The organism is Enterobacter asburiae (assembly GCA_011754535.1).
GTDB classification, from domain to species: domain Bacteria; phylum Pseudomonadota; class Gammaproteobacteria; order Enterobacterales; family Enterobacteriaceae; genus Enterobacter; species Enterobacter cloacae_N.
Window position 1 is genome coordinate 1,092,969 of the sequence record JAAQVN010000001.1, and the last position, 115,343, is coordinate 1,208,311.

The 115,343-nt window shown below is 56.4% G+C and carries 105 protein-coding genes, 1 other RNA gene and 1 other annotated feature (2 of these 107 cut by a window edge); of the genes, 62 read left to right on the plus strand and 44 right to left on the minus strand.

Features of this window, described 5'->3' with window-relative positions; translation table 11 throughout:
- Together sbcC and sbcD are read right to left on the minus strand one after the other, a co-directional pair.
- Window positions 1-3,089 carry the 5' portion of an exonuclease subunit SbcC gene (gene sbcC, locus HBM95_05030; protein NIH42301.1) on the minus strand. Its footprint begins 43 nt before the window's first position, so 3,089 of the gene's 3,132 nt are visible here — the first part of the coding sequence; it begins with the start codon at window positions 3,087-3,089; its stop codon lies beyond the left edge, outside the window.
- On the minus strand, window positions 3,086-4,291 hold the full coding sequence (gene sbcD / locus HBM95_05035; GenBank protein NIH42302.1) for an exonuclease subunit SbcD: 1,206 nt from the start codon (window positions 4,289-4,291) through the stop codon (window positions 3,086-3,088). The genes sbcC and sbcD overlap by 4 nt, the downstream gene beginning before the upstream one ends.
- Window positions 4,292-4,478: 187 nt before the next feature.
- On the opposite strand from sbcD, the gene phoB reads away from it, so the two are divergent.
- The 7 genes from phoB to HBM95_05070 all read left to right on the plus strand — a co-directional run bounded on the left by phoB (window position 4,479) and on the right by HBM95_05070 (window position 15,789).
- On the plus strand, window positions 4,479-5,168 hold the full coding sequence (gene phoB, locus HBM95_05040) for a phosphate response regulator transcription factor PhoB (GenBank protein NIH42303.1): 690 nt from the start codon (window positions 4,479-4,481) through the stop codon (window positions 5,166-5,168).
- A gap of 21 nt (window positions 5,169-5,189) precedes the next feature.
- Window positions 5,190-6,485, plus strand: a complete 1,296-nt coding sequence (phoR, locus tag HBM95_05045) for a phosphate regulon sensor histidine kinase PhoR (protein ID NIH42304.1) — start codon at window positions 5,190-5,192, stop codon at window positions 6,483-6,485.
- Window positions 6,486-6,894: 409 nt separating this feature from the next.
- Entirely contained in the window at window positions 6,895-8,214 is a 1,320-nt protein-coding gene (gene brnQ / locus HBM95_05050; protein ID NIH42305.1) for a branched-chain amino acid transporter carrier protein BrnQ, read from the plus strand.
- Between the two features lie 81 nt (window positions 8,215-8,295).
- Entirely contained in the window at window positions 8,296-9,669 is a 1,374-nt protein-coding gene (gene proY, locus HBM95_05055) for a proline-specific permease ProY (GenBank protein ID NIH42306.1), read from the plus strand.
- A gap of 212 nt (window positions 9,670-9,881) precedes the next feature.
- Window positions 9,882-11,699 (plus strand): maltodextrin glucosidase, encoded by a 1,818-nt coding sequence (gene malZ / locus HBM95_05060; protein ID NIH42307.1) that lies wholly within the window; start codon window positions 9,882-9,884, stop codon window positions 11,697-11,699.
- Window positions 11,700-11,785: 86 nt separating this feature from the next.
- Window positions 11,786-14,407: a DUF2339 domain-containing protein gene (locus tag HBM95_05065; GenBank protein ID NIH42308.1), complete on the plus strand. Its 2,622-nt coding sequence runs from the start codon at window positions 11,786-11,788 to the stop codon at window positions 14,405-14,407.
- Window positions 14,404-15,789, plus strand: coding sequence for a DUF3999 domain-containing protein (locus tag HBM95_05070; GenBank protein ID NIH42309.1), 1,386 nt, complete (start codon window positions 14,404-14,406; stop codon window positions 15,787-15,789). Before HBM95_05065 ends, HBM95_05070 begins: the two co-directional genes overlap by 4 nt.
- Before the next feature lie 42 nt (window positions 15,790-15,831).
- Here the strand turns inward: HBM95_05070 and HBM95_05075 are convergent, their stop codons facing one another.
- Both HBM95_05075 and acpH read right to left on the minus strand, forming a co-directional pair.
- Entirely contained in the window at window positions 15,832-16,434 is a 603-nt protein-coding gene (locus HBM95_05075; GenBank protein ID NIH42310.1) for a peroxiredoxin C, read from the minus strand.
- A 127-nt stretch (window positions 16,435-16,561) separates the two neighbouring features.
- The gene (gene acpH / locus HBM95_05080; protein NIH42311.1) at window positions 16,562-17,143 is read right to left on the minus strand and encodes an ACP phosphodiesterase; all 582 of its coding nucleotides are present in this window, start codon (window positions 17,141-17,143) and stop codon (window positions 16,562-16,564) included.
- A 92-nt stretch (window positions 17,144-17,235) separates the two neighbouring features.
- Between acpH and queA the strand changes: the two genes are divergently transcribed.
- The 7 genes from queA (at window position 17,236) to HBM95_05115 (ending at window position 23,902) form a co-directional block, all read left to right on the plus strand.
- Window positions 17,236-18,306 carry a tRNA preQ1(34) S-adenosylmethionine ribosyltransferase-isomerase QueA gene (gene queA, locus HBM95_05085; GenBank protein NIH42312.1) on the plus strand — a complete coding sequence of 357 codons (1,071 nt, stop codon included), beginning with the start codon at window positions 17,236-17,238 and terminating at the stop codon, window positions 18,304-18,306.
- A gap of 53 nt (window positions 18,307-18,359) precedes the next feature.
- Window positions 18,360-19,487: a tRNA guanosine(34) transglycosylase Tgt gene (gene tgt, locus HBM95_05090; GenBank protein ID NIH42313.1), complete on the plus strand. Its 1,128-nt coding sequence runs from the start codon at window positions 18,360-18,362 to the stop codon at window positions 19,485-19,487.
- 22 nt (window positions 19,488-19,509) lie between these two features.
- The gene (gene yajC, locus HBM95_05095; protein NIH42314.1) at window positions 19,510-19,842 is read left to right on the plus strand and encodes a preprotein translocase subunit YajC; all 333 of its coding nucleotides are present in this window, start codon (window positions 19,510-19,512) and stop codon (window positions 19,840-19,842) included.
- Window positions 19,843-19,869: 27 nt separating this feature from the next.
- Window positions 19,870-21,717, plus strand: a complete 1,848-nt coding sequence (gene secD, locus HBM95_05100) for a protein translocase subunit SecD (GenBank protein ID NIH42315.1) — start codon at window positions 19,870-19,872, stop codon at window positions 21,715-21,717.
- Window positions 21,718-21,727: 10 nt separating this feature from the next.
- Window positions 21,728-22,699, plus strand: coding sequence for a protein translocase subunit SecF (gene secF, locus HBM95_05105; protein NIH42316.1), 972 nt, complete (start codon window positions 21,728-21,730; stop codon window positions 22,697-22,699).
- Window positions 22,700-22,841: 142 nt separating this feature from the next.
- Window positions 22,842-23,207 carry a VOC family protein gene (locus HBM95_05110; GenBank protein NIH42317.1) on the plus strand — a complete coding sequence of 122 codons (366 nt, stop codon included), beginning with the start codon at window positions 22,842-22,844 and terminating at the stop codon, window positions 23,205-23,207.
- 14 nt (window positions 23,208-23,221) lie between these two features.
- Complete coding sequence (locus HBM95_05115; GenBank protein NIH42318.1) at window positions 23,222-23,902, plus strand: YafY family transcriptional regulator; 681 nt, start codon at window positions 23,222-23,224, stop codon at window positions 23,900-23,902.
- A 120-nt stretch (window positions 23,903-24,022) separates the two neighbouring features.
- Here the strand turns inward: HBM95_05115 and HBM95_05120 are convergent, their stop codons facing one another.
- Window positions 24,023-24,901 carry a nucleoside-specific channel-forming protein Tsx gene (locus tag HBM95_05120; protein ID NIH42319.1) on the minus strand — a complete coding sequence of 293 codons (879 nt, stop codon included), beginning with the start codon at window positions 24,899-24,901 and terminating at the stop codon, window positions 24,023-24,025.
- Window positions 24,902-25,171: 270 nt separating this feature from the next.
- Entirely contained in the window at window positions 25,172-25,711 is a 540-nt protein-coding gene (locus HBM95_05125; protein ID NIH42320.1) for a DUF3251 domain-containing protein, read from the minus strand.
- Between the two features lie 153 nt (window positions 25,712-25,864).
- On the opposite strand from HBM95_05125, the gene nrdR reads away from it, so the two are divergent.
- The 5 genes from nrdR to thiL all read left to right on the plus strand — a co-directional run bounded on the left by nrdR (window position 25,865) and on the right by thiL (window position 29,470).
- Entirely contained in the window at window positions 25,865-26,314 is a 450-nt protein-coding gene (gene nrdR / locus HBM95_05130; protein NIH42321.1) for a transcriptional regulator NrdR, read from the plus strand.
- Window positions 26,315-26,318: 4 nt separating this feature from the next.
- Entirely contained in the window at window positions 26,319-27,422 is a 1,104-nt protein-coding gene (gene ribD, locus HBM95_05135; GenBank protein NIH42322.1) for a bifunctional diaminohydroxyphosphoribosylaminopyrimidine deaminase/5-amino-6-(5-phosphoribosylamino)uracil reductase RibD, read from the plus strand.
- A gap of 87 nt (window positions 27,423-27,509) precedes the next feature.
- A complete protein-coding gene (gene ribE, locus HBM95_05140; GenBank protein ID NIH42323.1) occupies window positions 27,510-27,980 on the plus strand; it encodes a 6,7-dimethyl-8-ribityllumazine synthase in 471 nt (156 codons plus the stop codon).
- Between the two features lie 21 nt (window positions 27,981-28,001).
- Window positions 28,002-28,421 carry a transcription antitermination factor NusB gene (gene nusB / locus HBM95_05145; GenBank protein NIH42324.1) on the plus strand — a complete coding sequence of 140 codons (420 nt, stop codon included), beginning with the start codon at window positions 28,002-28,004 and terminating at the stop codon, window positions 28,419-28,421.
- Between the two features lie 77 nt (window positions 28,422-28,498).
- The gene (thiL, locus tag HBM95_05150) at window positions 28,499-29,470 is read left to right on the plus strand and encodes a thiamine-phosphate kinase (GenBank protein ID NIH42325.1); all 972 of its coding nucleotides are present in this window, start codon (window positions 28,499-28,501) and stop codon (window positions 29,468-29,470) included.
- A gap of 73 nt (window positions 29,471-29,543) precedes the next feature.
- Here the strand turns inward: thiL and HBM95_05155 are convergent, their stop codons facing one another.
- The 4 genes from HBM95_05155 to xseB form a co-directional block, all read right to left on the minus strand.
- Window positions 29,544-30,518 (minus strand): aldo/keto reductase, encoded by a 975-nt coding sequence (locus HBM95_05155; GenBank protein ID NIH42326.1) that lies wholly within the window; start codon window positions 30,516-30,518, stop codon window positions 29,544-29,546.
- A gap of 63 nt (window positions 30,519-30,581) precedes the next feature.
- Window positions 30,582-32,444, minus strand: coding sequence for a 1-deoxy-D-xylulose-5-phosphate synthase (gene dxs, locus HBM95_05160; GenBank protein ID NIH42327.1), 1,863 nt, complete (start codon window positions 32,442-32,444; stop codon window positions 30,582-30,584).
- 24 nt (window positions 32,445-32,468) lie between these two features.
- Window positions 32,469-33,368 (minus strand): (2E,6E)-farnesyl diphosphate synthase, encoded by a 900-nt coding sequence (ispA, locus tag HBM95_05165; GenBank protein NIH42328.1) that lies wholly within the window; start codon window positions 33,366-33,368, stop codon window positions 32,469-32,471.
- On the minus strand, window positions 33,369-33,611 hold the full coding sequence (gene xseB, locus HBM95_05170; GenBank protein ID NIH42329.1) for an exodeoxyribonuclease VII small subunit: 243 nt from the start codon (window positions 33,609-33,611) through the stop codon (window positions 33,369-33,371).
- A 191-nt stretch (window positions 33,612-33,802) separates the two neighbouring features.
- On the opposite strand from xseB, the gene thiI reads away from it, so the two are divergent.
- Window positions 33,803-35,251, plus strand: coding sequence for a tRNA 4-thiouridine(8) synthase ThiI (thiI, locus tag HBM95_05175; GenBank protein NIH42330.1), 1,449 nt, complete (start codon window positions 33,803-33,805; stop codon window positions 35,249-35,251).
- Between the two features lie 67 nt (window positions 35,252-35,318).
- Here thiI and yajL read toward each other — a convergent pair whose 3' ends face one another.
- Both yajL and panE read right to left on the minus strand, forming a co-directional pair.
- Complete coding sequence (gene yajL / locus HBM95_05180; protein ID NIH42331.1) at window positions 35,319-35,909, minus strand: protein deglycase YajL; 591 nt, start codon at window positions 35,907-35,909, stop codon at window positions 35,319-35,321.
- Window positions 35,872-36,783, minus strand: coding sequence for a 2-dehydropantoate 2-reductase (gene panE, locus HBM95_05185; GenBank protein NIH42332.1), 912 nt, complete (start codon window positions 36,781-36,783; stop codon window positions 35,872-35,874). Before panE ends, yajL begins: the two co-directional genes overlap by 38 nt.
- A 121-nt stretch (window positions 36,784-36,904) precedes the next feature.
- Here panE and HBM95_05190 point away from each other — a divergent pair, with 121 nt between their 5' ends.
- Window positions 36,905-37,396, plus strand: a complete 492-nt coding sequence (locus HBM95_05190; GenBank protein NIH42333.1) for a YajQ family cyclic di-GMP-binding protein — start codon at window positions 36,905-36,907, stop codon at window positions 37,394-37,396.
- 31 nt (window positions 37,397-37,427) lie between these two features.
- On the opposite strand, the gene HBM95_05195 is transcribed toward HBM95_05190, so the two are convergent.
- From HBM95_05195 to HBM95_05230, 8 genes are all read right to left on the minus strand, one after another.
- Entirely contained in the window at window positions 37,428-38,789 is a 1,362-nt protein-coding gene (locus HBM95_05195; protein NIH42334.1) for an MFS transporter, read from the minus strand.
- 148 nt (window positions 38,790-38,937) lie between these two features.
- The gene (cyoE, locus tag HBM95_05200; protein ID NIH42335.1) at window positions 38,938-39,825 is read right to left on the minus strand and encodes a protoheme IX farnesyltransferase; all 888 of its coding nucleotides are present in this window, start codon (window positions 39,823-39,825) and stop codon (window positions 38,938-38,940) included.
- 11 nt (window positions 39,826-39,836) lie between these two features.
- Complete coding sequence (locus HBM95_05205) at window positions 39,837-40,163, minus strand: cytochrome o ubiquinol oxidase subunit IV (GenBank protein NIH42336.1); 327 nt, start codon at window positions 40,161-40,163, stop codon at window positions 39,837-39,839.
- Window positions 40,163-40,777, minus strand: a complete 615-nt coding sequence (locus HBM95_05210) for a cytochrome o ubiquinol oxidase subunit III (GenBank protein ID NIH42337.1) — start codon at window positions 40,775-40,777, stop codon at window positions 40,163-40,165. Before HBM95_05210 ends, HBM95_05205 begins: the two co-directional genes overlap by 1 nt.
- Complete coding sequence (cyoB, locus tag HBM95_05215) at window positions 40,767-42,758, minus strand: cytochrome o ubiquinol oxidase subunit I (GenBank protein NIH42338.1); 1,992 nt, start codon at window positions 42,756-42,758, stop codon at window positions 40,767-40,769. Before cyoB ends, HBM95_05210 begins: the two co-directional genes overlap by 11 nt.
- A gap of 16 nt (window positions 42,759-42,774) precedes the next feature.
- Complete coding sequence (gene cyoA, locus HBM95_05220) at window positions 42,775-43,722, minus strand: cytochrome o ubiquinol oxidase subunit II (GenBank protein NIH42339.1); 948 nt, start codon at window positions 43,720-43,722, stop codon at window positions 42,775-42,777.
- 477 nt (window positions 43,723-44,199) lie between these two features.
- The gene (ampG, locus tag HBM95_05225) at window positions 44,200-45,675 is read right to left on the minus strand and encodes a muropeptide MFS transporter AmpG (protein ID NIH42340.1); all 1,476 of its coding nucleotides are present in this window, start codon (window positions 45,673-45,675) and stop codon (window positions 44,200-44,202) included.
- 45 nt (window positions 45,676-45,720) lie between these two features.
- Window positions 45,721-46,299, minus strand: coding sequence for a lipoprotein (locus HBM95_05230; GenBank protein ID NIH42341.1), 579 nt, complete (start codon window positions 46,297-46,299; stop codon window positions 45,721-45,723).
- Between the two features lie 305 nt (window positions 46,300-46,604).
- Between HBM95_05230 and bolA the strand changes: the two genes are divergently transcribed.
- The 11 genes from bolA to HBM95_05285 all read left to right on the plus strand — a co-directional run bounded on the left by bolA (window position 46,605) and on the right by HBM95_05285 (window position 57,681).
- Window positions 46,605-46,922, plus strand: coding sequence for a transcriptional regulator BolA (gene bolA / locus HBM95_05235; GenBank protein NIH42342.1), 318 nt, complete (start codon window positions 46,605-46,607; stop codon window positions 46,920-46,922).
- 330 nt (window positions 46,923-47,252) lie between these two features.
- Entirely contained in the window at window positions 47,253-48,551 is a 1,299-nt protein-coding gene (tig, locus tag HBM95_05240) for a trigger factor (protein NIH42343.1), read from the plus strand.
- Window positions 48,552-48,811: 260 nt separating this feature from the next.
- Complete coding sequence (gene clpP, locus HBM95_05245; GenBank protein NIH42344.1) at window positions 48,812-49,435, plus strand: ATP-dependent Clp endopeptidase proteolytic subunit ClpP; 624 nt, start codon at window positions 48,812-48,814, stop codon at window positions 49,433-49,435.
- A gap of 126 nt (window positions 49,436-49,561) precedes the next feature.
- Window positions 49,562-50,836 (plus strand): ATP-dependent protease ATP-binding subunit ClpX, encoded by a 1,275-nt coding sequence (gene clpX, locus HBM95_05250; protein NIH42345.1) that lies wholly within the window; start codon window positions 49,562-49,564, stop codon window positions 50,834-50,836.
- 183 nt (window positions 50,837-51,019) lie between these two features.
- Window positions 51,020-53,374, plus strand: coding sequence for an endopeptidase La (gene lon / locus HBM95_05255; GenBank protein NIH42346.1), 2,355 nt, complete (start codon window positions 51,020-51,022; stop codon window positions 53,372-53,374).
- A gap of 210 nt (window positions 53,375-53,584) precedes the next feature.
- Complete coding sequence (gene hupB, locus HBM95_05260; GenBank protein ID NIH42347.1) at window positions 53,585-53,857, plus strand: DNA-binding protein HU-beta; 273 nt, start codon at window positions 53,585-53,587, stop codon at window positions 53,855-53,857.
- Window positions 53,858-54,069: 212 nt separating this feature from the next.
- On the plus strand, window positions 54,070-55,941 hold the full coding sequence (gene ppiD / locus HBM95_05265; protein ID NIH42348.1) for a peptidylprolyl isomerase: 1,872 nt from the start codon (window positions 54,070-54,072) through the stop codon (window positions 55,939-55,941).
- 148 nt (window positions 55,942-56,089) lie between these two features.
- Window positions 56,090-56,470, plus strand: coding sequence for a competence protein ComEA (locus tag HBM95_05270; protein NIH42349.1), 381 nt, complete (start codon window positions 56,090-56,092; stop codon window positions 56,468-56,470).
- Window positions 56,471-56,567: 97 nt separating this feature from the next.
- Window positions 56,568-56,966, plus strand: a complete 399-nt coding sequence (locus HBM95_05275; protein NIH42350.1) for a YbgC/FadM family acyl-CoA thioesterase — start codon at window positions 56,568-56,570, stop codon at window positions 56,964-56,966.
- 48 nt (window positions 56,967-57,014) lie between these two features.
- Window positions 57,015-57,380 carry an addiction module killer protein gene (locus HBM95_05280; protein ID NIH42351.1) on the plus strand — a complete coding sequence of 122 codons (366 nt, stop codon included), beginning with the start codon at window positions 57,015-57,017 and terminating at the stop codon, window positions 57,378-57,380.
- Complete coding sequence (locus HBM95_05285; GenBank protein NIH42352.1) at window positions 57,352-57,681, plus strand: DNA-binding protein; 330 nt, start codon at window positions 57,352-57,354, stop codon at window positions 57,679-57,681. Before HBM95_05280 ends, HBM95_05285 begins: the two co-directional genes overlap by 29 nt.
- Window positions 57,682-57,683: 2 nt before the next feature.
- Here HBM95_05285 and queC read toward each other — a convergent pair whose 3' ends face one another.
- Entirely contained in the window at window positions 57,684-58,379 is a 696-nt protein-coding gene (queC, locus tag HBM95_05290; protein ID NIH42353.1) for a 7-cyano-7-deazaguanine synthase QueC, read from the minus strand.
- Between the two features lie 66 nt (window positions 58,380-58,445).
- Window positions 58,446-60,146, minus strand: a complete 1,701-nt coding sequence (locus tag HBM95_05295) for an SgrR family transcriptional regulator (GenBank protein ID NIH42354.1) — start codon at window positions 60,144-60,146, stop codon at window positions 58,446-58,448.
- Window positions 60,147-60,247: 101 nt separating this feature from the next.
- On the opposite strand from HBM95_05295, the gene cof reads away from it, so the two are divergent.
- Window positions 60,248-61,066, plus strand: a complete 819-nt coding sequence (gene cof / locus HBM95_05300; GenBank protein ID NIH42355.1) for an HMP-PP phosphatase — start codon at window positions 60,248-60,250, stop codon at window positions 61,064-61,066.
- Between the two features lie 41 nt (window positions 61,067-61,107).
- Here cof and HBM95_05305 read toward each other — a convergent pair whose 3' ends face one another.
- Window positions 61,108-62,154 (minus strand): PLP-dependent cysteine synthase family protein, encoded by a 1,047-nt coding sequence (locus tag HBM95_05305; GenBank protein ID NIH42356.1) that lies wholly within the window; start codon window positions 62,152-62,154, stop codon window positions 61,108-61,110.
- A 115-nt stretch (window positions 62,155-62,269) separates the two neighbouring features.
- On the opposite strand from HBM95_05305, the gene HBM95_05310 reads away from it, so the two are divergent.
- From HBM95_05310 to amtB, 5 genes are all read left to right on the plus strand, one after another.
- Window positions 62,270-62,728 (plus strand): Lrp/AsnC family transcriptional regulator, encoded by a 459-nt coding sequence (locus tag HBM95_05310; protein NIH42357.1) that lies wholly within the window; start codon window positions 62,270-62,272, stop codon window positions 62,726-62,728.
- Window positions 62,729-62,758: 30 nt separating this feature from the next.
- Window positions 62,759-64,531, plus strand: coding sequence for a SmdA family multidrug ABC transporter permease/ATP-binding protein (locus HBM95_05315; GenBank protein NIH42358.1), 1,773 nt, complete (start codon window positions 62,759-62,761; stop codon window positions 64,529-64,531).
- A complete protein-coding gene (locus tag HBM95_05320) occupies window positions 64,524-66,305 on the plus strand; it encodes a SmdB family multidrug efflux ABC transporter permease/ATP-binding protein (protein ID NIH42359.1) in 1,782 nt (593 codons plus the stop codon). The genes HBM95_05315 and HBM95_05320 overlap by 8 nt, the downstream gene beginning before the upstream one ends.
- Before the next feature lie 220 nt (window positions 66,306-66,525).
- On the plus strand, window positions 66,526-66,864 hold the full coding sequence (gene glnK / locus HBM95_05325; protein ID NIH42360.1) for a P-II family nitrogen regulator: 339 nt from the start codon (window positions 66,526-66,528) through the stop codon (window positions 66,862-66,864).
- A gap of 35 nt (window positions 66,865-66,899) precedes the next feature.
- Window positions 66,900-68,186 carry an ammonium transporter AmtB gene (gene amtB / locus HBM95_05330; GenBank protein ID NIH42361.1) on the plus strand — a complete coding sequence of 429 codons (1,287 nt, stop codon included), beginning with the start codon at window positions 66,900-66,902 and terminating at the stop codon, window positions 68,184-68,186.
- Window positions 68,187-68,472: 286 nt separating this feature from the next.
- Here the strand turns inward: amtB and tesB are convergent, their stop codons facing one another.
- Window positions 68,473-69,333 carry an acyl-CoA thioesterase II gene (gene tesB, locus HBM95_05335; GenBank protein NIH42362.1) on the minus strand — a complete coding sequence of 287 codons (861 nt, stop codon included), beginning with the start codon at window positions 69,331-69,333 and terminating at the stop codon, window positions 68,473-68,475.
- Window positions 69,334-69,536: 203 nt separating this feature from the next.
- Between tesB and HBM95_05340 the strand changes: the two genes are divergently transcribed.
- Window positions 69,537-70,064 carry a glycoprotein-polysaccharide metabolism protein gene (locus tag HBM95_05340; GenBank protein NIH42363.1) on the plus strand — a complete coding sequence of 176 codons (528 nt, stop codon included), beginning with the start codon at window positions 69,537-69,539 and terminating at the stop codon, window positions 70,062-70,064.
- Window positions 70,065-70,097: 33 nt separating this feature from the next.
- Here HBM95_05340 and HBM95_05345 read toward each other — a convergent pair whose 3' ends face one another.
- Window positions 70,098-70,409: an MGMT family protein gene (locus HBM95_05345; GenBank protein NIH42364.1), complete on the minus strand. Its 312-nt coding sequence runs from the start codon at window positions 70,407-70,409 to the stop codon at window positions 70,098-70,100.
- Window positions 70,410-70,578: 169 nt separating this feature from the next.
- On the opposite strand from HBM95_05345, the gene ffs reads away from it, so the two are divergent.
- The 3 genes from ffs (at window position 70,579) to HBM95_05360 (ending at window position 71,399) form a co-directional block, all read left to right on the plus strand.
- An RNA gene (gene ffs, locus HBM95_05350) (signal recognition particle sRNA small type) lies at window positions 70,579-70,675 on the plus strand.
- Window positions 70,676-70,935: 260 nt separating this feature from the next.
- Window positions 70,936-71,187, plus strand: coding sequence for a hypothetical protein (locus tag HBM95_05355; protein NIH42365.1), 252 nt, complete (start codon window positions 70,936-70,938; stop codon window positions 71,185-71,187).
- Window positions 71,184-71,399: a hypothetical protein gene (locus HBM95_05360; protein NIH42366.1), complete on the plus strand. Its 216-nt coding sequence runs from the start codon at window positions 71,184-71,186 to the stop codon at window positions 71,397-71,399. Before HBM95_05355 ends, HBM95_05360 begins: the two co-directional genes overlap by 4 nt.
- An 81-nt stretch (window positions 71,400-71,480) precedes the next feature.
- Here HBM95_05360 and HBM95_05365 read toward each other — a convergent pair whose 3' ends face one another.
- The gene (locus HBM95_05365) at window positions 71,481-72,902 is read right to left on the minus strand and encodes a PLP-dependent aminotransferase family protein (protein NIH42367.1); all 1,422 of its coding nucleotides are present in this window, start codon (window positions 72,900-72,902) and stop codon (window positions 71,481-71,483) included.
- An 87-nt stretch (window positions 72,903-72,989) separates the two neighbouring features.
- Between HBM95_05365 and HBM95_05370 the strand changes: the two genes are divergently transcribed.
- From HBM95_05370 to HBM95_05380, 3 genes are all read left to right on the plus strand, one after another.
- Window positions 72,990-73,601 (plus strand): hypothetical protein, encoded by a 612-nt coding sequence (locus HBM95_05370; protein NIH42368.1) that lies wholly within the window; start codon window positions 72,990-72,992, stop codon window positions 73,599-73,601.
- A 76-nt stretch (window positions 73,602-73,677) separates the two neighbouring features.
- Window positions 73,678-74,748: a substrate-binding domain-containing protein gene (locus HBM95_05375; GenBank protein NIH42369.1), complete on the plus strand. Its 1,071-nt coding sequence runs from the start codon at window positions 73,678-73,680 to the stop codon at window positions 74,746-74,748.
- A gap of 102 nt (window positions 74,749-74,850) precedes the next feature.
- Complete coding sequence (locus HBM95_05380) at window positions 74,851-77,940, plus strand: beta-galactosidase (protein ID NIH42370.1); 3,090 nt, start codon at window positions 74,851-74,853, stop codon at window positions 77,938-77,940.
- A gap of 39 nt (window positions 77,941-77,979) precedes the next feature.
- On the opposite strand, the gene HBM95_05385 is transcribed toward HBM95_05380, so the two are convergent.
- A complete protein-coding gene (locus HBM95_05385) occupies window positions 77,980-78,795 on the minus strand; it encodes a nickel/cobalt efflux protein RcnA (GenBank protein ID NIH42371.1) in 816 nt (271 codons plus the stop codon).
- Window positions 78,796-78,928: 133 nt separating this feature from the next.
- Between HBM95_05385 and HBM95_05390 the strand changes: the two genes are divergently transcribed.
- Entirely contained in the window at window positions 78,929-79,201 is a 273-nt protein-coding gene (locus HBM95_05390) for a metal-sensing transcriptional repressor (GenBank protein ID NIH42372.1), read from the plus strand.
- Here HBM95_05390 and HBM95_05395 read toward each other — a convergent pair.
- Window positions 79,194-80,759: an EAL domain-containing protein gene (locus tag HBM95_05395; protein NIH42373.1), complete on the minus strand. Its 1,566-nt coding sequence runs from the start codon at window positions 80,757-80,759 to the stop codon at window positions 79,194-79,196. The two genes, HBM95_05390 and HBM95_05395, sit on opposite strands and share 8 nt — an antisense overlap.
- A 219-nt stretch (window positions 80,760-80,978) precedes the next feature.
- On the opposite strand from HBM95_05395, the gene HBM95_05400 reads away from it, so the two are divergent.
- Both HBM95_05400 and rpmJ read left to right on the plus strand, forming a co-directional pair.
- A complete protein-coding gene (locus HBM95_05400; protein ID NIH42374.1) occupies window positions 80,979-81,239 on the plus strand; it encodes a type B 50S ribosomal protein L31 in 261 nt (86 codons plus the stop codon).
- A gap of 2 nt (window positions 81,240-81,241) precedes the next feature.
- Window positions 81,242-81,382, plus strand: a complete 141-nt coding sequence (gene rpmJ / locus HBM95_05405) for a 50S ribosomal protein L36 (protein NIH42375.1) — start codon at window positions 81,242-81,244, stop codon at window positions 81,380-81,382.
- Here rpmJ and HBM95_05410 read toward each other — a convergent pair.
- Window positions 81,379-82,089: a GNAT family N-acetyltransferase gene (locus tag HBM95_05410; protein NIH42376.1), complete on the minus strand. Its 711-nt coding sequence runs from the start codon at window positions 82,087-82,089 to the stop codon at window positions 81,379-81,381. The two genes, rpmJ and HBM95_05410, sit on opposite strands and share 4 nt — an antisense overlap.
- Before the next feature lie 101 nt (window positions 82,090-82,190).
- On the opposite strand from HBM95_05410, the gene HBM95_05415 reads away from it, so the two are divergent.
- Complete coding sequence (locus HBM95_05415) at window positions 82,191-83,651, plus strand: PLP-dependent aminotransferase family protein (GenBank protein ID NIH42377.1); 1,461 nt, start codon at window positions 82,191-82,193, stop codon at window positions 83,649-83,651.
- On the opposite strand, the gene HBM95_05420 is transcribed toward HBM95_05415, so the two are convergent.
- The 6 genes from HBM95_05420 to acrA form a co-directional block, all read right to left on the minus strand.
- Window positions 83,623-84,090, minus strand: a complete 468-nt coding sequence (locus HBM95_05420; protein NIH42378.1) for a hypothetical protein — start codon at window positions 84,088-84,090, stop codon at window positions 83,623-83,625. The two genes, HBM95_05415 and HBM95_05420, sit on opposite strands and share 29 nt — an antisense overlap.
- A gap of 118 nt (window positions 84,091-84,208) precedes the next feature.
- Window positions 84,209-84,760, minus strand: coding sequence for a maltose O-acetyltransferase (gene maa / locus HBM95_05425; GenBank protein NIH42379.1), 552 nt, complete (start codon window positions 84,758-84,760; stop codon window positions 84,209-84,211).
- A 208-nt stretch (window positions 84,761-84,968) separates the two neighbouring features.
- The gene (gene hha / locus HBM95_05430; protein NIH42380.1) at window positions 84,969-85,187 is read right to left on the minus strand and encodes a hemolysin expression modulator Hha; all 219 of its coding nucleotides are present in this window, start codon (window positions 85,185-85,187) and stop codon (window positions 84,969-84,971) included.
- A 27-nt stretch (window positions 85,188-85,214) separates the two neighbouring features.
- On the minus strand, window positions 85,215-85,589 hold the full coding sequence (gene tomB / locus HBM95_05435) for an Hha toxicity modulator TomB (GenBank protein NIH42381.1): 375 nt from the start codon (window positions 85,587-85,589) through the stop codon (window positions 85,215-85,217).
- A 510-nt stretch (window positions 85,590-86,099) separates the two neighbouring features.
- The gene (locus HBM95_05440) at window positions 86,100-89,246 is read right to left on the minus strand and encodes a multidrug efflux RND transporter permease subunit AcrB (protein NIH42382.1); all 3,147 of its coding nucleotides are present in this window, start codon (window positions 89,244-89,246) and stop codon (window positions 86,100-86,102) included.
- A 22-nt stretch (window positions 89,247-89,268) separates the two neighbouring features.
- A complete protein-coding gene (gene acrA / locus HBM95_05445; GenBank protein NIH42383.1) occupies window positions 89,269-90,462 on the minus strand; it encodes a multidrug efflux RND transporter periplasmic adaptor subunit AcrA in 1,194 nt (397 codons plus the stop codon).
- A gap of 140 nt (window positions 90,463-90,602) precedes the next feature.
- Here acrA and acrR point away from each other — a divergent pair, with 140 nt between their 5' ends.
- A complete protein-coding gene (gene acrR / locus HBM95_05450) occupies window positions 90,603-91,256 on the plus strand; it encodes a multidrug efflux transporter transcriptional repressor AcrR (GenBank protein NIH42384.1) in 654 nt (217 codons plus the stop codon).
- A 112-nt stretch (window positions 91,257-91,368) separates the two neighbouring features.
- Window positions 91,369-94,737 (plus strand): mechanosensitive channel MscK, encoded by a 3,369-nt coding sequence (gene mscK, locus HBM95_05455; protein ID NIH42385.1) that lies wholly within the window; start codon window positions 91,369-91,371, stop codon window positions 94,735-94,737.
- Window positions 94,738-94,788: 51 nt separating this feature from the next.
- Here mscK and rsmS read toward each other — a convergent pair whose 3' ends face one another.
- On the minus strand, window positions 94,789-94,959 hold the full coding sequence (gene rsmS, locus HBM95_05460; GenBank protein ID NIH42386.1) for a pleiotropic regulatory protein RsmS: 171 nt from the start codon (window positions 94,957-94,959) through the stop codon (window positions 94,789-94,791).
- Between the two features lie 14 nt (window positions 94,960-94,973).
- Entirely contained in the window at window positions 94,974-95,501 is a 528-nt protein-coding gene (gene priC / locus HBM95_05465; GenBank protein ID NIH42387.1) for a primosomal replication protein N'', read from the minus strand.
- 50 nt (window positions 95,502-95,551) lie between these two features.
- On the opposite strand from priC, the gene HBM95_05470 reads away from it, so the two are divergent.
- From HBM95_05470 to HBM95_05510, 9 genes are all read left to right on the plus strand, one after another.
- The gene (locus HBM95_05470; protein ID NIH42388.1) at window positions 95,552-95,929 is read left to right on the plus strand and encodes a DUF454 family protein; all 378 of its coding nucleotides are present in this window, start codon (window positions 95,552-95,554) and stop codon (window positions 95,927-95,929) included.
- A gap of 151 nt (window positions 95,930-96,080) precedes the next feature.
- Window positions 96,081-96,632, plus strand: a complete 552-nt coding sequence (gene apt / locus HBM95_05475) for an adenine phosphoribosyltransferase (protein NIH42389.1) — start codon at window positions 96,081-96,083, stop codon at window positions 96,630-96,632.
- Window positions 96,633-96,720: 88 nt separating this feature from the next.
- Window positions 96,721-98,649 (plus strand): DNA polymerase III subunit gamma/tau, encoded by a 1,929-nt coding sequence (dnaX, locus tag HBM95_05480; protein ID NIH42390.1) that lies wholly within the window; start codon window positions 96,721-96,723, stop codon window positions 98,647-98,649.
- Window positions 97,979-98,043, plus strand: a sequence feature (DnaX frameshifting element). It overlaps the preceding gene by 65 nt.
- A gap of 53 nt (window positions 98,650-98,702) precedes the next feature.
- Window positions 98,703-99,035, plus strand: coding sequence for a YbaB/EbfC family nucleoid-associated protein (locus tag HBM95_05485; protein NIH42391.1), 333 nt, complete (start codon window positions 98,703-98,705; stop codon window positions 99,033-99,035).
- A complete protein-coding gene (gene recR, locus HBM95_05490; GenBank protein NIH42392.1) occupies window positions 99,035-99,640 on the plus strand; it encodes a recombination protein RecR in 606 nt (201 codons plus the stop codon). Before HBM95_05485 ends, recR begins: the two co-directional genes overlap by 1 nt.
- Window positions 99,641-99,750: 110 nt before the next feature.
- A complete protein-coding gene (gene htpG / locus HBM95_05495; protein NIH42393.1) occupies window positions 99,751-101,625 on the plus strand; it encodes a molecular chaperone HtpG in 1,875 nt (624 codons plus the stop codon).
- Between the two features lie 194 nt (window positions 101,626-101,819).
- Window positions 101,820-102,464 carry an adenylate kinase gene (adk, locus tag HBM95_05500; GenBank protein NIH42394.1) on the plus strand — a complete coding sequence of 215 codons (645 nt, stop codon included), beginning with the start codon at window positions 101,820-101,822 and terminating at the stop codon, window positions 102,462-102,464.
- Window positions 102,465-102,588: 124 nt separating this feature from the next.
- Window positions 102,589-103,551, plus strand: coding sequence for a ferrochelatase (gene hemH, locus HBM95_05505; GenBank protein NIH42395.1), 963 nt, complete (start codon window positions 102,589-102,591; stop codon window positions 103,549-103,551).
- Window positions 103,552-103,613: 62 nt separating this feature from the next.
- Window positions 103,614-104,918, plus strand: coding sequence for an inosine/guanosine kinase (locus tag HBM95_05510; protein NIH42396.1), 1,305 nt, complete (start codon window positions 103,614-103,616; stop codon window positions 104,916-104,918).
- 92 nt (window positions 104,919-105,010) lie between these two features.
- On the opposite strand, the gene HBM95_05515 is transcribed toward HBM95_05510, so the two are convergent.
- A complete protein-coding gene (locus HBM95_05515) occupies window positions 105,011-106,687 on the minus strand; it encodes a Kef family K(+) transporter (protein ID NIH42397.1) in 1,677 nt (558 codons plus the stop codon).
- Between the two features lie 232 nt (window positions 106,688-106,919).
- A complete protein-coding gene (locus HBM95_05520) occupies window positions 106,920-108,128 on the minus strand; it encodes an MFS transporter (protein ID NIH42398.1) in 1,209 nt (402 codons plus the stop codon).
- 169 nt (window positions 108,129-108,297) lie between these two features.
- Between HBM95_05520 and HBM95_05525 the strand changes: the two genes are divergently transcribed.
- Window positions 108,298-109,950 (plus strand): bifunctional UDP-sugar hydrolase/5'-nucleotidase, encoded by a 1,653-nt coding sequence (locus HBM95_05525; protein NIH42399.1) that lies wholly within the window; start codon window positions 108,298-108,300, stop codon window positions 109,948-109,950.
- 120 nt (window positions 109,951-110,070) lie between these two features.
- On the opposite strand, the gene ybaK is transcribed toward HBM95_05525, so the two are convergent.
- The 3 genes from ybaK to copA form a co-directional block, all read right to left on the minus strand.
- Window positions 110,071-110,550, minus strand: coding sequence for a Cys-tRNA(Pro)/Cys-tRNA(Cys) deacylase YbaK (gene ybaK, locus HBM95_05530; protein ID NIH42400.1), 480 nt, complete (start codon window positions 110,548-110,550; stop codon window positions 110,071-110,073).
- Window positions 110,551-110,748: 198 nt separating this feature from the next.
- On the minus strand, window positions 110,749-111,543 hold the full coding sequence (locus tag HBM95_05535) for a conjugal transfer protein TraB (GenBank protein NIH42401.1): 795 nt from the start codon (window positions 111,541-111,543) through the stop codon (window positions 110,749-110,751).
- 50 nt (window positions 111,544-111,593) lie between these two features.
- Window positions 111,594-114,092, minus strand: a complete 2,499-nt coding sequence (copA, locus tag HBM95_05540; GenBank protein ID NIH42402.1) for a copper-exporting P-type ATPase CopA — start codon at window positions 114,090-114,092, stop codon at window positions 111,594-111,596.
- Window positions 114,093-114,200: 108 nt separating this feature from the next.
- Here copA and cueR point away from each other — a divergent pair, with 108 nt between their 5' ends.
- On the plus strand, window positions 114,201-114,611 hold the full coding sequence (gene cueR / locus HBM95_05545) for a Cu(I)-responsive transcriptional regulator (GenBank protein ID NIH42403.1): 411 nt from the start codon (window positions 114,201-114,203) through the stop codon (window positions 114,609-114,611).
- On the opposite strand, the gene HBM95_05550 is transcribed toward cueR, so the two are convergent.
- Both HBM95_05550 and HBM95_05555 read right to left on the minus strand, forming a co-directional pair.
- Window positions 114,608-115,060: an NfeD family protein gene (locus HBM95_05550; protein ID NIH42404.1), complete on the minus strand. Its 453-nt coding sequence runs from the start codon at window positions 115,058-115,060 to the stop codon at window positions 114,608-114,610. The genes cueR and HBM95_05550 overlap by 4 nt on opposite strands.
- Window positions 115,057-115,343: the 3' portion of an SPFH/Band 7/PHB domain protein gene (locus HBM95_05555; GenBank protein ID NIH42405.1), read on the minus strand. It continues 628 nt past the right edge of the window; 287 of the gene's 915 nt are visible here — the last part of the coding sequence; its start codon lies off the right edge, out of view; its stop codon occupies window positions 115,057-115,059. The genes HBM95_05550 and HBM95_05555 overlap by 4 nt, the downstream gene beginning before the upstream one ends.

A 115,343-nucleotide genomic window follows, 5' to 3' on the forward strand; every position in this document is an offset into this window, starting at 1 on the left:
CCGTTGATTTTCTTCACCTTAATCTGCACCGGAATGCGTTCTTTCATCGCTTCAACGTGGCTGATCACCCCGATGGTTTTTCCAGTGGCGTTCAGCGCGTCGAGCGCATCCAGCGCGGTATCCAGCGTTTCACTGTCGAGCGTGCCGAACCCCTCATCCAGGAACAGGGAATCAATTCGCGTTTTATGGCTCACCAGATCGGACAGCGCTAACGCCAGCGCCAGGCTGACCAGGAAGCTTTCGCCGCCGGAGAGCGTACGCGTATCGCGCACCGCATCGGCCTGCCAGGTGTCGACCACTTCCAGCTCCAGCGCCTCGCTGGCTTTGCGCTGCAGCAGATAACGCCCGTGCAGGCGGTTGAGCTGCTGGTTAGCGAGCCAGACCAGGTTATCCAGCGTCAGCCCCTGCGCGAACTTGCGGAATTTGTCGCCGGTGCTGGAGCCGATCAGCGCGTTCAGATATCCCCAGTCATCTGCCTGGCGCGCGGCCTCTTCAATTTGCAGCATTAACGCCTGCTGATGCTGGCGGTTATCGCTGTCCTGCTTAAGCTGCTGGCGGATCTCGCCCTGATGCGTGGTGTTCTCGCGAAGCCGTTGCGCCAGCTGCTGCAGCTGGCTTTGCAGAGTTGACGCATCCGCATCAAGTTCTTCCGGGCGCAGCGCAAGGTGCGCCTGCAGCTGCTGATTAGCCTGGCCGGAAAGGGCTGCGGCCTGCTGTATCTGGTTTTCCAGCGACTGTTTCAGCTGCTGGAGGTGACTGATAGCGTCGTCGTCCAGCAGGGCCGCAAGGAACGCCTCCCGATCGGCAAAACAGCTCGCTGCGATCGCCGCGGTGAATTGCGTCTGCGACTGCTGCAGGCGCTCGTGCTCCAGCGCTTCCTGCTGCTGCTGGGCGGTGAGCTGGCTTTGCAGCGACACGCATTCATTGTGGATGTCGCGCCAGCCATCAGGAATGGCCGGTTCAGCCTCTTCGCTGTTTGTTGCCGGAAGCGTGTCGAGCAGCGGCTTCAGCGCGTTTATATGTTCCTGAAGCACGCCGTGCTGCGTTTGCTTCTCCTGCCATTGAGAGAATTCCGCTTCGCGGGCGTGCAGCCAGCCGGCTTCATTACCCTCTTCGGGAACACTAAGCGAGAGTGCGAGCAGGGTGTGTTCCAGCGTCTGGCGTGCGGCCGTCAGCTGCTGCTGATACTGGCGCTCCTGCGCTTCCTGCTCGTTCAGCTGGTTTTGCAGGGTCAGGCGCTGGCTGAGCTGATAAAGCTGCCGCTCGTACTGTTCCTGCTCGTTCATCCATGGCGCGATATCCTCCTGAATATTCAATGCGATATTCAAAGACGTGCAGGCCTCCACCCACGCTTTAGTGAGTGCTTGCTCCTCCTGAGACAAGGCCTGCGCTTCGTCTGTCTCACGCTGGATTTGCTGAGCCAGGGCATTCACCTGCCCCAGCACCAGCAGGCCTTCCTCTTTAAGCGCGGCGACCTCTTTTTCCAGCGCATCACGGCGGCGCTGGTTATCCGTCAGCTCAAGCGACCGGTATTGCTCAACGGCAGGATGGTCACTGGAGCCGCACAGCGGACAGGGTTTGCCTGCCTCAAGCTGTGAGCGATAGCTTTCCAGATCTTTAATCGTCGCTTCACGTTCGCACAGGGCCTTCAGGTCCAGATAGTGCTGGTGTTTCTCTTTGTACCGCTGGCGGCGCAGCGCCAGTGTTTCATTGAGCTTGCTCTGCTCAGCCTGGGCTTTTTGCGCGCTTTCACCGCTCTGGCGCAGGCGTTTTTGCAGCGGCTGATAGCGGGCATGGAGCGACGTCAGCTGCTGACGCAGCGTTCGGGACCGGGACTGCTGCTCCATGGCCGCGCTGACCTCATCCGCCGTCAGCGTCAGCGTATTTTCCGGCATCTCCGCCAGCTTCTGACGTAGCTCAGTCATCCGCGCAGCAAGGGCGGCGAGCTGACTTTTGTCACGGTTTAGCTGTGAGAACTGGGCGCGCCAGCCGGCAATTTCCTGTCCCAGCAGGCGATAACGCTCGTGCTCCGCCAGCCACTGCGCCAGCGCCGTCAGTTCGGCCTGTAGCCGCTCATGGGTACGCAGGGCGGTATTGCGGATCCGCGCGCGCAGTGCGGTTTTGGTCTGTAAGCTAGTATTTACTTCGTTAATTCGCTGCTGGGTTTGCGTCAGACGTGAGGTTTGCTCCTGCTGGTGCTCCCAGAGCGGACGAAGCTGGGCGGCGGGCAGAGCAAGCTGGAGCTTTGCCAGTTCCGGCGCCGCGTTCGTTAGCGCCTGTTGCGCCTGCTGCTGCAGGGCGGTGACGCGCTGCTGCTCCTGCACAAGCTCGTCATGGCGCGTAAGCCACTGAAAATCTTTCTGCTGTCGCTGCTGTTGGGCCAGCAGGGTTTTCTCTTCGTCAGTAAGTGCCTGCAAACTTTGCTGCAACTGCTGCTGTTGCGCTTCGCTGAGCAGCACGACGCCCGCCGCCTGCGCCTCGTACTTTTCCAGCACGCCGCGTGCAGCTTTGTGTTTTTCAAACACCATGGCGGAAATCTGACCGTAGATCTCGGTGCCGGTTAGCTCTTCCAGCAATTCTGCGCGATCGCCCGGTTTGGCATTAAGGAAGGCGGCAAACTGCCCCTGCGAGAGCAGCATCGAGCGGGTAAAGCGGCCGTAGTCCAGCCCGGTGAGCGCCGCGGTTTGCTCCAGTTTATCCGAAACCTTATCGGCCAGAATCTTGCCGTCCTCGCAGCGGGCCAGCTCCACGCGCGGTGCCTGTAAGTTCCCGTCCGGCTGGTTGCGCGCCCGGTTCTGGCTCCAGAACGCGCGATAGGCAACGCCTTTCACCTCAAACTCCACTTCCGCCAGGCACTCGGCGGTATCACGCGTCATCAGGTCGTTTTGCGCCTGAGAGACCTTATTCAGGCGCGGCGTTTCGTGGTAGAGCGCAAGGCAGATGGCGTCGAGCAGGGTAGTTTTGCCCGCACCGGTTGCGCCAGTGATGGCAAACAGGCCGTTGCTGGCAAACGGCTCCGCGGTGAAGTCAATTTTCCACTCGCCCTTGAGGGAGTTGAGATTTTTCAGACGCAGGCTCAGAATTTTCATGCGTTTTCTTCCTCGTCATTGAGGACGTGCAGGGTATGGTTGAACAGCTCGTTGAGCCGGACGCGCTTCGCATCATCGATCTCTTCCTGCGACAGGCGGCGTTCAAATACCTCTTCTACCCGAAGTTCACTAAGGGTTTCACGCTGTGCGCCGAGCAGAATTTTCTCGCGCTGCTCGCGGCTGCGGCGCACCAGCAACACCTCTACCGGCAACTCTTCGGTCAGCGCCTGAATTTTCCGCTGCATATCGTGGAGGTAGTCGTCGGTGGTGATTTCGATATCCAGCCAGACGGGAGGATTAAGCGCCGCGCCGCGCCACTGCTCAAGCTGGGCGGTGATGGCGTCCAGATCGCCCTTCAGCACCGCCAGCGGCTGGGTGACCGGCACCTCCAGCGTCTCGACGGCGCTGAGTTTACCCTCGCTGAAGCTCACCAGATGCACGGACTTGGCTTTCCCGGTTTCATCGAAGCTGAGCGAAATAGGGGAACCACAGTAGCGGATATGCTCGCAGCCGCCGATGACCTGGGCACGGTGAATGTGCCCGAGCGCGATGTAGTCGGCTGGCGGGAAGTTTTGCGCCGGGAACGCATCCAGCGTGCCGATATAGATCTCGCGGACCGCGTCACTTTTGCTGGCCCCGACGGTGGTGAGGTGCCCGGTGGCAATGACCGGAATGGCCTGTTCACCGCGCAGGGCGCAGGCATCGGCGTGCTGCTGGTGGTAATAATCGGTGATGGCCTGCAGGAGATGCTGCTGCTTTTCCGCACCCGACAGCCCCGCCTGGCTTTGCACGATGTCGCGCGGCCGTAAAAACGGAATGGGACACAGTACCGCCCCCGGGGTGCCGTCGCGTTTTTTCAGGATCTGCGGCGCGTGCCCGGCGCTGGCGACCACGGTGGTATTGAGAAACGCCAGGATGTCGCGGGATTCATTGAGCGTCGCGACGGAATCATGGTTGCCAGCGACAATCACCAGATGACAGCCGGTCTGCTGCAGGTTGACCACGAAGCGGTTGTACAGCTCACGCGCATAGCTGGGGGGCGAGCCGGTATCAAAGATGTCACCCGCCACGATAATCGCGTCCACCTCGTGCGTCCGGGCTGTTTCCAGCAGCCAGTTCAGGAACGCTTCATGTTCAGCCGCACGGCTTTTGCTGTAAAAATTTTGACCCAGATGCCAGTCCGAGGTGTGAAGTATGCGCATAGGAGATCCGTGGCGAAAAACGATGCGGGCGATTATAAACTGTCAGGGAGAGGAAAATAACCGCTGTAATAAAACAACAGTTTGCCATTTGTAGTGGTACTGTTTTTCATAAATCTGTCATAAAACTGACGCATAATGGCGCCGCATTACAAACTTGTAACTTAAATAAGATAAGACAGGGCAAAGTATGGCGAGACGTATTCTGGTCGTAGAAGATGAAGCTCCAATTCGTGAAATGGTGTGCTTCGTGCTCGAACAAAATGGCTTCCAGCCGGTTGAAGCGGAAGATTATGACAGCGCGGTGAACCAGCTGAATGAACCCTGGCCCGATCTGATTCTGCTTGACTGGATGTTGCCCGGCGGCTCCGGACTGCAGTTTATCAAACACCTGAAGCGTGAAGCGCTGACCCGCGATATTCCGGTTGTGATGCTCACGGCGCGCGGAGAGGAAGAGGATCGCGTGCGCGGTCTGGAGACCGGCGCGGACGATTACATTACTAAACCGTTCTCCCCGAAAGAGCTGGTTGCGCGCATTAAGGCCGTCATGCGCCGGATTTCGCCGATGGCGGTGGAAGAGGTGATCGAAATGCAGGGCCTCAGCCTTGACCCCACCTCACACCGCGTGATGACCGGCGAAAACCCCCTCGACATGGGGCCTACCGAATTTAAACTCCTGCACTTCTTTATGACCCATCCGGAACGCGTTTACAGCCGCGAGCAGTTGCTGAATAACGTCTGGGGAACTAACGTGTATGTCGAAGACCGGACGGTTGACGTACATATCCGCCGCCTGCGAAAAGCGCTGGAACTGAGCGGCCACGATCGCATGGTACAGACGGTCCGCGGCACGGGTTATCGTTTCTCGACCCGTTTCTGAACAATGACAGGAGTGTGACGCGTGCTGGAACGTCTGTCATGGAAAAGGCTCGTCTTTGAACTGATCTTATGCTGTATTCCGGCCCTTCTTCTGGGGGCCTTTCTTGGGCATCTGCCGTGGTTTCTGCTGGCGGCGGTCACCGGGCTGTTAGTCTGGCATTTCTGGAACCTGCTGCGTCTCTCATGGTGGCTGTGGGTTGACCGCAGCATGACGCCGCCGCCGGGAAGCGGCAGCTGGGAGCCGCTGCTGTACGGTCTGCACCAGATGCAGATGCGTAATAAAAAGCGCCGTCGCGAGCTGGGAAGCCTGATCAAACGCTTTCGCAGCGGTGCAGAGTCGCTGCCGGATGCCGTTATTCTGACAACCGAAGAAGGGACAATCTTCTGGTGTAACGGCCTTGCGCAACAGCTGCTGGGCCTGCGCTGGCCGGACGATAATGGTCAGAACATCCTCAACCTTCTGCGTTATCCCGAGTTCACGCTGTATCTGAAAAAGCGTGATTTTACCCGTCCCCACAATCTGAAGCTGAATAACGGTCGCCATCTGGAAATCCGCGTTATGCCCTACAGCGATCGCCAGTGGCTGATGGTGGCGCGCGACGTTACCCAGATGCACCAGCTGGAAGGGGCGCGTCGTAACTTCTTCGCCAATGTGAGCCACGAGCTACGCACTCCGTTGACCGTGCTGCAGGGCTACCTGGAGATGATGCAGGAGCAAACCCTGGAAGGCGCGCCGCGTGAAAAAGCGCTGCACACGATGCGTGAGCAAACGCACCGTATGGAAGGGCTGGTGAAACAGCTGCTGACGCTCTCGAAGATTGAAGCGGCGCCGTCGCTTGCGCTGAATGACACCATAGATGTGCCAATGATGCTGCGCGTCGTGGAGCGTGAAGCGCAGACGTTAAGCCATAAAAAACATCAGCTGACCTTTGAGGTCGACAATACGCTGAAGGTGCTGGGCAGCGAAGATGAACTGCGTAGCGCCATCTCCAACCTGGTGTACAACGCGGTAAACCATACGCCGGAAGGGACGGATATCGTAGTGCGCTGGCAGCATACGCCGACAGGCGCCGAGTTTAGCGTGGAGGATAACGGGCCGGGGATTGCCCCGGAGCATATTCCGCGCCTGACCGAGCGTTTCTACCGGGTGGATAAAGCGCGTTCGCGGCAGACGGGGGGGAGCGGACTGGGGCTGGCGATTGTGAAACACGCGGTGAATCACCATGAAAGCCGTCTTGATATCCAGAGTACCCTGGGTAAGGGAACCCGCTTCAGTTTCGTTATCCCGGAACGATTAATTGCCAAAAAGAGCGCCTGACGGCAGGCGTGTCATTTTACCTTTCCACGGGTCAGCGTTTGCTGGCCCGTTTGCTTTGCAGTCAAGCGAAACGCGTGTGAATTTTATACGGCTGGCTGTTTTTTGTTCGCATGATTAGCCATGGGTTTTTCTTATAATTAGCGTATTGTGCTGGAGTGTATTTTCATGCTGGCATATTGTTCTGGTTTTACGATCCCACCTTGCCTTTAAACGTTATAAGCGTTTAAATTGCCCCCCAGATACTGTCAGACCGACTGTATTTGCGTGGTAAATCGAAAAACTATTCTTCTCCACGCCAGGACGGGAGCATTTCCCGCTGAAATTGAGCAAATTTTCGGCTGTATCGTCCCGTCAGGGGAATCGAAAATCTCAACGTTTTCAACACCACATCCACAGGCAGTAAGGTTTTATGACCCATCACTTAAAATCGCGTGACATTATCGCGCTGGGCTTTATGACATTTGCGCTGTTCGTTGGCGCAGGCAACATCATTTTCCCTCCAATGGTTGGCTTACAGGCGGGTGAACACGTCTGGACCGCCGCGTTTGGTTTCCTGATTACTGCCGTGGGTCTGCCGGTCCTGACCGTTGTCGCGCTGGCGAAAGTCGGCGGCGGCGTGGATAGCCTCAGCACCCCGATTGGTAAAGTGGCGGGCGTACTGCTGGCTACCGTCTGCTATCTGGCCGTTGGCCCGCTGTTTGCGACCCCGCGTACCGCGACCGTTTCCTTCGAAGTAGGGATTGCTCCTCTGACCGGCGACGGCGCGATGCCGCTGTTTATCTACAGCCTGATTTATTTTGCCATCGTGATCCTGGTTTCCCTCTATCCGGGCAAGCTGCTGGACACGGTCGGTAACTTCCTGGCACCGCTGAAAATTGTGGCGCTGATCGTGCTGGCCGTGGCGGCCATCATCTGGCCAGCCGGTCCAATTAGCGACGCGATGGACGCCTATAAAAACGCCGCGTTCTCTAACGGCTTTGTGAACGGCTACCTGACGATGGATACGCTGGGCGCGATGGTGTTTGGGATCGTTATCGTTAATGCCGCGCGTTCCCGCGGTGTGACCGAAGCGCGTCTGCTGACCCGCTATACCATCTGGGCTGGCCTGATGGCCGGCGTGGGGCTGACGCTGCTGTATCTGGCACTGTTCCGTCTGGGCTCCGACAGCGCCATGCTGGTCGATCAAAACGCCAACGGTGCGGCTATCCTGCACGCTTACGTTCAGCACACCTTCGGTGGTGCGGGCAGTATGCTGCTGGCGGCGCTGATCTTCCTGGCGTGCCTGGTAACCGCGGTTGGCCTGACCTGCGCCTGCGCAGAGTTCTTTGCTCAGTATCTGCCGCTCTCATACCGTACCCTGGTGTTTATCCTCGGTATCTTCTCCATGGCGGTGTCCAACCTCGGTCTGAGCCACCTGATTCAGGTCTCGATTCCGGTGCTGACGGCGATTTATCCGCCGTGCATCGTGCTGGTGGTGTTGAGCTTCACCCGTCCGTGGTGGCATAACTCCTCACGAATTATTGCGCCAGCCATGTTTATCAGCCTGATTTTTGGTATCCTTGACGGGATTAAAGCATCAGCGTTCGCTGAAATTCTGCCAGCCTGGACACAGCGTCTGCCGCTGTCCGAGCAGGGCCTGGCCTGGCTGATGCCTACCGTTGTTGCACTGGTTCTGGCGGTTATCTGGGATCGTGCTGCAGGGCGTCAGGTCGCATCTAACGCTCATTAATCAACGGCAACAAACTGTTTAACCACGGGGCTTAAGGCCCCGTGGTTTTTTGTTTTTTTCGTGTTGAATGGCAAGATTTAAATGGAAAGCACTAACAAACTTAAACGTGGATTGAGCACGCGCCACATCCGCTTTATGGCGCTGGGCTCTGCTATCGGCACCGGTCTTTTTTATGGCTCGGCAGATGCCATCAAAATGGCCGGTCCCAGCGTTCTGCTGGCGTACATTATCGGCGGTGTGGCGGCGTATATCATCATGCGCGCCCTCGGCGAAATGTCGGTTCACAACCCGTCTGCCAGCTCCTTCTCCTGCTACGCGCAGGAAAACCTCGGCCCGCTGGCCGGGTTTATCACCGGCTGGACCTACTGCTTTGAAATTTTGATTGTGGCGATTGCCGACGTGACGGCATTCGGCATCTATATGGGCGTCTGGTTCCCGGCGGTGCCGCACTGGATTTGGGTGCTGAGCGTGGTGCTGATCATTTGCGCCGTCAACCTGATGAGCGTGAAGGTGTTCGGCGAGCTGGAGTTCTGGTTCTCCTTCTTCAAGGTCGCCACCATCATCATCATGATTGTGGCCGGTTTCGGGATCATTATCTGGGGAATTGGCAACGGCGGGCAGCCGACCGGTATTCACAACCTCTGGAGCAACGGTGGCTTCTTCAGCAACGGCTGGCTCGGGATGGTCATGTCGCTGCAAATGGTGATGTTCGCCTACGGCGGTATCGAGATTATCGGTATCACCGCCGGGGAAGCGAAAGATCCGGAGAAGTCCATTCCACGCGCCATCAACTCGGTGCCGATGCGTATTCTGGTGTTCTATGTGGGTACGCTGTTCGTGATTATGTCCATCTACCCCTGGAATCAGGTGGGTACCAACGGTAGCCCGTTTGTTCTGACCTTCCAGCATATGGGGATTGCCTTTGCGGCCAGCATTCTTAACTTTGTGGTGCTAACCGCGTCGCTTTCCGCGATCAACAGTGACGTCTTTGGCGTGGGCCGTATGCTTCACGGCATGGCGGAGCAGGGCAGCGCGCCGAAGGTGTTCGCCAAAACCTCACGCCGCGGCACGCCGTGGGTGACGGTGGTGGTGATGACCGTAGCGCTGCTGTTCTCGGTTTACCTGAACTACATCATGCCGGAGAACGTTTTCCTGGTGATTGCGTCCCTGGCGACCTTCGCGACGGTATGGGTATGGATCATGATCCTGCTGTCGCAGATTGCCTTCCGCCGTCGTCTGTCGCCGGATGAGGCGAAAGCGCTGAAGTTTAAGGTGCCGGGCGGGGTGGCGACGACCGTGGTCGGGCTGATCTTCCTGGTGTTTATCATTGGCCTGATTGGCTACCACCCGGATACCCGCATTTCCCTGTACGTGGGCTGTGCGTGGATCGTTCTGTTGCTGATCGGCTGGGTGTTTAAGTGCCGCCGCGACCGCCAGCTGGCGGAAGCGCAGTAATATTTGTATTACTTGTTCCGTGGAACGGAATTACCCCAATAGCAGCATGTTTCCCCCTCACCCCAGCCCTCTCCCTCAAGGGAGAGGGAGCCGTCCGTGCGGGCATTATTACCTCCTCCCCCGTCCTCCTCCCCCAATAAATCACGTCATGGTGAGCTATCCTTAACCACCCTGTGGCAAGGTGACGTCAATTTCATCAGAGGGGATTCGTGATGTTAAACGCCTGGCACCTTCCGGTTGCCCCATTTGTTAAGCAAAACAAAGACAACCTTGTGATTACGCTCTGGCTGGCGGGGGAAAACCAGCCTGAACGCGTGACGCTTCGCGCCGAAATTGATAACGAAGAGACCGGGCTGAAAATGCACAAGCTGCGCAGCCAGCCGCAGCCGGGGATCACCGCGTGGCGGGCGAATATCGACCTGAGCAGCGGGCAGCCGCGCCGCCGTTACAGCTTCAAGCTGCTGTGGAACAACCGTCAGCTGTGGTTTACCCCGCAGGGGTTTAGCCGTTTCCCGCCCGCGCGGCTGGAGCAGTTTGCCGTCGATTATCCTGATAACGGCCCGCAGTGGGTTAACGAACAGATCTTTTACCAGATTTTCCCGGACCGCTTTGCGCGCAGCGAAAAACGCACCGCCGACCAGGACAAGGTCTATTTCCATCATGCGGCCGGTCACGACATCATTCTGAAAAAATGGGATGAACCGGTGACGGCGCAGGCAGGTGGCTCGACGTTCTACGGCGGCGATCTCGACGGCATCAGCGAAAAGCTGCCGTACCTGAAAAAACTGGGCGTGACGGCGCTGTACCTCAACCCGGTGTTTAAAGCCCCGAGCGTGCACAAATACGATACCGAAGATTATCGCCACGTTGATGAGCAGTTTGGCGGCGACGAGGCGCTGCTGCGCTTGCGTAAGAATACGCAAAAAGAGGGGATGCGCCTGATCCTGGACGGCGTGTTCAACCACAGCGGCGATTCGCACGCCTGGTTTGACCGCCATAACCAGTCGATGGGCGGGGCATGTCATAACCCGGACTCGCCGCAGCGCGACTGGTACAGCTTTAACGAAGAGGGCCGCGCGCTGGACTGGCTGGGCTACCCGAGCCTGCCGAAGCTGGATTTCCAGTCGCCTTCTCTGATTGATGAAATTTACGGCGGTGAAGACAGCATCGTCCGTCACTGGCTGAAGGCGCCGTGGAATATGGACGGCTGGCGCCTGGACGTGGTGCATATGCTGGGTGAAGCGGGCGGGGCGCGGAATAACATTCAGCACGTCGCCGGGATCGCGCGTTCGGCAAAATCGGCCCAGCCGGAGGCGTTTGTGTTTGGCGAACACTTTGGCGACGCGCGCCAGTGGCTGCAAAACGATGCGGAAGATGCGGCGATGAACTATCGCGGCTTTACCTTCCCGCTGTGGGGATTCCTGGCAAATACCGATATCTCCTACGATCCGAACCATATCGATGCCGAAACCTGCGCAGCGTGGATGGATAACTATCGCGCAGGCCTGTCGCATCAGCAGCAGCTGCGGATGTTTAACCAGCTCGATAGCCACGATACCGCGCGCTTTAAATCCCTGCTCGGCAAGGACGTCGCACGTTTCCCCCTGGCGGTCACATGGCTCTTCACCTGGCCGGGTGTGCCGTGCATTTACTACGGAGATGAAGTGGGGCTGGACGGCAACAACGATCCGTTCTGCCGCAAAACATTCCCGTGGGAGGAAGAGAAACAGGACAAGGTGCTGTTCAGCCTGTATCAGCGGCTGGCGAAGCTGCGCAAGCAGAGCCTTGCCCTGCGTTACGGTGGCTGTCAGGTGGTGTACGCCCACGATAACGTGGTGGTGTTTGTCCGCGTCTATAACCAGCAGCGCGTGCTGGTGGCGATCAACCGGGGCGAGGGCTGTGAAGTGGTGCTGGATGATTCACCGCTGCTAAAGGTGGCGATGTGGAAGAACAAAGAGGGCAAGGCGACGATGCAGGACGGCGTGCTGGCGCTGCCTGCGGTATCCGCGACGGTCTGGCTCGGCAGCTAATCCGCTAATGTTTCCACCTTTTAAGATGGCGCAAATGCAACGATTTGTGTCAATCTTAACGGATTGTATACGGTGAAGGTGGAAACATGGACGAGCTTTACATCCTTGGCTGTTTGTTCCTGGTTTTTGCGCTGCTGGTTGCGCCCGTGCTCGCGGTTATCGGGTTTAATCGAAGCACGGCGGCACAGCAGGAGATCGCCCGGCTACGCCAGCGCATTGAGGCGCTTGAGCAGCGCGGCGCGGCAGAGATAGCGCCGGAGCCAGAACAGGTGCAAGCTGCTACTCCGGCGGTCGTGACCGCGCCGGTGGCTGAGGACGCTCCCGCGCCTGTCGATCCCTGGCGTCCCGAAATTCCCGCTATCGAGGCCGAACCCGCTCCGGCCCCTGCGCCTGCCGCTAAACAGCCTTCTGCCTTTGGCGGCATAGTGACTTCGCTGGCGCGCTGGTTTATGCAGGGTAATCCCCTGGCGAAGCTTGGCATTCTGCTGCTCTTCCTGGGTCTTTCATTCCTGCTGCGCTATACCGTTGAACATTCCCTGTTCCCGCTTGAGCTGCGCCTGGTGGCGACGGCGCTGTTTGCCATCGTTCTGCTGGCGGTTGGGTGGCGGCTGCGGCACAGGCAGCCGGTCTACGCGCTTATCTTGCAGGGCGGGGCGACGGGCATTCTCTACCTGACGGTCTTCGGCGCCTTCCGGCTCTGGCAGATGCTGCCGATGACGCTGGCCTTTGCGCTGCTGGTGGTGATTTGCGCCGCGAGCGTCGGGCTGGCGGTGCTGCAAAAGGCGTTGAGCCTTGCCATGCTGGCGAGCCTCGGTGGATATCTCGCGCCGCTGCTGCTATCTACCGGGGGCGGTAGCTTTGTGGCGCTGTTCTCCTTCTATCTCCTGCTTTCCATCGGCATTCTCGCCATCAGCATCTGGCAGCACTGGCGCGAGCTTAACCTGCTCGGGCTGCTCTTTACCTTTGGCGTGGGCGGCCTGTGGGGGCTGAGTGATTACCAGCCTGAAGACTATTGGATCTGCCAGCTGTTCCTGATTGCCAATACGCTGATCTTCGGCGTGCTGAGCGTAGCGCTGTCGCTGAGGGCGCAGGAGAAAGGGAAGCAGATTATTGACGGCGTGCTGCTGTTTGCCCCGCCGCTGGTGGGTTTTGGGATGCAGTACGGCATGACCCGACACTGGGAATATGGCCCGGCCCTGAGCGCGCTGGGATACGGGGCGTTTTATCTTACCCTCGCGTTCCTTGCGCTGCGGCGCTATCCCTCCATCGGACGACCGCTGGTGATGGCGGCGCTGGCCATCGGCGGCGGATTTGCCACGCTCGCCATTCCGCTGGCGCTCTCCGCGCGCTGGACGGCGATGGCCTGGGCGCTTGAGGGGCTGGGTATCCTCTGGCTGGGCGTGCAGCAGCACCAGCGACGCATGAGCTATAGCGGGACGGCGCTGCTGGTGCTGGCGCTCGGCAGCGCGCTGTGGGCGCAGATGAATGGCGTTACGTCGCTGAGCCTGCTGCTGATCTTCACCATCCTCAGCCTTTGCTGGCTGGCTGCTGCCTGGCTGTGGCGGAACATCTTTCTGCCGGTTAGCTGGGCGCTGCTGGCAGGCGGGCTGCTGTTCTGGCTCGTGGCACTATTTGGCGCGTCGCGGCTGGTGTTGAAGCAGGAATTACCTGTTCTGGCAGGCGTGCTGGCGCTGACGGCGGCGTCGGTCTGGGGCTGGCGGCAGGCTGCGGCTCGTCTGGCGTGGCGGGAACTGGATGCCAGCAAATGGCTGCTGTGGCCGCTGATGCTGGTGATGGTGGGCTATCAGCTCTCGCACCAGCAGATATTTGCCGCCGGCTGGTCAAATCTGGCCTGGGGAATCGCGCTTCCTGCCGCGCTGATGCTGCTGCGGCGCGACGGCGCCCGTTTAGCGCCGCGCATCTCTGGGGGGCTGCACCTGTCTCTGTTCTGGATGATTTTACTGGCGCTGGCGGCGGAGCTTTACTGGTTTGCCCGGTCGCTGCCGTGGGGCATGGCGGCCTGGGGCAGCGGGCTGGCAATGGCCGCAGGCGGCGGGGTGATTATGGCGCTCTCTGCGGCGGTACGCCGTCGCGGGTGGCCGTTCCGGGAGTGGCCCGCACTCTACGCGTGTATAGCACCGATCCCCGTGGTCGCGGCGCTGCTGGTATTGCTGGTGGTGACCAATTTCCAGGACGGCGTGGTTTACCGTCAGACCTGGCTGCCGCTGGTGAATCCGCTTGAGGAAGGCGCGGCGTTCGCGCTGCTGGGGCTGGTGGTCTTTTATCAGATGGTGGAACGCTACTACCCGGCGCTGCTCTCGCAGGCACGTCCGTGGCCTGCCGTCGCGATTATGGCGTTTGGCTTCTGGTGGCTTAACGGTGCGCTGATGCGCGCCCTGGCCTGGTACGGCGACGTGGCCTGGAATATGGCATCATTGTGGGATTCGCGGCTTATCCAGACCTCGTTTGCCCTGTTCTGGATGCTGAGCGCGCTGGTGATCATGGTCCACGCCACCCGCCGGGCTTCCCGTCAGGAGTGGCTTGGCGGTGCCGCGCTGCTGGGGGTGGTGATGGTTAAACTGATGCTGGTGGACAGCGCGGGCGGAGGCGGTCTGTCACGCGCGGTGGCGTTTATCGGCGTGGCAATACTGGTGCTGATCGTGGGGTATTTCTCGCCGCTGCCGCCCAAGACAGGAGATGAAAAATGAAATGGATGAAAGCGGTAGCCTGTACCGCGCTGCTGGCGCTTGCCGTCCCGGGGTTCTGCGAAGAGGTACAAACGGAATCGCCCCGGGACTATGCCTTTGGCCGCTCGCTGGATACGTCTGCTCCTTCCCAGTGGTATCGGGTGACGCTGCCGCTCGCCGTCTATGCGCAGAGCACGTCGCCGGATCTGCATGACGTTCGCGTCTTTAATCAGTCGGGCGAGCCGGTTCCCTTCAGCCTGGTTACCGCGACGCGCCCGCAGGCGGCAGCGCAATCCACGGCGCTGCGCCTCTTTCCGCTGGACGCGTCGCCCCTTGCGCCTGCGCGAGGGGGTGAGGAGAGCGATAAGATCCTGCTCCGTTCCGCAAACGGCGTTGAGATTGTGCTTGAAGGACAAAAAGCCGCCGCAACCGGGCAGCATTATCTGCTGACCCTGCCGGAGCAGGATACGGGGGAAATAAGGCTGTCCCAATTACAGCTGCTCTGGAATACCCCTCAGACGCCGTGGCAGGGAACGGCGTCGGTCTATTACAGCGAGGATCTTAAGCGCTGGTATACCCTGCGTGAGGATATGCCGCTGCTGGACGTGGTGAGCGGGCAGGATCGTCTTAAGCTGGACCGGATCGATACCGATATTGTTTTGTCTCCCGATACGAACCGCTATCTCCTGGTGGTGCTGAACGCGCAGAGCCAGGGAATAACCTTGACCGGCGTAAACGCAATCAGCGCACCTGCCCAGGCGGCCCCGGAAGCGATCGACCTTGAGGGGGAAGGGGAGCAACTTTCGACAAGCGAAGCGCAGTGGCGCTGGGCGCGTCCGCAGCCGCTGAGTGCTGTCAGCATCTCACTGAACGGCGATGGCGTCCTTCCCGTGGAGATAGCGTGGCGGAGTTCGGATAAAGATGCATGGCACCCCCTGAAAAAAGAGGTTCTTTACCGTCTGGAGGGAAAAACGTCTCCACCAGTTTCGCTTAACGGGGGCCTGGTGCAGGCGGTGAAAGTCACGACGCTGAATGCGCGCCTGCCGGAGTACCTGCCGAGCGTCACCGGGCATCGCGATCGCTATGACCTGGTGTTCAACGCGCAGGGAAAAGCGCCGTACGTGCTTGCCTGGGGCAATGGCGCTGCAAAGCCTGCCAGCGTGGAGCCTGACATGCTGATCCCAGCCGATCTGCACAAAACCTATGATATGGAGCACCTGCCGCAGGCCGACATTCTGGATGATGTCGCGTTAGGCGGCGAGGGGCGTCTGACCGCGACCTCTGCGTCCGAGCGGGAGAGCAGGATGAACGCGCTGCTGGTGTGGGGCGTGCTGATTGCGGGCGTGATTCTGCTGGCGGTCATGGCCTGGCGCATCTGGCGAGAGACGCAGCGTAAGGCATAAAAAAGGCCCGCATAAGCGGGCCTCTTCCGTAAACCGTGCCGATTACAGGCTGGATACGTTCTCAGACAGGTATTTAGCTACGCCGTCTGGGGAAGCTGCCATACCTTCTTTACCTTTTTCCCACTGAGCCGGGCACACTTCGCCGTGCTCTTCGTGGAACTGCAGCGCGTCAACCATGCGCAGCATTTCGTCGATGTTACGACCCAGCGGCAGATCGTTCACAACCTGGTGACGAACGATGCCGTTTGCGTCGATCAGGAAGGAGCCGCGCAGCGCAACGCCAGCGTCCGGATGTTCGATACCGTAAGCCTGCTGGATTTCGCGTTTGATGTCCGCAACCATTGCGTATTTCACCGCACCGATGCCGCCGTTTTCGACAGGGGTGTTACGCCATGCGTTGTGTACAAATTCAGAGTCGAAGGAGACGCCAACCACTTCCACGCCACGCTTCTGGAATTCTTCATAACGTTTGTCGAACGCGATCAGCTCAGACGGGCAAACGAAAGTGAAGTCCATTGGCCAGAAGAACAGAACGGTCGCTTTACCGTTGGTGTGCTGTTTGAAGTTGAAGTTTTCAACGATTTCACCGTTGCCCAGAACTGCTGCAGCTGTAAAATCCGGAGCCGGACGAGTTACCAGAACCATATGATTCTCCTGTAGATACTAAGGTAATTTGGAACGCAACGCGAGCCAGTATAGAGAGTGTTCCTGGATAAGACAAAGAGGTGGTGACAATCGTTCCACCAGCTTTTACCTATCAATGTGAATTCTGTTACAGCTGTTTGTTTTTCGCCTGCGCCATCATGCGTGGATAGAACTGCCAGAATTGGCTCTCCAGCGCATCGTAATGTTCATCCAGGTCATACCAGGAGTCGCGCAGCGCATCCAGCCGCGGGCGGCGGCTTGCCATCCCATTCAGCACATTCTGGATGAAATCCATCTCGCGATAGCGCTCCAGCCAGCGTTCTGACCACAGGTAGTTATTCAGATTCACAAAGCGCGGCGGCGAGTCGGGCAGAATAATCGACACCTGCTGGTGGGCGTAGCGCACAAACGCCGGCAACGGCATCTCCGGCGACAGCTGTTCCCAGTGGCGCGACAGGAAGTGGTCCCACATCACGTCGAGCGTGATCGGCGCAACGCGGCGCGTTTCAGGGCGAAACCACGCTTTGGCTTCCGTCACTTCCGGCAGCTTATCCGTCAGCACGTCGATGCGGCGGTGCATAAAAATCCCGTCGACAACCTCAGGGGAATAGTCCTCAGCGGGGTTGCCGCGCACAAAATCGGCCAGCAAATTGCCGGACAGGGAGCTGTCAGCGAGATGAGCGAGATGCAGGTGAGCGAGAAAATTCATGCGTTTTATTTGTCCAGTGGCGGCTAGTTGTTGCAGCAAAAGGGTGTGAGCACTAGACTATGCCGCCTGTTTTTAAGTCACGAGTATACGTCATGCGCGTCGCCGATTTCTCCTTTGAACTACCTGAATCCCTGATTGCTCACTATCCCATGCCTGAGCGCAGCAGCTGTCGCTTACTGTCACTGGATGGGCCAACGGGCGAGCTGACGCACGGTACTTTCACCGATTTGCTCGACAAGCTCAACCCTGGCGATCTGCTGGTCTTTAACAATACCCGCGTGATCCCGGCGCGCCTGTTTGGCCGTAAGGCCAGCGGCGGCAAGATTGAAGTGCTGGTCGAACGTATGCTCGATGATAAACGCATTCTGGCACATATTCGCGCCTCTAAGGCACCGAAGCCGGGCGCGGAGCTGCTGCTCGGCGATGACGAGAGCATTAAAGCGACCATGACCGCGCGCCACGATGCGCTGTTTGAGGTGGAATTCAACGACGAGCGTACGGTGCTCGATATCCTGAACGCCATCGGCCATATGCCGCTGCCGCCGTACATTGAGCGCCCGGACGAAGAGGCTGACCGCGAGCTGTACCAGACCGTTTACAGCCAGAAGCCTGGCGCGGTGGCTGCACCCACTGCGGGTCTGCACTTTGATGAGCCGCTGCTGGAAAAGCTGCGTGCCAAAGGCATTGAGATGGCGTTTGTGACGCTGCACGTTGGCGCGGGCACCTTCCAGCCGGTGCGCGTGGACAGCATTGAAGAGCACATCATGCACTCCGAGTATGCCGAAGTGCCGCAGGATGTGGTGGACGCGGTGCTGGCGGCGAAAGCGCGGGGTAGCCGCGTCGTGGCCGTCGGTACGACGTCCGTGCGTTCACTGGAGAGCGCCGCGCAGGCGGCGAAAAACGATCTTATCGAGCCGTTCTTTGGCGATACGCAGATCTTTATCTACCCGGGCTATCAGTACAAAGTAATTGATGCGCTGGTGACCAACTTCCATCTGCCTGAATCGACGCTGATTATGCTGGTTTCCGCGTTTGCCGGTTATCAGCATACGATGAACGCCTACAAGTCTGCGGTAGAACAAAAATATCGCTTTTTTAGCTACGGGGACGCGATGTTTATCACGTACAATCCGCTGGCTTTGAATGAGCGTGTCGGGGAATAAGTCCGCGGCACCGTATTACAACGTTGGACTGTTTTTCTGACGTCGGAGAAAAAATGAAATTTGAACTTGATACCACCGATGGCCGCGCGCGTCGCGGTCGCCTGGTGTTTGATCGCGGCGTGGTGGAAACCCCCGCGTTTATGCCTGTGGGCACATACGGCACCGTAAAAGGGATGACGCCGGAAGAAGTTGAAGCCACTGGCGCACAGATTATCCTCGGCAATACCTTCCACCTGTGGCTGCGTCCGGGTCAGGAGATCATGAAGCTCCACGGCGATCTGCACGATTTTATGCAGTGGAAAGGCCCGATCCTGACCGACTCCGGCGGCTTCCAGGTCTTCAGCCTGGGCGATATCCGCAAGATCACCGAGCAGGGCGTACACTTCCGTAACCCGATCAACGGCGATCCGATTTTCCTCGATCCAGAAAAGTCGATGGAGATTCAGTACGATCTCGGTTCTGACATCGTGATGATCTTCGACGAATGTACGCCATACCCGGCAGACTGGGACTACGCGAAACGCTCTATGGAGATGTCTCTGCGCTGGGCGAAGCGCAGCCGCGACCGTTTTGACTCCCTGCAGAACAAAAATGCGCTGTTTGGCATTATTCAGGGCAGCGTTTACGAAGATTTACGCGATATCTCTGTTAAAGGTCTGGTAGAGATAGGTTTTGATGGCTACGCTGTCGGCGGTTTGGCTGTGGGTGAGCCGAAGGAGGACATGCACCGCATTCTGGAGCACGTCTGCCCGCAAATCCCGGCGGATAAACCACGATACCTGATGGGTGTGGGTAAACCCGAAGATCTGGTGGAAGGCGTACGTCGCGGCATTGATATGTTCGACTGCGTGATGCCAACCCGCAACGCGCGTAACGGTCATCTGTTCGTTACCGATGGCGTGGTGAAAATCCGTAACGCGAAGCATAAGAGTGACACCAGCCCGCTCGATTCCGAGTGCGATTGCTATACCTGTCGCAATTATTCTCGCGCGTATCTGCATCATCTCGATCGTTGTAACGAGATTTTGGGCGCGCGTCTCAATACGATTCATAATCTTCGCTACTATCAGCGCTTAATGTCTGGTTTACGCAAGGCTATCGAAGAGGGTAAATTAGAGAGCTTCGTGACCGATTTTTACCAACGTCAGGGGCGGGATGTTCCACCGTTGAACGTTGATTAATATTAATAATGAGGGAATTTGAATGAGCTTTTTTATTTCTGATGCGGTAGCGGCAACAGGTGCTCCGGCGCAGGGCAGCCCGATGTCTCTGATCCTGATGCTGGTTGTGTTCGGTCTGATCTTCTACTTCATGATCCTGCGCCCACAGCAGAAGCGTACCAAAGAGCACAAAAAGCTGATGGACTCCATCGCGAAAGGCGATGAAGTGCTGACCAACGGTGGTCTGGTCGGCCGCGTAACCAAAGTGGCTGAAAGCGGCTACATTGCTATCGCCCTGAACGACACCACTGAAGTGGTTATCAAACGTGACTTCGTAGCTGCCGTTCTGCCGAAAGGCACTATGAAGGCGCTGTAATCCCAACTTTTCCCAAAGGGAACTGCCGTGTTAAACCGTTATCCTTTGTGGAAGTACATCATGCTGGTCGTCGTGATTATCGTCGGCCTGCTGTACGCGCTTCCCAACCTGTATGGTGAGGATCCGGCTGTTCAAATCACTGGCGCGCGCGGTGTCGCCGCCAGTGAGCAAACGCTGATCCAGGTCCAGAAAACGTTACAAGAAGAAAAAATTACCGCTAAGTCTGTGGCTCTGGAAGAGGGTGCAATTCTTGCTCGCTTCGACACCACCGACACGCAGCTCCGCGCTCGCGAAGCGCTGATGGGCGTGCTGGGTGACAAATATGTCGTGGCGCTTAACCTTGCTCCTGCAACCCCTCGCTGGCTGGCTGCGCTGAACGCAGAGCCAATGAAACTCGGTCTTGACCTGCGTGGCGGCGTTCACTTCCTGATGGAAGTGGATATGGATACCGCGCTCGGCAAGCTGCAGGAACAGAATATCGACAGCCTGCGCAGCGATCTGCGTGACAAAGGCATCCCATACACTACCGTGCGTAAAGAAGATAACTACGGCATGAGCATCACGTTCCGCGACAGCGCGGCGCGCGATCAGGCTGTAGATTACCTGACCCAACGTCACCGTGACCTGGTGATCACCTCTCAGGGCAGCAACCAGCTGCGTGCGGTGATGACCGATGCGCGTCTGAAAGAAGCGCGTGAATATGCCGTTCAGCAGAACATCAACATTCTGCGTAACCGTGTGAACCAGCTGGGTGTGGCTGAGCCGTTGGTACAGCGTCAGGGTGCTGACCGTATCGTGGTTGAACTGCCGGGTATCCAGGATACCGCGCGTGCGAAAGAGATTCTCGGTGCGACCGCGACGCTGGAATTCCGTCTGGTGAACTCCAATGTCGACCAGTCCGCCGCGGCGTCTGGCCGTATTCCGGGCGACTCCGAAGTGAAACAGACCCGCGAAGGTCAGCCGGTTGTGCTGTACAAGCGCGTGATCCTGACCGGTGACCACATCACTGACTCCACGTCGAGCCAGGATGAGTACAACCAGCCGCAGGTTAACATCTCGCTGGATAGCGCGGGTGGTAACATTATGTCTAACTTCACTAAGGACAACATCGGTAAACCGATGGCGACCCTGTTCGTGGAGTACAAAGACAGCGGTAAGAAAGATGCAAACGGTCGTGCGGTGCTGGTGAAAGAGGAAGAGGTGATTAACATCGCCAACATCCAGTCTCGTCTGGGTAACAGCTTCCGTATTACCGGTATTAACAACCCGAACGAAGCGCGTCAGCTCTCTCTGCTGCTGCGTGCCGGTGCGCTGATTGCGCCAATTCAGATTGTTGAAGAACGTACCATTGGTCCAACGCTGGGTATGCAAAACATCCAGCAGGGTCTGGAAGCGTGTCTGGCCGGTCTGGCGGTCTCTATCCTCTTCATGATCTTCTTCTATAAGAAGTTTGGTCTGATTGCGACGTCCGCGCTGATCGCGAACCTGGTGCTGATCATCGGCATTATGTCCCTGCTGCCGGGGGCGACGCTGACCATGCCGGGGATTGCGGGTATCGTTCTGACCCTTGCGGTGGCGGTCGACGCCAACGTACTGATTAACGAACGTATCAAAGAAGAGTTGAGCAACGGTCGCTCTGTTCAGCAGGCGATTGACGAAGGCTATAAAGGCGCGTTCAGCTCCATTTTCGATGCGAACGTAACAACACTGATTAAGGTTCTTATCCTGTATGCAGTGGGTACTGGCGCGATCAAAGGCTTTGCGATTACAACCGGTATCGGTGTCGCAACGTCAATGTTTACCGCTATTGTCGGCACCCGTGCCATCGTGAACCTGCTGTACGGCGGCAAGCGCGTCAAAAAGCTGTCTATCTGAGGAGTGCGTTGTGGCACAGGAATATACTGTTGAACAATTGAACCATGGCCGTAAAGTCTGGGACTTTATGCGCTGGGACTACTGGGCCTTCGGCATTTCAGGTTTACTGCTGATTCTGTCCATCATCGTTATGGGCGTGAAAGGCTTTAACTGGGGTCTGGATTTCACCGGTGGTACGGTCATCGAGATCTCCCTGGAAAAACCGGTCGATATGGACCAGATGCGTCTGTCTTTGCAGAAAGCGGGCTTTGAAGAGCCGCTGCTGCAGAACTTCGGCAGCAGCCGCGACATCATGGTGCGTATGCCGCCGGTGCACGATGCCAACGGCAGCCAGGAGCTGGGCAGTAAGGTCGTACAGGTCATTAACGAGACCACCAGCCAGAGCGCGGCGGTCAAGCGTATTGAGTTCGTCGGCCCGAGCGTGGGTGCAGACCTGGCGCAGACCGGCGCCATGGCGCTGCTGGTGGCGCTGATCTCCATCCTGGTGTACGTCGGTTTCCGCTTCGAGTGGCGACTGGCGGCCGGTGTGGTTATCGCTCTGGCGCACGACGTGGTGATCACCATGGGCATACTGTCTCTGTTCCACATTGAGATTGACCTGACTATCGTGGCATCCCTGATGTCCGTTATCGGTTACTCACTGAACGACAGTATCGTGGTATCTGACCGTATCCGTGAAAACTTCCGTAAGATCCGTCGCGGCACGCCGTACGAAATCTTTAACGTGTCGTTGACCCAGACGCTGCACCGTACCTTGATCACATCCGGTACCACCCTGATGGTAATCCTGATGCTGTTCCTCTTCGGTGGCCCGGTGCTGGAAGGCTTCTCGCTGACCATGCTGATCGGTGTCTCCATCGGTACGGCGTCGTCCATCTACGTCGCGTCCGCCCTGGCCCTGAAACTCGGTATGAAGCGCGAGCACTTGCTCCAGCAGAAAGTCGAAAAAGAAGGGGCGGATCAGCCGTCCATTCTGCCGTAAGGCGACGTTTAGTGCGTTATCGGAATCCCGGTCTGTTGACCGGGATTTTTTTTATCTGCTCCTGACAAACACTCCTGACAGTATGCTGTCAGGAGCCCTGTCGTAGACTCCTTCTGAACCCAAACAACAGACAGGAGGATGTATGAAAAGCGTAATTAACTGGTTTGAAATTCCGGTCTCGGATATGGATCGCGCCATCAAATTTTATGAGCCGGTCATGCAGCTTGCGCTGCGTCGCGAGAAAATGGATTGCGCAGAGCTGGCGGTTTTTCCGCATGAGGATCCCGCCACCGGTGGGGCGCTGGCAAAATTTGACGGCGTTACGCCGTCTTTGCAGGGCGCTATTATTTACCTGCATACTGACAATCTGGCGGCGACGCTTGATCGCATTGCCTCCGCGGGCGGCGAGTGCGTGTTTGGCCCGCTGGAACTGCCGCATGGTATCGGCACTATCGCACTGTTTACCGACAGCGAGGGTAACCGCGTCGGCCTCCATCAACCTGCCTGAGAGCGGAATGAGATATGACCCGACGCGCTGACCGTTTGTTTCAGATTGTGCAGATCCTGCGGGGCAGGCGTCTGACAACGGCAGCGCATCTGGCGGACCGGCTTGGCGTGTCCGAGCGCACGGTCTACCGCGATATCCGCGACCTGTCGCTTTCCGGCGTGCCGGTGGAAGGCGAGGCAGGAAGTGGATATCGGCTAATGTCGGGTTTTGATCTGCCGCCGCTGATGCTGACAAATAAAGAATCCGAAGCGCTGATGGTCGCGATTCGCCTGCTCAAAACCTGGGGAGGTGAATCGCTGTCGCGCGAGCTGGAATCGGCCCAGGAGAAGGTGCTGGCTATCCTGCCCGAGGAGAACCGTCGAAAGGCGGAGCAGACGCGGATCTACGCCCCGGATTTTTGCATGCAAAGCCACTCCCGCAGCGATTTTGACATGATCCATCAGGCGATTTCCGCCCAGCGCGTATTGGCGCTGCATTATCGTGATGAAGCCGGGCAGCTCTCAAAACGTGAGGTTCAGCCGCTGGGCTTGTTCTTCTGGGGGGAGCGCTGGCTGCTGGCAGCGTGGTGTGAACGGCGCGATGACTACCGCTGTTTTCGGCTCGACCGGTGTCTCAATATTGTGCAGACGGAGAGGCGGTTCAGCGAGAGTGCGGACAGGTCTTTGGCGGATTTTTTGCGGAAGGTGAGGCAGTAAAAAGCCGGGTGGCGAGGTAAAAGCAAAACGGCAACGTGTGTTGCCGTTTTTAGTATTTGTTCCCTCTCCCTGTGGGAGAGGGGCAGGGTGAGGGCATCAGCCCGCACGGTCCCGCACTGATTAGAAGTTGTAACCTACGACCAGGTAACCACCCCAGCCGGTAGAACGGACGTGTTCGTTCATCCATACCAGTTTAGCGTCGTCGTTCCACTGGCCGCCGTTGTGCCAGTAACGTGCCACAACAGAGTAGTGCCAGTGATCGTAGTTCAGCGCCAGGATGTGACTGGAGGCGATGGAGTCATTGGTACGCTGCTTAATACCGTTCTCTGCGTAACCGCTCTTATCGCCCAGATCTGAACCCCAGTCGAAGTTGGTGAAGCCGATGTAGCTCAGGTTACCGCCCCAGAGTTGGGTAATTGGAACAAAGTATTTCACTTTGAAACGGTAGCCATCCCACTCGTTCTGGTTTTCAGCACCGTAGTTCTGCCACTGATATTTCGCGTATACGTTCAGGGACAGGCTCATTGGCAGGCCCGTGTCGATGTCGGTACCCAGACCCATATACCAGGTGCTCTGACGACCGGACTCGTTGCGGCCCATGTCGTAGATATAGTTGTTCGCGAAGTACCACTCTTTAAACGGACCGAAGCTTAGATTGGTGCCGGTCAGCTTGTCGATGGAGAAGCGCGGTTCGATCTCCATGAACAGTGGGGAACCGTGGTTCCAGATACCTTTAGCCTGAGAGTTACCACCAAAGAAGACCGGTGCATCCATATAGCCATAGAAATCAAACCAGTCTTTCTTGGCGAATGCTTCGTACTCCAGGTAGGTATCGTTGCGGATCTGTGGTCCGAAACGGGTGTGGTAGCTGCCTACCACGTTAACGCTCTGGTGCCACCAGTCGGAGAGGTATTGTGGTTTCTCGTTTTCCGCTGCGTTAACAGTGAAAGAGGAGGAAAGTGCCAGAACTGCACCGGCTGCGAGTAATGTTTTTTTCATAATCATGCCACTGATTGAAATTCCCTTCCGGGAGTGAAAATTGCGCGAATTGCGTTTCTAAATATTTCGTGTTTCTGCGGTGCCTATTATAGGAATCCCTGCTCACAAAAATATGTGTTGTTTCACATATCTCTCACACGCGTAATCGATTGCGTTCACGTTTGCGTACTTTAAACGGCCGGGATTGTAGCGGCAATCATTTCTGTTGCCAATCCATACGAAATGTAAATGTTAGCGGAGTGACATTTCACTCCGCTCAAAAGGAGGGGATTACTGCGCGGCGGGTTGGATATCGTGAATGCGGATAAAGCCTAACTGCTCAGGCGTAAGGCCGCTTAACTGAAGCGGAATATCCACATCGCTGGGCGCTAACACGCTGGCCGGAGCGGTGAACAGCTGATTCTTCACATTCACCTCCTGGTAATTCTCCGTGGTGCCCTGGATCTGTCCCCATTCGACGGTACCGCTAAAGGCTGGCAGCGGATCGTTGGACTCTCCATGAATACGCAATGTTGCGCGCGTACCATCCGCATTCGCCGCCACGTTAACCAGCGACATTTTCAGCGTGCCAATCTGGCTGTTGAGCAGAGCAGGCGTGTTTGCCCCTGGCAGCAGGTACACCCCGCTGCTGGATTTGGCGTTCAGCGCGTTTTGCTGGGTGATCTTCACCGTTTCTTTGTTCAGTTTGTCCATCGCCGTGTTGAGCGTATTCACGCTTTGTTTCATCTGACGAACTTCGGTTTGCTGTGCACAGGCACTGAGGGTGAAGAGGCTCCCCACCAGTAAAATTCTCAGGTAACGTCTTGTCATAGCGTTTATTTCCTTGAAATAACGGATCCCCATAATGGTAGCCAGCAACGCGTCGCCAGACATAGATCCTTTGTCTCAAAAAAGCTCTTCCTTTGTTGTCAGGCCAGATCAGGGTAAAATGAAAATCAGTTAACCAGATAACAGGGATACCGTATGCATTGCCCATTCTGCTCCGCTGTGGATACCAAAGTCATCGACTCTCGTCTTGTGGGCGAAGGGTCTTCAGTGCGCCGTCGTCGGCAGTGTCTGGTGTGCAACGAGCGTTTCACGACCTTTGAGGTTGCAGAGCTGGTAATGCCGCGCGTGGTAAAAAGTAACGACGTGCGCGAGCCGTTTAATGAAGAGAAACTGCGCAGCGGAATGCTGAAGGCCCTCGAAAAACGGCCCGTCAGCGCGGATGACGTCGAAATGGCGCTAAACCACATTAAATCTTACCTGCGTGGCCTTGGCGAGCGTGAAGTGCCGAGCAAAATGATCGGCAACCTGGTGATGGAGCAGTTGAAAAAGCTCGATAAGGTCGCCTATATCCGCTTCGCTTCGGTCTACCGCAGCTTCGAAGACATCAAAGAGTTCGGCGAAGAGATCGCCCGCTTACAGGATTAAGCTCATGCAGGATGAGATGTACATGGCGCGCGCCATGAAGCTGGCGCAGCGCGGTCGTTTTACCACCCATCCCAACCCGAACGTCGGGTGCGTTATCGTGAAAGATGGCGAGATCGTGGGGGAGGGGTTTCACTATCGCGCAGGTGAGCCGCATGCGGAGGTTCATGCGCTGCGCATGGCCGGCGAGAAGGCGCGCGGCGCCACCGCCTATGTGACGCTGGAGCCCTGCAGCCATCACGGGCGTACGCCGCCGTGCTGTGAAGCGCTGATTGCTGCGGGCGTTTCACGCGTGGTCGCATCGATGCAGGACCCGAATCCGCAGGTGGCCGGACGCGGCCTGTATCGCCTGCAGCAGGAAGGGATTGACGTCAGCCATGGACTGATGATGCAGGACGCCGAAGCCCTCAACAAAGGCTTCCTGAAGCGCATGCGCACAGGGTTCCCGTATATTCAGCTCAAGCTGGGCGCCTCGCTGGACGGCCGTACGGCGATGGCAAACGGCGAAAGCCAGTGGATAACTTCGCCACAGGCAAGGCGCGATGTGCAACGTCTGCGCGCGCAAAGCCATGCTATCCTCACCAGCAGTGAAACGGTCCTGGCTGACGATCCGGCCATGACCGTGCGCTGGGATGAACTGAATGCCGATACCCAGGCGCTTTATCCGCAGGAGAACCTGCGTCAGCCGCTGCGTATTGTTATTGATAGCCAGAACCGCGTAACGCCGCAGCACCGCATCGTCCAGCAGCCGGGTGAAACCTGGATTGCGCGCACGAGGGAAGATACGCGCGACTGGCCGGAAGGCGTGCGCAGCATTATGGTGCCGGAGCATAACGGGCATCTGGATCTGGTGGTGCTGATGATGCTGCTCGGCAAGCAGCAGGTGAACAGCATCTGGGTCGAAGCTGGCCCGACGCTCGCTGGCGCGCTGCTTCAGGCGGGGCTGGTGGATGAACTGCTCGTCTACGTTGCACCTAAACTGTTAGGTCACGACGCGCGCGGCCTGTTTGTGCTGCCCGGCCTTGAAAAACTGGCCGACGCACCGCAACTCACATTCAGCGAGATTCGTCCGGTGGGTCCGGATGTCTGCCTCCATTTAACGACAGCGTAATTGCTCCCGAAATAGGGAAGCAGTGCGCAAAGTATTATGATAAAATCCGCCCCCCTGCGGGGCCAAATGAACCCGTAAAGGAAGAGTATGAACATTATTGAAGCTGCTGTAGCTACCCCGGACGCTCGCGTCGCCATCACCATTGCGCGTTTCAACAACTTCATCAACGACAGCCTGCTGGAAGGTGCGATTGACGCCCTGAAACGTATCGGCCAGGTTAAAGATGACAACATTACCGTTGTTTGGGTTCCAGGCGCTTATGAACTGCCACTGGCGGCGGGCGCGCTGGCGAAAACCGGTAAATACGACGCGGTGATTGCGCTGGGTACTGTTATTCGTGGCGGCACTGCGCACTTCGAATACGTTGCGGGCGGTGCAAGCAACGGTCTGGCACACGTTGCGCAGGATGCTGAAATTCCTGTGGCGTTCGGCGTGCTGACCACCGAAAGTATTGAACAAGCCATCGAACGTGCTGGCACCAAAGCCGGTAACAAAGGTGCAGAAGCTGCACTGACCGCGCTTGAAATGATCAATGTATTGAAAGCCATCAAGGCCTGATTTTTTTGTAAGGGGAATTCCGTGAAACCTGCTGCTCGTCGCCGCGCCCGTGAATGTGCCGTCCAGGCACTTTACTCCTGGCAGTTGTCCCAGAACGACATCGCTGATGTTGAATACCAGTTCCTGTCAGAACAGGACGTGAAAGACGTTGACGTTCTGTACTTCCGTGAACTGCTGTCGGGAGTGGCGACTAATAGCGCGTATCTCGATGGCCTGATGAAGCCATACCTGTCCCGTCTGCTCGAAGAGCTGGGCCAGGTGGAAAAAGCAGTGTTGCGTATCGCGCTGTTTGAGCTGTCTAAACGTGATGATGTCCCGTACAAAGTGGCCATCAACGAAGCGATCGAACTGGCGAAAACCTTCGGCGCTGAAGACAGCCACAAGTTTGTTAACGGCGTACTTGATAAAGCAGCACCTGCGATCCGTCCCCACAAAAAGTGATCCGCAAACCGGAGTCCTGCATTGCCTGACGGGCAGTGCGGCTCCGGTTTTTTCTTTTATTTGCTGAGGCATAACGTATGGCATGCGGCGAATTCTCCCTGATTGCCCGTTATTTCGACCGTGTCAGAACCTCTCGTCTTGATGTTGAAACCGGCATTGGCGATGACTGTGCACTTCTCAATATTCCTGAAAAGCAGACGCTGGCAATCAGCACCGACACCCTGGTGTGCGGACGTCATTTCTTGCCCGATATCGATCCTGCCGATCTGGCGTATAAAGCCCTGGCGGTGAACGTCAGCGATCTGGCGGCGATGGGAGCCGATCCCGCGTGGCTGACGCTGGCTCTGACGCTACCAGAGGTGGATGAAGCCTGGCTGGAAGCCTTTAGCGACGCGCTGTTTGAGCAGTTGAACTACTACGATATGCAACTGATTGGCGGCGATACGACTGCCGGGCCGCTGTCTATGACGCTGGCGATCCACGGCTATGTGCCGCTCGGTCGCGCGCTGAAGCGCTCGGGCGCTAAACCGGGCGACTGGATCTATGTGACCGGTACGCCGGGAGACAGCGCGGCAGGGCTGGCGATCCTTCAGGATCGCTTAACCGTGAAGGACGCTGACGATGCGGCATATCTGGTGAAACGCCACCTTCGCCCAACGCCGCGCATTCTGCACGGTCAGGCACTGCGCGAGCGGGCCAGCTCGGCTATCGATCTCTCTGACGGGCTGATCTCGGACCTCGGGCATATCCTGAAGGCCAGCGGCGTGGGCGCGCGCGTTGACCTGGATCTTTTCCCGCTGTCTGAGCAACTGCTTCGCCATGTAGAGCCTGAGCAGGCGCTGCGCTGGGCGCTATCCGGCGGCGAGGATTACGAGCTGTGCTTCACCGTTCCTGAGCTGAACCGTGGAACGCTGGACGTGGCGTTAGCGCATCTCGGCGCGAAATTTACCTGTATCGGTCAGATCATGCCAGAGAGTGAAGGGCTGAAGTTTGTGAAAGACGGTGCGCCCGTTACGCTGGACTGGAAAGGGTACGATCACTTCGCGTGAGTTTGTGCCTTTGTATTGCCGGGTGGCGGCTACGCCTTACCCGGCCTACGGATTAGAGGGTTAGGGTGAGGGCTTATTTAAACCCCACCACCGGATGCTGCTGATACGGCGTTTCCAGCTCGGCAACCTGCTCCGGCGTAAGCGTGATATCAACCGCATTCAGCAGCTCATCCAGCTGTTCTTCCCGCGATGTGCCGATAATCGGTGCCGCAACCCCGCGCTTGCCCAACAGCCAAGCCAGCGCCACCTGCGCGCGGGTGGCGCCGGTATCATCGGCAATTCCGGCTAACCGTTCGGCAATCAACGCATCGCTGGCTTCGGTACCGGAATAAAGATTTTTTCCCACTTCATCCGATACCAGACGAGCCGTGGTCTCTCCCCACGGGCGGGTTAATCGACCGCGCGCCAGCGGGCTCCACGGGATCACCGCCACGCCTTCCTGATGGCACAGCGGCAGCATCTCGCGTTCTTCTTCCCGGTAGATCAGGTTGTAGTGATCCTGCATGGTGACAAAGCGCGCCCATCCATGCTTCGCCTGGAGATCCAGCGCCTGAGCAAACTGCGACGCGTGCATAGACGACGCGCCGATATAGCGTGCCTTACCAGCTTTCACCACGTCGTTGAGCGCCTCAAGCGTCTCCTCGATCGGCGTGTTGTAATCCCAGCGGTGAATTTGCAGCAGGTCGACGTACTCCATGTTCAGGCGTCTGAGGCTGTCATCAATGGAGCGCAGGATCTGCGCGCGAGACAAGCCCTCAGCCAGGTCGCCCACTGGATAGTAGACCTTGGTGGCAACGACGATGTCATCCCGGCGGGCAAAATCGCGCAGGGCGCGGCCGACAATCTCCTCGCTGCTGCCGTCGGAGTAGCTGTTGGCGGTGTCAAAGAAGTTAATGCCGCCCTCGATGGCGTGTTTGATTATCGGGCGGCTGCTTTCTTCCGGCAGCGTCCAGGCGTGATTTCCCCGATCCGGCTCGCCAAAGGTCATGCAGCCCAGGCAAAGCCGGGAAACGCTAAGGTCGGTTTTTCCTAATGTTGTGTATTGCACGGTCCGCTCCTGCTGTTTTAAACATGAGGTTTAAGCATAGCAGGAGCAGAAAAGGGGGAGGGGTTATGCCAGCCAGCTGCGGATTTTGGCTTCGATACCGGCAGCGTCCAGGCCAATCGCCGCGCGCGCTTCGTCCTGGGTACCTTGCGGAATGAAGTAGTCCGGCAGACCGAGATTCAGCACAGGAACGGCCTTACGGTTTGCCATCAGCACCTCATTCACGCCGCTGCCCGCGCCGCCCATAATGGCGTTTTCTTCCAGCGTGACCAGCACGTCGTGCGTCTCAGCCATATTCAGGATCAGGGACTCATCCAGCGGCTTCACAAAGCGCATGTCCACCAGGGTGGCGTTCAGCGTTTCAGCCGCTTTCGCCGCCTCCGGCATCAGCGTGCCGAAGTTCAGGATCGCCACTTTCTCACCGCGACGCTTCACCAGACCTTTACCGATCGGCAGTTTTTCCAGCGGCAGCAGCTCGACGCCCACTGCATTGCCGCGCGGGTAACGAACCGCGCTTGGGCCATCCTGATAGTGGTAGCCGGTAAACAGCATCTGACGACATTCGTTCTCGTCGCTTGGCGTCATGACAACCATATCTGGGATACAGCGCAGGAAGGAGAGATCGAACGCGCCCTGGTGCGTCTGGCCGTCGGCACCGACGATGCCCGCGCGGTCGATAGCAAACAGCACCGGCAGCTTCTGGATGGCCACGTCGTGGATAACCTGATCGTAGGCGCGCTGCAGGAAGGTGGAATAGATAGCGACAACCGGCTTGTAGCCGCCAATCGCCAGGCCAGCTGCAAACGTCACCGCATGCTGCTCGGCAATAGCAACGTCGAAATACTGGTCAGGGTATTTTCTGGAGAACTCCACCATGCCGGAGCCTTCACGCATGGCCGGAGTGATCGCCATCAGCTTGTTGTCTTTCGCTGCTGTTTCGCACAGCCAGTCGCCGAAAATTTTGGAATAGCTCGGCATGCCGCCGCTGCTTTTTGGCAGACAGCCGCTGGACGGATCGAATTTCGGCACCGCGTGGAAGGTGATCGGATCTTTTTCCGCCGGCTCGTAGCCACGCCCTTTTTTGGTCATGATGTGCAGGAACTGCGGGCCTTTCAGGTCGCGCATGTTCTTGAGCGTGGTCACCAGACCCAGCACGTCATGGCCGTCAACCGGGCCAATATAGTTAAAGCCAAGCTCTTCAAACAGGGTGCCCGGTACGACCATACCTTTGATGTGTTCTTCGGTACGCTTGAGCAGCTCTTTAATCGGCGGTACGCCGGAGAAAACTTTTTTGCCGCCTTCGCGCAGCGAGGAGTAGAGCTTGCCTGAAAGCAGTTGCGCAAGATGGTTGTTCAGCGCGCCGACGTTTTCGGAGATCGACATTTCGTTATCGTTAAGGATAACCAGCATGTCCGGCTTGATGTCGCCTGCGTGGTTCATGGCCTCGAAGGCCATACCGGCGGTAATGGCACCGTCGCCAATCACGCAGACGGTGCGGCGCTGCTTGTTCTCTTTTTCGGCGGCAACGGCAATACCGATGCCCGCAGAAATGGAGGTCGAGGAGTGGCCGACGCTCAGTACGTCATACTCGCTCTCTCCGCGCCACGGGAAGGGGTGCAGGCCGCCTTTCTGGCGAATAGTGCCAATTTTATCGCGACGTCCGGTCAGAATTTTGTGCGGATAGGCCTGGTGGCCCACGTCCCAGATAAGCTGATCGAACGGCGTGTTATAGACGTAGTGCAGCGCCACGGTCAGCTCTACCGTGCCAAGCCCGGAGGCGAAATGGCCGCTGGAGCGGCTTACGCTGTCGAGCAGGTAGCGACGCAGCTCGTCGCACAGCTTCGGCAGGCTCTCTTTCGGCAACAGACGTAACTCCTGGGTGGAGTCAACTAACGCCAGTGTCGGGTATTTGGCAATATCAAAACTCATCAAAGGCTCATCGAGATATATAGTTTATTTATTACGCTGGATTATATAGTCCGCTAGCGCTTCCAGTGCCGAGGTATCCAGCGATTGCGCGGCCAGCTCATTCAGCGACCGGCGGGCATCGTCAATCAGATCCCGGGCTTTACGTTGGGCTTGCTCAAGTCCCAGCAGGGCGGGGTAGGTACTTTTGCCAAGCTGCTGGTCGGCACCCTGACGTTTACCCAATGTTGCAGTATCGCCCACCACATCCAGAATGTCATCCTGAACCTGGAATGCCAGACCGATACTTTCTGCGTATCTGTCCAGAATCGGCAGGGCTTTGCGCCCTTGCTCACCCGCGCTCAGCGCGCCCAGGCGAACGGCGGAACGAATAAGCGCGCCCGTCTTATGGCGGTGAATACGCTCCAGCTGTTCCAGATTAACCTGACGTCCTTCCGCTTCAAGATCCAGCGCCTGACCGCCGCACATGCCGGCCACACCGCTGGCCATAGCCAGTTCGGAGATCATCGCCAGGCGGTCGCGGTCGCTCACTTCCGCCATCGGCGCGTCGCTCAGAATGGAGAACGCCAGCGTTTGCAGGGCATCACCCGCCAGAATGGCATTCGCCTCGCCAAACTTAATGTGGCAGGTTGGCTGACCCCGACGCAAATCGTCGTCATCCATCGCCGGAAGATCGTCGTGAATCAGCGAGTAGGCGTGGATGCACTCAACGGCGGCTGCCGGGGCGTCCAGCGTGTTATCGCTGATACCAAACATATTGCCGGTGGCGTACACCAGAAACGGGCGCAGGCGCTTTCCACCCAAGAGTGCGCCATAGTGCATGGCTTCAACCAGTGGAGTGTTCTGAAAAGGCTGTGGCGCAATAAATCGGCGCAGGGCGTCGTTGGCGCGCACGACGCGCGCCTGAAGCTCGTTGGCAAAATCCATTTACTCGGCGTCCGGTGTGAAAGGCGTGGTTTTCGCCTCTTCGCTGTCGGAGAGCAGGATCTGCACGCGCTGCTCGGCCTGCTGCAGTTTGACCTGCCCCTGGCGCGCCAGCTGCACGCCGCGCTCGAATTCGTTGAGCGCTTCTTCCAGCGGGAGATCGCCGCTCTCAAGACGGGTAACAATTTGCTCCAGTTCACTCAGCGCAGTTTCGAAACTGGCCGGTGCGTCGTTCTTCTTCGGCATAGTGAATTGACTCTTATATTCTCAGCCCCGACATGGTAACGGACTCAGGGCAATTATCAAATAACGCGCAATGTGCACAGGAGCGGCGCGATGGTGGTATACTTGCGCGCCTGGATGCAGCCACGGGTGTGGGCTGCTGTACTCTTTTCCATTACAAGCCTTAATACGCTTGCCTAAGAAACATTGCCGCCATGAAGTTTATCATTAAATTGTTCCCTGAAATCACCATCAAAAGCCAATCTGTGCGTTTGCGCTTTATTAAAATTCTCACCGGGAACATTCGTAACGTATTAAAGCACTACGACGAAACCCTCGCCGTGGTGCGCCACTGGGACCACGTTGAAGTGCGCGCCAAAGACGAAAACAAACGTCAGGATATTCGCGATGCGCTGACCCGTATTCCGGGGATCCACCATATCCTGGAAGTGGAAGACGTTCCGTTCAGCGATATGCACGACATCTTCGAGAAAGCGCTGGTCCAGTACCGCGATCAGATCGAAGGCAAAACCTTCTGCGTGCGCGTGAAGCGTCGCGGCAAGCACGAATTCAGCTCCATTGAAGTGGAACGTTACGTCGGCGGCGGTTTGAACCAGCACGTTGAAACGGCGCGCGTACGTCTGACCAACCCGGACGTGACCGTGAACCTGGAGATCGAAAACGATCGCCTGCTACTGGTGAAAGGGCGCTATGAAGGTATCGGCGGCTTCCCGATTGGCACCCAGGAAGACGTATTGTCCCTGATCTCCGGCGGCTTCGACTCCGGCGTCTCCAGCTATATGCTGATGCGTCGCGGCTGCCGCGTGCATTACTGCTTCTTCAACCTGGGCGGCGCGGCACACGAAATTGGCGTTCGTCAGGTGGCGCATTACCTGTGGAACCGCTTCGGCAGCTCCCACCGCGTGCGTTTTGTGGCGATCAACTTCGAACCTGTGGTCGGTGAAATCCTTGAGAAAGTGGACGACGGCCAGATGGGCGTGGTGCTGAAGCGCATGATGGTGCGTGCGGCGTCCAAAGTGGCGGAACGCTACGGCGTGCAGGCGCTGGTCACCGGCGAAGCGCTGGGCCAGGTCTCCAGCCAGACGCTGACCAACCTGCGTCTGATCGACAACGTCTCTGATACGCTGATCCTGCGTCCGCTGATCTCCCACGATAAAGAGCACATCATCGACCTGGCGCGCGAAATCGGCACCGAAGATTTTGCCCGTACCATGCCGGAATACTGCGGCGTGATCTCAAAAAGCCCGACGGTGAAAGCGGTGAAGGCGAAGATCGAAGCGGAAGAAGAGAATTTCGACTTCAGCATTCTGGAAAAAGTGGTGGCGGAAGCGTCCAACATTGATATCCGCGAGATTGCCCAGCAGACCGAGCAGGAAGTGGTTGAAGTTGAAACCGTGAGCGGTTTCGGCGCTAACGATGCGATTCTGGATATCCGCTCCATTGACGAGCAGGATGACAAGCCGCTGCAGGTGGAAGGCGTGGAGGTGGTTTCTCTGCCGTTCTACAAGCTGAGCACCAAATTTGGCGACCTCGATCAGAGCAAAACGTATCTGCTGTGGTGTGAGCGTGGGGTGATGAGCCGCCTGCAGGCGCTTTATCTGCGCGAGCAGGGCTTTGCGAATGTGAAGGTGTATCGCCCGTAGTGTTTTGTCGGGGAGTGCGGCCTGTTGCCCTCACCCCGACCCTCTCCCACAGGGAGAGGGAGAACACCTATTCGTAATAATTATAAATTCCCGCCGGCATCACCAGCGATGACGCCACTTCGTAGGCCTTCTCGCGTCCGACCAGCAGGTCAATAATCTTTAAGCCAAAATCAATCGCGGTGCCGGGCCCCTGGCTGGTCAGCAGGTTGACGCGCGGGTCCCAGACGACGCGTTTATCCACCCAATGCTCTTCCGGGATGGTGTCCTTCAGCCCCGGGAAGCCGGTCATGTTGCCGATGGGGAAAATGTCGTGCGGAATAAGCACCGTTCCTGCGGCAGCGCAGATTGCCGCGACAATGCGGCCGGATAGATGAAACTGACGCACGGTCTCGACCAGCAGCGGGCTGTCGCGAAAACATTCCGCGCCTTTTAAGCCGCCGGGCAGCACGATGATGTCGTAATCGCCATCCGCAACCTGAACAAGCGGTGCATCTGCCAGAATTTTCACCCCTCGGGAACAGGTGATCGCCAGGCTGCCGTCGCTGGCAACGCTGGCGGTGGTGACCTTAATGCCGCCACGTACCATTAAATCAATGGTGGTGACCGCTTCCATCTCTTCGCTACCAGGGGCGAGGCAGATCAGTGCTGACGCGCTCATATTCACTCTCCTTACGTTTAACCAGGTCATACAGACGGGCGTTTTCCGGCACGGCTATGCCGTGCGCGCGGGCGCGCTTTAGCAGATATCCCGTGATGTAGTCGATTTCCGTGTGGCGTAATGCCCGAACGTCCTGCAGCATTGAGGAGATGTTCTCAGCCGTACTCTCAATCACCTGCTCGACGTAACAGCGCAAATCCTCTGCTGAGGTGTGCAGGCCTTCTCGCTCAATTACCGACGCGACTTCCGCACACAGGGATGCCACCTCCTGCGGATGGTTTTTCAGCTCACCGTTCGGGCAATTCCACAGCGCCGTCAGCGGGTTGATCACGCAGTTTACCGCAAGCTTACGCCACAGCTGAGGGCGAATGTTGTTATGCCATGCCACGTCCGGCAAAACCTTCTGCAGCACGTCTGCGAGATAGCTGTAGTCGCCATCCTGTGTCCTGGCCGGGCCGATGTGCGTCACGCCGCTGGCGACATGCACGATAATGTTGCCGTCGCGACGCGCGGCGTGGGTGGTGGTCGCCATCAGCAGAGGCTGCGGGACGCTTTTCAGCTCATCAAGGGTTCCCATACCGTTATGCAGTAGCAGAATGGGGGACGTGGGGGGGAGCTGCGCGGCAAGCGTCTTTACCGCGTCTGAAACCTGCCACGCCTTGAGCGTCACCAGCAGAAGGTCGCTTTGCGCCAGGAAATCAGGATCGTTCGCGGTGAGGGATTCGTTAAAAATGCTTCCGTCTTCACCAATCAGGTTGACACTGCAATAGGGCTGGGGCACGCGCAGCCAACCCTGAACCTCATGTCCGTGCTTGCGCAGCGCGGTCAGCCACAGCTGACCAAGCGCTCCGCATCCGAGCACCGTAATTTTCATTGTTCCTCCTCACCTGCAACTGCGCCAGGTGTTACAGCTTAATTATACAGCTAAGCTTCTGTTGAGTTATGCCTCGTAGCGGGTATTATGCAACGCAACAAAAGTGAAGGGAGAAGAAAAGATGCCATCTTTCGATATTGTTTCCGAAGTTGATATCCAGGAAGTTCGCAACGGCGTTGAGAACGCAACCCGCGAAGTTGAGTCACGTTTCGATTTTCGTGGCGTTGAGGCGTCGTTTGAGCTGAACGACGCAAATAAGACCATTAAGGTGCTGAGCGAGTCTGATTTCCAGGTGAATCAGCTGCTCGATATTCTGCGTGCCAAGCTGTTAAAACGCGGCATTGAAGGGACATCTCTGGACGTGCCGGAAGAGTTTGTCCACAGCGGTAAGAACTGGTTTGTGGAAGCCAAACTCAAGCAGGGTATCGAGAGCGCGGTGCAGAAGAAGATCGTTAAGCTCATCAAAGACAGCAAGCTGAAGGTGCAGGCGCAGATCCAGGGCGAAGAAATTCGCGTGACCGGTAAATCCCGCGACGATCTGCAGTCCGTGATGGCGCTGGTGCGCGGCGGCGATCTGGGGCAGCCGTTCCAGTTTAAAAACTTCCGCGATTAAGACTGAAAAGCCCGGTTTAACCGGGCTTTTTTTAGGCTTTAAGCGCCTGCTCGACCTCAAAGCGGTTGGTCACCTTGCTGTCTATTTTGACGTAAGCGCTCCGCTCTTCCGGGACAATGAACACCTCTGTCACGCCTTCTTTTGCTTCCAGACGCTGCTTCAGCGCATCGCTGATTTCTACATCATCCGGGATTTCTACCCGCAGGCTGCTCACATAGCGCGGCTCTTTCATGGTGCTGGCGACCAGCAGCCAGACTGTCGCCAGCAGCGCGCCCGCGAGAAACACGGTTTGTGAATCAAACAGGCCGTCGACCCAGCCACCGAGCGAGCCGCCGATCGCCACGCCGAGAAACTGGCTGGTGGAGTAGATACCCATCGCCGTGCCTTTGTAACCTGCAGGAGACTCCTTGCTGATAAGCGACGGCAGCAGCGCTTCCATCAGGTTAAACGCCAGGAAGAACAGCTGTACGCCTGCCACCAGCTCCCAGAAGTGCGGGCCGGATCCCCAGAGCACGATCTCGGCGATCAGCAGCAGCGCAACGCAGCCCACGAAGACGCGCTTCATTTTGCGCTTCACTTCGGCATAGATAATGAATGGCACGACGGAGACAAAAGATATCAGCATCGTGACCAGATAGATTTTCCAGTGCTCTGCGGCCGGGAAACCCGCTGCGGCAAGCTGGCCGGGCAGGGCGACAAAGGTCGACATCAGCAGAATGTGCAGGCACATAATGCCGAAATTCAGCTTGAGCAGGCGTGGCTCAACGAGCACTTTGCTGAAGCAGCCTTTGACCATGCCTGACTCACGGTTCAGAACGTGGTTTTTACTGTCCGGCACGACCCACAGAGTTAAGGCAATGCCGATGGTCGCCAGCACGGCAATCATCCAGAACAGAGCGTGCAGGCCGAGCGTATGGGTGATAATCGGACCGAGCACCATCGCAATCGCGAAGGTGACGCCAAAGCTCACGCCGATAAACGCCATCGCCTTCGTGCGGTTCTGTTCGCGTGTAAGGTCTGACAGCAGTGCCATAACGGCGGCGGCAATCGCGCCGGAGCCCTGGAGGGCGCGACCAAGAATAATCCCCCAGATGGAGTGGGAGAGGGCGGCAATGACGCTACCGAGAACAAAAATAAGCAGACCGCCGACAATCAGCGGCTTTCGACCCACCCGATCGGAGAGCAGACCAAACGGGATTTGAAATATCGCCTGCGCAAGACCGTAAATACCAATTGCCAGGCCAATCAGCGCCTCGCTGGCCCCCTGCAGCGCCATGCCGTACGTGGTCAGAACAGGCAGGACCATAAACATGCCGAGCATCCGTAGCGAGAAGACAGTCCCTAAGCCCCAGGTCGCGCGTAGCTCGCCTGGCGTCATTTTATAATCGTTCATTACCACCTCAGTTCAAAAGCAGGCCATAGTGTAGTGCGGGGAAGGGGCGGGGTAAATAAAGGGTTATTTAACAAATATTACATGCGTTATTAATGGATTTGATGAATAAAAAAGGGTGCCGAAGCACCCTTTTATTCACCTGCGAATCTTACCAGACGTAAGTCAGCAGGTTATGTGAATCCGGCACCATAAAGTCTACGGACATCATCACGGACAGTGAAGTGATAGCAACGATAGAGAACACAAACAGCTTGCGCGCCCAGACTTTGTCATCTTCCACTTTGTATCCGCGCAGGGCCATACCGAGCCACCAGACGCTCACCGCAGCCGCTACCGCCAGATATTTATACCCGGCGTAGCCACCCAGAGAGAGCATCAGCGTTGCCACGGCAAAAGCGATGATGTAGAGCGTGATGTGGTTCTTGGCAACCGAAATGCCCTTCACGACCGGCAGTACCGGGATGTTCGCTGCCTGATAATCCTTAAAGCGGAAAATCGCGATGGCATAGGAGTGCGGCATCTGCCACAGGCTAAAGATAGCCAGCAGGATCAGCGCACCGCTGTCGAACTCGTTCGTGACCGCGCAGTAGCCAATCACCGGCGGCGCAGCGCCGGAGAGAGAACCAATCAGCGTGCCGTAGACGGAGTGACGTTTCATATACAGGCTGTAGACGCCTACATACACCACGAACCCCATCACCCCCAGCCAGCAGGCCAGCGGGTTAGCACCAAACCACAGCAGCATAAAGCCAGCAATACCCAGCAAGGTGGCGTACACCAGCGAGACGGAAGGGGCGATCAGGCCTTTAACCAGCACCCGATTTTTGGTCCTTTCCATCTTCTTGTCGATATCCATGTCGATGTAGTTGTTAAATACACAACCGGACGCAACAACCAGTGACACACCGACCAGCGTAGAGATAAAGAGGGCGTAATCAATGCTGCCTTTAGAGGCCAGCAGGAACCCTCCGATCACGGAGATCAGGTTGCCAAAGATGATGCCTGGTTTCGTTACTTGCAGGTATTGCTTAAACATACTCGCCGCTCTTAGTGAACCATCATGTTGTAGTTGAGGTTCCACATAATCCAGATGGAACCGACTACCAGGATAGCGATGATAATCACGGTAAAGATAAAGGCGGTCATATTCCAGCCTTCATCGGACTTGGTGTTCATGTGCAGGAAGCAAACCAGATGCACCAGAATCTGAATCACCGCGGTTACCAGGATTGCTCCCAGGATAACCGGCTTGGACGCAGAACCGCTCATCACCATCCAGAACGGGATCACCGTCAGGATGATCGACAGGATGAAACCTGTCATGTAGGTTTTTACGCTGCCGTGGGAAGCGCCATGATCGTTAGAATGACTCATTACATCGCCCCCATCAGATAGACAACAGAGAACACACAGATCCATACCACGTCCAGGAAGTGCCAGAACAGGCTCAGGCACATGATACGGGTACGGTTAGTGCTGGTCAGGCCGCGGCGGGAGATCTGGAACATCAGTACTGCCATCCAGATCAGACCCGAGGTCACGTGCAGACCGTGGGTACCCACCAGCGCGAAGAACGCGGACAGGAAGCCACTGCGATCCGGGCCGAAGCCTTCCATAATCAGGTGATGGAATTCATAGATTTCCATCCCGATAAAGCCAGCACCAAACAGCCAGGTCAACGCCAGCCAGGAGACAACCTGGCTCTTGTTGTTTTTGTACATGGCGATAGCCGCCATGCCGTAGGTGATGGAGCTGAATAACAGCAGTGCGGTTTCAACCAGAACGAACGGCAGTTCAAAGATGTCCTTGCCGGTCGGGCCGCCCGCTGTGCCGTTCACCAGAACGGCATAGGTCGCGAACAGACAGCAGAACAGAATGCAGTCGCTCATCAGGTAGATCCAGAAACCGAAGACTTTCGTCGGTCCTGTATCGTGGTGCGCATGTTCATGCGCGTGGGCAGTTGAGTGCGCCAGAGTATCAGTTGCCATTTTTCAGCCCCGCTTTAGAAATCTCGTCGAAATGCTGATTTTCCAGCTTTTCAACTTCACGGACTGGTACGTAGTAGTCCACGTCCTCGTCAAAGCTCTTCACAATCCAGCTGATTACGATGCCGGCAAAGCCAACAATCGCCATCCACCAGATGTGCCAGATCATTGCGAAACCAAATACCGTTGCGAAAGCGGCAATCACGATGCCCGCAGCGCTGTTTTTCGGCATATGGATTTCTTCGTAATGCTCAGGTTGCTTGTACGCTTCACCTTTTTCTTTCATTTCCCAGAAGGCATCACGCTCGTGAATGTGCGGCACTACGGCAAAGTTATAGAACGGCGGTGGAGAAGAGGTTGCCCACTCCAGCGTACGGCCACCCCATGGGTCACCGGTCAGGTCGCGGTTCAGGTTACGGTCGCGGATGGACACGTAGTACTGAATCAGCTGGCACAGAATACCGCATGCAATCAGCGCTGCACCGCCCGCTGCAACCATCAGCATTGGGTGGAACTGCGGATCGATCTGCTGGCTCAGACGACGGGTCATACCCATGAAGCCCAGCACGTACAGCGGCATAAACGCCACGAAGAAGCCAATGATCCAGAACCAGAACGCGCGTTTACCCCATTTTTCGTTCAGCGTGAAGCCGAACGCTTTTGGCCACCAGTAGGTTACGCCAGCGAAGCAGCCGAAGACCACGCCGCCGATGATAACGTTATGGAAGTGCGCAATCAGGAACAGACTGTTGTGCAGAACGAAGTCAGCGCCCGGTACCGCCAGCAGTACGCCGGTCATCCCACCTACGGAGAAGGTAACGATGAAGCCGATGGTCCACAGCATTGCTGAGTGGAACACGATACGGCCCTGGTACATGGTGAACAGCCAGTTGAAGATCTTCACCCCGGTAGGGATGGCGATAATCATGGTGGTGATACCGAAGAAGGCGTTTACGTTCGCGCCCGCACCCATGGTGAAGAAGTGGTGCAGCCAAACGATGAACGACAGAACGGTAATACACACAGTTGCCCACACCAGAGAGGTGTAACCAAACAGGCGTTTACGCGAGAAGGTTGCCGCGATTTCGGAGAACACACCGAAGACAGGCAGAACCAGGATGTACACTTCCGGGTGACCCCAGGCCCAAATCAGGTTGATGTACATCATCATGTTGCCACCCATATCATTTGTGAAGAAATGGGTGCCCAGATAGCGGTCCAGGGTCAGCAGCGCGATGGTGACGGTCAGAATTGGGAACGATGCGATAATCAGTACGTTGGCGCACAGAGATGCCCAGGTAAATACCGGCATCTTGAACATCGTCATACCAGGAGCACGCATCTTCAGGATGGTCACGAAGAAGTTGATACCGGTCAGGGTCGTACCGACACCGGAGAGCTGAAGCGCCCAAATCCAGTAGTCAACACCGACACCCGGACTGTACTCAATTCCCGACAGCGGCGGGTACGCCAGCCAGCCGGTCTGCGCGAATTCGCCCACACCCAGTGACAGGTTAACCAGGATAACGCCGACAACGGTGAACCAGAAGCTCAGGTTGTTCAGGAACGGGAACGCCACGTCGCGCGCACCAATTTGCAGCGGAACGACGACGTTCATCAGACCGATTACCAGCGGCATCGCCACGAAGAAGATCATGATAACGCCGTGAGCGGTAAAGATCTGATCGTAGTGGTGCGGCGGCAGGAAGCCGGCTTCGCCCGCAGATGCGAGTGCCTGCTGGCTACGCATCATGATCGCATCCGCAAAGCCACGAATTAACATGACGATACCGACGATGCAGTACATGATACCGAGTTTTTTGTGGTCAACCGAAGTCAGCCACTCATTCCACAGGTAGCTCCACTTACCGAAGTAAGTGATCAGGCCAACTAAGGCCGCGCCACCAATGATAATTGCAGCCACCGTAACCATGATAATCGGTTCATGGTAGGGCACTGCATCCAGTGTCAATTTTCCGAACATTTTCTTCCTCGGCCCCTTAGTGAGCGGTTTCCGCGTGGCTCATGTCCATGCCTTCCATACCTTCATGCGCGCTGTGCTCGCCTTCTGGCTGGGTCATGTCCATGCTCTTGCCGTGATCCATAAATTTGCCAATAACGTCTTTGAACAAATCAGGTTTCACGTTAGAGAAGTACTCCACCTTGTTGTATTCGCTAGGTGCAGCCACTTTTTCGAACGCCGCCATGTCAGACATGGTGTTTGGAGACTGCTTCGCTTTTTCAACCCACTGGTCGAAAGCGGCACGGTCCGGCGTCGCAATAGCTTTGAACTTCATACCTGAGAAGCCCGGGCCGCTATAGCTGGCGGAGATACCATCGTAGGTGCCTGCTTCATTCGCGATCAGATGCAGGTTCGTCTGCATACCGGCCATCGCGTAAATCTGGCTACCCAGACGCGGGATGAAGAAGGAGTTCATTACGGAGTTGGAGGTCACTTTGAACTGAACCGGAGTGTTCGCCGGGAAGGCGATTTCATTCACGGTAGCAATGCCCTGCTCTGGATAGATGAAGAACCATTTCCAGTCCATGGAGACCACTTCAATGGTAATAGGTTTTTCATCGTGAACCAGCGGCTTGCTTGGCTCAAGTGCGTGAGTGGTTTTCCAGGTCAGTACGGCAAGGAACAGGATGATCAGAATAGGCACCGTCCAGACCACAGCTTCCACTTTATTGGAGTGTGACCAGTTCGGGCTATACTTCGCATCTTTATTGCTCGCACGATACTTCCAGGCGAAACCAACAGCCATCAAAATGGCAGGAATAACCACAATCAACATCAGGCCAAAAGCCGTCAATATCAGTGAACGTTGTTCCAGTCCAATCTGTCCTTTGGGGTCTAGTAGTGCAGAATCGCAGCCACTGAGTAATACAGTACCTGCGAATAATGACAACCATCCCAAACTTTTATTGTATTTCCTGAGTCTCATTTAACGACCTCAATTCCACGGGAGTCTGGTGGCGTTTAAAGTGTGCGGGCATTTTACGGGAAGGTTACATTACTGTAAACATCATTAGGCCTGTGTCAGGAAGGTGTTACCGGGTTCTGCCGCACGTGTCACAAGTGTTGCAGATTATGTCGGTTTTTATGACCGAAGCCGCATGAGATGGGCTTTATAACGAAAGGACCCCCAAGCATACCCTAAAAGGGGCAATTGGTATAACCATTGTTAAAAATAAACAAAAAATTAACAATTAATTATCAATAAAAAGACATCTAAAAAACGAAAAATCAAACTTTCCAATGCTGAATCGTTTAATGAAAAATAGCAATTTGGAACCGGCTCCAATAATTTCCAAATCCTATCCCGCACAAAACAACAAATATTTTTTTAGCGGCTGATGGCTATTTCGCCGTTATAATTTCGGTTAGTGATTACAACGGGAAATAACCTTTCGCTTTTTCTTCAGGTCATCTGCGTTTTACGTAATGCCATAAAATCGAGCAGACCGCCCGTCAGGATCCCGGCGATGGCCAGCAGGGCTCCGGCGTCCAGCAGAAGGGCTTCGAGGGGGAGCGCCAGAGACGTACTGGCGTTAACAATAAGTACCACAAGCCAGAGCGCCAGCGCGGCGCAGCCCGTCATTAACAGACGTAACGCAAAACGGTAGGCGCGATGATATTCAGTGCGCGGCATAAAGTGTTCTGTCCGCTGGGTATATTCCAGCGTCTGGCGACACACCAGCAATAATAAAATCCCCGGCACGGCAGCCGCGACCGAGAAGAGATAAAACGTTGGCCAGCCATGGGCTTCCACAAACCAGCCGGCAATCGGGCCTACGTACACGCGGCCAACGGCCGAGAGCGCCGAGAGCAGAGCGAACTGCGTGGCGGAAAATGACTTATTGCACAGGGTCATCAGCAGGGCAACAAACGCCGCCGTCCCCATGCCGCCGCAGAGGTTTTCGAAGAACACTGCCGCGGCCATGCTGATCGTATGTTTGTCGGTAATCGACAGCAGCCAGTAGCCGGCGTTAGAGGCCCCCTGAAGAATGCCGAAGATCAGCAGCGCGCGGAAAAGCGTCAGGCGCTGCATCAGCACGCCGCCGTAAAGTGCGCCGACGATGGTCGCAAACAGCCCCAGCGTTTTATTCACCACACCCACTTCCCCGGCATCAAAACCGACGCCGCGGATCAGGAAGGTGGTGGTCAGGCTCATGGCAAAGGCATCACCCAGCTTATAAAGGACTATGAGCAGCAGGATCAGCCAGGCATTGTTACGGCCAAAGAAGTCGCGCAGCGGTTCGGCCACGGCCTGTTCCAGCGACCGGGGGACCGGAATGACGTCACTCGGTTCGGGTGCGAACAGCGTCGCGATGATGCAGGGGATAAGCAGGGCGGCCATCAGCCAGTACATGCCCTGCCAGCCGAGGTAACGGTCGGCCAGCCACAGCGCCAGGCCGCCGGAGACCAGCATCCCGAGGCGATAGCCCAGCACGCTGATGGCCGCACCAGCCCCGCGCTCCTCGGCGGGTAAAACGTCCGTCTTCCAGGCGTCAAACACAATATCCTGGGAGGCGGAACAGAAGGCTATCACCACCGCAAGCGCGGCCATCCAGCGAAGCTGTGTGGTCGGTTCAAGGAAGCCCATCGCCGCAATCGCCAGCAGCAGCAGGACCTGCGTCATCACTAACCAGCCGCGACGACGTCCCAGGAACGGCGGCGTATAGCGATCCATCACCGGCGACCACAGGAACTTAAAGACATAAGCCTGACCGACCAGTGAGAAGAAACCAATGGTTTTGAGATCGATGTTCTCGACCGTCATCCACGCCTGAAGCGTGCCGGAGGTGAGCGCGAGGGGTAAACCGGAGGCAAAGCCGAGGATCAGCAGAATCGCTGATTTCGGTTGCTGGAAAATGCGTAAGTAGTGACTGGACATGGTCTTATGAACTGACCCGGTGAAGCACCGGGTCAGTAAGCAGGATTAACGTGCGTTCTGCTTGATAAAGTCGTGAATGCTGGTGTCCTGCGCCATATCGGCGATGGTATCCGTCAGCACGCTGTTAACGGCGTTAGCAATGTTCTGGTTGGATGCCTGGAACGCGCCTTCAACGGAGTAGCTGGCGCGGTAGTTTTTCGTCATCTTGTTACCGTTTTTCGCGGTGGCAATGATGGCGATATCCGCTTTGGTCGCGATGTTGTAGCGCACGTTGCCCTGAGACACGTCTGCATAAAGGTTGTTGACGATGATCTGCAGATCAACCGCGCCGCTTGGGCCAATCATGTAGCCGCGAGCGGTCATTTGCTTCTCAAGCACTTCCTGCAGCAGGAAGCGCAGGTCGCGGGACGCGGTCAGCGTTACCTGCTGGTTATCGCGGGTCACTTTTGCCAGAGCCTGGTCCTGACGCTGATCGGCACCGTTAATGCTCACGGTGACGCCCATCAGGCTTGGGTCCTGCTGAGGCAGAGTGATTTTTGGTGAGACATCAATAGTGGTAGGCGGAGTCGCACAGCCTGCCAGCATAAAAAGGGCTACCAACGGAAAGAAGAGTTTTTTTAACATTTTCAGGTTCTCAACGAATCGTAAGCATAAAGAAAGAGAAATTGCCGCCATCATAACATCGACAACGGTCAGGGGAAGTGGTCAACGCATGTAAATTCATCGTCTTGTCTGAAAACTGACCAGCTCACCCTTTTTCTCCTCCCGCGAATGATGAAAGGTATGAGTCTCACAGTGAACTTCATTCGTTTGAATGAGAAAATTAGACGAAAGCTAAATATTTGTTGTCAAGGTGTAATGGAAACGGTAAAAGCGGCTAATATTTAAAGGGATGGGTGACATCTCAGCGTTGTCGGAGGAGTAATTTCATGATGATACGTGAACAGATAGAAGAAAAATTAAGGGCAGCGTTCAACCCTGTGTTCCTCGAAGTCGTCGACGAAAGCTATCGTCATAACGTGCCGGCAGGTTCTGAAAGCCACTTTAAAGTGGTTCTGGTTAGCGATCGCTTCACGGGAGAACGTTTCCTGAACCGACATCGCCTGATCTACAGCACCTTGACGGAAGAACTCTCCACAACCGTGCATGCGCTGGCACTGCATACTTACACCATTAAGGAATGGGAAGGCTTGCAGGATACGGTTTTCGCGTCGCCGCCCTGTCGAGGTGCTGGCACTATCGCCTGATAAATCGGATTTGCAACGGCCGGAGCTTTTCCAGTATGTTGCTTACAGATTTCCTCAAAACGGCCTCCGGGCCGTTTTGTTTTGTCTGAGTTTTGAGCGGATGGTGCGATTTTAAGGCTAAAAATAGCCTTAAAGTGTGAAAAAAGCCGCAGCAACATGCCCCAACCGTTCTCGACTCACCTAAGTGATGCCGCTATAATGCCGCGTCTTAATGAATGTCTTCGGGATGATTCTGGCGACAGGGAATGTGAATCTGCACTAAGAGAGCATCCCGGTATAACAGACAGATTCAGAGTTGACCGAGCACTGTGATTTTTTTGAGGTAACAAGATGCAAGTTTCAGTTGAAACCACTCAAGGCCTTGGCCGCCGTGTAACGATTACTATCGCTGCTGACAGCATCGAAACTGCTGTGAAAAGCGAGCTGGTCAACGTAGCAAAAAAAGTACGTATTGACGGCTTCCGTAAGGGCAAAGTACCAATGAATGTTGTTGCTCAGCGTTATGGCGCTTCCGTGCGTCAGGATGTGCTGGGTGAACTGATGAGCCGCAACTTTATCGACGCGATCATCAAAGAAAAAATCAATCCGGCTGGCGCACCAAACTACGTGCCAGGCGAATACAAACTGGGCGAAGACTTCACCTACTCCGTAGAGTTCGAAGTGTATCCGGAAGTTGAGCTGAAAGGTCTGGAATCTATCGAAGTTGAAAAACCGATTGTTTCCGTAACTGACGAAGACGTTGACGGCATGCTGGACACCCTGCGCAAGCAGCAGGCGAGCTGGAAAGAGAAAGAAGGCGCTGTTGACGCGGAAGACCGCGTAACCATCGACTTCACCGGTTCTGTTGATGGCGAAGAGTTCGAAGGCGGCAAAGCGTCTGACTTCGTACTGGCAATGGGCCAGGGTCGTATGATCCCAGGCTTCGAAGACGGTATCAAAGGCCACAAGGCTGGCGAAGAGTTCACCATCGACGTGACCTTCCCGGAAGAATACCACGCTGAAAACCTGAAAGGTAAAGCAGCGAAGTTCGTCATCAACCTGAAAAAAGTGGAAGAGCGCGAACTGCCAGAACTGACTGAAGAGTTCATCAAGCGTTTCGGCGTTGAAGATGGTTCTGTTGCTGGCCTGCGTACCGAAGTGCGTAAAAACATGGAGCGCGAGCTGAACGGCGCTGTGCGTAACCGTGTGAAATCTCAGGCGATTGAAGGTCTGGTAAAAGCGAACGACATCGACGTTCCTGCTGCGCTGATCGACAGCGAAATCGACGTCCTGCGCCGTCAGGCTGCACAGCGTTTCGGTGGCAACCAGCAGCAAGCGATGGAACTGCCGCGCGAGCTGTTTGAAGAGCAAGCGAAACGCCGCGTGGTTGTTGGCCTGCTGCTGGGCGAAGTGATTCGTACCCACGAGCTGAAAGCTGACGAAGAGCGTGTAAAAGGCCTGATCGAAGAGATGGCGTCTGCATACGAAGATCCATCAGAAGTGATCGAGTTCTACGGCAAGAACAAAGAGCTGATGGACAACATGCGCAACGTCGCCCTGGAAGAGCAGGCTGTTGAAGCGGTACTGGCGAAAGCGAAAGTGACCGAAAAAGCGACCTCTTTCAACGAACTGATGAACCAGCAGGCGTAATTTCGCCCTAACGGTTTAAAGTTTGAACAAAAAACCCGTTGCCCTCCGGCGACGGGTTTTTTTTATCGCAGCTTGGGTTCTTGAAGGGTGCTAAAACGCCCTTTCAGTGTTAGCGTTACAACAAAAGGTTGTTATGCTTGAAATAGGGCGTGGCGAACCCCATAAGTGTGTAATCACGATGATTGAGACTGGCTGATAATCCGTCCATAAGGTTACAATCAGTACAGCAGGTGTTTTCAATTTTGAACCAGGAGACGGAAATGTCATACAGTGGCGAACGAGATAACTTTGCACCCCATATGGCGCTGGTGCCAATGGTTATTGAACAGACCTCACGTGGTGAGCGTTCTTTCGATATCTATTCCCGTCTGCTCAAGGAACGCGTTATCTTTCTGACCGGCCAGGTAGAAGACCATATGGCTAACCTGATCGTGGCGCAGATGCTGTTCCTGGAAGCGGAAAACCCGGAAAAAGACATTTACCTGTACATCAACTCGCCTGGCGGTGTGATTACGGCGGGCATGTCCATTTATGACACCATGCAGTTCATCAAGCCAGATGTCAGCACTATCTGTATGGGTCAGGCTGCATCCATGGGGGCCTTCCTGTTAACCGCAGGGGCGAAAGGTAAGCGTTTCTGCCTGCCTAACTCCCGCGTGATGATTCACCAGCCGCTGGGTGGTTACCAGGGGCAGGCGACGGATATCGAAATCCACGCCCGCGAAATTCTGAAAGTAAAAGCGCGCATGAATGAACTTATGGCGCAGCATACAGGTCAATCTCTTGAGCAGATCGAGCGCGATACCGAGCGCGATCGCTTCCTCTCTGCTCCAGAGGCAGTTGAGTACGGCTTAGTCGACTCCGTATTGACCCATCGTAATTGATGCCCGCGACGCGAGTGTGCCGCTATACTAAAGTAGGGCGGCACGCTGCTTAATGCAGCTTGCGTCTTAGAATGGCATTTGCGTCGTCATGTGCGGCACAAAGAACTTAAAAAGAGGTTTGGACTCATGACAGATAAACGCAAAGATGGTTCGGGCAAACTGCTGTACTGCTCTTTTTGCGGCAAAAGCCAGCATGAAGTGCGTAAACTGATTGCCGGGCCGTCCGTGTATATCTGCGACGAATGTGTCGATTTATGTAACGACATCATTCGCGAAGAGATTAAAGAAGTTGCGCCGCACCGTGAGCGTAGCGCATTGCCTACGCCGCATGAGATTCGTCATCACCTTGACGACTATGTCATCGGTCAGGAGCAGGCCAAGAAAGTGCTGGCGGTGGCGGTATATAACCACTACAAACGTCTGCGTAACGGCGACACCAGCAATGGTGTGGAACTGGGCAAAAGCAACATTCTGCTGATCGGGCCAACCGGCTCCGGTAAAACGCTGCTGGCGGAAACGCTGGCGCGCCTGCTTGATGTTCCGTTTACCATGGCAGATGCCACCACACTGACCGAAGCTGGTTATGTGGGTGAAGACGTTGAGAACATCATTCAGAAGCTGCTGCAGAAGTGCGATTACGACGTACAAAAAGCCCAGCGCGGGATTGTTTACATTGATGAGATCGACAAGATCTCCCGTAAATCAGACAACCCGTCCATTACCCGTGACGTATCGGGTGAAGGCGTGCAGCAGGCGCTGCTGAAGCTGATCGAAGGTACGGTTGCCGCCGTTCCGCCGCAGGGTGGACGCAAACATCCGCAGCAGGAGTTCCTGCAGGTTGATACTTCCAAGATCCTGTTCATCTGCGGCGGTGCGTTTGCAGGCCTGGATAAAGTGATCTCCCATCGTGTTGAAACCGGCTCCGGCATTGGTTTTGGCGCAACGGTGAAGGCGAAGTCCGAGAAAGCCAACGAAGGCGAATTGCTTTCGCAGGTTGAGCCTGAAGATCTGATCAAATTTGGTCTGATCCCTGAGTTCATTGGCCGTCTGCCGGTTGTGGCAACGCTGAATGAGCTGAGTGAAGAGGCGCTGATTCAGATCCTGAAAGAGCCGAAAAATGCGCTGACCAAGCAGTATCAGGCGCTGTTCAATCTGGAAGGCGTTGACCTGGAATTCCGTGACGAAGCGCTGGACGCCATTGCCAAGAAAGCGATGATCCGTAAAACCGGTGCGCGCGGCCTGCGTTCTATCGTTGAAGCGGCGCTGCTTGACACCATGTACGATCTGCCGTCGATGGAAGATGTTGAAAAAGTGGTTATCGACGAGTCCGTGATCGGTGGCCAATCCAAGCCGCTGCTGATTTACGGTAAACCGGAAGCCCAGCAGGCATCTGGCGAATAATTCACCAAATCATACAAGCAGTTAATCAAAAAGGGGGGATTTTATCTCCCCTTTACTTTTTCCGTGTTCATAGCGTTGAATGTGTGGGAAACATCCCCATATACTGGATACATGTTAATGGTTATGTGAAGCAATGTGACATGACCAGCTTACCTGGCGGACACTAAACTAAGAGAGAGCTCTATGAATCCTGAGCGTTCTGAACGCATTGAAATCCCCGTATTGCCGTTGCGCGATGTGGTGGTTTATCCGCACATGGTCATACCCTTATTTGTAGGGCGGGAAAAATCTATCCGTTGCCTCGAAGCCGCTATGGATCATGATAAAAAAATCATGCTGGTGGCGCAGAAAGAAGCATCAACGGATGAGCCGGGTGTAAACGATCTTTTCACCGTCGGGACCGTGGCCTCTATTTTGCAGATGCTGAAGCTGCCTGACGGCACCGTGAAGGTGCTGGTGGAAGGGCTGCAGCGTGCGCGTATTACCACCCTGTCTGACAATGGCGAACACTTCTCTGCTAAGGCAGAGTACCTTGATTCGCCTCAGCTTGATGAACGCGAGCAGGAAGTGCTCGTGCGCACCGCAATCAGCCAGTTTGAAGGCTATATCAAGCTGAATAAGAAAATTCCACCAGAAGTGCTGACGTCGCTGAACAGCATCGACGATCCTGCGCGTCTGGCGGATACCATCGCTGCGCACATGCCGCTGAAGCTGGCTGACAAACAGTCCGTGCTGGAAATGTCCGACGTTAACGAACGTCTGGAATACCTGATGGCGATGATGGAGTCTGAAATCGATCTGCTGCAGGTTGAGAAGCGCATTCGTAACCGCGTGAAAAAGCAGATGGAGAAGTCTCAGCGTGAGTACTATCTGAATGAGCAAATGAAGGCGATTCAGAAAGAGCTGGGCGAGATGGACGACGCGCCGGATGAAAACGAAGCGCTGAAGCGTAAGATCGACGCGGCGAAGATGCCGAAAGAGGCGAAAGAGAAAGCCGAAGCAGAACTGCAGAAGCTGAAAATGATGTCTCCAATGTCGGCTGAAGCGACCGTCGTGCGCGGCTACATCGAGTGGATGGTTCAGGTTCCGTGGAATGCCCGCAGCAAGGTCAAAAAAGACCTGCGTCAGGCTCAGGAGATCCTGGATACCGACCACTACGGCCTGGAACGCGTCAAAGACCGCATTCTTGAGTACCTCGCGGTACAAAGCCGTGTAAACAAAATTAAAGGCCCAATTCTGTGCCTGGTAGGACCGCCAGGGGTGGGTAAAACCTCTCTGGGTCAGTCCATTGCCAAAGCGACCGGACGTAAATATATCCGTATGGCGCTGGGCGGCGTGCGCGATGAAGCGGAAATCCGCGGTCACCGCCGTACCTACATCGGTTCTATGCCGGGTAAATTGATCCAGAAGATGGCGAAAGTGGGCGTTAAAAACCCGCTGTTCCTGCTCGATGAGATCGACAAGATGTCTTCGGACATGCGTGGCGATCCGGCGTCTGCACTGCTGGAAGTACTTGATCCAGAACAGAACGTGGCGTTCAGCGATCATTACCTGGAAGTGGACTACGACCTGAGCGATGTGATGTTCGTGGCGACCTCCAACTCCATGAACATTCCGGCCCCACTGCTGGACCGTATGGAAGTGATCCGTCTCTCCGGTTATACCGAAGATGAGAAGCTGAACATCGCTAAGCAGCACCTGCTGCCGAAACAGATTGAGCGTAACGCGCTGAAAGCCAACGAGCTGACCGTCGAGGACAGCGCGATTATCGGCATCATTCGCTACTACACCCGTGAAGCGGGCGTGCGTAGTCTTGAGCGTGAAATCTCTAAACTGTGTCGTAAAGCGGTGAAACAGCTGCTGCTGGATAAGAGCCTGAAGCACATTGTGATTAACGGCGACAATCTGCATGCCTACCTGGGCGTTCAGCGCTTCGACTACGGTCGCGCGGACAACGAAAACCGCGTTGGTCAGGTCACCGGTCTGGCATGGACGGAAGTGGGCGGCGATCTGCTGACCATCGAAACCGCCTGTGTGCCGGGCAAAGGCAAGCTGACCTACACCGGCTCGCTGGGTGAAGTGATGCAGGAATCCATTCAGGCGGCGCTGACCGTGGTGCGTGCGCGTGCGGAGAAACTGGGTATCAATCCGGATTTCTACGAAAAACGCGACATCCATGTGCACGTTCCGGAAGGGGCGACGCCGAAAGATGGCCCAAGCGCGGGTATTGCCATGTGTACGGCGCTGGTCTCCTGTCTGACAGGGAACCCGGTACGTGCCGATGTGGCAATGACCGGTGAAATCACCCTGCGTGGTCAGGTCCTGCCAATCGGTGGGTTAAAAGAAAAACTGCTGGCGGCACACCGCGGTGGGATCAAAACCGTATTGATTCCTTACGAGAATAAACGCGATCTGGAAGAGATTCCGGACAACGTGATTGCCGATCTGCAGATCCATCCTGTTAAGCGAATTGAGGAAGTTCTTACTCTCGCATTGCAGAATGAACCGTCCGGAATGCAGGTTGTAACCGCAAAATAGTGACCTCGCGCAAAGAGCGTCAATAAAAACAAGGCTGGTAAGTCATTTCGCACTTGCCAGCCTTTTTTTGTATAGCTAATTTAGATTGCTGATTAGGTCAGCCATCAACAACGGGTGTTGTAAGGTCATGGCAGGCCTGATATAACTGCTGCGCGGTCGCGTTGTGAAGGACTCAGGCGCGATATAAATTATAAAGAGAGGAAGAGAACAGTGAATAAATCTCAACTGATTGACAAAATTGCTGCTGGTGCTGATATTTCTAAAGCTGCAGCTGGACGTGCGTTAGATGCATTAATTGCTTCTGTTACTGAATCTCTGCAGGCTGGGGACGACGTTGCACTGGTAGGCTTCGGTACTTTTGCTGTTAAAGAGCGTGCTGCCCGTACTGGCCGCAACCCTCAGACCGGTAAAGAGATCACCATTGCTGCTGCTAAAGTGCCGGGTTTCCGTGCAGGTAAAGCGCTGAAAGACGCAGTAAACTGATTGCTTTCCCGTTTCAGGGAAGCCGGATAGTACAAGGGCGCATCGTTTGATGTGCCTTTTTTGTTTGTCCAGACCTGATTTGTGCGAGTTTATGCGAGTTGTGGGCTGACAATCGCCCCGTTTTCTTGTCACAATACGCCTTTACGCGCGACGGGCAGGATTTTCCGTCAGCGTCAGGTAACCAGTCACCTACAGCGGAGTGTTGTTACACCATGATGGACAGCTTACGCACGGCTGCTAACAGTCTCGTGCTCAAGATTATTTTCGGTATCATTATCGTGTCGTTCATATTGACCGGCGTGAGCAGTTACCTTATTGGCGGTGGCGCGAACTATGCCGCAAAAGTGAATGGCCAGGAAATCAGCCGTGGTCAGTTCGAGAATGCTTTTGCCGGTGAACGTAACCGTATGCAGCAACAGCTGGGCGACCAATTCTCTGAACTGGCGGCGAATGAAGGGTACATGAAAACCCTGCGCCAACAGACGCTGAACCGTCTTATCGACGAAGCGCTGCTGGATCAGTATGCCAAAAAGCTGGGCCTTGGCATCAGCGACGAGCAGGTGAAAAAAGCGATCTTCGCCACTCAGGCATTCCAGTCTAACGGTAAATTCGACAACGCGCGTTACAACAGCATCGTCAACCAGATGGGCATGACGGCGGATCAGTACGCGCAGGCGCTGCGTAACCAACTGACCACTCAGCAGCTTATCAATGCCGTTGTGGGCACCGATTTTATGCTCAAAGGTGAAACGGAAGAACTGGCTGCGCTGGTAGCACAGCAGCGCGTTGTCCGTGAAGCGACCATTGATGTGAACGCCCTGGCGGCGAAACAGCAGGTGAGCGACGCAGAGGTTAACGCCTGGTACGAGCAGAATAAAAACGCCTTTGTTTCTCCGGAGCAGTTCCGCGTCAGCTACATCAAACTGGATGCAGCTGCGCTGCAGGAAAGCGCGTCTGACGCGGAGATCCAGTCTTACTACGACCAGCATCAGGATCAGTTCACTCAGCCGCAGCGTAACCGCTACAGCGTGATTCAGACCAAAACTGAAGCAGATGCTAAGGCGGTACTGGATGAACTGAACAAAGGCGCTGATTTCGCCACCATTGCGAAAGCGAAATCTACCGATATCATCTCTGCGAAAAACGGCGGTGATATGGGCTGGCTGGAAGACGCAACCACGCCGGACGAACTGAAAAATGCCGGCCTGAAAGAGAAAGGCCAGCTGTCTGGTGTGATTAAATCATCCGTTGGTTTCCTGGTCGTGCGTCTGGACGACATCATCGCGGCGAAAACCAAGCCGCTGGCTGAGGTTCGTGATGATATCGCTGCGAAGGTGAAACAGGGAAAAGCCCTGGATGCCTACTACGCGCTGCAGCAGAAAGTGAGCGATGCTGCCAGCAACGACAACGAATCTCTGGCAGGTGCAGAGCAGGCAGCGGGTGTGAAGGCGGTTGAGACGGGCTGGTTTGGTCGCGACAACCTGCCGGAAGAGCTGAACTTTAAGCCGGTTTCTGATGCCATCTTTAACGGTGGTCTGGTGGGCGAGAACGGTACGCCGGGCAGCAACTCTGACATCATTACCGTCGACGGCGATCGTGCGTTTGTTCTGCGCGTCAGCGAGCACAAGCCAGAAGCGGTCAAACCGCTGGCGGAAGTGAAGGATCAGGTCGTCGCTCAGGTTAAGCACAACAAAGCGGAACAGCAGGCGAAACTGGATGCTGAGAAGATTCTGTCTGACCTGAAAGCGGGTAAACAGGACGCGCTGAAAGCGGCTGGCCTGAGCTTCGGTGAGGCGAAAACGCTGAGCCGTACCGGTCAGGACCCAATCAGCCAGGCTGCGTTTGGCCTGACACTGCCGTCAAAAGACAAGCCAAGCTTCGGCACCACCACCGATATGCAGGGTAATGTTGTTCTGCTGGCACTGGACGAAGTGAAAGCCGGCACCCTGCCAGAAGCGCAGAAGAAGGCGATGGTTCAGGGCATTACTCAGAACAATGCTCAGATTGCTTTCGAAGCCATGATGAGCAACCTGCGTAAAGAAGCCAAAATTAAGCTGGGCGATGTCATGACTCAGCAGCAATAATTACGTGTCTGCTCGCAGATTTTCGTAACGCTCTGCAAAAACTAAAGGCCGCTTTCGCGGCCTTTTCCATTTCTGCAATCTGCTGTTTGTGCCTGTTTTCTCCGGGAGCTATCGTTGCGTGGCTGTCAACAAACAAGGAGATAACAGCATGAAATGTGGAATCAAAGCACTGTTAATTACGCTGGCTATTGCCACCACCGGGACGAGCGCGGGCGCGCTGGCGGCGACGCCCGCCGCCAAACCACAGACCACGCAGAGCAAATCTGATGCGGCCGCGCCGGTGCAGGGGCAAACCAAAGCGGCTGACGCCGTTAAAAATACGGATGATGACGGTACGCGGGTCAGCATTAACTCGGCCTCGGCAGAGGATCTCGCCCGCGCAATGAACGGTGTCGGCCTGAAAAAAGCGCAGGCCATCGTCAGCTACCGCGAAGAGTATGGCCCTTTCAAAACGGTCGATGATCTCAAGCAGGTCCCGGGCATGGGCAGCGCGCTGGTTGAGCGCAACCTCTCACACCTGACACTGTAATAACGCAATTTCTTGCACTGCGGCAAAAGTTTGCCAGGATAAAGAGGTCATACCAGTTATGACCTCTGATCCTATAACAATGTAAGGCTATTGCGCTATGCAGACAAAAATCAAAGTACGCGGTTTCCATCTTGATGTTTACCAGCACGTTAACAACGCCCGCTATCTCGAATTTCTTGAAGAAGCGCGCTGGGACGGACTAGAGAACAGCGAAAGCTTTCAGTGGCTGACCGCGCACAACATCGCTTTCGTGGTCGTCAATATCAACATCAACTACCGCCGCCCGGCCGTGCTGGGCGATGTGCTCACCGTGACCAGCCAGGTACAACAGCTAAACGGCAAGAGCGGCGTGTTAAGCCAGGTGGTGACGCTCGATCCAGAAGGGCAGGTAGTGGCTGATGCGCTGATTACCTTTGTCTGTATCGATCTGAAAACTCAGAAAGCGCTGCCGCTGGAAGGGGAGCTGCGGGAAAAGCTGGAGCTGATGATCGCTTAGAAAATTTGTCTTTTATAAAAGACAAAAGGATTTTTCAGGGATAGAATAATGGACAGGGACTACGTTGTTGAACGTTACCGGACCCGTGACGGGAAAGTGCCGTTTGAGGAGTGGGTAGCGAAGATGAAGCGAAAGGATCCAGAATTGGTGTTTCGGATCCTTCTGCGAATTGACCGTGCTGAGAAAGGGAATTTCGGTGATTACCGATATCTCAGAGAGGGTATCTGGGAATTGAAAATGGATTGTGGTCCCGGTTATCGAATCTATTTTGCAGTAGAGCATCGGGAGATCCTATTGTTGCTGATCGGCGGTGACAAAAAGAGCCAAAAGACTGATGTGAAACTGGCAATAGATTACTGGAATGATCATCAAAAGGATAAATCCGATGAGCAAAAGCGAACGAAAATTCTCTAGCTCCGTCAGTCACGATGAAGCTGTTGTTAAGATGCTGCGTGAAAATCCCTCCTATGCTCAGTTGTATCTGCAAATTGCACTGGAGGAAATTTATGAAGACCAGGGGATCCCAGCCTATTTGATTGCGCTCAGACGCGTCATCGAAGCCCGTGGCGGCATAGGTGAAATCTCTGCCAAAGCCGGTCTTTCCCGCCAGCAGCTATATCGAACCTTATCAGACAACGGCAACCCAACGCTGACTACGCTAATGAAGGTGACCCGTGCTGCCGGGGTAAAACTGTTCGACAGCACGGTGAGGTAGCCTTATTTCAGCCCGGTTTTTTGCTTCATTGCCGCCATTACGCCGACTTTATCAGCCAGGTAGTGGTTCAGTCCGTTAGCGCGCAGATTACAGGCGGCGCACTGCCCGCAACCGTCGCCTTTGATACCGTTATAGCAGGTGAGGGTTTCGCTGCGAACTAAATCCAGCTTGCCCCAGTAGTCGGCCAGCGCCCAGGTTTCGGCTTTATCCAGCCACATGAGCGGGGTTTCAAAGCGCGTCTCTTTTGCCATCCCCAGATTGACGGCGTGGTTGAGCGCTTTTACAAACTCATCACGGCAGTCCGGATATCCTGAGAAGTCGGTCTCGCATACGCCCGTAATTACCGCTTCGGCTTTTACCTGATAGGCGTAAATTGCCGTCAGGGTCAGGAACAGAATATTACGGCCCGGCACGAAGGTGTTCGGAATGCCGCTGGCATCGGGTTTGTAGTCCGGTACAGGAATACTGTCCCGGGTGAGGCTGCTGACTGCCAGTTCATTTAACAGCGTAACGTCCAGCACCTTGTGCGCGCGTGCCCCCAGTTTCAGGGCAAGTTCACGGGCAACGTCGATTTCAGCGCGGTGACGCTGGCCATAATCGAAAGTCACACAGTGAACTTCATCATACTGATGAAGGGCCTGAACCAGGCAGGTTGTAGAGTCTTGTCCTCCGCTGAACACGACGACGGCACGTTTCATAAATCATCTCGACTGTTACGGTAAAAACGTTATGTTACCGTCTGGCTACGGCGGCGACCAGCTTCTTCACGATTTGGGGGCGGGTAGCCAGGCTTCGGTAAAATCAAACCAGCCGCGGGTGTTGAGGCGTATGCCGTTGACCCCTGGCGGGGCGCTGATTTGATATTGATAGTTAAAAAGCGGCGTCAGCACCGCATTCTCCATCAGGCGGTTGAAAATGTCTTCCAGACCGGCGTGTCGGTCCCGAGCTTCGGCCTGCGACTGCACCGCATCCAGCGTGGCTTGCAAATGAGCGTAGGCCGGTGCGCTTAACACGTGCGGCCACAGTGCATCGCAGCGCAGCCACTGCTCAAGCGTATACGCTGGCGCTTCGCCAATCAGCCTGTCCCCCATCATGATATCTGCATCGGCAAGCTGCTGGCATCCGTCCCACGTCTTGGCGTCGTGGAAGACGACGGTCAGTTCACAACCCTGTCGCGCCAGGTACGTTTTTAACTGGCTGGCCATGGTGTGAAGCTCAACGGGAAGATGGTAAACCAGCGTCAGCGACTCGGGCAGGGCAACGTCCGTTAAATCAGGCCATTCGGGAATTGTCCAGCCGGGAAGCAGTTCCTGAGTGGGCGTAATGAGCCCTTCATTGAGCGGAAGCGTGTGCAGAAGTCTGGAGAGATGGATGATATTGATAAGCCGCTTTGCCTGGAGCTCACTCAGACGCGCGCTCTGTTTCAGCGTGAGGTAACAGAAGCCCAGACTGGTACTGCTGCTGACCAGCCTCAGGGTTTCCAGCTCATCGGCCTCGCCAATCGCAATTTGCACCGGGTGACGACAGCTGGTACCCAGCCTGTAATCAAACAGCTGGGGAGTGATCCAGTATTCGATGGCTTTAAGCAGCGGATGGCTCAGGTGGTACTGCTCATGGCTTTCCAGACGAACCAGGTCGGGCTCAAAGGCGGCCAGCCGGAAGGGACCGCAGCCAACCGCAGGATGGTCGGGATGCGCCAGACGACTGCAGTAGGTTGCCAGCCTGTGCGCCAGCCAATAGTCCGGTTGATGCAGCACAAACGTCAGACACTGTGGATGCGTTGTTTCGATACGTAAGACGCTCCGAAACAGGGTGCGCAGGGCGGGAAGCGTCAACAGCGCGGTCAGGCTTCGCTGGAGTTGCGCCGTTTCTATTTTATCGCCGTTATGCCAGTGCAGCGTGGAGCGAATATAGAAATGCCAGCGCAGCCCGTCAGCAGAGACCTCCCAGTGATGCGCCAGATCGCCCGTAGGTTCACTGCTGTTGCCGTTAAAACGCGTCAAACCTGAGAATACCTGTCCCGCCAGATGCTGCTCCGCCCGGCCAGGCAAGAAGCCCGGCTGAAGCGGCTCCAGCGAGCGATAGTAGGGGATGCGCAGCGTCGGCGTGTCGTTTTGCCATTGCCCGCCTAAAAACGGATGCAGCAACGATCTCAGCGCGTCAGGCGCAAGCTGCGCCAGCTCCAAAGCGTTATGCTGCTGCCCGCTCTTCAGTGCCTCTTCCATCATCGCATTGCGCAGTGACTCCGGGCTGGCATGGAACGTCAGCTCACCGCGCTTGCCGCGACCAGACCGCGCGCGCCAGCTGAGCCAGCCCGCCTCCTGAGCCTGGCGCAGCAGGGTGCGGACATGCCTCTCGCTACAAAAACAGCGGCTTGCAAGCTCGCTTACGGTTACGAGCTGCGGAGCGCCGGCGGAAGGTTGCCACAGGCGCTGATACTGATTAAGACGGTTAAGCTGGCGCATAAGAAACCCGGAACAATAATTTTCATCTATTCACTATTACTTCCGTATATCTCACACGATACTGATGCACAAGTTAATCGCATCACATTTCAGGAGTAAACATGGCCCGGCTCGCTGCATTTGATATGGACGGTACGTTGTTAATGCCGAATCACCGTCTGGGGGAGAAAACGCTGAGTACCCTCAAGCGCCTGCGCGAGCGTGATGTCACCCTGACGTTTGCTACGGGTCGCCACGTGCTGGAGATGCGTCATTTGCTGGGCGCGTTTTCCCTGGATGCGTTTTTAATCACCGGCAACGGGACGCGCATTCACACCGTTGAAGGGGAGGTGCTGCACCGCCAGGATCTCAACCCGGAAGTGGCGGACATCGTGCTGCACAGTACCTGGGACACGCGGGCCAGTATCCACGTCTTTAACGATCAAGGCTGGTTTACCGGAAGTGAAATCCCCGAATTATTGCACGCGCATGTTTATAGCGGCTTCAAATACCAGCTTATCGATCTGCGTCGGATCCCCGCCCACGCGGTGACCAAGATCTGCTTCTGTGGCGATCACGACGATCTTTGTCGCTTACGGATTCAACTGAATGAGGCGCTTGGCGACCGGGCGCACCTGACCTTCTCGGCGGTAGATTGTCTGGAAGTGCTGCCGGTGGGCTGTAACAAAGGTTCCGCCCTGGCGGTACTGAGCGACCACCTGGGCTTAACGCTGCAGGATTGTATGGCGTTTGGCGACGCCATGAATGACCGCGAAATGCTGGGCAGCGTGGGGCGCGGTTTGATTATGGGGAACGCGATGCCGCAGCTGATCGCAGAGCTTCCTCATCTGCCGGTTATCGGACACTGCGGTAACGAAGCGGTGTCCCATTTTTTGACGCATTGGCTGGACAACAATAACCTCCCATATTCCCCCGAATAGTGAGACCCTTCCAGCAAGCCAGACTTCGGTCTGGCTTTTTTTTATTTCAGCAGCTGCGCAATCTGCGCTTTCCACGGGGTGATGTCGCCGATGTTGGCCTGTACCCACTCCGCATTGTAGTAGGTTTCAAGATAGCGCTCTCCGCTGTCGCACAGCAGCGTGACGATGGAGCCGGTACGGCCTTCCTCGCGCATGCGTGCCGCAAGCTGCAGTGCGCCCCACATGTTGGTGCCCGTTGATGCACCAACCTTGCGGCCGAGCTGCGTCTCCAGCCAGTGCGCGGTGGCGATGCTGGCAGCGTCCGGCACGCGAAGCATTTCGTCCACCACATCCGGGATGAACGACGGTTCCACGCGCGGGCGCCCAATCCCTTCAATTTTACTGCCCACCGGGCTGCGCAGGCCGGCATCGCGGCTTTGCCAGTAGTCGAGGAAGACGGAGTTCTGCGGGTCAACCACCATCAGCTGGGTATCGTAGCCCTGACAGCGGATGTAACGTCCGATAGTGGCTGACGTGCCGCCGGTACCGGCGCTCATCACAATGTACGACGGAACCGGATGCGGCTCGTGGGTCATCTGGCGGAAAATACTGTCGGCAATGTTGTTATTGCCGCGCCAGTCCGTTGCGCGCTCGGCGAAGGTGAACTGGTCCATATAGTGGCCGTTTAGCTCGCGGGCCAGCATTTCAGAGGCGGCGTAGATTTCGCAGGCGCTTTCCACAAAGTGGCAGCGTCCGCCGTAAAATTCGATCTGCTCGATTTTACGTTTTGCGGTGCAGGAGGGCATCACGGCGATAAACGGCAGGCCCAGCAGGCGGGCAAAATAGGCTTCGGACACCGCCGTTGAACCAGATGAGGATTCAATGATGGTGGTGCCTTCTTTAATCCAGCCGTTACATAAACCGTATAAAAACAGGGAGCGCGCCAGGCGATGCTTCAGGCTACCGGTAGGATGGGTACTTTCATCCTTCAGGTAGAGCTGAATACCGTCAAATCCCGGCAGGGAAAGGCGAATCAGGTGCGTATCCGCCGAGCGCTGATAGTCGGCATTGATTTCACTGATGGCATGTTTAACCCAGGTGCTATTCATCGTAGTTATCCGTTTGTCATTTTGTGCCCAGCATAGCGAAAAGCACAGAAAAAATTGTTGCTATCTGGCCTTTAAAATAGAATGAAGGGAGAAAAATTTTCTCTGTGAGGTGGGTATGCTAGATAAAATTGACCGCAAGCTCCTTTCATTGCTGCAAAGTGACTGTACCCTCTCTTTGCAGGCGCTGGCAGATGCCGTTAATCTGACCACCACACCGTGCTGGAAGCGCCTAAAAAAGCTGGAAGATGACGGTATTCTGCTGGGCCGCGTCGCGTTACTCGATCCTGAAAAACTGGGGCTTGGGCTGACGGCATTTGTGCTGATAAAAACTCAACACCACAGCAGCGAGTGGTATTGCCGCTTCGTCACTCAGGTATCTGAGATGCCCGAGGTGCTCGGCTTCTGGCGTATGGCCGGCGAGTACGATTACCTGATGCGCGTCCAGGTGGCTGACATGAAGCGCTATGATGACTTCTACAAGAGGCTGGTGAACAGCGTCCCGGGCTTGTCGGACGTCACCTCAAGCTTCGCCATGGAACAGATAAAGTACACCACAGCATTACCCATTGAATAACTTCGTAAAATACCTTCAGGAACAAACCGCGTGCGATTATTTGCCCAATTAAGCTGGTACTTTCGTCGGGAGTGGCAACGCTACCTCGGTGCAGTCGCCCTGCTTATTATCATTGCCATTTTGCAGCTGATCCCGCCGAAGGTGGTGGGCTACGTCGTGGATGGCGTCACTGAACAGCATTACACCACCGCACGGGTGTTGATGTGGGTCGGCACGCTGGTGCTGACGGCGGTCATTGTTTATCTCCTGCGCTACGTCTGGCGCGTGCTGCTTTTTGGTGCGTCCTATCAGCTGGCCGTTGAGCTGCGCGAAGATTTTTACCGCCAGCTGAGCCGACAGCATCCTGAGTTTTATCTCCGCCACCGCACCGGGGATCTTATCGCTCGCGCGACTAACGACGTCGATCGCGTGGTCTTTGCCGCCGGGGAAGGGGTGCTGACGCTGGTGGACTCGCTGGTGATGGGCTGCGCGGTGCTGATCGTCATGTCCACGCAGATCAGCTGGCAGTTGACCCTGCTGGCGCTTCTGCCGATGCCGCTGATGGCGCTGGCGATCAATCGCTACGGCGAACAGCTGCACGAGCGCTTCAAGCTGGCGCAGGCGGCGTTTTCATCTCTGAACGATCGCACCCAGGAGAGCATGACCAGCATCCGCATGATCAAAGCGTTTGGCCTGGAGGACAGGCAGTCCGCGCTGTTTGCCGCCGATGCGGCGGACACGGGGACGAAGAACATGCGCGTCGCGCGTATCGACGCCCGGTTTGACCCGACGATTTATATCGCAATCGGCATGGCAAACCTGCTTGCCATTGGCGGCGGGAGCTGGATGGTGGTGCAGGGCACGCTGACCCTGGGGCAATTAACCAGCTTTGCGATGTATCTGGGGTTAATGATCTGGCCGATGCTGGCGCTGGCCTGGATGTTTAACATTGTTGAGCGCGGCAGCGCCGCCTACAGCCGCATTCGCGCCATGCTGGCCGAAGCCCCGGTGGTCAATGACGGCAGCGAAGCGGTGCCGGAAGGGCGCGGCGTCATGAACGTCGACGTTCGTAAATTTGTCTATCCGCAAACGGAACATCCGGTGCTGGAAAACGTTAGCTTTACGCTGCAGCCGGGCCAGATGCTGGGCATCTGCGGCCCAACGGGGTCCGGTAAAAGTACCGTTCTCTCTCTGCTGCAGCGCCACTTTGACGTCACCGAGGGCGATATTCGTTTCCATGATATCTCCCTGACGAACCTGCTGCTGGACGAGTGGCGCGGTCGCCTGGCGGTCGTCAGCCAGACGCCGTTTTTATTTTCGGACACCGTGGCGAATAACATTGCTCTTGGTCATCCGTCGGCGACGCAGGAAGAGATCGAACACGTGGCGCGCTTAGCCAGCGTACATGACGATATTTTGCGCCTGCCGCAGGGCTATGAAACGGAAGTCGGGGAACGTGGCGTCATGCTCTCCGGCGGGCAGAAACAGCGGATCTCGATTGCCCGCGCGCTGCTGCTGAATGCTGAAATCTTGATCCTGGACGATGCGCTTTCCGCCGTGGACGGCCGTACCGAGCATCAGATTCTGCATAACCTGCGCCAGTGGGGCGACGGCCGCACGGTGATTATCTGCGCCCACCGTTTGTCAGCGCTCACTGAGGCCAGCGAAATTCTGGTCTTACAGCACGGGCACATTGCCCAGCGTGGGCAGCATGAAGCCCTTGTCGAACAGCCGGGCTGGTACCGCGATATGTATCGCTATCAACAGCTTGAGGCGGCGCTGGACGATGCGCCGGGACAGGATGAGGAGGCCGCCAATGCGTAAGCTCGGAACGATGTGGCCGACGCTCAAACGTCTGCTGGCTTACGGCTCGCCGTGGCGTAAACCGCTCTCCGTGGCCGTGCTTTTACTCTGGATTGCGGCGATTGCTGAGGTGAGCGGCCCGCTGCTCATCAGCTATTTTATCGACAACATGGTCGCCAAAAGCTATCTGCCGCTGGGGCTGGTAGCGGGCTTAGGCGTGGCCTACGTTGGCCTGCAGCTGGCGGCGGCAGGGCTGCACTATGCGCAGTCGCTGCTGTTTAACCGTGCAGCCGTGGGCGTCGTTCAGCAGCTGCGCACGGATGTGATGGACGCGGCGCTGCGCCAGCCGCTCAGCGAGTTTGATATCCAGCCGGTCGGGCAGGTGATTTCGCGCGTGACCAACGATACCGAGGTGATCCGCGATCTGTACGTCACCGTGGTCGCGACGGTGTTACGCAGCGCGGCGCTGATTGGCGCGATGCTGGTGGCGATGTTCAGCCTCGACTGGCGCATGGCGCTGGTGGCGATTACCATCTTCCCGGCGGTGCTGATCGTGATGGTGATCTACCAGCGATACAGCACGCCGATTGTGCGCCGGGTTCGCGCCTATCTGGCCGACATCAACGATGGTTTCAACGAAGTGATTAACGGCATGAGCGTCATCCAGCAGTTCCGCCAGCAGGCCCGCTTTGGCGAGCGGATGGGGGAAGCCAGCCGTTCGCACTACATGGCGCGTATGCAGACGCTGCGCCTGGACGGTTTCCTGCTCCGTCCGCTGCTCAGCCTTTTCTCTGCTCTGGTACTCTGCGGGCTGCTGATGCTCTTTGGGCTGAGCTCTAGCGGTACGATTGAAGTCGGCGTGCTGTACGCCTTTATTAGCTATCTCGGACGTCTTAACGAGCCGCTGATCGAGCTCACTACCCAGCAATCGATGCTGCAGCAGGCGGTCGTCGCCGGTGAGCGAGTGTTTGAGCTGATGGACAGACCGCGCCAGGCCTACGGCAATGATGAGCGACCTCTGCAAAGCGGGGATATTGCCTTTGATAACGTCTCGTTTGCCTATCGCGAAGACCGGCTGGTGTTGCAGGACATTACGCTGGATGTTCCGTCGCGCGGTTTTGTTGCGCTGGTAGGGCATACGGGCAGCGGCAAGAGCACGCTTGCCAGCCTGTTGATGGGCTACTACCCGGTCACGCAAGGCGAAATTCGCCTCGACGGACGCCCGCTCGCGTCTCTCAGCCACAACGTGTTGCGTAAAGGCGTCGCGATGGTGCAGCAGGATCCGGTCGTTCTGGCCGATACCTTCTACGCCAACGTGACCCTGGGGCGGGACTATACCCAGGAGCAGGTCTGGGACGTGCTGGAAAAAGTGCAGCTGGCAGAACTGGCGCGCGGGTTTAGCGATGGGATCAATACGAAGCTGGGCGAGCAGGGGAACAACCTCTCCGTGGGGCAAAAGCAGCTTCTCGCGCTGGCGCGGGTGCTGATCGAAACCCCGCAGGTGCTGATTCTGGATGAAGCGACGGCCAGCATTGACTCCGGCACCGAGCAGGCCATCCAGCAGGCGCTGGCCGCCGTGCGCGATCATACGACTCTGGTGGTGATTGCCCACCGCCTTTCCACCATTGTCGATGCCGATACCATTCTGGTGCTGCACCGGGGACAAGCCGTGGAACGCGGCACGCACCGTGAACTGCTGGAAGCTAAAGGACGCTACTGGCAGATGTACCAGCTTCAGCTTGCGGGCGAAGAGCTGGCCGCCAGCGTGCGTGATGAAGAGTCGCTCAGCGCCTGATGCACCAAAACAAAGCAACGCGCTAACAGTCATTCCTGTTGGTGCAATACTGAAACGCACCGTGCACCGACATGGTGCGTTTTTTTTCGCCGGTTCGTTAATGAAGACGGCGTAACGCTCGTCGCACCGCTTTCCCCCCTCGTTTTCATTTCTGGCACACCCCTTGCAATACCTTCTGCGTGAGCTGCGGCCATTACCGAATTCTGACTGGAGGGGATCTATGAAGCTGGTTACGGTGGTAATCAAACCATTCAAACTCGAAGACGTGCGTGAAGCGTTGTCTTCAATGGGTATTCAGGGACTGACTGTCACCGAAGTGAAAGGCTTTGGTCGTCAGAAGGGTCATGCCGAGCTTTACCGCGGGGCGGAATACAGCGTTAACTTTCTGCCAAAAGTAAAAATTGATGTCGCGATTGCTGACGATCAGCTTGATGAAGTGATTGATGTGATTAGCAAAGCGGCCTACACCGGCAAAATTGGCGACGGCAAAATTTTCGTTGCCGAACTGCAGCGCGTCATTCGCATTCGTACCGGCGAATCTGACGAAGCGGCACTGTAAATAACGCCTGGCACACAGTGATAGGGATCAAGAAAATGAAGATAGCAACACTTAAAACGGGTCTGGGTTCGCTGGCACTGCTGCCGGGCCTGGCGCTGGCTGCCCCTGCCGTGGCTGACAAGGCCGATAACGCCTTTATGATGATCAGCACCGCGCTGGTACTGTTCATGTCTATCCCGGGCATTGCGCTGTTCTACGGCGGCCTGATCCGCGGCAAAAACGTTCTCTCCATGCTGACGCAGGTTGCCGTGACGTTCGCGCTGGTCTGCGTGCTGTGGGTGGTTTACGGCTACTCGCTGGCCTTCGGCACCGGCAACGCCTTCTTTGGTAACTTCGACTGGGTGATGCTGAAAAATATTGAGTTGACCGCGCTGATGGGCAGTTTCTATCAGTATATTCACGTTGCGTTCCAGGGCTCGTTCGCCTGCATTACCGTCGGGCTGATCGTTGGCGCGCTGGCGGAGCGCATTCGTTTCTCTGCCGTCCTGATCTTTGTGGTGGTCTGGCTGACCCTCTCCTATGTGCCGATTGCGCACATGGTCTGGGGCGGTGGTCTGCTGGCAACGCACGGCGCGCTGGACTTCGCGGGCGGTACCGTTGTACACATCAACGCCGCGGTAGCGGGTCTGGTGGGGGCGTACCTGATTGGCAAACGAGTGGGCTTCGGTAAAGAAGCGTTCAAACCGCACAACCTGCCGATGGTGTTTACCGGTACGGCTATCCTTTACTTTGGCTGGTTTGGCTTCAACGCCGGTTCCGCCAGTGCAGCAAACGAAATCGCCGCGCTGGCCTTCGTGAACACCGTTGTGGCCACGGCGGGTGCGATCCTCTCCTGGGTATTCGGCGAGTGGGCGGTACGCGGTAAACCTTCCCTGCTGGGTGCCTGTTCAGGTGCGATTGCCGGTCTGGTTGGTATCACCCCTGCGTGTGGTTATGTCGGCGTAGGCGGTGCGCTGCTGGTGGGTCTGGTCGCGGGTCTTGCGGGTCTGTGGGGCGTTACCGCACTGAAACGTGTGCTGCGCGTTGACGACCCATGCGATGTATTTGGCGTGCACGGCGTGTGCGGCATCGTCGGCTGTATCATGACCGGTATCTTTGCCGCGAAATCGCTCGGTGGCGTGGGCTACGCAGAAGGCGTGACGATGGTTCATCAGGTGCTGGTGCAGCTGGAAAGTATTGCTATCACCGTGGTGTGGTCTGCCGTTGTCGCTTTCATCGGCTATAAGCTGGCGGATATGACGGTTGGTCTGCGCGTACCGGAAGAGCAGGAGCGCGAAGGTCTGGACGTCAACAGCCACGGCGAGAATGCGTATAACGCCTAATAAACAGAAAAACGGTAACCTTTGGTTGCCGTTTTTAGTGTGTATTCCCTCTCCCTGTGGGAGAGGGGCAGGGTGAGGGCATCAGGCCGCACAAGGTAAAAGCAAAACGGTAACCTTTGGTTACCGTTTTTAGTGTGTATTCCCTCTCCCTGTGGGAGAGGGGCAGGGTGAGGGCATCAGGCCGCACAAGGTAAAAGCAAAACGGTAACCTTTGGTTACCGTTTTTAATGTGTATTCCCTCTCCCTGTGGGAGAGGGGCAGGGTGAGGGCATCAGGCCGCACAACATCAACCGCGATTACGCATTACCCCTTCCTGCACCGTAGAAGCGACCAGCACGCCGTCCTGAGTATAAAACTCTCCACGCACAAACCCGCGAGCGCTCGACGCTGAGGTACTCTCCACGCTGTAAAGCAGCCACTCGTTCATATTGAACGGACGATGGAACCACATGGAGTGATCGATGGTCGCGACCTGCATCCCTTTTTCAAGGAAGCCAACGCCGTGCGGCTGTAGCGCAACCGGCAGGAAGTTGAAGTCTGACGCGTAGCCCAGCAGATACTGATGCACGCGGAAATCTTCCGGCACGGTACCGTTGGCGCGGATCCAGACCTGGCGTTTCGGCTCGGCGGTATGGCCTTTCATTGGGTTATGGAACTCAACCGGGCGGATCTCCAGCGGCTTATCGCAGAGAAACTTCTCTTTAACCTGCGGCGGAAGCAGATGCGCCAGCGCGCGGGCGATATCGGTCTCTGACTTAAGTTCGTCAGGCGACGGTGCTGGCGGCATCACTTTCTGATGCTCATACCCCGGCTCCGGTGCCTGGAAAGAGGCGGTCATATAAAAGATCGGCTTACCGTTCTGAACGGCCGCCACGCGGCGAGCGCTGAAGCTGTTGCCGTCTCGCAGAACTTCAACGTCATACACGATCGGTTTAGCACTGTCGCCAGGGCGTAAGAAATAGCTGTGGAATGAGTGCACCAGACGGTCTGCAGGGACAGTCTCCTTTGCAGCGTACAATGCTTGTCCGACGACTTGCCCGCCGAACACCTGACGTAAGCCCAGGTCTTCGCTCTGTCCGCGAAAGAGTCCTTCCTCAATTTTTTCCAGATTCAGTAATGTCAGCAGATTGTTCAGTGCCTGACTCATAGTTGCCCTCAGTAAACGCCGCAGCGAAAGATAGGCAGAGTATAACGCAGAAATGAAAGTGGTCCGATGGGTAGAATAATCTGAATGTCGGTACGTTTTTAGGCATTAATCGGTGATCTGTGCCACACTTAAAAACGTTATGTGATTGAAACGACATCGGATGGGATCGATCCCGCTGGTGCATTGATGATAAGGAGACTTCAATGAAACTCGTGCCCATGCTAAGTGGTGTAGCTATTGCGGTGGCGTTGTCCGCCTGTACCGGTAAGAGCGCCCAGGTGCCGGTGCCAGCTGCAGATCCGAACGGGATTAATACCCTTTCACAGCAATCCATTCAGCAGCCTAACGTTTCCGGTACAATCTGGATTAAACAGAGAGTCGCGCTGCCGCCGGATGCGGTATTAACGGTAACGCTGTCTGATGCTTCCCTGGCCGACGCACCGTCGAAAGTTCTGGCCCAGCGTGCGGTCCGTACTGAAGGTAAGCAGGCTCCGTTTAGCTTCGTGTTGCCGTATAACCCGTCAGACGTGCAGCCGAATGCCCGTATCCTGCTGAGCGCAGCGGTAACCATCAACGGCAAGCTTGTCTTTATCACCGATACGGTTCAGGAAGCGATTAATCACGGTGGAACCAAAATTGACCTGAATCTGGTACCGGTGCAGCAAACCGAAGTCCCGGTTGCTCCACAGACCAATCAGCCGTCCCTGCCAACCCCACCGACTCAGATGTAATTGTTGCTATTACCCTCTCCTTCGGGGGAGGGTTTAATACACCCAGCGGTACTTCTGTAGATCAATCTGTCCTGCTCCTGACACCTGCACACCCTCTGAAAGTAATGCCTGACGCTGACGCTGGAGATCCGGCCCGGTTAACGAGATGGCGCCATGACGGTTCACCACCCTGTGCCAGGGCAGCGTACTCCCTTCCGGCAGCCGCTTCAGAACGCCTCCAACCTGTCGCGCCGCGCGGGGAGAACCGGCCAGCCGTGCGACATCACCGTAAGTGGTGACGTAGCCTTCCGGAATCGAGGCCACGATTTGCCATACGCGCTGTGGAAAGGAGTCGTGTTCGTCCATACCTTCACCTGTAGGGTTGTCTGGACCGTCATGGTAAACGAAGATCGTCGTGTTTGCTGCGTCTGTTTGCGCAAGAAACCAGCATCCGGTTTGTGGTCGCTTGCAATTGAGGCTTTGCGCAGGGATAATGCGCCAGCGCGTTGGTTATCAACGCTCTCAATGGGGGCTCTGTTGGTTCTCCCGCAACGCTACTCTGTTCACCAGGTCAGGTCCGGAAGGAAGCAGCCAGGGCAGACGACGTGGGTGCCGGGATGTAGCTGGCAGGGCCCCCACCCATTTCTGGCCTCATCCGATCTTTCCTGTTTCCGTCTCTTTTTAGCCTTTATTCCACAAAAATAGAATGCCTATACCATGTAATATATATTTCATCGCTTTGAAATATTATTGTCATAAACCTGTAATAATAGACTGGCATTTTATAATTGGACGTCTATTTTTCGTCAAAACTCAAAAAAATATAGAACTGGATAACAGTGATAACTTCGTGTATTAAATAAAGTACTTATTCCGAAGGGAAGTGACAAACATGGCTACTGCAGTTTTAAATGTTAAAATTGACGAAGCGCTAAAAGAAAGACTCCGCCACTATGCGGAAGTAAATAACGAGAATTTAAGCGTGACCACAGAGAAACTGCTGCTGCTGGCGTTTGAAGCAGTAGAAGAGGCGGGAGTATCGGAAGAGGATATTGATAATCAGCATACGGAAGAAGAGAGTGTTTCTCCTTTTACTCCTAAAGAAATCAAGGCGCTACGTAAACTTCTGAAGAAGAGAAAATGAAACAACAACTGTCAACTGCCAGTGACTACAACGAGGCCTGCGATCTGTTGCGTTCAGGCTACGTGAAGCATGTACGTCTTGGCTGGAATGTTGGAAGCGATGAGTTCTTTCGTATTGCGTCTGACTGGTGTGATACTGGTGCAAAAATAAAGAAAGACGGTGATAACTTCGTTATTTCATTGAAAGGCTTCCCGATTCCTCCTCAACACTAAATCACTGACCAGTGAAAACTGCTGACTGCATATATTACAGTCAGCAGTTTTTATTTTATGATCCAGTTCAAAATTTGAATATTAAACCAGGCTGCGTTTGACTGCTGGCGTATTTGAATTTAGCGCGATCCATAATGGTTTAATCCGCAGTAACGCCGCTTCCAGCTCCGCTGGCTCCAGCGAAAAGGGCATACGTAAAAAGCGATCAAACGCCCCCGATAAGCCAAACCGCGTCCCGGTTCCCAGGTTAATCCCGATGATTTCTGCCCGTGCGGCAAGCTGTGTCCCCATCATGCCTGGAAGCTCAATCCAGTAAGAGAGCCCGCCTTCCGCCTCATGGAACTTCCACTCCGGGAAATGTTCTCGCAGCAGGTCACTGCAGCGATCGCGGCGTTCCGCCAGCATCTTGCGGCGAGCGGGAAGAAAACGTTCGCTGTTGTCGATAAGCCACAGCGTCGCCAGCTGCTCCAGCAGCGGCGAGCCTAGATCCAGCGTATCGCGCGTCTGGGTAAGGGTGGCGATGGTGCGCGAGGAGGCGCGGATCCAGCCAAGACGCAGACCGCCCCAGAAGCTTTTTCCGGTAGAGCCTAACGTAATTACGTTGGCCTGTGGGTTAAACGATGCCAGCGGTGGTGGCGGAGGCGAATCAAACCAGAGATCGACCATTGTTTCATCCACGACCAGCGCCGTGCGGGTTTGGGCAGCAATATCGGCGATAGCCTGACGGGTGGCGATATCCATACATCGCCCGGTTGGGTTGTGAAAATCTGGCATCAGATAGGCCAGGCGCGGCGCCGTCTGGGCAAGCGTTGCGGCAAAGCCATCCGTATCCCAGCCGGTTTCCGGCAGCGACACCCCGACAGGCCGACACTGCGCCCCCTGAATGGCGGCAATCGCCAGCGGATAGGTGGGATGATCGACCACGACGCGGTCCCCCGGCCCGGTCATCATCCGCAGCACCAGCGCAAACCCGCTGACGGCACCGTTGACCACCATCACCTCGTCTGCGCGGGTAGGCAGACCCCGCGCGGTATAGCGTGCCGCAATCGCCTCACGCAGGGCAGGAAGCCCAAGCTGATCGTAGCCCGTCAGCGAGAGGTGCTGGGTAATGGCCGTGAGCGCATGGGTGTAAGCCTGGTGGATCTCCGGTCCGGCATTGAGGGCGGCAGTGGAGAGATCCAGGGCGGCGCTCGCCGCTGAAAGGGTGGGAACGGCGCGCGCATTCGGGAGTATGACGCGCGACCCGCTGCCGTGGCGGCTTTCAAGGTATCCCTCTTCACGCAGGTGGGTGAGGGCGCTGCTGACGGTGGTTCTGCTCACGTTCAGCGCCGCGGCCAGTTCCCGTTCGCCCGGCAGGCGTGTGTGCAGCGCCAGCCGGCCATCAAGGATTAACAGGCGCAGCGCGTCAGCCAGCTGGCGCCAGAGCGGCGTGCGGGATGAGGTTTGCTGCCAGTGCCCTAAAAGGCGCACCAAAGACTGGCTTCCGAAGCGGCGTGATGACATATGCAGTCCACTATTTAAAAACTGGACATTAATCTTAGTGCCATTTTGGGTCAGGATGAAAGTCGGGTTCACTGGAGAAGATAAAAAATGGTACGTCGTCTGCTACAACTTTATGTCGGTTTAGGGCTGTATGGGCTTTCAACCGCGATGTTTATTCGCGCCGATCTGGGGGTCGATCCGTGGGATGTGTTTCATCTTGGCGTGGGAATTCAGCTGGGTATGAGCATCGGGACGGTGATCATTTTGACCGGTGCTGCGGTGCTGCTGCTGTGGATCCCACTGCGTCAGATGCCCGGTCTTGGCACGATCAGCAACGTAATTTGTATTGGTCTGGCGGCGGACGCCAGTATGGCGCTGCTCCCCGAACTGAGTTCGTTACCCGTGCGCATCGCTTTCCTGGTGTCGGGCATCGTGATGAACGCGATTGCCACCAGCATGTACATCGGCGCCGGTTTTGGGCCTGGCCCGCGCGACGGCCTGATGACCGGCATTCATGCCCGGCTGGGATGGTCCATTCGCAGCGTGCGTACCTCCATCGAAGTGTCCGTCCTGCTGATTGGGTGCGTGCTGGGGGGCTCGTTTGGGGTGGGGACCGTAGTGTACGCTCTGACCATTGGCCCGCTTATTCAGCTCTGCTTGCCCTGGTTCCGCCAGAAGCCGCGCGGTGAGAAAATACCGCAGCCGGAGCGGGTTGTTTGATTTGCGAAGCGCTCACATGCTTTAACGGCATTGCTGTGCCAGAATAGACGCTTCGAAAATAGCGATGCCGGAACGCATGAAAGCAATCACACTCTATGATGTTGCCCTCCTTGCGGGGGTTTCTTATCAGACCGTTTCCCGCGTGATTAACGACGCGGAGCACGTCTCTGCCCGCACGCGTGAAAAGGTGCAGCAGGCGATGGCGGAGCTGCATTACGTCCCCAACCTGCGGGCGCAGCAGCTGGCGGGTAAACGCACCCGTACTCTGGGCCTCATCACCACCGATCTGGCGCTGCATGCGCCCTCGCAAATTGTGTCGGCGGTAAAATCCCGGGCTGCAGAGCAGGGGGCGAGCGTCCTGATTTCCATGGTGGAGCAGCCTCATCAGTGCCAGGCCGCGCTTCAGGCGCTGCTGGCGCAGCGGGTAGACGCGCTGCTGGTAAATGTGCCGCTTGACGATCCGCTCGCCGAAGAGCTCATGGCGCTGGCGACGCCTGTACCGGTGCTGTTCCTCGACGTGTCGCCGTCAGCACAGGTAAATAGCCTCGTGTTTAACGCCGGGGAAGGGGCGCGCCTGGGCGTTGAACATCTGCTTTCGCTGGGGCATCGGCATATTGCCCTGCTGAGCGGGCCGGAAAGCTCGGTTTCCGCGCGCGCGCGTCTGGCGGGGTGGAAAGCAACGCTGGCACAGGCAGGTCTTGACGCGGTTGCGGTAGCTTACGGTGACTGGAGCGCGGCCAGCGGCTATGAGAAGGGACACGTGCTGCTCTCGGGGGCGGTATTACCGGATGCCATTCTGGTGGCGAACGATCAGATGGCGCTTGGGGTGATGCGCGCCTGTGCGGAAAAAGGGATCGCTGTTCCCGGTCAGATATCGGTGGTCGGGTTTGACGATACGGCCGACAGCGCCTGGTTTTCCCCACCGCTGACGACCATTCGTCAGGCGTTTCGCGAGGCGGGCGAGCGCAGCGTGCAGTGGTTGCTGGACCCCTCCGGGGACGAGGAATGCTGGCAGGTTCAGCTGCCGGTGACGCTGGTTACCCGCCACTCCAGCGCGCGCCGCACCCCGAAGCAGGTCGAACGAGAGGATCTGGCGCAGCAGCTCAGAAGCCTGGCACTCCTTGCCGAGCAGCTTGCCCGCAAATAAAACTTTGTGATCGGACTCGCTACCCCGTGATTCAACGCTTTACCGTCGCCGGGCGCCAGGGCATGTTAACCAAAATTGTGAGCGCTTCGCAAAGAGGTTAATATGCCCAACACTTTATCGCTGACTCTCAGCGCCATTCTGGCCCGACGGGACTGGGAAAACCCGGGCGTCACCCAGTGGAACCGTCTGGAGGCACATGCGCCGTTACACAGCTGGCGTCTTGAACAGCCTGCCCAGGATGATGCTGCATCCGCCAGCAGGCGCTCCCTCAATGGGGTGTGGCGATTTAACTACTTTACTGCACCCGAGCAAATCCCGGAGGCATGGATAACCGAAGATTGCGCAGACGCCGTTGCGATGCCCGTGCCGTCGAACTGGCAGATGCAGGGGTTTGATACGCCAATCTACACCAACGTCACCTATCCCATCCCCGTTAATCCCCCTTTTGTGCCGCAAGAAAACCCAACCGGTTGTTACTCGCTCACATTCAATGTGGATGACGCGTGGCTTCAGAGTGGGCAGACCCGCATCATCTTCGACGGCGTGAACTCGGCGTTCCATCTGTGGTGCAACGGTCAGTGGATGGGCTATTCCCAGGACAGCCGATTGCCCGCTGAATTTGACCTCTCGGCGGCATTACGCCCCGGGAAGAACCGCCTGGCGGTCATGGTGTTACGCTGGTGCGACGGCAGCTATCTGGAAGATCAGGACATGTGGCGCATGAGCGGCATTTTCCGCGACGTGACGCTGCTGCATAAACCCGAAACGCAGATTGCTGATTATCACGTGGTGACGGATCTGAATGCGGAGCTGGACCGCGCGGTGCTGAAGGCTGAAGTCGCGCTGGCAGGGACTGGCTTTGCAGACTGCGAGGTGGTCTTTACCCTGTGGCGCAGGGGTGAAAAATGCGCCAGCTTTTCCCGGCGTCCGGGGTCTGACATTGTGGACGAGCGCGGCAGCTGGGCCGAGCGCTTAACGGTGGCGATCCCCGTCGACCACCCCGCGCTCTGGAGCGCTGAAACGCCGGAACTGTATCGTCTGACGATAGCGCTCCTCAACCCGCGGGGTGAGGTGCTGGAGGTTGAGGCCTGCGATGTGGGCTTCCGCCGCGTTGACATCAGCAACGGCCTGCTGAAGCTTAACGGTAAACCGCTGCTGATCCGCGGGGTTAACCGGCACGAGCATCACCCGGAAAACGGTCAGGTGATGGACGAAGCGACCATGCGTCGTGATATCGAAATCATGAAGCAGCACAACTTCAATGCCGTGCGCTGCTCCCACTATCCGAACCATCCCATGTGGTACCGGCTTTGCGACCGCTACGGGCTGTACGTCATTGACGAAGCCAATATCGAAACGCACGGCATGGTGCCGATGAGCCGCCTGGCTGACGATCCGCGCTGGCTGCCCGCCATGAGCGAGCGCGTTATCCGCATGGTGCAGCGCGATCGTAATCACCCCTCAATTATCATCTGGTCCCTGGGCAACGAGTCCGGCCACGGCGCGAATCACGATGCGCTGTACCGCTGGCTGAAAGCCACCGATCCAACGCGGCCTGTACAGTACGAAGGCGGTGGGGCCAATACGGCGGCGACCGACATTGTCTGCCCGATGTACGCTCGGGTCGATTGGGATCAGCCCTTCCCGGCGGTGCCTAAATGGTCAATCAAGAAATGGATCGGCATGCCGGACGAGACGCGTCCGCTGATCCTCTGCGAATACGCCCACGCGATGGGAAACAGCTTTGGTGGGTTCGCGAAATACTGGCAGGCGTTTCGCAGCCATCCTCGCCTGCAGGGTGGGTTTGTCTGGGACTGGGTCGATCAGGCTCTGACGAAGCAAGACGAAGAGGGCAACGCGTTCTGGGCGTACGGCGGAGACTTTGGCGATCAGCCGAACGATCGACAGTTCTGCCTCAATGGACTGGTATTCCCCGATCGCACGCCGCACCCGGCGCTGTACGAAGCCCAGCGCGCCCAGCAGTTCTTTACCTTTACGCTGGTCAGCACCTCTCCGCTGGCGATCGAGGTGCAAAGCGGCTATCTGTTCCGTCACAGCGATAATGAAGTGCTGAGGTGGACGGTTGCCCGGGACGGGGACGTGCTCGCTGCGGGCGAGGTGACGCTGGCGATGGCGCCGGAAGGTATCCAGCGTCTGGAGTTCGACCTGCCGGAGCTGAAGGACGGGCCGGGTGAAATCTGGCTGAACGTTGAGGTTCGCCAGCCGCGGGCAACGCCGTGGTCACCGGCAGGCCATCGCTGCGCGTGGGAGCAGTGGCCGCTTCCGGCTCCACTCTTTATTGCTCCGCCAGCTCCGGCGGGCGAGCCGCCGGTGTTAACGCAAAGCGCTCGCATCCTGGAGATCGCCCATCGCCAACAGCGCTGGCAGTTCGATCGCGCCTCCGGATACCTGACTCAATGGTGGCGAAATGGCGTTGAAACGCTGCTTTCCCCCGTGTCGGATAACGTCTGCCGCGCGCCGCTGGACAACGACATTGGCGTGAGCGAAGCGACGCGCATCGATCCGAACGCGTGGGTGGAACGCTGGAAAGCGGCGGGCATGTACGATCTCACCTCGCGCGTTCTGCACTGTGAGGCAGAGCAGCACGCAGGCGAAGTGGTGGTGAGAACTCAGCATGTCCTGGAGCATCGCGGCAAGGCGCTGTTCCTGAGTCGTAAAGTCTGGCGGATAGACGAGCAGGGGGTTCTGCATGGCGATATTCAGGTCGATATGGCGTCTGATATACCTGAACCTGCGCGCATTGGCCTGAGCGTTCATCTCGCTGAAGCGCCGGAAAAGGTTGACTGGCTGGGGCTGGGGCCGCATGAAAACTACCCGGACAGAAAGCTGGCGGCGCAGCAGGGGCGCTGGGTATTGCCCCTGGAGGCCATGCACACGCCGTATATCTTCCCGACGGAAAACGGTTTGCGCTGCGATACCCGGAAGCTTCTGCTGGGACCGCACCAGCTGAACGGCCGGTTCCATTTCTCGGTGAGCCGCTACGGCCAGCAGCAGCTTCGTGAGACAACCCATCATCATCTGCTGCGGGAAGAGCCAGGGTGCTGGCTCAACCTCGATGCGTTCCATATGGGCGTGGGCGGCGATGACTCCTGGAGCCCCAGCGTCTCGCCGGAATTCATCCTGCAGACGCGCCAGCTTCGTTATACCTTTAGCTGGCAGCAGAACCCTTAACTGACCATTCAGATGCGGTCACATGGCGTGGCCGCAGGCTTACGCCAGAATGCCGCTCAGGCCATGCAGGCTCATGTAAATCCCTACCACGATAATTAGCGCCGCGGAGATCCACGGCGCTTTGCGGGAAAGTTCGCTAAATCCGGGCCAGCGTTTTGTCGCGTGCTTAAGACTTAAGGCGGCAATCGCGCCGGAAGCGACCAGCGTTAACGCCAGACCGATACTGAAGCTGAATACCAGCGTCGCGCCGAGCGCAAAATGCTTCAACTGCAGGCAGATTAGCAGAACGGTGATGGATGCCGGGCAGGGGATAAGCCCGCCGGTCAGGCCAAACATCGCGATCTGTCCCGTCGTCACGTTTTGCCCGTTAAAACGTCGATTAATATCCTGCGCGTGCGCGCGCTGGTGGGCGTCCTGCCACTCCTCTTCAACCAGCGGGTGTGCGTGGTGATGGTGATGATCATGATGGTGATGATCATGATGGTGGTCATGATCGTGATGATGATCGTGCGGCTGGCTCTCTTTCCAGGTTCGCCACGCCATCCACAGGGCGATCGCAACGATCAACACCCCGGAGATCAGCTGGAACCAGGGTTCGGACGTATGTGCGTCCCAGCCGCGGCCAAACCATAATCCCGCCATGGCAATGATCCAGACCACCGCCGTATGGGAAAGCGTTGCCGCCAGACCGAGCAGCACCGCCTGCTTCAGCGTGCCGCGGATAGCCACGATAAAGGCAGCCATCATTGTTTTTGAGTGGCCCGGCTCCAGGCCATGCAGCGCACCGAGCAGGATAGCGCTGGGAACAAACAGCCAGGCATTACCCTGCTGCAGGAGTGAAGCAAAATCGTTCATTGAAATTTCCAGTGTGGAAAGCGTGCGCAAATAGTACTCCCCCCCAGTAGAGTAATACTACCCCCCAGTAGAAAAATACTCAGGGGGAGTAGAGCGTGATATGCTTAAAAAGCCAAAACAGAGGGAGACAGAGATGTCACATACCGTTCGCGACAAGAAGATGTTATTGACTCGCCTGAAGAAAATTCAGGGGCAGAGCACCGCGCTGGAAAAAATGCTCAACAGCGATCACGAATGTGCCGACGTGCTACAGCAGCTGGCGGCGATCCGTGGAGCGGTCAATGGCATGATGATGCAGGTGATTGAAGGGCATCTTACCGATCATGTCGTGAAAGAGCCTGAAGAGGCGCAGCGTGAAGCCGATCTTGGCGTCGTGCTGCAGGTGATCAAATCCTATCTTAAGTAGAGCGCGTGGCGAGGTTGTTTTCTGCCCAAAGAATAAATTCCGTCTTTGGCAGCGCCTTACTGTAGAACCATCCCTGCCCGTACTGCACGCCGTGGCGGTGCAACCAGGTGAGCTGCCCTTCGGTCTCCACGCCTTCCGCCACCATCGCCAGCTGCAGCGATTTCGCCATTTCGATAATGTGCGGCGTTACGTTTTTGTACTCCAGCGCATCCACGAACGATTTATCAATTTTTAGCGTGTCGACATCAAGATCCTGCAGATAGCTGAGGCTGGAATAGCCCGTGCCGAAATCATCAATGTAGACAGGGTGGCCCGAACGGCGAAACGCGGCGATAGCCGGCGCGCTGATTTTGGGGTCAGCAAAGCCACGCTCGGTTAACTCAAGGGCGATTTGTCTGGGGTGAATCTGCCACTTATTCAGTAGCTGGCTCAGTAAAGGCGGCAGGTTACTGGAGGTCAAATCGGCCGGGGCGAGGTTGATGGAGATATGCTGATCGGGGTGGAGCTGCAGCCAGTGGCCCATATCTTCAAACACTTTTTCCACGACTAACTGCGTCAGCTGCGAGATGAGGCCGGTTTGTTCAGCAAGCGGCACAAAAATATCAGGCGAGAGACTGCTTCCGTCTGGCTGGGGCCATCGCGCCAGTGCCTCTGCGCCGACAATTTTGCCGCTACACAGCGCCACAATGGGCTGATAGTGAACTACAAAATCGCGGCTGTTAATGGCGTCAAGCAGGCGATTGCGTGGCGACTGGATGCGTCGCAGGATCCGCAGGACAAACAGTGCCGCAAGCACGCTTATCAGCATGCCAAACGGCAGCCAGAAAAGCAGTTGCCGGTGCCAGGTTTCAGCCAGGGGCTTGAGCGTAGCCCATGCAACGACGGTAAACCCCAACTCAGGGACTGGTTTCATCACATACATCGAACCATTGTACTGAATGCTGGAGATACCCCGATCGTTAACCCGATCGCGGATATGCGGATCAAGCGTGTTACTGCTGGCGAAAATAAGATGCGTTGCGCTTCCCACCAGGGCGGCATCAATGGCAATCGCCCCGAAGGGGATCACATCCACAAGCGAGGCAGGATCGATCAGAACAAGGTAATGACCTTTGCCCAGGACGGCCATGTAGCGGTGAAAACCAAGATCGTTTTGTGCGGTGAGCCACGCGCTGTAACCATCTTCGGTTATCCGCATGGGAGGAGGGTAAGGGACCGCTTTGCTGGCCTGTTCAAGCGAAGAGCAGATTGGGCGGAAATTGTCGATGTAGATCACCTCCTGGATATAGCGCCATGAGAACGCGACCCGACGTATCTCCCTCAAGTGCAGCGGACTACAGGGGACCCCTTTAAATTCCTGCAGATGATTTAACGCTTCTTTAGCTTGATCCACGACCCTGTCGGTGCGCATCAGCACGCGAGAAGCATAGCTATCCAGCGCATCGACAAATTTCTCTTCCGCCTGGCGATGGGCCAGCCAGATGCTGAGGCAAATGGGAACCAGCACGGAAAAGATAAGTACGCCAGTCACCAGACTGACCAGATGTCGGGTTTTCATGCTGTCGTTTCCTTTCTCATATGTCCGAATTCGGGCACTGAGTTCCCTGCCTGCAGAGAGATATTTTACCGCGAAATGAAATAGTTATAGCACGTGGGGGCAGGGTTTTCATGTTATCTAAAGCAAATCAGAAAATATCGTCGGGAGAGAGGGGGTTGTTTTTTCAACATGGCCTGGATATTATTTTGTTATGTTATAACAAAACACAAAGGGTTTACGATGAAACCAAACATCCATCCAGCGTATCGCACCGTGGTATTCCACGACACCAGCGCCAATGAATACTTTAAAGTTGGTTCAACCATTAAAACCGACCGCGAAATTGAACTCGACGGTGAAACGTATCCGTACATCACCATTGAGGTTTCTTCAAAATCGCATCCGTTTTATACCGGCAAGCAAAAAACGTTCTCCACGGATGGCAGCGCGGCGCGTTTTCGCAAGCGTTTTGGCGGCTTTCTTAATGCGAAGCGGGGCTAACCATGCAGGTGCTTAACTCATTGCGCAGCGCAAAACAGCGTCACCCGGATTGCCAGATAGTCAAACGCAAGGGACGCTTATACGTGATTTGCAAATCCAATCCGCGCTTTAAGGCGGTGCAGGGACGTAAAAAAAGACGCTAAACGCGCGTTTCTCGCCAGCTTTCCAGGGATCTCTTCTGTTTGCCATCGGCAGTAAAATTGTCGGTGGCTAGCCAGCCTTCAAAGGCGCTCGCCAGCGCCGGCCACTCTTTGTCGAGAATCGAAAACCAGTCGGTATCCCGGTTACGGCCTTTTATGACCAGCGCCTGGCGAAAGCGCCCTTCAAACTGAAAGCCCAGACGCAGTGCCGCTTTGCGCGAAGGCTCGTTCAGGCTGTTGCACTTCCATTCATATCGCCGATAGCCAAGGGTATCGAACACGTACCGCATTAGCAGATATTGCGCTTCTGTTGACATGGGCGTACGGCTTAATAGCACGGAGAAGTGAACGTGTCCTACTTCCACAACGCCGTTTTTGGGATCGATCCGCATCAGGGCCAGCGTCCCGACCGGGGCCTGAGTCTGATTATCTATAACCGTAAAGTGCATCGGGTCCGATAACTCACACACGCTTGCCACCCATTCGGCAAACTCCGCGGCCGTGGCATCGGGTTCACGCAGCAGCCACGTCCAGCTGCGGGTGTCTCCGGCCAGAGCATAGGCGGAGAACAACGCTTCGGCATGCTCCACGCGCAGCGGTTCAAGCCGACAATAACGCCCCTGCAGTACCACCCGGGACGGATGAGGGCGGGGCTGCCAGTCGGTAAGAGCTTCGCCCACAGGTTGTCCAAACTCATTGAATGTCTTCATTTTTATTTCCGTGACGTTGAGAAGAGTTCAAGATTAAAAAATTACTGGTTCCTTAAAAAGAACCACTCGACTATGTTTTAGTGGTACCACAAGGAGATGAAATGAACATACCGGGCGATGAACTTTATACTTTGCTTCACGCTGCGCTGAAAACGCGTGGGGAAGAGACGCTCCAGCGCGCGCTCTATCTCGCTTTGCGGGAGGCCATACTGGGCGGAAGACTTCGCTCGGGGAGCCAGTTGTCCGGCTCGCGAACGTTGGCGCAGCAGCTCTGCGTTTCCCGGAACACCGTCAATGCGGCGCTGGACCAGCTCACGCTTGAAGGCTATTTGCTGCGTAACCGTCAGGGGACGCGGGTGGCGCAATTCGCCCATCGTGCCAGCCGGCGGGGGCTGCCGGATCCTGACGTCCGGCTTGCAAAACGTGTCGCTCAGCTGCCTGAGCCTGTACCACGCGACACCCCGGTAATGGCGTTTACGCCGGGAACGCCCGCCATCAACTATTTCCCCTTGCCGCTGTGGCGACGACTGTACGATCGCGTCCTGCGGGAGGAGGGGAGCGCTCTGCTGGGCTATGGCGACCCGGCCGGGGAGCCGTCGCTGCGGGCAGCCATTGCCCGCCACCTTGCCCTCTCCCGCGGCATTGACTGCGACGCCAGCCAGATTGTGATAACCGAAGGGGCGCTCGAGGGCGTTAATTTGTGTACGATGCTGTTAAGCGAGCCGGGGGATGTCGCCTGGGTGGAAAACCCTGGCTATAGCGGGGCTAAAAGCGCCTTTGTTAAAACGGGCCTGGCGATGACCGGTATACCGGTGGATGACGAGGGGATGCGCTGGGAAGGGCTGGGTGCGCCTTCACCCACGCTGATTTTTACCTCGCCATCGCACCAGTTTCCTTACGGGAGCGTGCTCAGCGCGCGGCGGCGGCTTGCGCTGCTGGAGCTGGCCCGCCAGCACAAGGCGTGGATCATTGAGGACGATTACGACAGCGAGTTCCGTTATGTCGGTGAGCCGGTACCGGCGATGCTGGGAATGGTCAACAACGCGCCCGTTGTGTATCTGGGAACCTTCAGCAAAACGCTGTTTCCGTCTCTCAGAATGGGGTTTATGGTGTTGCCGCCAGCGCTGGCGAAAGCGGCGCGTCCGGCCATCGGCTCGCTGCTGCGCGGCGGGCATCGCGCAGAACAGCGCACCCTGGCGCTGTTTATTGAGGAGGGGCACTATGCCCGTCATCTGGCCGCGATGCGTCGCCTTTATCGTAAGCGTTACCGCCAGCTGCGGGAGGTGCTCGGCGCAGAGCTTCATACTCCGCACCGTATTCTGGCCGGCGAAGGCGGGATGCACCTGACGCTGTCGATAGACGGTATTGATGACCAGAGGCTGGTAGAGAAGGCGAGGCCGTTTCAGCTGGCACCCGCGGCACTGAGCGGGTACTACCTGGAGAGGAAGCAGGGGCAAACCGGCCTGGTTTTAGGTTACGGCAACACCTCTGCTTCGCAGTTTGCACCGGGGATCCGACGCCTGCAGGCGTTAATTACGCAGCAGCAGGTCGGGAAAGGGTAAAGACATCATAAAACGAGAGCTGGCCTTTGGTGGCGACCATTTTCTGCAGCTTCTCTTTTTGCACGGTGTCGACAGCCGGAGAGTGCATGATGTTTTCGATTAGCTCCCTGGGCACGAAACGCGTGTTGTACCATTCGCCGTTGTAGCAGACCCGGAAATCGAGCACGTCAATATCTTCGTAACGGTAGCGGGGATTCACGTCGAAAAAGAAAAAGGCGTTAAAGACGACAAACAGCACCACCAGCAGCCAGACGGAGTCCACCAGCGTTTCGGACTTCAGCATTACAATCAGCGTCGCCAGCCAGGCGGCATACATGGCAACAAACAGCCCGGGATGTTTGCGGATAAAGCTAATGCTAAAGCGCGGGCGATTGTCGCGCTTTTCGCGGTGGTTAAGATCGTCGATGGTGGCGGTAAGCAGGCGCTGTATCTCGGTCATTTTTGGCCTTTATGAGAGTTGACAATACAGGGTGTCTGCCAATTTTAGGGGAGCCATCAGGCTGAAAAAAGTAACAGTCTGGTGGTAAAAGATCATAACAGTTGGCTCCCCCGGAGCGTTACAGCGTTTTGATGATTTTCGCCGGATTGCCGCCCACGACGACGTTAGCCGGGACGTCTTTCGTCACGACGGCACCGGAAGCCACCACCACATTATCGCCGATGGTGACGCCAGGGTTAATGACCGCACGTCCACCAATCCAGACATTATTGCCAATAGTGACGGGCTTACCGAACTCCACGCCGCTGTTACGTTCTTCTGCATCCAGCGGATGGGTTGCCGTATAAATATGTACGCCTGGCGCGAGCATGCAGTTATCGCCAATACGAACAGGGCAGACATCAAGCATCACGCAATCGAAGTTAGCGTAAAAGTCTTTGCCGAGATAAATGTTATATCCATAGTCACAGCGGAAGCTCGGCTCAATATACGCCCCTTCGCTTTGTCCCAGCAGTTCCGCCAGAATGTTCTGGCGTTCTGTTTTTTCGTCAGGCGCGGTGTGGTTATAGCGGTGAATCAGATGGCGCGCCCGCAGCCGGTCGGCTCGTAGCGTCTCATCACCGGGGCGGTAATGTTCACCTGAAATCATCTTCTGTTTTTCTATGCTCATCGGAACCTCTCTGGATGTTATTCCTGAAGGGTAATCGCAACTGGCAATCAGGGGAACGTTCCCGGAAAGCCGATGTGACCAGAGTCACAACATTGTTGCAGATGAGCGCGTTTAACACGGAGACCTGGCTTTCGCGCAGGGAGCATAACGGGACAGGTGAATACAGCTTATAACGTGGCGTAGAACCTCTACAGACACACTTCAAAGATTAACGAACAAATTTCCACACAGAAGTGGGGATTTTGTCATACAGCTTATTCATCGTCAGCTCTGCAAGGCGATGGTCAGCGGCTGAATAAAATACCGCCAGTTCATTATCAGAAAGCTCGTATTTATTCTTTTCAATGACGCGTTCAAGGGTGTCAATTGACTGGCAACGTCGTAAGCGCATCAAATAATCGATCTTTGTGAGTGGTTTATCAGACATAAATTCACCTTAGTAATTGTAATAATTTTAACAGGAAAGACTAACCGGGTTAGCTCTGCTCACGTTGACGAAACAGCGGAATAGCCGGTTTCCCGATTTACGCCATTTTTGCAAATCCTGGGCGTTAATGCCGTAGCTGCTGAACAACATAAAGGTGTCGTCCAGGTATTCATCAATTTGCTCAATGAGCTTATTATCTTCATTGTACTTAATTTTATAATTAAGTGCGAAGGTAGCAATATGCTCTATCAGCTCATTCAACTGTAAATTGATGGCAGACGTTGGGTCGTTTACCCAGCCATGGTTGCTTTCATCAAGATTGGCAAGGCAGTCATGGTACAAGGATTCGCAGAGAAATTTCAACTGCGCGATATCATGCCTTTTTGGCGAGTACTCGTCCATAGCGCATCCCCTTCTGAGTGATTTCTTACTCACCGAACATCATTGTCGGGATGGATACAACTGACTTAGCTACATGAGTGCTGTGTTCCTGATAACCTAACTATAAGCCACTCCTTCCTGGATTTCACCGCGCTATTACGAAAAATTACAAATAAAACCGCAGGCTGCGAGCGCCTACGCAAATGTTCATCCGGAACCAGACGTTTTTATCCTGATTAACGATTGTTTTTTTCGCTTCCTTACGTTTCATCGGCTTAGCGTACGGTCAGAAGAAAAGTTCAGAACTGGCGTTTTGTTTGTCTGAACTTTTAATTAGGAATATTCCTAACAACTTAAGCGGGGAAATAGATTTAGAAAAATTCTGAATTCACCGATTAAGTTATCAGTTAATTATGATATGCCTGATTAAGATGGCAGAAAATAAATAGGACCTCAATAAGCTTATTTTATGATTTTTTCTGAAAATGAAAAAGGCCGCAAATGCGGCCTTTTTATTATATGAAACCGGTATCAGTGAGGTTCTACCGAATGACTATGCTCAACATCTTCATTCTTACGACTGAAGCGGCGGCGAACCACCACGAAGAACACCGGGACGAAGAAGATAGCCAGTACGGTCGCGGTGATCATACCGCCCATTACACCTGTACCTACCGCGTTCTGCGCACCGGAGCCAGCACCGGAGCTGATAACCAGCGGCATTACGCCGAGGATGAACGCCAGAGAGGTCATCAGGATTGGACGCAGACGCATACGCACCGCTTCAAGCGTCGCCTCGATAAGCCCTTTGCCTTCTTTCTCCATCAGATCTTTGGCGAATTCAACGATAAGTATCGCGTTCTTCGCCGACAAGCCAATGGTTGTCAGCAGGCCTACCTGGAAGTACACGTCGTTGGTCAATCCACGGAACGTTGCGGCAAGCAGCGCACCGATAACCCCGAGTGGAACCACCAGCATAACGGAGAACGGAATTGACCAGCTCTCGTACAGTGCCGCCAGACACAGGAAGACCACAATCAGTGAAATGGCGTACAGGGCAGGGGCCTGGTTACCGGACAGACGTTCCTGATAGGACATACCGGTCCAGTCATAGCCGATACCCGCAGGCAGTTTGCTTGCCAGCTCTTCCATCAGGTTCATGGCTTCACCGGTGCTTCGGCCCGGCGCGGCCTGACCCAGGATTTCCATCGACGGCAGACCGTTGTAACGTTCCAGACGCGGTGAACCGTATTCCCAGCGCGACGTCGAGAAGGCTGAGAACGGCACCATCTGGCCATTGCTGCCGCGAACGTACCAGTTATTAATATCGTTCGGCAGCATACGGTACTGCGCCTCTGACATCACGTACACTTTCTTTACGCGACCGCGGTCGATGAAGTCGTTGACGTAGCTACCGCCCCAGGCCGCACCCAGCGTGGTATTGATGTCGCTGATGGACACGCCCAGCGCCTGCGCTTTCTCCTGATCGATATCGATCTTGTACTGCGGCGTATCTTCCAGGCCGTTTGGACGTACGCCAACCAGCAGGTCAGGGTGTTTAGCCACTTCGCCGAATAGCTGGTTACGCGCCTGCGTCAGTTTCTCATGACCCAGACCGCCCTGGTCGATCAGCTGGAAGTCGAAACCGGTTGCCGTACCCAGTTCAACAATCGCTGGCAGGTTAAAGGCGAAGACCATCGCATCTTTAATCTGCGAGAAGGTGCCCATGGCACGGCCCGTGATCGCTTCAACTTTATTCTCATCGCCCGGACGATCCGCCCAGTCTTTCAGAGAAACGAAGGCGATACCGGTGTTCTGACCACGACCCGCAAAGCCAAAGCCGTTAACCGCAAACACGGATTCAACGTTCGCTTTCTCTTTGGTGAGGTAGTAGTCCGTCACTTCATCCAGCACTTTCTGGGTACGCTCTTGCGACGCCCCTGCCGGAAGCTGCGCCATCGTCAGGAACACGCCCTGGTCTTCATCTGGCAGGAACGAGCTTGGCAGACGAACGAACAGGAAAGCCATCCCCACAACGATGATGATATAGAGCAGCAGATAACGACCGGTGCTGCGCAGGATATTGCCCACGCTGTCGGTGTAGTGGTGCGTGCTCTTATCAAACATGCGGTTAAACCAGCCGAAGAACCCTTTATGCTCGCCGTGACCGCCTTTCTGAACTGGCTTCAGCATGGTGGCACACAGCGCTGGCGTCAGGATCAACGCCACCAGTACCGACAGCGCCATCGCGGAAACGATAGTAATGGAGAACTGGCGGTAAATCGCACCCGTAGAGCCCCCAAAGAAGGCCATCGGGATAAATACCGCGGACAGCACCATCGCGATACCCACCAGCGCGCCCTGGATCTGGCCCATGGATTTACGGGTGGCTTCCTTCGGCGGCAAACCTTCTTCCGCCATCACGCGCTCGACGTTCTCTACTACCACGATGGCGTCATCCACCAGCAGGCCGATGGCGAGCACCATCCCGAACATCGTCAGGGTGTTTATCGAGAACCCAAAGGCTGCAAGGATGGCAAAGGTCCCCAGCAGAACGACCGGCACGGCGATGGTTGGGATCAGCGTCGCGCGGAAGTTTTGCAGGAACAGATACATCACCAGGAACACCAAGATGATCGCTTCTACCAGCGTTTTAACCACTTCGTGAATTGAAATTTTAACGAACGGCGTAGTGTCATACGGATAAACGATTTTCAGACCTGACGGGAAGAACGGTTCCATCTTCTTCAGTTCCGCACGGATCGCCGTCGCGGTGTCCAGGGCGTTCGCGCCCGTCGCCAGTTTGATACCCAGGCCAGACGCCGGTTTACCGTTAAACTTCGCGATGATGTCGTAGTTCTCACCACCCAGCTCAACCTTGGCCACGTCGCGCAGACGAACCTGCGAACCGTCCTGGTTCACCTTCAGCAGAATTTTGCTGAACTCATCGGCGGAGGTCAGACGGGTTTGCGCGATAATGGACGCGTTAAGCTGCTGACCTTTCACCGGCGGCGTACCGCCTAACTGACCGGCTGCCACCTGGGCGTTCTGCGCTTTAATCGCGTTAATCACGTCAACCGGCGTCAGCTGGAAGTTGTTCAGTTTGTTCGGATCCATCCAGATACGCATCGCGTACTGGGAACCGAACAGCTGAACGTCACCCACACCGGACGTACGGCTGATGGCGTCCTTCATGTTGGCGCCCACGTAGTCGGAAATATCCTCCTGCGTCATGGTGCCGTTGGTGTTGATAACGCCGACAACCATCAGGAAGCTGCTGGACGATTTCTCGACGCTCACACCCTGCTGTTGCACTTCCTGCGGCAGAAGAGGCATCGCCAGCTGCAGTTTGTTCTGCACCTGAACCTGCGCAATGTCCGCATCTGTACCGGATTCAAAGGTCAGGGTAATCTGAACCGTACCGGTGGAGTCACTGTTTGAGGACATGTACATCAGGTTATCGATACCGTTCATGTTCTGTTCGATAACCTGAGTTACGGTATCCTGCACCGTTTTCGCATCAGCCCCCGGGTAGGTTGCGGAGATCGTCACCGCCGGTGGCGCAATCGTTGGATATTGCGCAACAGGCAGCTTCAGGATCGCAAGTCCCCCGGCCAGCATGATGATAATGGCGATCACCCACGCAAATATGGGGCGATCGATAAAGAAATTAGGCATGTCTTAACGGCTCCTGTTTAAGTTAAGACTTGGTTTGTTCTGACTGGCCAGCGGCCGAAGCTTGTTGTTTATCGTCAGATGTCACTTCCTGTGCTTTTACCTGCGCGCCAGGACGTACTTTTTGCAAACCAGTAACAATCACGCGATCGCCATCTTTCAGACCTTCCGTCACCAGCCATTTATCGCCAATCGCCTGGGTAGCGGTGATATTGCGCGTTTCGACTTTGTTATCTGCCCCGACAACCAGTGCGCTCGCATCGCCGCGTGGCGTACGGGTCACACCCTGCTGTGGAACCAGAAGTGCGGTTGGATTCGTTCCTTCTTCCAGACGCGCGCGAACGAACATACCTGGCAGCAGATTTTTGTCAGGGTTCGGGAAAATCGCACGTAAGGTGATGGAACCGGTGGTCTGGTCGACCGTCACGTCGGAGAATTCCAGAGTACCTTCCTGCGGGAACTTGATACCGTCGTTGGTAACCAGCTCCACTTTGGCTTTGCCGTTTTCCTGTTTCAGGGTGCCGTTAGCCAGCTCCTGTTTCAGGCGCAGGAAATCATTGCTGGACTGCGTCACGTCAACGTAGATCGGATCGAGCTGCTGCACGGTAGCCAGCGCAGTGGTCTGACCGTTCTGTACCAGTGCCCCTTCCGTCACGGAAGATTTACCAATACGTCCGCTGATAGGGGAGGTCACTTTGGTATAGGCCAGGTTGATGCGGGCAGTTTCGACTGCCGCTTTGGCTGCTACCACGGCTGCATTAGCCTGCTGGGCATCTGCCAGGGCGGTATCGTAATCCTGTTGGCTGATGTACTTCGTGCCGAGCAGTTTCTGGTAGCGGTTCAGCGTCAGCTGGGCAATTTTTGCCGCCGCTTGTGCTTTAGCCAGGTCACCTTTCGCGCTTTCATAAGAAGCCTGATAGGTCGCGGGATCAATCTGATACAGAGACTCACCGGCCTGCACATCGCCGCCTTCGGTAAAGTTACGCTTCAGGATAATGCCGCTAACCTGAGGACGAACTTCCGCAATGCGGTAAGCGCTAGTACGGCCTGGTAATTCGGTGGTGATCTGCAGAGGTTCAGATTTGAGTGTCACAACGCCGACTTCTGGCGCCTGCTGAGCTCCTTGTTGAGCCGGTTTGTCGTCACATCCTGTAAGCGCTAAGCTGCCTGAGAGCATCAGAACGACCGCCAGAGGCGTTAACCCTCTGTTTTTGTTCATATGTAAACCTCGAGTGTCCGATTTCAAATTGATCAAGGGTCCTGAGTCTAAAACCCATTGCTGCGTTTATATTATCGTCATGCTATGGTACATACATTCACAAATGTATGTAAATCTAACTCCTGTAAATTCACTCACCTATGGCACGAAAAACTAAACAACAAGCGCTGGAAACCCGACAACACATTCTGGATGTGGCGATACGTTTGTTCTCTCAGCAGGGTGTTTCTTCAACCTCGCTGGCGCAAATTGCTCAGGCCGCTGGTGTGACGCGGGGAGCGATTTACTGGCATTTTAAAGACAAGTCAGATCTGTTCAGTGAAATCTGGGAGCTTTCAGAGTCCAGCATTAGCGATCTCGAGAGTGAGTATCGGGCAAAATTCCCTGACGATCCACTCTCAGTATTGAGAGAAATATTAGTATATATCCTTGAAGCAACGGTAGTTGAAGAGCGTCGCAGATTAATGATGGAAATTATTTTTCATAAATGCGAGTTCGTGGGCGAAATGGCGGTGGTGCAACAGGCGCAGCGCAGCCTCAGCCTGGAGAGCTATGACCGGATTGAACAGAACCTGAATCTGTGTATGCAGGCAAAACTGTTACCAGCCAGTCTGCTGACCCGCCGGGCGGCTGTCCTGATGCGCAGCTACATTTCAGGGCTCATGGAAAACTGGCTGTTTGCGCCGCAGTCCTTTGACCTCAAAGAGGAAGCCCGCAGCTACGTGGCGATTTTACTGGAAATGCTACAGCTCTGCCCCACGCTGCGCGGCGACGCGCCTTCGTTATCTGCCTGAGTCATTCCAGGATTTATCTTAGAGGGTAATGTTCGCGCTATTCTGCTTCCGGCGAGCGTGATATTCTTCACGCCGGACTATTTTCGGTCATCTGCTGACATCATTCACAACTATGCTGCCCATCAATCGCTCGCAACATCCTGTATTTGCATTGCTCTTTGCTATGCTGTTTTTCTTCTCCACTGCGCCGCTGACCTGGGCTCGCGCAGATAACAGCACTGATATTCCCTCGCGCAGTGAAATTCAGTCGCAGCTCGACACTCTGAATAAACAAAAAGAGCTCTCTCCTCAGGAGAAACTCACCCAGCAGGATCTAACGGAAACGCTGGAAAATATTGATAAGATTGAGCGCGTTAAAGCAGAAACCACCCAACTTCGTCAGAAGGTGGCGCAGGCGCCGGAGAACATGCGTAAGGCCACTGAAGCGCTGAGCGCGCTGAGTGACGTCGATAACGACGACGAAACGCGCAAGACGCTCTCCACGCTCTCCTTACGTCAGCTGGAATCGCGCGTCGCCCAGCTACTTGACGACCTGCAAACCGCACAGTCCGACCTCGCGACCTACAACAGCCAGCTTGTCTCCCTGCAAACCCAGCCCGAGCGCGTGCAAAATGCGATGTACACCGCGTCTCAGCAACTGCAGCAGATCCGCAACCGACTGAACGGCACGACGGTGGGCGAAGGCACGCTGCGCCCGACGCAGCAAACTCTGCTGCTGGTTCAGCAGTCGTTGCTCAATGCGCAAATCGAACAGCAGCGTAAAAGCCTGGAAGGGAACACGGTGCTGCAGGACACGCTTCAGAAACAGCGTGATTACGTGACGGCGAATATTAATCGCCTTGAACACCAGCTTCAGCTGTTGCAGGAAGCGGTAAACAGCAAACGTCTGACCCTGACGGAAAAAACCGCCCAGGAGGCCGTATCGCCGGACGAAACTGCCCGCATTCAGGCCAACCCGCTGGTGAAACAGGAGCTTGAGGCTAACCATCAGCTCAGCCAGCGCCTGATACTGGCGACAGAAAACGGCAACTCGCTGGTTCAGCAAAATATCAAGGTGAAAAACTGGCTGGATCGCGCGCTGCAGGCGGAACGCAATATTAAAGAGCAGATTGCGGTCCTGAAGGGCAGTCTCCTGCTGTCGCGTATTCTCTACCAGCAGCAGCAGACGCTGCCGTCCGCCGACGAGCTGGAGGACATGACCAACCGCATTGCGGATTTACGTCTGGAACAGTTTGACGTCAACCAGCAGCGCGATGCCCTTTTCCAGAGCGATACCTTCGTCGCCAAAATTGAAGAGGGCCATTCCAGCGACGTGAACCCTGAGGTGCATGACGCGCTGCTCCAGGTGGTGGATATGCGCCGCGAACTGCTGGACCAGCTCAACAAACAGCTGGGCAACCAGCTAATGATGGCGATTAACCTGCAGATCAACCAGCAGCAGCTGGTCAGCGTGTCAAAAAGCCTGCAGGAGATTTTGACGCAGCAGATTTTCTGGGTGAACAGCAACAAGCCGATGGACTGGGACTGGATTAAGTCCTTCCCGGAAACGCTGAAAACGCAGATTAAAAGCATGAAAATCACCGTGAACTGGGAAAAAGCCTGGCCTGCGGTAATGATTGCTTTCCTGGCCGGTTTACCGCTGCTGCTGATCGCCGGTCTTATTCGCTGGCGTTTGAAATGGCTGAAACAGTACCAGGCGAAGCTGGCGTCGGAAGTGGGGCAACTGCGCAACGACAGCCAGCTCCATACGCCAAAAGCGATTCTGATCGATCTCATTCGCGCGCTGCCGGTGTGCCTGATCATTCTGGCCGTGGGGCTGATTCTGCTCACGATGCAACTTAACGTCAGCGATCTGCTCTGGGCGTTCAGTAAAAAACTGGCGCTGTTCTGGCTGGTATTTGGCGTGTGCTGGAAGGTGCTGGAAAAAGACGGCGTGGCGGTGCGTCACTTCAACATGCCTGCTCAGCTAACCAGCCACTGGCGCCGTCAAATTGTGCGCGTCAGCCTGGCGCTCCTGCCGCTGCACTTCTGGTCGGTTATTTCTGAGCTTTCCCCGCTGCATCTGATGGATGATGTGCTGGGTCAGCTGGTCATTCTGCTGAACCTGCTGCTGATTGCCATCCTGATGTGGCCGATGTGCCGCGACAGCTGGCGCGATAAAGAGTCCCATAATCTTCGTCTGGCCACCGTGACGGTGCTGGCGATCATTCCGCTGGCGCTGATGGTGCTTACGGCAACGGGCTACTTCTACACCACGCTGCGTCTGTCCGGGCGCTGGATCGAGACGGTCTATCTGGTGATCGTCTGGAACCTGCTCTATCAGACCGTGCTGCGCGGCTTAAGCGTTGCGGCCCGCCGCATTGCTTACCGCCGTGCGATAGCGCGTCGTCAGCATCAGGTGAAAGAGGGGGCCGAAGGCGCGGAGCCGCAGGAAGAGCCGACCATCGCGCTGGAGCAGGTTAACCAGCAGACGCTGCGTATCACCATGCTGGTGATGATCGCCCTGTTTGCCGTGATGTTCTGGGCGATCTGGTCTGATTTAATTACCGTCTTCGCCTATCTCGACAGTATTACCCTCTGGCAATACAACGGTACCGAAGCTGGCGCGGCGGTGATGAAAAGCGTCACCATGGGCAGCCTGCTGTTTGCGCTGGTGTCTTCGGTGGTGGCCTGGGCGCTAATTCGCAACCTGCCGGGTCTGCTGGAAGTGCTGGTTCTGTCACGGCTGAACCTGCGCCAGGGGGCGTCATACGCCATCACCACCATCCTGAATTACGTCATCATTATTGTCGGCGCGATGACGGTATTCGGCTCGCTGGGCGTCTCGTGGGATAAACTGCAGTGGCTGGCGGCCGCTCTCTCGGTCGGTCTTGGTTTCGGCCTGCAGGAGATCTTCGGTAACTTCGTCTCTGGCCTGATCATCCTGTTCGAACGTCCTGTACGAATTGGCGATACCGTTACCATCGGTACCTTCTCCGGTACGGTCAGCAAGATCCGTATTCGTGCCACCACCATCACCGACTTCGATCGTAAAGAGGTGATTATCCCGAACAAAGCGTTCGTGACCGAGCGTCTGATCAACTGGTCGCTCTCGGATACCACCACGCGCGTGGTGATTCGCCTCGGCGTGGCCTACGGTTCCGATCTGGATAAAGTGAAAGAGGTATTGCTAAAAGCCGCTAAATCGCATCCAAAGGTCATGCACGATCCAGCGCCAGACGTGTTCTTCACCACCTTCGGGCCAAGTACGCTGGATCACGAACTGCGTTTATACGTGCGTGAACTGCGCGATCGCAGCTACACCGTGGACGAATTGAACCGCGCGATCGACCGCCTGTGCCGTGAAAACAACATTAACATCGCCTTCAACCAGCTTGAGGTTCACCTGCATAATGAGAAAGGCGATGAGCACACGGAAGTGAAGCGCGAGATTAAGGGAGATGACCCTCACCCAGCCCTCTCCCCGGAGGGGAGAGGGTAAAAAGCGAATCAATGCAGATCTTTCAAACCGCACCTAACGCTCCCCTCTCCCTCAAGGGAGAGGGTTAGGGTGAGGGCAACCGGCCTTCACCTTTCCTTCAAAATCCCGTCGCACAATCTCCAGTGCCTTCAGCACTGTCTCCGCCGGGATCTCATGATTCTCCAGCAGCATAATTAAATCGACGGCCAGCTTGACCTCATCGGGTGCATTTTCCAGTGACATAGATGTGGCTCCTGTTAACGGGTCAGGCGTTCAATCACGCGCTCAATTTCATCCAGCGCCTGACGGCAGCGAACGATGCGTCCTTCCAGTGCGCTAATCTCGCGCATCAATAGCTGCTGCTCTTCCAGCGTTTCGCTGTTGTTCAGGCGCGTTTCGCGCTCGCGTTTCATCTCAAACAGGCGACGCTCGAACTCCTGGTTCTCCAGCCGCTTGCGCTGCCATTTTCCGAGCCCAGGCGAGGCGCTGTCCCAGGCGCGCAGCGGCCAGGCGGCGATTTCACGATGCATAGCAGTGATCTGCTCAGTGAGATGCTCTGCGAGCCACTGAGCCTGCTCCAGCTGTTCACTCTCAACCGCGTGACGAAGCTCGTCAAGGTTGGTCTGCGCCTCCGCAAGATAATCCTGAATTAAGGTACTGCGGGTGCGGAACAGCTGACGGTCAAAGCGCGGCTTCACCGTGGCGTGGCCCATCAGCGGCGTGGCCTGAGTCCGCAGTGTTGTTAGCTGATTTTGCAGCGTCTCAAGAAGCAAGGCTGTTTTCAAGGCGCTCTCCAGTGGTAAAGTAGCCGTTCAGTTTGATAACGATTCGCATTATGCAGCGTACTATTTTAATCATCATTGGCTGGCTCGCGGTAGTGCTGGGCACGCTGGGCGTGGTTTTGCCCTTGCTGCCTACCACGCCGTTCATCCTGCTGGCGGCCTGGTGCTTCGCCCGGTCGTCGCCGCGTTTTCACCACTGGTTGCTCTACCGCTCGTGGTTTGGCGGTTACCTGCGCCACTGGCAAAAACACCGGGCCATGCCGCCCGGCGCCAAGCCTCGCGCGATCGCGGTGATCCTCATTACCTTCGCAATCTCACTCTGGCTGGTGAAAATGATGTGGGTGCGGATCCTGCTGCTGTTCATTCTGACCTGCCTGCTGATCTTCATGTGGCGGATCCCCGTGGTTGATGAAAAGCAACAAAAGCACTGAAGCCTCATAATGGCTGTTGCAATTATTGCGTACAGCCAGTAAATTCGACCGTTTTCGAGCACAGGCGCGCCTGGTTAAAGGTTAAACAATTGTTACCTTTGCCGACTCGTTGCGCGCCGTGAGTAACACTGTTTCATTTAGGCACAAACCGATGACCGCAACTGCACAGCAGCTTGAATATCTGAAAAACAGCATCAAAAGCATCCAGGACTATCCAAAGCCTGGCATTCTTTTCCGTGATGTCACCAGCTTGCTGGAAGACCCGAAAGCGTACGCGCTCAGCATTGAACTGCTGGTCGAGCGTTATAAAAACGCCGGGATCACCAAAGTAGTAGGTACCGAAGCCCGTGGCTTCCTGTTTGGCGCACCGGTTGCGCTGGCGATGGGCGTGGGTTTTGTGCCGGTGCGTAAGCCGCGCAAGCTGCCGCGTGAAACCATCGCGGAGAGCTACGAGCTGGAGTACGGCACCGATCAGCTGGAAATCCACGTTGATGCCATCAAGCCAGGCGACAAAGTGCTGGTGGTGGACGATCTGCTGGCAACCGGCGGCACCATTGAAGCCACCGTGAAGTTGATCCGCCGTCTGGGTGGAGAAGTGACCGACGCGGCATTCATCATCAACCTGTTCGATCTCGGCGGTGAACAGCGCCTGGAAAAACAGGGCATTACCAGCTACAGCCTGGTGCCTTTCCCGGGTCACTAATCCCGGTTTTCACAACCTCGCTCAATGGGTGAGGTTGTGGTAGCATTCCCCTCCATAAATTCACCTTCCAGCGTTGCAGAGCCTGCCCATGAGTTATCAGGTGTTAGCCCGTAAATGGCGACCACAAACCTTTGCTGACGTTGTCGGTCAGGAACATGTGCTGACGGCCCTGGCGAACGGCTTGTCGCTAGGTCGCATCCATCACGCCTATCTTTTTTCCGGCACCCGCGGCGTCGGTAAGACCTCTATTGCCCGTTTGCTGGCGAAAGGTCTCAACTGCGAAACCGGGATCACCGCCACCCCTTGCGGCGTGTGCGATAACTGCCGGGAGATCGAGCAGGGGCGTTTTGTCGATCTGATTGAGATTGACGCCGCCTCGCGCACCAAAGTGGAAGATACCCGCGATCTGCTCGACAACGTGCAGTACGCCCCGGCGCGTGGCCGCTTCAAGGTCTACCTGATCGATGAAGTGCACATGCTGTCGCGCCACAGTTTTAACGCCCTGCTGAAAACGCTGGAAGAGCCGCCCGCGCACGTTAAATTCCTGCTGGCGACCACCGATCCGCAAAAGCTGCCGGTCACGATCCTGTCGCGCTGCCTGCAGTTCCATCTGAAGGCGCTGGACGTTGAGCAGATCCGCGCGCAGCTTGAGCACATTCTCGATGAAGAGAATATTGTCCACGAACCGCGCGCCCTGCAGCTGCTGGCCCGCGCGGCGGACGGCAGCCTCCGTGATGCGCTGAGCCTGACCGATCAGGCGATTGCCAGCGGTGACGGTAAGCTCTCCACCGAGGCGGTCAGCACCATGCTCGGCACGCTGGATGACGATCAGGCGCTGTCGCTTATCGAAGCGATGATTGCCGCCAACGGTGAGCGCGTGATGTCGCTGGTCGACGCCGCCGCGGGGCGGGGGATTGAATGGGAAGCGCTGCTGGTCGAGATGCTCAGCCTGCTGCACCGCGTGGCGATGCTGCAGCTTTCACCGTCCGCCATCGGTGCGGACATGGCCGCCATTGAACAGCGGATGCGTGAACTTGCCCGCACCGTGCCGCCTGCCGACGTACAGTTGTATTACCAGACGCTGCTGATTGGCCGCAAAGAGCTGCCGTTAGCGCCTGATCCACGTATGGGCGTTGAAATGACGCTGCTGCGCGCGCTGGCGTTCCACCCGCGTATGCCGTTGCCGGAGCCTGAAGTGCCGCGGCAGTCTTTCGCCCCGGTCGCCCCTACGGCGGTGATGTCGCCGCAGCAGGTGCCACCGCAGCCGACACCGCCGCCGCAGCAAAACGTGCCGCTGTCGGATGCCACCAGTTCGGTGCTTGCCGCACGCAGCCAGCTGCAGCGTGCGCAGGGAGTAACCAAACCAAAAAAGAGTGAACCGGCAGCGCCAGGAAGAGCGCGGCCGGTCAACAACGCCGCGCTTGAACGACTGGCCTCGGTAACGGAGCGCGTACAGTCGCGTCCGGCACCGTCCGCGCTCGAGCAGAAAGCCCCGGTGAAAGAAGAGGCTTACCGCTGGAAGGCAACCACCATTACTGAAACGGTGAAGGAAGAGGTCGCCACGCCAAAAGCGCTGAAAAAGGCGCTGGAGCATGAGAAAACGCCGGAGCTTTCCGCGAAGCTTGCCGAAGAGTCTATCGCGCGGGACGCCTGGGCCGCCGAGGTCAGCAAACTCCAGCTGCCGAAGCTGGTGGAGCAGGTCGCGCTGAACGCCTGGAAAGAGCAGGACGGCAATCAGGTGCGTCTGCACCTGCGTCCGGGCCAGCGGCACCTCAATTCCCCTGGCGCGCAAAAGGCGCTGGCCGAGGCGCTTGCTGCTTTACAGGGCTCACCGGTTGAATTGACTATCATTGAAGATGATAATCCGGCAGTGAAAACGCCGCTCGAGTGGCGCCAGGCCATTTATGAAGAGAAGCTCGCGCAGGCGCGCGAGGCGATAATTGCGGATAACAACATTCAGACCCTGCGCCGGTTCTTCGACGCCGATCTGGATGAAGAGAGTATTCGCCCCATTTGATCGTGAGTCTGACTTACGGTTGTAATCCTTAAACGTGAAAAAGAGAGAAGCCTATGTTTGGTGGAAAAGGCGGTCTGGGTGGCCTGATGAAGCAGGCTCAGCAGATGCAGGAAAAAATGCAGAAGATGCAGGAAGAGATCGCTCAGCTGGAAGTCACGGGTGAATCCGGTGCCGGTCTGGTCAAGGTGACCATCAACGGTGCGCACAACTGCCGTCGCGTGGAAATCGACCCGAGCCTCCTCGAAGACGACAAAGAGATGCTGGAAGATCTGGTTGCAGCCGCGTTTAACGATGCCGCTCGCCGTATCGACGAAACCCAGAAAGAGAAAATGGCCTCTGTTTCCAGCGGTATGCAGCTGCCGCCTGGCTTCAAGATGCCATTCTGATGCAAACCAGTCCGCTGCTCACGCAGTTAATGGAAGCGCTGCGCTGCCTGCCGGGCGTTGGCCCGAAGTCGGCGCAGCGCATGGCGTTTACGCTATTGCAGCGCGACCGCAGCGGCGGGATGCGCCTGGCGCAGGCTTTGACCCGCGCCATGTCAGAAATTGGTCACTGTGCGGATTGCCGCACCTTTACCGAGCAGGACGTGTGTAACATCTGTACGAACCCGCGTCGTCAGGAAAACGGTCAGATTTGCGTGGTGGAGAGTCCGGCGGACATCTACGCCATCGAACAAACCGGGCAGTTTTCGGGTCGCTACTTCGTGCTGATGGGGCATCTCTCCCCGCTCGACGGCATTGGCCCGGATGATATCGGTCTTGACCGCCTTGAACAGCGTCTTGAGTCCGAAACGATCAAAGAGGTGATCCTCGCCACCAACCCAACGGTGGAAGGGGAGGCAACCGCCAACTACATCGCCGAGCTGTGCGCGCAGTACGGCGTTGATGCCAGCCGCATCGCCCACGGCGTGCCGGTGGGCGGCGAGCTGGAGATGGTCGATGGCACCACGCTGTCGCACTCGCTGGCCGGACGCCACAAGATTATTTTCTGACCAAACGGAGGCTGCGCGCGCGGCCTCCGCTTGAAAATTTCTCCCCTTATCCCCATCTCTCCCTCAACGTTTTAAAACCCCATTAAATGGCATTGTTGAGGTCGACTTAGATGAAAGGACAAGAAACCCGTGGTTTCCAGTCAGAAGTAAAACAGCTTCTGCACCTGATGATCCATTCCCTGTATTCCAACAAAGAAATTTTCCTGCGTGAGCTGATTTCCAACGCCTCCGATGCGGCGGACAAGCTGCGCTTCCGCGCGCTGTCCAACCCGGATCTGTACGAAGGCGACGGCGAGCTGCGCGTGCGCGTCTCTTTCAACAAAGAGAACCGCACCCTGACCATCGCCGATAACGGCATCGGGATGAACCGCGACGAGGTGATCGACCACCTCGGAACCATCGCCAAATCCGGCACCAAAGCGTTCCTCGAGTCCATGGGCTCTGACCAGGCGAAAGACAGCCAGCTGATCGGCCAGTTCGGCGTCGGTTTCTACTCGGCGTTCATTGTGGCCGACAAAGTTACCGTGCGCACCCGTGCGGCGGGCGACAGCGCCGAGAACGGCGTGCTGTGGGAATCCAAAGGGGAAGGCGAGTACACCGTTGATGACATCACCAAAGCGGATCGCGGGACTGAAATCACCCTGCACCTGCGCGAAGGCGAAGACGATTTCCTGAACGACTGGCGCGTGCGCTCCATCATCAGCAAGTATTCCGATCACATCGCCCTGCCGGTGGAGATTGAAAAACAGGAAGAGAAAGACGGTGAAACCGTGGTCTCCTGGGAGAAGATCAACAAGGCTCAGGCGCTGTGGACGCGCAACAAGTCGGAAATTAAAGACGACGAATACAACGAGTTCTACAAGCACATCGCCCACGACTTTACCGACCCGCTGACCTGGAGCCACAACCGTGTGGAAGGTAAGCAGGAGTACACCAGCCTGCTGTACATCCCGGCGCAGGCGCCGTGGGACATGTGGAACCGCGATCACAAGCACGGCCTGAAGCTGTACGTGCAGCGCGTGTTCATTATGGACGACGCCGAGCAGTTCATGCCGAACTACCTGCGCTTTGTACGCGGTCTGATAGATTCCAACGATCTGCCGCTGAACGTTTCGCGTGAAATTCTGCAGGACAGCACCGTCACCCGTAACCTGCGCAACGCCCTGACCAAACGTGCGCTGCAGATGCTGGAAAAACTGGCGAAAGACGATGCCGAAAAATACCAGACCTTCTGGAAACAGTTCGGCCTGGTGCTGAAAGAAGGCCCGGCTGAAGACATGGCGAACGTTGAAACCATCGCCAAACTGCTGCGCTTTGCCTCTACGCACACCGACTCCTCCGCGCAGACCGTGTCGCTGGAAGAGTACATCTCCCGTATGAAAGAAGGGCAGGAGAAGATTTACTACATCACCGCCGACAGCTACGCGGCGGCGAAGAGCAGCCCGCACCTGGAGCTGCTGCGTAAGAAAGGCATCGAAGTGCTGCTGCTTTCTGACCGCATCGACGAGTGGATGATGAACTACCTGACCGAGTTCGACGGGAAGGCGTTCCAGTCTGTCGCTAAAGCGGACGAATCCATCGACAAGCTGGCTGATGAAGTGGACGAAAGCGCGAAAGAAGCCGAGAAGGCGCTGGAGCCGTTCGTTGAACGCGTGAAAACCCTGCTGGGTGACCGCGTGAAAGAGGTGCGCTTCACGCATCGTCTGACCGACACCCCGGCGATTGTCACCACCGATGCCGACGAAATGAGCACCCAGATGGCGAAGCTGTTCGCCGCGGCGGGCCAGGCGGTGCCGGAAGTGAAATATATCTTTGAGCTTAATCCGGATCATCCGCTGGTGAAACGCGCCGCGGATACCCAGGACGACGCCCGCTTTGCCGAGTGGGTTGAACTGCTGCTGGATCAGTCCCTGCTGGCCGAGCGCGGCACGCTAGAGGATCCTAACCTGTTCATTAAACGTGTGAATGCGCTGCTGCTGGCGTAATTGACCACGCCCCCCTGGTCTTCTCCCTCTCCCCGTGGGAGAGGGCCGGGGTGAGGGCACCAGACCGCACAACTCCAAATAATCTCCCCCCATTAACCGTTTCAGCCTTCCCGCCTTCCTTGAGCGATGCCCATTCTGGTGGTATTGTTTAGCGCTTTTGAAAAATTGAAACGACTTTTGAGGGGATTTTCGCAATGCGTATTATTCTGCTTGGCGCTCCGGGCGCGGGTAAAGGAACTCAGGCTCAGTTCATCATGGAGAAATACGGTATTCCGCAAATCTCCACCGGTGACATGCTGCGCGCCGCTGTTAAATCTGGCTCCGAGCTGGGTAAACAAGCGAAAGACATCATGGACGCGGGCAAGCTGGTAACCGACGAGCTGGTTATTGCTCTGGTCAAAGAGCGCATTGCTCAGGAAGACTGCCGTAACGGTTTCCTACTGGACGGCTTCCCACGCACCATTCCTCAGGCTGACGCCATGAAAGAAGCGGGCATCAACGTGGACTACGTTCTGGAGTTTGACGTACCGGACGAGCTGATCGTTGACCGCATCGTTGGCCGCCGCGTGCACGCTGCTTCTGGCCGCGTTTACCACATCAAATTCAACCCGCCTAAGGTTGAAGGCAAAGACGACGTGACCGGCGAAGAGCTGACCACCCGTAAAGACGATCAGGAAGAGACCGTGCGTAAACGCCTGGTGGAATACCATCAGATGACCGCGCCGCTGATCGGCTACTACACTAAAGAAGCGCAGGCGGGTAACACCAAATACGCGAAAGTTGACGGCACCAAAGCCGTGGCTGACGTTCGTGCAGAGCTGGAAAAAATCCTCGGCTAATTGCGCGCCTCTCACCCGGGCTCCCGGGTGAGAAATATTCTCATCTCACCTATTACAGCAATGGGTTTCGTTTAAACGCATTTCCGCTACAATTGACAACCTATCAAATGGTTAAGAGGCGTGAATGAGTCAGGCGAAAACCGGCATCCTGCTTGCCAATCTGGGCACTCCAGAAGCACCCACTCCAGACGCGGTAAAACGCTATCTGCGACAATTTTTAAGCGACACGCGCGTCGTGGATTTTCCGAGACTGCTGTGGTGGCCGCTGCTGCGTGGCGTCATTCTGCCGATTCGCTCTCCGCGCGTTGCCAAACTCTATCAGTCCGTCTGGATGGAAGAGGGCTCGCCGCTGATGGTGTACAGCCGTCGTCAGGAAAAAGCGCTGGCCGCCCGCCTGCCGGAGATGCCCGTCGCGCTCGGTATGAGCTACGGCAAACCGTCCCTGAAAAGCGCGGTGGACTCGCTGCTGGCGCAGGGGGTGGACCATATCGTCGTGCTGGCGCTTTACCCGCAGTACTCCTGCTCGACGGTGGCCGCCGTCTGGGACGAGCTGGCCCGCATTCTGGCAACCCGCCGCCGCATTCCTGGCGTGACCTTTATTCGCGATTACGCTGATAACGAGCTTTATATTAAAGCACTTGCCAACAGCGCCCGTGCGTCGTTTGAAAAACACGGCGAGCCGGATCTGCTGCTGCTTTCCTACCACGGGATCCCTCAGCGTTTCGCTAATGAAGGGGATGATTACCCGCAGCGCTGCCGCGATACCACGCGCGAGCTGGTCTCCGCCCTCGGCCTGCCGCCGGAGAAGGTGATGATGACCTTCCAGTCGCGCTTTGGCCGTGAGCCGTGGCTGACGCCGTACACCGATGAAACCCTTAAAATGCTCGGCGAGAAGGGCGTGAAGCACATCCAGGTGATGTCACCGGGCTTTTCGGCAGACTGTCTGGAAACGCTGGAGGAGATCGCGGTGCAAAACCGGGAGTTTTTCCTTGAGGCCGGGGGCGAAAAGTATGAGTACATTCCGGCGCTTAACGACTCGCCTGAACATATCGACATGATGGTCTCGCTGGTGACGAACAGCCGCTGATCGCACTCCGGGCCGGGTTTGTGCTACCATTCCCGGCCCATATTCTTCGTACAGTTCAGACCATGAAATTTCCCGGTAAACGCAAATCTAAACATTACTTCCCCGTTGATGCCCGCGATCCGCTCCTGCAGCAAATCCAGCCAGAAAATGAAACCAGCGCGGCGTGGGTCGTCGGTATCGATCAGACGCTGGTGGACATTGAAGCGAAAGTCGATGATGCGTTTGTCGCCCGTTACGGTCTGAGCGCCGGTCACTCGCTGGTCATTGAGGACGACGTTGCCGAAGCGCTGTACCAGGAGCTGGTGCGCGAAAACCTGATTACCCATCAGTTTGCCGGTGGCACCATCGGCAACACCATGCACAACTACTCCGTGCTGGCAGACGACCGCTCGGTGCTGCTCGGCGTGATGTGCAGCAATATCGAAATCGGGGGCTACGCCTACCGTTACCTGTGCAACACCTCCAGCCGTACCGATCTGAACTATCTCCAGGGCGTTGACGGGCCGATTGGCCGCTGTTTTACGCTGATCGGTGAGTCCGGCGAACGTACCTTTGCCATCAGCCCGGGTCATATGAACAAGCTGCGCGCGGAAAGCATTCCCGAAGAGGTGATCGCGGGCGCCTCTGCGCTGGTTCTGACCTCCTACTTGGTGCGCTGTAAGCCGGGCGAGCCGATGCCGGAAGCGACCATGAAGGCGATTGAGTACGCCAAAAAGTACGATGTGCCGGTGGTGTTAACCCTGGGCACGAAATTCGTGATTGCCGATAACCCGGAGTGGTGGCAGGCGTTCCTGAAAGAGCACGTCTCGATTCTGGCGATGAACGAAGAAGAGGCCGAAGCGCTGACCGGTGAAAGCGATCCGCTATTGGCGTCTGATAAAGCGCTGGACTGGGTGGACCTGGTGCTCTGCACCGCCGGCCCTGTCGGGCTGTATATGGCGGGCTTCACTGAGGAAGAGAGCAAACGCAAAACCCAGCACCCGCTGCTGCCGGGCGCGATTGCCGAGTTCAACCAGTACGAGTTCAGCCGCGGCATGCGCCATAAAGATTGCGTGAACCCTCTGCGTATCTACTCCCACATCGCGCCGTACATGGGCGGGCCGGAGAAGATCATGAACACCAACGGTGCGGGTGACGGCGCGCTGGCCGCGCTGCTGCACGACATTACCGCTAACGCCTACCACAAAACCAACGTGCCGAACTCCAGCAAGCACAAGTTCAGCTGGCTGACCTATTCGTCGCTGGCGCAGGTGTGTAAATATGCCAACCGCGTGAGCTATCAGGTGCTGAACCAGCATTCACCGCGCTTAACGCGTGGGCTGCCGGAACGGGAAGACAGCCTTGAAGAGGCTTATTGGGACAGGTAAAAGCAAAACGGCAACCTGTGGTTGCCGTTTTTAGTGTTTGTTCCCTCTCCCTGTGGGAGAGGGTTAGGGTGAGGGCATCAGGCCGCACCAAATTACCCCGTAACAGCCTCTTCAGCTGGCGGTTTCGCCAGCAGCGTCAGCATCGTATTCGCAATTTCGCGCTCGCCCATCACCACCTGATTTGCACCGCGCTCGGTAATGTACTCCACCTCGTCGTCATAGTGTGCACGGGCGATAATCTCAATTGTTGGGCACTTTTCGCGCGCGGAGGCCACAATCTCGCCCGCTTCATAGCCGTTCGGAATCGTCAGCAATAGCCAGCGGGCACAGTCCAGATGCGCCAGCTCCATGATCTCTTCGTTCGCCGCATTGCCCAGCACCGCGCGAATACCGCGCTCGCGCAGTTCGTCGACGCGGGTGCGCGACGTTTCTATCACCACCAGCGGGATCCCTTGCGCCATCAGCTTCTCACCGAGCAGGCTGCCGACGCGGCCAAAGCCCACCAGCAGGGCATGGTTACAGATATCTACCGGGATCTGCTTCTCTTCCTCGATGGCCTCTTCAAGCGTTTGTTCTTCCAGCGTTTCGGTTTTATCGAGGTATTTTTCCAGCAGGGCAAACAGTACCGGGTTCAGCATAATCGACAGAATCGCTCCCGCCAGCACCAGATTTTGCCCGGCCTGCGGCAGCAGGTTGAGGGCCATACCCAGACCGGCGAGGATAAAGGCGAACTCACCAATCTGCGCCAGGCTGGCGGCGATGGTCAAAGCCGTCCGCGGGGAGTGGCCGAACATCCGCACCAGGAAGAAGGCGGCGAGCGACTTACCAAAGATGATGATCGCCAGCGTGCCCAGCACGGCCAGCGGCTGGTGAATCAGAACCATCGGATCAAACAGCATGCCGACGGAGACAAAGAACAACACGGCGAAGGCGTCGCGCAGCGGCAGGGTATCGTGCGCCGCGCGGTGGCTCAGCTCGGACTCGTTCAGCACCATCCCGGCGAAGAAAGCGCCCAGCGCGAAGGAGACATCAAACAACTCGACAGCGCCAAAGGCAATGCCCAGCGCCAGCGCCAGCACGGAGAGGGTAAACAGCTCGCGGGAGCCGGTCGCCGCGCTGCGGGACATGATCCACGGCACCAGACGCCGGCCCACCAGCATCATGATGGCGATAAACGCCACCACCTTGCCGATGGTGATGCTCATGTCCAGCGCCAGCGAGGCGAAGCCGATGTTCTCTTTTTCCATCATTCCGGCGACGGCGGGCAGCAGGACCAGCGTCAGCACCATCACCAGATCTTCCACAATCAGCCAGCCGATCGCGATCTGCCCGCGCTGGCTGTCTATCAGTTGCCTCTCTTCAAGCGCGCGCAGCAGCACCACGGTACTGGCGGTTGAGAGGCACAGCCCAAATACGATGCCGGTCATCAGCGACCAGCCAAGCACTGCGGAAAGCGCCATCCCCAGCAGCGTCGCCACCCCTATCTGGGCGAGCGCTCCTGGTATGGCAATCGACTTTACCGCCATCAAATCCTTCAGGGAGAAGTGCAGACCGACGCCAAACATCAGCAGGATCACGCCCAGTTCCGCCAGCTCAGGCGCCAGTTTGGTATCCGCCACGAAGCCTGGCGTGAAAGGTCCCGCCAGTACACCCGCTAACAAATAGCCGACAAGAGGAGAAATACGCAGCTTATTGGCAATCATGCCAAGGATAAAAGCGAGCACAAGTCCACCAACAATGGTGGTAATAAGCGGTGTGGCGTGGTGCATTCCGTCTCCTTTCGTGGTGGGGGTTCCATTTTTGGCGTAAATACCAAAAAGCCAGGTAATAGTTTATGACAATTTTTACCCTTATGTTTATGAATAATTGTTGAAGTTTGAATAAAACGGCAATATGCACGTAAAAAAGCGCATATTGATAAATTCAGTGAGGGGATAAAGAGGAAACCCTTATGGCGTAAGGGGGGAAGGTAGCCAAAGCAAAACTTTAGCTACCCTTTATTTAGGCTTTATGACGGTTATCAGGCAGGAATATGGTTAACATCCCAAGAAGCGGCAGGAAAGCGCAGATTTTATAAACCAGGAAGATGCTGGTGTGATCCGCAACCATCCCTAACACCGCTGCGCCAAGCCCTCCCATGCCGAAGGCGAAACCGAAAAAGAGTCCGGAAACCATACCGATCCGGCCAGGCAGCAGCTCCTGGGCATAGACCAGAATGGCGGAAAAAGCGGAAGCGAGGATAAAACCAATAATCACGGTTAAAATCCCCGTCCATTCAAGGCTCGCGTACGGCAAAATAAGGGTAAACGGTGCCACGCCGAGGATAGAGCCCCAAATGACATATTTACGGCCAATCTTATCCCCCACCGGCCCGCCAATGACCGTACCTGCCGCAACGGCGAACAGGAAGGCAAACAGGTGGAACTGCGCATTCTGTACCGATAATCCGAATTTTTGCATCAGATAAAAGGTGTAATAACTGCTGATGCTCGCCATATAGAAATATTTCGAGAAAATTAGCACCAGCAGCACAGAGACGGCCAGGATAACCTTATTGCGCGGCAGGGGATTGATAACCTTCGCTTTAGGTTTCCCTTTATTCACGCGATGCTGAGCGGCATACCAGCGGCTGATCTGCGCCAGCACGATAATAGCCAGCAGCGCGGCCAGCACAAACCAGGCCACGTTGCCTTTGCCGTACGGGGCGATAATCACCGCCGCCAGCAGCGGGCCGAGGGAGCTACCGAAGTTGCCCCCTACCTGGAAGAGTGACTGCGCCAGCCCGTGACGACCACCGGAAGCCATACGCGCCACGCGGGAGGATTCCGGATGGAAGACGGACGAGCCGGTGCCCACCAGCGCCGCGGCAATCAGCACCGTTTCAAAACTCCCCGCCATGGCCAGCAGCACCAGCCCGCTTAAGGTAAAGCACATGCCTATCGGCAGCGACCACGGCATCGGGTATTTATCCGTCCAGTAGCCCACCACCGGCTGTAGCAGCGAAGAGGCGAGCTGGAAGGTCAGGGTGATCATCCCGATCTGTACGAAGGTTAACGAAAACTCGGACTGCAGTAGCGGGTAGATTGCCAGAATCAACGACTGGATCATGTCGTTGAGCAGGTGCGAGAGGCTGATTGCGCCTAAGACTTTAAAAGAGGTGCGCGACGCCGGCGCGCCCGGAACGGGTTGGGTTGATTCACTGATTGCCATAGAGAGAAGTACCACGTCTTTAGTTATTAGAGATGCAGGGTGTAATTATTATCCGACTAACATACCCGCCTGTGACATTTGAAGAAAGTCGCAATTCTGAAAACTTATTTGTCTATTCTTGTTAGTCACTGTAATTTTTGCCTTTGTCTATTGGTCAGGGAGAGAGAAGATGAAGTTAATGAAGCGAGGCGTCGCGCTGGCGCTCATCGCCGCATGGGGGCTGACAAGCCTGCCCGCGCAGGCGTATGAAAAAGATAAAACCTATAAAATCACCATCCTGCATACTAACGATCATCACGGCCATTTCTGGCGCAGCGAATACGGCGAATACGGCCTGTCGGCGCAAAAAACTCTGGTGGACGGCATTCGCAAAGAGGTGGCGGCCCAGGGCGGCAGCGTGCTGCTGCTGTCGGGGGGCGATATCAACACCGGCGTGCCGGAATCCGATTTACAGGACGCTGAACCCGATTTCCGCGGCATGAATTTAATCGGTTACGACGCGATGGCCGTGGGTAACCACGAGTTTGATAACCCGCTGAGCGTGCTGCGTCAGCAGGAGAAATGGTCCAAATTCCCGTTCCTCTCCGCCAATATTTATCAGAAAAGCACCGGCGAACGTCTGTTTAAGCCGTGGGCGCTGTTTAAGCGTCAGGATCTCAAAATCGCGGTCATTGGCTTAACCACCGACGATACGGCAAAAATCGGCAACCCTGAGTTCTTCACCGATATCGAATTCCGCAAACCGGCAGACGAAGCGAAGCTGGTGATTCAGGAGCTGCAGCAGAACGAAAAGCCGGACGTGATTATCGCCACTACCCACATGGGACACTACGATAACGGCGAGCACGGCTCCAATGCGCCCGGCGACGTGGAGATGGCGCGCAGCCTGCCGGCAGGCTCGCTGGCGATGATTGTGGGTGGTCACTCACAGGATCCGGTGTGTATGGCTTCCGAAAACAAAAAGCAGGTGGACTACGTGCCGGGCACGCCATGCGCGCCAGACCGTCAGAACGGTATCTGGATAGTGCAGGCGCACGAGTGGGGTAAATACGTGGGTCGGGCGGATTTTGAGTTCCGTAACGGCGAGATGAAGCTGGTGCGCTATCAGCTCATTCCGGTCAATCTGAAGAAAAAAGTAACCTACCCGGACGGGAAAAGCGAGCGGGTACTTTACACGCCAGAGATTGCTGAAAACCAGCAGATGCTCTCCCTGCTGACGCCGTTCCAGAATAAAGGCAAGGCGCAGCTGGACGTGAAAATCGGCACGCTGAACGGTCGTCTGGAAGGGGACCGCAGCAAAGTCCGCTTCGTGCAGACTAACATGGGCCATCTGGTGCTGGCGGCGCAAATGGCGCGCACGAATGCCGACTTTGGCGTAATGAGCGGCGGCGGCATTCGTGACTCCATCGAAGGTGGAAACATCACCTACAAAGACGTCCTGAAAGTGCAGCCGTTCGGCAACGTGGTGGTGTATGCGGATATGAGCGGGAAAGAGGTCGTTGACTACCTGACCGCCGTGGCGCAGATGAAGCCGGACTCGGGTGCCTATCCGCAGTTTGCCAACGTCAGCTTTGTGGCGAAGGACGGCAAGCTCAACGATCTGAAAATCAAAGGCGAGCCGGTCGATCCGGCGAAAACCTACCGTCTGGCGACGTTAAGCTTTAACGCCACCGGCGGCGACGGCTATCCGCACATTGATAATAAACCGGGCTACGTAAATACCGGCTTTATCGATGCGGAAGTGCTGAAGCAGTACATCGAGCAGAATTCGCCGATTGACGTGAACGCGTATGAGCCGAAGGGCGAGGTGAGCTGGCAGTAGTGTTGTGCGGCCTGATGCCCTCACCCCAACCCTCTCCCACCGGGAGAGGGCGCGAACACAAAAAACGGTAACGCCTGTTACCGTTTTGCTTTTACCTCGCTGCGCCACCGGGCAATTTTCTCAATCCCGGCGCGCAATATCCGCAAACTTCGCGTCCAGCATTTTCGCCAGATCGCCCGCCGCCAGCTCGATATCCAGCCCGCGTTTGCCGCCGGATATAAAGATGGTTTCAAACTCCTGGGAAGGCGCATCAATCAGCGTCGGCAGGCGTTTTTTCTGTCCGAGCGGGCTGATCCCACCCACCAGATAGCCCGTGGTGCGTTGCGCAACTATCGGGTCGGCCATATCCACCTTCTTCGCCCCCAGCGCTTTGGCGACTTTCTTCAGATCCAGCTGTCCCGCCACCGGGGTAACCGCCACGGCGAGGTGCTTCATATCACCATTCACCGCGACCAGCAGCGTTTTATAGACCTGGTCAGCGTTCAGCCCCAGCTTTCGCACCACTTCATCACCAAAGTTGGTTTCGTTCGGATCGTGATCGTAGGTGTGGATCCGGAAAGAAATGTTGTGTTTTTCGAGTAATTTAACGGCGGGAGTCATAGCTATCCTTCTTACGACAGACAATTCATGCGGCCAGCATACGCCTGACGTTTGTCTAAAAAATAGCACCATCTTGCGCAATAGTGTTGGCAGTGATGGTCACTTTGAGCGACAATCGGCTCAGCCGAAGGTCACTTCGGTATAATAAAAACGATGAAATTCCTCTTTGACGGGCCAATAGAGATATTGGCCATTTTTTTATTTCAACAGCGACGGCAAATTCCCTTCGCCGTATAAATGCAGCGCCCCGACCGCCACCACGTATTCCCCCGCAGGTAAAGCATGCAGCGTCTCTCGCCAGGCTTTGTTGCGCGCATTCATCAGCACATCATACAGCGATTCGCTGAACGTCGACGGTAACGCCAGCTTACCGTCCGCGGGCGGTGCATCCAGCCACCAGCCAATCATGGTTTGCAGCAGGCGCGCGTTGGTGTGCCAGTGGGTGAGGGTATCATCCAGCAGCATCAGACCGTCATCAGGAAGCTGGCGCAGGAGCGCAATCTGGCTGTCCGTCCCTTCCAGCTCGATGATGGGCATACGGCGCGCCCGCGCCACGTTCAGTAGCTGATAATCAATGCCGTAATCACCGCGCAGGCCCAGACGCTGCGCCTGCGTGGCCTGCAGTACCATGGCAATTTGCCACAGCGGCAGGGTATCAATCATGGGGAGCGACACGCCAGTTTCATCCGCGACGCGCGTCAGTTCCGCAAGCTGGGCCTCATTCAGACGTTCCGCCAGTGGGAGATCGCTTTCAAGCCCGGCAAACGGCGACTCGTGGCCGGAAATGTCCGCCTCGACGACCAGCGCGTCGGCGCGCTTCAGGCGTTTTATCAGACCGGGTGGCAGGGGTGACATCCCCTGCGTGCCCATATGGATGCTGCCGACCAGGTGAAGGTGTTGCCCACCCGGAAGCGTAATATCCATACCGGGCCAGTCATAGCGGCGGGGGAAGAGGGCGCGAAACGATGCTTTTATACGATTAAACAGACTCATACGCGCTCCATGACCGGAAAGGGTCATGCTAGCGCGTACGAGAACAAGGTTCAATCTTTCGGTTTAAACCGCAGCAGACGGTTGGCGTTGCTCACCACGGTGATGGACGAGAGCGCCATCGCAGCACCCGCAACAACCGGGTTCAGCAGGGTGCCGGTCAGCGGCCACAAAATGCCTGCGGCAACCGGGATACCGAGCGAGTTATAAATAAATGCCCCCAGTAGGTTCTGCTTCATGTTGCGCAGCGTGGCTTTCGAAATGGCCAGCGCATCGGCAACGCCCATCAGGCTGTGGCGCATCAGCGTAATGGCGGCGGTTTCAATGGCGACATCGCTCCCGCCGCCCATGGCAATCCCCACGTCCGCCTGGGCCAGCGCCGGGGCATCGTTGATGCCGTCGCCCACCATCGCCACCTGGCGACCCTGACTTTGCAGGTTCTTGATGGCGTCCGCTTTGCCATCCGGCAGCACGCCCGCAATCACCTCATCTATACCGGCTTCTTTCGCGATGGCGTTGGCGGTGGTCGGGTTGTCCCCGGTCAGCATCACCAGACGGTAGCCCGCGCGGTGCAGTCGCTGTAAGGCATCCACGCTGTCCTGGCGAAGCGGATCGCGCACGGCCAGCAGCGCGGCAGCGTTGCCATCCACCGCCAGCAGAACCGGGGTGGCGCCCTGAGAGGCCTGTGCTTTCAGCGCATCTTCCAGCGCGGACGTATCAACACCGTTTTTATTGAGCAGCGCCTGGTTACCCAGCAGCAGCGCGTGGCCGTCGGCTTCACCGCTGACGCCTAGCCCGCGCAGGGTGCGGAAATTGCTGACCTGCGGCAGGGCAGAAGCATTCGCCTTATCGAGAATGGCGCGGGCCAGCGGGTGGCTGGAACCCTGCTCCAGCGCGGCGGCAAGGCGCAGCGCGTCCTCTTCCGCAATGCCAGCGGTGCTCACGGCCACAACCTGCGGTTTGCCCTCGGTTAGCGTGCCGGTTTTATCAAAGACAATGGTATCCAGCGTGCTCGCCCGCTGCAGGGCATCTGCATCACGGACCAGCACGCCAAACTCGGCGGCGCGTCCGACGCCGGAGATAATCGACATCGGTGTCGCCAGGCCAAGGGCGCACGGACAGGCGATGATCAGCACTGTGGTGGCGATCACCAGGGTGTAAACAATCTGCGGTGCCGGGCCGAAGAAATACCAGATAGCCGCGCTCAGCAGGGCAATGCCGACCACCACCGGCACAAAAATGGCCGAGATTCTGTCAGCAAGCTGGCCAATTTCCGGCTTGCTGCTCTGCGCCTGACGCACCATGCGGATAATACGCGACAGCGTCGTGTGGCTGCCGACGGCGCTGGCGGTAAACAGCACGCTGCCGTCCTGCACCACCGTGCCAGCATGAACGGCGTCGCCGTCTGATTTCTGCTGAGGGATAGGCTCGCCGGTCAGCATCGCTTCATCCAGCCAGGCTTCGCCCTGGGTTATCTTACCGTCAACGGGAACGCGATCGCCCGTCGTCAGGCGCAGCGTCATGCCGGGCTGAACTTCCGCCAGCGGGACGCTTTTCTCCCCGTCGTCCGTAACCACGCGGGCCGTCGGCGGGGTTAAATCGAGCAAGCGTTCCAGCGCTTTCGAGGAGCGCTGACGGGCACGGGCTTCCAGCATATGGCCCAGGTTAATCAGGCCGATAATCATCGCGCTCGCTTCATAATAGAGATGCCGCGCCTCCATCGGGAACCACTGGGGCCAGACGTTCACGCTCATTGAATAGAGCCACGCCGCGCCGGTACCGAGCGCGACCAGCGTATCCATCGTCGCAGTGCGGTTTTTCAGGCTCTTCCAGGCGCTGGTATAGAAATGCCCGCCTGCAAAGACCATGACCGCCAGAGTAATCAGGCCTATCGCCAGCCACAGCGTGCGGTTTTCAGCGGTGACCATCATGTTGTCACCCATCATGCCCCAGACCATCACCGGAATACCGACCAGCAGGGCAACGATCGCCTGCCAGCGGAAGCGCTTCATGGTGGCGATAGCCGTTTCCTGCTGGCGCTCGCGGCGCTCGGCATCGTCTTCGATGGCCTCCGCCCCGTAGCCCGCTTTCTCAACGGCCTGTACTAAATCTGCGGCGGAGGCACTGCCCATCACCAGCGCAGTACGCTCCGCAAGGTTGACCCGTGCCTGCGCGACGCCCGGTACGGCCTGCAAGGCGTTTTGTACCCGAGAGACGCAGCTGGCGCAGCTCATGCCGTTGATCAGCAGCTGTTGGCTGTCATCAATATCATCAGTTGCCGGAAGCTCAGGAGTGGCCGCTGTCAGTGCTTCCGACGGGGATGATGACTCTGCCAGCGGTTTAGCCTTTGGGTGGCTTAACTCCGCCCCGTAACCGGCCTGTTTAATGGTATCAATCAGCGCGTCGGCGCTGGCGCTGCCGGTTACGGCGGCATGATCGATAGTCACTTCAGCGCTTTCCACATCAGGACGCTGTTCCAGGCTTTCTTTCACGCGTTTGACGCAGTGGCCGCAGGAGAGGCCGTCCAGCGTAAGGTCGATAGTGTGAGACATAACAAAACTCCCGTATAATATATTGGTCAGTTGTTGACCGGAGTAACGCTTTTCGCTAACTGTTATGAAGGTTAAACCTTCCATCAAGGGGAAGGTCAAGGGGGAAAAGTGAATATCAGTGACGTGGCAAAAAAAACGGGCTTAACCAGCAAGGCAATCCGCTTTTATGAAGAGAAGGGGCTGGTGACGCCACCGCTGCGCAGTGAAAACGGCTACCGCAGCTATACGCAGCTGCATCTCGATGAACTGACGCTGCTGCGCCAGGCAAGACAGGTGGGGTTTAACCTGGAAGAGTGCGGCGAGCTGGTTAACCTGTTTAACGATCCGAAGCGCCACAGCGCCGACGTAAAAAAACGCACGCTGGAAAAAGTGGCAGAGATTGAACGCCACATCATCGAGCTGCAGGCGATGCGCGAACAGCTGTTGCAGCTGGCGGAATCCTGTCCGGGGGATGACAGCGCCGACTGCCCGATTATCGATAATCTTGCCGGCTGCTGCCATCGCAAAACCCACGCTTAGCAGGCTTTCACCCGCAGCGTAATTCCTTCCACCGCAATGACCTCAACCTGTGTTCCGGCGCTGAGGTCGTTGTCGGCCACCACCGGCCACGAGCTGTCGCCCACGCGCATATGCCCGCGCCCGTTCACCAGCGCGGCGTCGAGCGTAAAGCGCTTGCCGATAATCTGCTGTCCGCGCTGGTTAAGATGCGCGTCCAGCGGTTTCTGCTCTTTTACCTGGCGGTTAAGCCAGCGCCACCACAGCCAGGCGGCGACCAGCGTCAGCACGGCAAACAGCGCGCCCTGCCACGCCCAGTCCAGAGGAAGGATCCAGACCAGCAGGCCAGTAATGACAGCGGCAACACCGCTCCAGAGCAGGTAGCCGTTGCCGCCCAGCATTTCCGCCGCCAGCAATAAGCCACCGAGGCTTAGCCAGAAGGCATGAGGATGTGCAACGATGAGCTCAATCATTTTTTACGCTCGTTTCCGCTGTCTTTGATCAGTTCGGCGATCCCCGCGATAGAGCCCATCAGGCTGCTGGCGTCCAGCGGCATCATCACCACTTTGCTGTTGTTCGCGGAGCCGATCTCTTTCAGCGCATCGGTATATTTTTGCGCGACGAAGTAGTTCACGGCCTGAATGTCCCCGGCGGCAATCGCCTCGGAGACCATCTGCGTCGCACGGGCTTCCGCTTCTGCGGAACGTTCACGCGCTTCTGCCTGCAAGAACGCGGACTGACGGTCGCCTTCGGCTT

Excerpts from the sequence above, each read along its gene's own strand:
- ppiD (NIH42348.1), top strand. The coding sequence starts at position 54,070 with ATGATGGACAGCTTACGCACGGCTGCTAACAGTCTCGTGCTCAAGATT.
- HBM95_05125 (NIH42320.1), bottom strand. The coding sequence starts at position 25,711 with ATGACAAGACGTTACCTGAGAATTTTACTGGTGGGGAGCCTCTTCACC.
- HBM95_05550 (NIH42404.1), bottom strand. The coding sequence starts at position 115,060 with ATGATTGAGCTCATCGTTGCACATCCTCATGCCTTCTGGCTAAGCCTC.
- tesB (NIH42362.1), bottom strand. The coding sequence starts at position 69,333 with ATGAGTCAGGCACTGAACAATCTGCTGACATTACTGAATCTGGAAAAA.
- HBM95_05305 (NIH42356.1), bottom strand. The coding sequence starts at position 62,154 with ATGAATAGCACCTGGGTTAAACATGCCATCAGTGAAATCAATGCCGAC.
- ybaK (NIH42400.1), bottom strand. The coding sequence starts at position 110,550 with ATGACTCCCGCCGTTAAATTACTCGAAAAACACAACATTTCTTTCCGG.
- acrA (NIH42383.1), bottom strand. The coding sequence starts at position 90,462 with ATGAACAAAAACAGAGGGTTAACGCCTCTGGCGGTCGTTCTGATGCTC.
- adk (NIH42394.1), top strand. The coding sequence starts at position 101,820 with ATGCGTATTATTCTGCTTGGCGCTCCGGGCGCGGGTAAAGGAACTCAG.
- HBM95_05210 (NIH42337.1), bottom strand. The coding sequence starts at position 40,777 with ATGGCAACTGATACTCTGGCGCACTCAACTGCCCACGCGCATGAACAT.
- HBM95_05400 (NIH42374.1), top strand. The coding sequence starts at position 80,979 with ATGAAACCAAACATCCATCCAGCGTATCGCACCGTGGTATTCCACGAC.
- HBM95_05380 (NIH42370.1), top strand. The coding sequence starts at position 74,851 with ATGCCCAACACTTTATCGCTGACTCTCAGCGCCATTCTGGCCCGACGG.
- copA (NIH42402.1), bottom strand. The coding sequence starts at position 114,092 with ATGTCTCACACTATCGACCTTACGCTGGACGGCCTCTCCTGCGGCCAC.
- tomB (NIH42381.1), bottom strand. The coding sequence starts at position 85,589 with ATGGACGAGTACTCGCCAAAAAGGCATGATATCGCGCAGTTGAAATTT.
- brnQ (NIH42305.1), top strand. The coding sequence starts at position 6,895 with ATGACCCATCACTTAAAATCGCGTGACATTATCGCGCTGGGCTTTATG.
- HBM95_05395 (NIH42373.1), bottom strand. The coding sequence starts at position 80,759 with ATGAAAACCCGACATCTGGTCAGTCTGGTGACTGGCGTACTTATCTTT.
- HBM95_05070 (NIH42309.1), top strand. The coding sequence starts at position 14,404 with ATGAAATGGATGAAAGCGGTAGCCTGTACCGCGCTGCTGGCGCTTGCC.
- HBM95_05370 (NIH42368.1), top strand. The coding sequence starts at position 72,990 with ATGGTACGTCGTCTGCTACAACTTTATGTCGGTTTAGGGCTGTATGGG.
- HBM95_05195 (NIH42334.1), bottom strand. The coding sequence starts at position 38,789 with ATGAACGATTATAAAATGACGCCAGGCGAGCTACGCGCGACCTGGGGC.
- HBM95_05440 (NIH42382.1), bottom strand. The coding sequence starts at position 89,246 with ATGCCTAATTTCTTTATCGATCGCCCCATATTTGCGTGGGTGATCGCC.
- HBM95_05115 (NIH42318.1), top strand. The coding sequence starts at position 23,222 with ATGACCCGACGCGCTGACCGTTTGTTTCAGATTGTGCAGATCCTGCGG.
- ampG (NIH42340.1), bottom strand. The coding sequence starts at position 45,675 with ATGTCCAGTCACTACTTACGCATTTTCCAGCAACCGAAATCAGCGATT.
- HBM95_05485 (NIH42391.1), top strand. The coding sequence starts at position 98,703 with ATGTTTGGTGGAAAAGGCGGTCTGGGTGGCCTGATGAAGCAGGCTCAG.
- HBM95_05420 (NIH42378.1), bottom strand. The coding sequence starts at position 84,090 with ATGACCGAGATACAGCGCCTGCTTACCGCCACCATCGACGATCTTAAC.
- clpX (NIH42345.1), top strand. The coding sequence starts at position 49,562 with ATGACAGATAAACGCAAAGATGGTTCGGGCAAACTGCTGTACTGCTCT.
- ispA (NIH42328.1), bottom strand. The coding sequence starts at position 33,368 with ATGGATTTTGCCAACGAGCTTCAGGCGCGCGTCGTGCGCGCCAACGAC.
- HBM95_05360 (NIH42366.1), top strand. The coding sequence starts at position 71,184 with ATGAAACAACAACTGTCAACTGCCAGTGACTACAACGAGGCCTGCGAT.
- queA (NIH42312.1), top strand. The coding sequence starts at position 17,236 with ATGCGCGTCGCCGATTTCTCCTTTGAACTACCTGAATCCCTGATTGCT.
- HBM95_05205 (NIH42336.1), bottom strand. The coding sequence starts at position 40,163 with ATGAGTCATTCTAACGATCATGGCGCTTCCCACGGCAGCGTAAAAACC.
- HBM95_05065 (NIH42308.1), top strand. The coding sequence starts at position 11,786 with ATGGACGAGCTTTACATCCTTGGCTGTTTGTTCCTGGTTTTTGCGCTG.
- rpmJ (NIH42375.1), top strand. The coding sequence starts at position 81,242 with ATGCAGGTGCTTAACTCATTGCGCAGCGCAAAACAGCGTCACCCGGAT.
- HBM95_05375 (NIH42369.1), top strand. The coding sequence starts at position 73,678 with ATGAAAGCAATCACACTCTATGATGTTGCCCTCCTTGCGGGGGTTTCT.
- glnK (NIH42360.1), top strand. The coding sequence starts at position 66,526 with ATGAAGCTGGTTACGGTGGTAATCAAACCATTCAAACTCGAAGACGTG.
- HBM95_05415 (NIH42377.1), top strand. The coding sequence starts at position 82,191 with ATGAACATACCGGGCGATGAACTTTATACTTTGCTTCACGCTGCGCTG.
- HBM95_05120 (NIH42319.1), bottom strand. The coding sequence starts at position 24,901 with ATGAAAAAAACATTACTCGCAGCCGGTGCAGTTCTGGCACTTTCCTCC.
- HBM95_05355 (NIH42365.1), top strand. The coding sequence starts at position 70,936 with ATGGCTACTGCAGTTTTAAATGTTAAAATTGACGAAGCGCTAAAAGAA.
- HBM95_05385 (NIH42371.1), bottom strand. The coding sequence starts at position 78,795 with ATGAACGATTTTGCTTCACTCCTGCAGCAGGGTAATGCCTGGCTGTTT.
- HBM95_05295 (NIH42354.1), bottom strand. The coding sequence starts at position 60,146 with ATGCGCCAGCTTAACCGTCTTAATCAGTATCAGCGCCTGTGGCAACCT.
- lon (NIH42346.1), top strand. The coding sequence starts at position 51,020 with ATGAATCCTGAGCGTTCTGAACGCATTGAAATCCCCGTATTGCCGTTG.
- HBM95_05470 (NIH42388.1), top strand. The coding sequence starts at position 95,552 with ATGCAGCGTACTATTTTAATCATCATTGGCTGGCTCGCGGTAGTGCTG.
- HBM95_05410 (NIH42376.1), bottom strand. The coding sequence starts at position 82,089 with ATGAAGACATTCAATGAGTTTGGACAACCTGTGGGCGAAGCTCTTACC.
- panE (NIH42332.1), bottom strand. The coding sequence starts at position 36,783 with ATGAAAATTACGGTGCTCGGATGCGGAGCGCTTGGTCAGCTGTGGCTG.
- HBM95_05340 (NIH42363.1), top strand. The coding sequence starts at position 69,537 with ATGAAACTCGTGCCCATGCTAAGTGGTGTAGCTATTGCGGTGGCGTTG.
- HBM95_05515 (NIH42397.1), bottom strand. The coding sequence starts at position 106,687 with ATGCACCACGCCACACCGCTTATTACCACCATTGTTGGTGGACTTGTG.
- HBM95_05365 (NIH42367.1), bottom strand. The coding sequence starts at position 72,902 with ATGTCATCACGCCGCTTCGGAAGCCAGTCTTTGGTGCGCCTTTTAGGG.
- cyoE (NIH42335.1), bottom strand. The coding sequence starts at position 39,825 with ATGTTTAAGCAATACCTGCAAGTAACGAAACCAGGCATCATCTTTGGC.
- hemH (NIH42395.1), top strand. The coding sequence starts at position 102,589 with ATGAGTCAGGCGAAAACCGGCATCCTGCTTGCCAATCTGGGCACTCCA.
- yajC (NIH42314.1), top strand. The coding sequence starts at position 19,510 with ATGAGCTTTTTTATTTCTGATGCGGTAGCGGCAACAGGTGCTCCGGCG.
- tgt (NIH42313.1), top strand. The coding sequence starts at position 18,360 with ATGAAATTTGAACTTGATACCACCGATGGCCGCGCGCGTCGCGGTCGC.
- dnaX (NIH42390.1), top strand. The coding sequence starts at position 96,721 with ATGAGTTATCAGGTGTTAGCCCGTAAATGGCGACCACAAACCTTTGCT.
- cyoB (NIH42338.1), bottom strand. The coding sequence starts at position 42,758 with ATGTTCGGAAAATTGACACTGGATGCAGTGCCCTACCATGAACCGATT.
- cof (NIH42355.1), top strand. The coding sequence starts at position 60,248 with ATGGCCCGGCTCGCTGCATTTGATATGGACGGTACGTTGTTAATGCCG.
- yajL (NIH42331.1), bottom strand. The coding sequence starts at position 35,909 with ATGAGCGCGTCAGCACTGATCTGCCTCGCCCCTGGTAGCGAAGAGATG.
- nrdR (NIH42321.1), top strand. The coding sequence starts at position 25,865 with ATGCATTGCCCATTCTGCTCCGCTGTGGATACCAAAGTCATCGACTCT.
- HBM95_05285 (NIH42352.1), top strand. The coding sequence starts at position 57,352 with ATGAGCAAAAGCGAACGAAAATTCTCTAGCTCCGTCAGTCACGATGAA.
- HBM95_05345 (NIH42364.1), bottom strand. The coding sequence starts at position 70,409 with ATGGACGAACACGACTCCTTTCCACAGCGCGTATGGCAAATCGTGGCC.
- HBM95_05520 (NIH42398.1), bottom strand. The coding sequence starts at position 108,128 with ATGGCAATCAGTGAATCAACCCAACCCGTTCCGGGCGCGCCGGCGTCG.
- HBM95_05535 (NIH42401.1), bottom strand. The coding sequence starts at position 111,543 with ATGAGTCTGTTTAATCGTATAAAAGCATCGTTTCGCGCCCTCTTCCCC.
- acrR (NIH42384.1), top strand. The coding sequence starts at position 90,603 with ATGGCACGAAAAACTAAACAACAAGCGCTGGAAACCCGACAACACATT.
- tig (NIH42343.1), top strand. The coding sequence starts at position 47,253 with ATGCAAGTTTCAGTTGAAACCACTCAAGGCCTTGGCCGCCGTGTAACG.
- htpG (NIH42393.1), top strand. The coding sequence starts at position 99,751 with ATGAAAGGACAAGAAACCCGTGGTTTCCAGTCAGAAGTAAAACAGCTT.
- acpH (NIH42311.1), bottom strand. The coding sequence starts at position 17,143 with ATGAATTTTCTCGCTCACCTGCATCTCGCTCATCTCGCTGACAGCTCC.
- HBM95_05075 (NIH42310.1), bottom strand. The coding sequence starts at position 16,434 with ATGGTTCTGGTAACTCGTCCGGCTCCGGATTTTACAGCTGCAGCAGTT.
- apt (NIH42389.1), top strand. The coding sequence starts at position 96,081 with ATGACCGCAACTGCACAGCAGCTTGAATATCTGAAAAACAGCATCAAA.
- sbcD (NIH42302.1), bottom strand. The coding sequence starts at position 4,291 with ATGCGCATACTTCACACCTCGGACTGGCATCTGGGTCAAAATTTTTAC.
- HBM95_05320 (NIH42359.1), top strand. The coding sequence starts at position 64,524 with ATGCGTAAGCTCGGAACGATGTGGCCGACGCTCAAACGTCTGCTGGCT.
- xseB (NIH42329.1), bottom strand. The coding sequence starts at position 33,611 with ATGCCGAAGAAGAACGACGCACCGGCCAGTTTCGAAACTGCGCTGAGT.
- HBM95_05525 (NIH42399.1), top strand. The coding sequence starts at position 108,298 with ATGAAGTTAATGAAGCGAGGCGTCGCGCTGGCGCTCATCGCCGCATGG.
- HBM95_05390 (NIH42372.1), top strand. The coding sequence starts at position 78,929 with ATGTCACATACCGTTCGCGACAAGAAGATGTTATTGACTCGCCTGAAG.
- mscK (NIH42385.1), top strand. The coding sequence starts at position 91,369 with ATGCTGCCCATCAATCGCTCGCAACATCCTGTATTTGCATTGCTCTTT.
- HBM95_05275 (NIH42350.1), top strand. The coding sequence starts at position 56,568 with ATGCAGACAAAAATCAAAGTACGCGGTTTCCATCTTGATGTTTACCAG.
- HBM95_05110 (NIH42317.1), top strand. The coding sequence starts at position 22,842 with ATGAAAAGCGTAATTAACTGGTTTGAAATTCCGGTCTCGGATATGGAT.
- thiL (NIH42325.1), top strand. The coding sequence starts at position 28,499 with ATGGCATGCGGCGAATTCTCCCTGATTGCCCGTTATTTCGACCGTGTC.
- maa (NIH42379.1), bottom strand. The coding sequence starts at position 84,760 with ATGAGCATAGAAAAACAGAAGATGATTTCAGGTGAACATTACCGCCCC.
- malZ (NIH42307.1), top strand. The coding sequence starts at position 9,882 with ATGTTAAACGCCTGGCACCTTCCGGTTGCCCCATTTGTTAAGCAAAAC.
- phoB (NIH42303.1), top strand. The coding sequence starts at position 4,479 with ATGGCGAGACGTATTCTGGTCGTAGAAGATGAAGCTCCAATTCGTGAA.
- HBM95_05280 (NIH42351.1), top strand. The coding sequence starts at position 57,015 with ATGGACAGGGACTACGTTGTTGAACGTTACCGGACCCGTGACGGGAAA.
- ribE (NIH42323.1), top strand. The coding sequence starts at position 27,510 with ATGAACATTATTGAAGCTGCTGTAGCTACCCCGGACGCTCGCGTCGCC.
- cyoA (NIH42339.1), bottom strand. The coding sequence starts at position 43,722 with ATGAGACTCAGGAAATACAATAAAAGTTTGGGATGGTTGTCATTATTC.
- clpP (NIH42344.1), top strand. The coding sequence starts at position 48,812 with ATGTCATACAGTGGCGAACGAGATAACTTTGCACCCCATATGGCGCTG.
- hha (NIH42380.1), bottom strand. The coding sequence starts at position 85,187 with ATGTCTGATAAACCACTCACAAAGATCGATTATTTGATGCGCTTACGA.
- HBM95_05230 (NIH42341.1), bottom strand. The coding sequence starts at position 46,299 with ATGTTAAAAAAACTCTTCTTTCCGTTGGTAGCCCTTTTTATGCTGGCA.
- queC (NIH42353.1), bottom strand. The coding sequence starts at position 58,379 with ATGAAACGTGCCGTCGTCGTGTTCAGCGGAGGACAAGACTCTACAACC.
- thiI (NIH42330.1), top strand. The coding sequence starts at position 33,803 with ATGAAGTTTATCATTAAATTGTTCCCTGAAATCACCATCAAAAGCCAA.
- rsmS (NIH42386.1), bottom strand. The coding sequence starts at position 94,959 with ATGTCACTGGAAAATGCACCCGATGAGGTCAAGCTGGCCGTCGATTTA.
- HBM95_05190 (NIH42333.1), top strand. The coding sequence starts at position 36,905 with ATGCCATCTTTCGATATTGTTTCCGAAGTTGATATCCAGGAAGTTCGC.
- proY (NIH42306.1), top strand. The coding sequence starts at position 8,296 with ATGGAAAGCACTAACAAACTTAAACGTGGATTGAGCACGCGCCACATC.
- dxs (NIH42327.1), bottom strand. The coding sequence starts at position 32,444 with ATGAGTTTTGATATTGCCAAATACCCGACACTGGCGTTAGTTGACTCC.
- bolA (NIH42342.1), top strand. The coding sequence starts at position 46,605 with ATGATGATACGTGAACAGATAGAAGAAAAATTAAGGGCAGCGTTCAAC.
- HBM95_05310 (NIH42357.1), top strand. The coding sequence starts at position 62,270 with ATGCTAGATAAAATTGACCGCAAGCTCCTTTCATTGCTGCAAAGTGAC.
- amtB (NIH42361.1), top strand. The coding sequence starts at position 66,900 with ATGAAGATAGCAACACTTAAAACGGGTCTGGGTTCGCTGGCACTGCTG.
- HBM95_05510 (NIH42396.1), top strand. The coding sequence starts at position 103,614 with ATGAAATTTCCCGGTAAACGCAAATCTAAACATTACTTCCCCGTTGAT.
- HBM95_05270 (NIH42349.1), top strand. The coding sequence starts at position 56,090 with ATGAAATGTGGAATCAAAGCACTGTTAATTACGCTGGCTATTGCCACC.
- recR (NIH42392.1), top strand. The coding sequence starts at position 99,035 with ATGCAAACCAGTCCGCTGCTCACGCAGTTAATGGAAGCGCTGCGCTGC.
- ribD (NIH42322.1), top strand. The coding sequence starts at position 26,319 with ATGCAGGATGAGATGTACATGGCGCGCGCCATGAAGCTGGCGCAGCGC.